The 113,614-nt window shown below is 71.7% G+C and carries 100 protein-coding genes, 1 tRNA gene, 1 pseudogene and 2 riboswitches (2 of these 104 only partly in view); of the genes and pseudogenes, 70 read left to right on the forward strand and 32 right to left on the reverse strand.

Annotated features, from left to right (window positions below; all coding sequences use genetic code 11):
* The 3 genes from ACLVWQ_RS05370 to cobG form a co-directional block, all read right to left on the reverse strand.
* Positions 1–1,408, reverse strand: the 5' portion of a protein-coding gene (locus ACLVWQ_RS05370) for a precorrin-2 C(20)-methyltransferase (RefSeq protein ID WP_414106982.1). Its footprint begins 80 nt before the window's first position; 1,408 of the gene's 1,488 nt are visible here — the first part of the coding sequence; the start codon lies at positions 1,406–1,408; its stop codon lies beyond the left edge, outside the window.
* On the reverse strand, positions 1,405–2,037 hold the full coding sequence (locus ACLVWQ_RS05375) for a precorrin-8X methylmutase (protein WP_414107404.1): 633 nt from the start codon (positions 2,035–2,037) through the stop codon (positions 1,405–1,407). Before ACLVWQ_RS05375 ends, ACLVWQ_RS05370 begins: the two co-directional genes overlap by 4 nt.
* A gap of 65 nt (positions 2,038–2,102) precedes the next feature.
* Positions 2,103–3,407, reverse strand: a complete 1,305-nt coding sequence (gene cobG, locus ACLVWQ_RS05380) for a precorrin-3B synthase (RefSeq protein ID WP_414106983.1) — start codon at positions 3,405–3,407, stop codon at positions 2,103–2,105.
* Positions 3,408–3,508: 101 nt separating this feature from the next.
* Positions 3,509–3,583, forward strand: a riboswitch (cobalamin riboswitch).
* 101 nt (positions 3,584–3,684) lie between these two features.
* On the opposite strand from cobG, the gene cobN reads away from it, so the two are divergent.
* Together cobN and ACLVWQ_RS05390 are read left to right on the forward strand one after the other, a co-directional pair.
* Positions 3,685–7,278 carry a cobaltochelatase subunit CobN gene (cobN, locus tag ACLVWQ_RS05385; protein ID WP_414106984.1) on the forward strand — a complete coding sequence of 1,198 codons (3,594 nt, stop codon included), beginning with the start codon at positions 3,685–3,687 and terminating at the stop codon, positions 7,276–7,278.
* A gap of 130 nt (positions 7,279–7,408) precedes the next feature.
* On the forward strand, positions 7,409–8,050 hold the full coding sequence (locus tag ACLVWQ_RS05390; protein WP_414106985.1) for a superoxide dismutase: 642 nt from the start codon (positions 7,409–7,411) through the stop codon (positions 8,048–8,050).
* 66 nt (positions 8,051–8,116) lie between these two features.
* Here ACLVWQ_RS05390 and ACLVWQ_RS05395 read toward each other — a convergent pair whose 3' ends face one another.
* Positions 8,117–8,569 (reverse strand): flavodoxin family protein, encoded by a 453-nt coding sequence (locus ACLVWQ_RS05395; protein ID WP_414106986.1) that lies wholly within the window; start codon positions 8,567–8,569, stop codon positions 8,117–8,119.
* A 211-nt stretch (positions 8,570–8,780) separates the two neighbouring features.
* Entirely contained in the window at positions 8,781–9,053 is a 273-nt protein-coding gene (locus ACLVWQ_RS05400; protein ID WP_414106987.1) for a hypothetical protein, read from the reverse strand.
* Positions 9,054–9,312: 259 nt separating this feature from the next.
* Here ACLVWQ_RS05400 and ACLVWQ_RS05405 point away from each other — a divergent pair, with 259 nt between their 5' ends.
* A complete protein-coding gene (locus tag ACLVWQ_RS05405) occupies positions 9,313–9,642 on the forward strand; it encodes a hypothetical protein (protein ID WP_414106988.1) in 330 nt (109 codons plus the stop codon).
* A gap of 63 nt (positions 9,643–9,705) precedes the next feature.
* Here the strand turns inward: ACLVWQ_RS05405 and meaB are convergent, their stop codons facing one another.
* The 3 genes from meaB to ACLVWQ_RS05420 are packed head-to-tail and all read right to left on the reverse strand — an operon-like array spanning position 9,706 to position 14,668.
* Positions 9,706–10,689 carry a methylmalonyl Co-A mutase-associated GTPase MeaB gene (gene meaB / locus ACLVWQ_RS05410; RefSeq protein ID WP_414106989.1) on the reverse strand — a complete coding sequence of 328 codons (984 nt, stop codon included), beginning with the start codon at positions 10,687–10,689 and terminating at the stop codon, positions 9,706–9,708.
* A complete protein-coding gene (gene scpA / locus ACLVWQ_RS05415) occupies positions 10,686–12,860 on the reverse strand; it encodes a methylmalonyl-CoA mutase (RefSeq protein ID WP_414106990.1) in 2,175 nt (724 codons plus the stop codon). The genes meaB and scpA overlap by 4 nt, the downstream gene beginning before the upstream one ends.
* Positions 12,860–14,668 (reverse strand): methylmalonyl-CoA mutase family protein, encoded by a 1,809-nt coding sequence (locus tag ACLVWQ_RS05420; protein ID WP_414106991.1) that lies wholly within the window; start codon positions 14,666–14,668, stop codon positions 12,860–12,862. The genes scpA and ACLVWQ_RS05420 overlap by 1 nt, the downstream gene beginning before the upstream one ends.
* A 254-nt stretch (positions 14,669–14,922) precedes the next feature.
* On the opposite strand from ACLVWQ_RS05420, the gene ACLVWQ_RS05425 reads away from it, so the two are divergent.
* From ACLVWQ_RS05425 to ACLVWQ_RS05445, 5 genes are all read left to right on the forward strand, one after another.
* A complete protein-coding gene (locus tag ACLVWQ_RS05425) occupies positions 14,923–15,141 on the forward strand; it encodes a hypothetical protein (RefSeq protein WP_414106992.1) in 219 nt (72 codons plus the stop codon).
* A gap of 146 nt (positions 15,142–15,287) precedes the next feature.
* Positions 15,288–17,510, forward strand: coding sequence for a heavy metal translocating P-type ATPase (locus ACLVWQ_RS05430; protein WP_414106993.1), 2,223 nt, complete (start codon positions 15,288–15,290; stop codon positions 17,508–17,510).
* Positions 17,507–18,028 carry a copper chaperone PCu(A)C gene (locus tag ACLVWQ_RS05435; RefSeq protein ID WP_414106994.1) on the forward strand — a complete coding sequence of 174 codons (522 nt, stop codon included), beginning with the start codon at positions 17,507–17,509 and terminating at the stop codon, positions 18,026–18,028. The genes ACLVWQ_RS05430 and ACLVWQ_RS05435 overlap by 4 nt, the downstream gene beginning before the upstream one ends.
* Before the next feature lie 237 nt (positions 18,029–18,265).
* The gene (locus ACLVWQ_RS05440; protein WP_414106995.1) at positions 18,266–19,000 is read left to right on the forward strand and encodes a tryptophan 2,3-dioxygenase family protein; all 735 of its coding nucleotides are present in this window, start codon (positions 18,266–18,268) and stop codon (positions 18,998–19,000) included.
* The gene (locus ACLVWQ_RS05445) at positions 18,997–20,445 is read left to right on the forward strand and encodes a pyridoxal phosphate-dependent decarboxylase family protein (protein WP_414106996.1); all 1,449 of its coding nucleotides are present in this window, start codon (positions 18,997–18,999) and stop codon (positions 20,443–20,445) included. The genes ACLVWQ_RS05440 and ACLVWQ_RS05445 overlap by 4 nt, the downstream gene beginning before the upstream one ends.
* 173 nt (positions 20,446–20,618) lie before the next feature.
* Here ACLVWQ_RS05445 and ACLVWQ_RS05450 read toward each other — a convergent pair whose 3' ends face one another.
* The gene (locus tag ACLVWQ_RS05450) at positions 20,619–21,098 is read right to left on the reverse strand and encodes a copper chaperone PCu(A)C (protein WP_414106997.1); all 480 of its coding nucleotides are present in this window, start codon (positions 21,096–21,098) and stop codon (positions 20,619–20,621) included.
* Between the two features lie 190 nt (positions 21,099–21,288).
* On the opposite strand from ACLVWQ_RS05450, the gene ACLVWQ_RS05455 reads away from it, so the two are divergent.
* The 12 genes from ACLVWQ_RS05455 to ACLVWQ_RS05510 all read left to right on the forward strand — a co-directional run bounded on the left by ACLVWQ_RS05455 (position 21,289) and on the right by ACLVWQ_RS05510 (position 35,873).
* Positions 21,289–22,041, forward strand: a complete 753-nt coding sequence (locus tag ACLVWQ_RS05455; protein WP_414106998.1) for an aspartyl/asparaginyl beta-hydroxylase domain-containing protein — start codon at positions 21,289–21,291, stop codon at positions 22,039–22,041.
* The gene (locus ACLVWQ_RS05460; protein WP_414106999.1) at positions 22,038–23,519 is read left to right on the forward strand and encodes an MFS transporter; all 1,482 of its coding nucleotides are present in this window, start codon (positions 22,038–22,040) and stop codon (positions 23,517–23,519) included. The genes ACLVWQ_RS05455 and ACLVWQ_RS05460 overlap by 4 nt, the downstream gene beginning before the upstream one ends.
* A gap of 108 nt (positions 23,520–23,627) precedes the next feature.
* Positions 23,628–24,695: a beta-ketoacyl-ACP synthase III gene (locus tag ACLVWQ_RS05465; protein ID WP_414107000.1), complete on the forward strand. Its 1,068-nt coding sequence runs from the start codon at positions 23,628–23,630 to the stop codon at positions 24,693–24,695.
* 59 nt (positions 24,696–24,754) lie between these two features.
* On the forward strand, positions 24,755–24,997 hold the full coding sequence (locus tag ACLVWQ_RS05470) for an acyl carrier protein (protein ID WP_414107001.1): 243 nt from the start codon (positions 24,755–24,757) through the stop codon (positions 24,995–24,997).
* A gap of 71 nt (positions 24,998–25,068) precedes the next feature.
* Positions 25,069–25,959 carry a TauD/TfdA dioxygenase family protein gene (locus tag ACLVWQ_RS05475; protein ID WP_414107002.1) on the forward strand — a complete coding sequence of 297 codons (891 nt, stop codon included), beginning with the start codon at positions 25,069–25,071 and terminating at the stop codon, positions 25,957–25,959.
* Positions 25,956–26,507 (forward strand): FcoT family thioesterase, encoded by a 552-nt coding sequence (locus ACLVWQ_RS05480; protein ID WP_414107003.1) that lies wholly within the window; start codon positions 25,956–25,958, stop codon positions 26,505–26,507. Before ACLVWQ_RS05475 ends, ACLVWQ_RS05480 begins: the two co-directional genes overlap by 4 nt.
* A gap of 33 nt (positions 26,508–26,540) precedes the next feature.
* A complete protein-coding gene (locus ACLVWQ_RS05485) occupies positions 26,541–28,124 on the forward strand; it encodes a long-chain-fatty-acid--CoA ligase (protein WP_414107004.1) in 1,584 nt (527 codons plus the stop codon).
* Positions 28,125–28,157: 33 nt separating this feature from the next.
* Positions 28,158–28,415, forward strand: a complete 258-nt coding sequence (locus ACLVWQ_RS05490; protein WP_414107005.1) for a phosphopantetheine-binding protein — start codon at positions 28,158–28,160, stop codon at positions 28,413–28,415.
* The gene (locus ACLVWQ_RS05495; RefSeq protein WP_414107006.1) at positions 28,402–32,868 is read left to right on the forward strand and encodes an amino acid adenylation domain-containing protein; all 4,467 of its coding nucleotides are present in this window, start codon (positions 28,402–28,404) and stop codon (positions 32,866–32,868) included. Before ACLVWQ_RS05490 ends, ACLVWQ_RS05495 begins: the two co-directional genes overlap by 14 nt.
* A gap of 97 nt (positions 32,869–32,965) precedes the next feature.
* On the forward strand, positions 32,966–34,003 hold the full coding sequence (locus ACLVWQ_RS05500) for an ABC transporter substrate-binding protein (RefSeq protein WP_414107007.1): 1,038 nt from the start codon (positions 32,966–32,968) through the stop codon (positions 34,001–34,003).
* A 92-nt stretch (positions 34,004–34,095) separates the two neighbouring features.
* Positions 34,096–35,070: a FecCD family ABC transporter permease gene (locus tag ACLVWQ_RS05505; RefSeq protein WP_414107405.1), complete on the forward strand. Its 975-nt coding sequence runs from the start codon at positions 34,096–34,098 to the stop codon at positions 35,068–35,070.
* Complete coding sequence (locus tag ACLVWQ_RS05510) at positions 35,067–35,873, forward strand: ABC transporter ATP-binding protein (protein WP_414107008.1); 807 nt, start codon at positions 35,067–35,069, stop codon at positions 35,871–35,873. The genes ACLVWQ_RS05505 and ACLVWQ_RS05510 overlap by 4 nt, the downstream gene beginning before the upstream one ends.
* A 90-nt stretch (positions 35,874–35,963) precedes the next feature.
* Here ACLVWQ_RS05510 and ACLVWQ_RS05515 read toward each other — a convergent pair whose 3' ends face one another.
* Positions 35,964–36,359, reverse strand: coding sequence for a ribonuclease domain-containing protein (locus ACLVWQ_RS05515; protein ID WP_414107009.1), 396 nt, complete (start codon positions 36,357–36,359; stop codon positions 35,964–35,966).
* A 142-nt stretch (positions 36,360–36,501) separates the two neighbouring features.
* On the opposite strand from ACLVWQ_RS05515, the gene ACLVWQ_RS05520 reads away from it, so the two are divergent.
* A complete protein-coding gene (locus ACLVWQ_RS05520; RefSeq protein ID WP_414107010.1) occupies positions 36,502–37,914 on the forward strand; it encodes an ADP-ribosylglycohydrolase family protein in 1,413 nt (470 codons plus the stop codon).
* A 258-nt stretch (positions 37,915–38,172) separates the two neighbouring features.
* The gene (locus tag ACLVWQ_RS05525; RefSeq protein ID WP_414107011.1) at positions 38,173–38,997 is read left to right on the forward strand and encodes an alpha/beta fold hydrolase; all 825 of its coding nucleotides are present in this window, start codon (positions 38,173–38,175) and stop codon (positions 38,995–38,997) included.
* Between the two features lie 71 nt (positions 38,998–39,068).
* On the opposite strand, the gene ACLVWQ_RS05530 is transcribed toward ACLVWQ_RS05525, so the two are convergent.
* Together ACLVWQ_RS05530 and ACLVWQ_RS05535 are read right to left on the reverse strand one after the other, a co-directional pair.
* The gene (locus ACLVWQ_RS05530) at positions 39,069–39,977 is read right to left on the reverse strand and encodes a GlxA family transcriptional regulator (protein WP_414107012.1); all 909 of its coding nucleotides are present in this window, start codon (positions 39,975–39,977) and stop codon (positions 39,069–39,071) included.
* Between the two features lie 10 nt (positions 39,978–39,987).
* Positions 39,988–40,587 (reverse strand): cysteine hydrolase family protein, encoded by a 600-nt coding sequence (locus ACLVWQ_RS05535; protein WP_414107013.1) that lies wholly within the window; start codon positions 40,585–40,587, stop codon positions 39,988–39,990.
* 219 nt (positions 40,588–40,806) lie between these two features.
* Between ACLVWQ_RS05535 and ACLVWQ_RS05540 the strand changes: the two genes are divergently transcribed.
* Both ACLVWQ_RS05540 and ACLVWQ_RS05545 read left to right on the forward strand, forming a co-directional pair.
* Positions 40,807–41,808, forward strand: a complete 1,002-nt coding sequence (locus ACLVWQ_RS05540) for a helix-turn-helix domain-containing protein (RefSeq protein ID WP_414107406.1) — start codon at positions 40,807–40,809, stop codon at positions 41,806–41,808.
* Positions 41,809–42,724: 916 nt separating this feature from the next.
* Positions 42,725–42,798, forward strand: a tRNA-Met gene (locus ACLVWQ_RS05545).
* Positions 42,799–42,912: 114 nt separating this feature from the next.
* Here the strand turns inward: ACLVWQ_RS05545 and ACLVWQ_RS05550 are convergent.
* Positions 42,913–43,110 (reverse strand): ferredoxin, encoded by a 198-nt coding sequence (locus tag ACLVWQ_RS05550; protein ID WP_414107014.1) that lies wholly within the window; start codon positions 43,108–43,110, stop codon positions 42,913–42,915.
* A gap of 85 nt (positions 43,111–43,195) precedes the next feature.
* Entirely contained in the window at positions 43,196–43,705 is a 510-nt protein-coding gene (locus tag ACLVWQ_RS05555) for a cupin domain-containing protein (protein WP_414107015.1), read from the reverse strand.
* Between the two features lie 137 nt (positions 43,706–43,842).
* On the opposite strand from ACLVWQ_RS05555, the gene ACLVWQ_RS05560 reads away from it, so the two are divergent.
* The 16 genes from ACLVWQ_RS05560 (at position 43,843) to ACLVWQ_RS05635 (ending at position 61,947) form a co-directional block, all read left to right on the forward strand.
* Complete coding sequence (locus tag ACLVWQ_RS05560; RefSeq protein ID WP_414107016.1) at positions 43,843–44,277, forward strand: RrF2 family transcriptional regulator; 435 nt, start codon at positions 43,843–43,845, stop codon at positions 44,275–44,277.
* Entirely contained in the window at positions 44,274–45,212 is a 939-nt protein-coding gene (locus ACLVWQ_RS05565) for a DsbA family oxidoreductase (protein WP_414107017.1), read from the forward strand. The genes ACLVWQ_RS05560 and ACLVWQ_RS05565 overlap by 4 nt, the downstream gene beginning before the upstream one ends.
* A gap of 597 nt (positions 45,213–45,809) precedes the next feature.
* Positions 45,810–47,381, forward strand: a complete 1,572-nt coding sequence (locus tag ACLVWQ_RS05570) for an ABC transporter substrate-binding protein (RefSeq protein ID WP_414107018.1) — start codon at positions 45,810–45,812, stop codon at positions 47,379–47,381.
* Positions 47,382–47,487: 106 nt separating this feature from the next.
* Positions 47,488–48,516, forward strand: coding sequence for an ABC transporter permease (locus ACLVWQ_RS05575; RefSeq protein WP_414107019.1), 1,029 nt, complete (start codon positions 47,488–47,490; stop codon positions 48,514–48,516).
* Between the two features lie 2 nt (positions 48,517–48,518).
* On the forward strand, positions 48,519–49,412 hold the full coding sequence (locus ACLVWQ_RS05580; RefSeq protein WP_414107020.1) for an ABC transporter permease: 894 nt from the start codon (positions 48,519–48,521) through the stop codon (positions 49,410–49,412).
* On the forward strand, positions 49,412–50,314 hold the full coding sequence (locus tag ACLVWQ_RS05585; protein WP_414107021.1) for an ABC transporter ATP-binding protein: 903 nt from the start codon (positions 49,412–49,414) through the stop codon (positions 50,312–50,314). Before ACLVWQ_RS05580 ends, ACLVWQ_RS05585 begins: the two co-directional genes overlap by 1 nt.
* On the forward strand, positions 50,311–51,183 hold the full coding sequence (locus ACLVWQ_RS05590; RefSeq protein WP_414107022.1) for an ABC transporter ATP-binding protein: 873 nt from the start codon (positions 50,311–50,313) through the stop codon (positions 51,181–51,183). Before ACLVWQ_RS05585 ends, ACLVWQ_RS05590 begins: the two co-directional genes overlap by 4 nt.
* A gap of 128 nt (positions 51,184–51,311) precedes the next feature.
* On the forward strand, positions 51,312–52,652 hold the full coding sequence (locus tag ACLVWQ_RS05595) for an LLM class flavin-dependent oxidoreductase (protein ID WP_414107023.1): 1,341 nt from the start codon (positions 51,312–51,314) through the stop codon (positions 52,650–52,652).
* A gap of 11 nt (positions 52,653–52,663) precedes the next feature.
* On the forward strand, positions 52,664–54,427 hold the full coding sequence (locus ACLVWQ_RS05600) for an FAD-dependent oxidoreductase (RefSeq protein WP_414107024.1): 1,764 nt from the start codon (positions 52,664–52,666) through the stop codon (positions 54,425–54,427).
* A 50-nt stretch (positions 54,428–54,477) separates the two neighbouring features.
* Entirely contained in the window at positions 54,478–55,509 is a 1,032-nt protein-coding gene (locus tag ACLVWQ_RS05605; protein WP_414107025.1) for an LLM class flavin-dependent oxidoreductase, read from the forward strand.
* A 1-nt stretch (position 55,510) separates the two neighbouring features.
* Positions 55,511–56,278 carry an alpha/beta hydrolase gene (locus ACLVWQ_RS05610; protein WP_414107026.1) on the forward strand — a complete coding sequence of 256 codons (768 nt, stop codon included), beginning with the start codon at positions 55,511–55,513 and terminating at the stop codon, positions 56,276–56,278.
* A gap of 51 nt (positions 56,279–56,329) precedes the next feature.
* Positions 56,330–56,887: an NADPH-dependent FMN reductase gene (gene ssuE, locus ACLVWQ_RS05615; RefSeq protein ID WP_414107027.1), complete on the forward strand. Its 558-nt coding sequence runs from the start codon at positions 56,330–56,332 to the stop codon at positions 56,885–56,887.
* Between the two features lie 169 nt (positions 56,888–57,056).
* Positions 57,057–57,659: a tellurite resistance TerB family protein gene (locus ACLVWQ_RS05620; protein WP_414107407.1), complete on the forward strand. Its 603-nt coding sequence runs from the start codon at positions 57,057–57,059 to the stop codon at positions 57,657–57,659.
* A 265-nt stretch (positions 57,660–57,924) separates the two neighbouring features.
* Complete coding sequence (locus tag ACLVWQ_RS05625) at positions 57,925–58,905, forward strand: SGNH/GDSL hydrolase family protein (RefSeq protein WP_414107028.1); 981 nt, start codon at positions 57,925–57,927, stop codon at positions 58,903–58,905.
* Positions 58,906–59,144: 239 nt separating this feature from the next.
* A complete protein-coding gene (locus ACLVWQ_RS05630) occupies positions 59,145–60,506 on the forward strand; it encodes an NAD(P)/FAD-dependent oxidoreductase (protein WP_414107029.1) in 1,362 nt (453 codons plus the stop codon).
* A gap of 322 nt (positions 60,507–60,828) precedes the next feature.
* A complete protein-coding gene (locus tag ACLVWQ_RS05635; protein WP_414107030.1) occupies positions 60,829–61,947 on the forward strand; it encodes a DUF475 domain-containing protein in 1,119 nt (372 codons plus the stop codon).
* 47 nt (positions 61,948–61,994) lie between these two features.
* Here the strand turns inward: ACLVWQ_RS05635 and ACLVWQ_RS05640 are convergent, their stop codons facing one another.
* Together ACLVWQ_RS05640 and ACLVWQ_RS05645 are read right to left on the reverse strand one after the other, a co-directional pair.
* The gene (locus tag ACLVWQ_RS05640; RefSeq protein ID WP_414107031.1) at positions 61,995–62,330 is read right to left on the reverse strand and encodes a YnfA family protein; all 336 of its coding nucleotides are present in this window, start codon (positions 62,328–62,330) and stop codon (positions 61,995–61,997) included.
* Positions 62,331–62,374: 44 nt separating this feature from the next.
* On the reverse strand, positions 62,375–63,550 hold the full coding sequence (locus ACLVWQ_RS05645) for an epoxide hydrolase family protein (RefSeq protein ID WP_414107032.1): 1,176 nt from the start codon (positions 63,548–63,550) through the stop codon (positions 62,375–62,377).
* Between the two features lie 163 nt (positions 63,551–63,713).
* Here ACLVWQ_RS05645 and ACLVWQ_RS05650 point away from each other — a divergent pair, with 163 nt between their 5' ends.
* The 8 genes from ACLVWQ_RS05650 to ACLVWQ_RS05685 all read left to right on the forward strand — a co-directional run bounded on the left by ACLVWQ_RS05650 (position 63,714) and on the right by ACLVWQ_RS05685 (position 72,316).
* Positions 63,714–64,196, forward strand: coding sequence for an ATP-binding protein (locus ACLVWQ_RS05650; protein WP_414107033.1), 483 nt, complete (start codon positions 63,714–63,716; stop codon positions 64,194–64,196).
* 130 nt (positions 64,197–64,326) lie between these two features.
* Positions 64,327–64,436: riboswitch (SAM riboswitch) on the forward strand.
* 32 nt (positions 64,437–64,468) lie between these two features.
* The gene (locus ACLVWQ_RS05655) at positions 64,469–64,588 is read left to right on the forward strand and encodes a putative leader peptide (protein ID WP_414107034.1); all 120 of its coding nucleotides are present in this window, start codon (positions 64,469–64,471) and stop codon (positions 64,586–64,588) included.
* Between the two features lie 348 nt (positions 64,589–64,936).
* Positions 64,937–66,568: an ABC transporter substrate-binding protein gene (locus tag ACLVWQ_RS05660; protein ID WP_414107035.1), complete on the forward strand. Its 1,632-nt coding sequence runs from the start codon at positions 64,937–64,939 to the stop codon at positions 66,566–66,568.
* A 79-nt stretch (positions 66,569–66,647) separates the two neighbouring features.
* The gene (locus ACLVWQ_RS05665; RefSeq protein WP_414107036.1) at positions 66,648–67,607 is read left to right on the forward strand and encodes an ABC transporter permease; all 960 of its coding nucleotides are present in this window, start codon (positions 66,648–66,650) and stop codon (positions 67,605–67,607) included.
* Complete coding sequence (locus tag ACLVWQ_RS05670; protein ID WP_414107037.1) at positions 67,604–68,560, forward strand: ABC transporter permease; 957 nt, start codon at positions 67,604–67,606, stop codon at positions 68,558–68,560. Before ACLVWQ_RS05665 ends, ACLVWQ_RS05670 begins: the two co-directional genes overlap by 4 nt.
* Positions 68,542–70,437, forward strand: coding sequence for a dipeptide ABC transporter ATP-binding protein (locus tag ACLVWQ_RS05675; protein WP_414107038.1), 1,896 nt, complete (start codon positions 68,542–68,544; stop codon positions 70,435–70,437). The genes ACLVWQ_RS05670 and ACLVWQ_RS05675 overlap by 19 nt, the downstream gene beginning before the upstream one ends.
* Positions 70,434–71,267 (forward strand): DUF1684 domain-containing protein, encoded by an 834-nt coding sequence (locus tag ACLVWQ_RS05680; RefSeq protein ID WP_414107039.1) that lies wholly within the window; start codon positions 70,434–70,436, stop codon positions 71,265–71,267. Before ACLVWQ_RS05675 ends, ACLVWQ_RS05680 begins: the two co-directional genes overlap by 4 nt.
* The gene (locus ACLVWQ_RS05685) at positions 71,264–72,316 is read left to right on the forward strand and encodes an LLM class flavin-dependent oxidoreductase (RefSeq protein WP_414107040.1); all 1,053 of its coding nucleotides are present in this window, start codon (positions 71,264–71,266) and stop codon (positions 72,314–72,316) included. The genes ACLVWQ_RS05680 and ACLVWQ_RS05685 overlap by 4 nt, the downstream gene beginning before the upstream one ends.
* A 126-nt stretch (positions 72,317–72,442) precedes the next feature.
* On the opposite strand, the pseudogene ACLVWQ_RS05690 reads toward ACLVWQ_RS05685, so the two are convergent.
* Positions 72,443–72,745 (reverse strand): annotated as a pseudogene (locus ACLVWQ_RS05690) (ATP-binding cassette domain-containing protein); the annotation flags it as partial.
* On the opposite strand from ACLVWQ_RS05690, the gene ACLVWQ_RS05695 reads away from it, so the two are divergent.
* Positions 72,654–72,911 (forward strand): hypothetical protein, encoded by a 258-nt coding sequence (locus ACLVWQ_RS05695; RefSeq protein WP_414107041.1) that lies wholly within the window; start codon positions 72,654–72,656, stop codon positions 72,909–72,911. The pseudogene ACLVWQ_RS05690 and the gene ACLVWQ_RS05695 overlap by 92 nt on opposite strands.
* A gap of 52 nt (positions 72,912–72,963) precedes the next feature.
* Here the strand turns inward: ACLVWQ_RS05695 and ACLVWQ_RS05700 are convergent, their stop codons facing one another.
* The 4 genes from ACLVWQ_RS05700 to ACLVWQ_RS05715 all read right to left on the reverse strand — a co-directional run bounded on the left by ACLVWQ_RS05700 (position 72,964) and on the right by ACLVWQ_RS05715 (position 77,141).
* On the reverse strand, positions 72,964–73,368 hold the full coding sequence (locus tag ACLVWQ_RS05700; protein ID WP_414107042.1) for a MerR family transcriptional regulator: 405 nt from the start codon (positions 73,366–73,368) through the stop codon (positions 72,964–72,966).
* Positions 73,369–73,426: 58 nt separating this feature from the next.
* Positions 73,427–74,461, reverse strand: a complete 1,035-nt coding sequence (locus ACLVWQ_RS05705) for an MDR family NADP-dependent oxidoreductase (RefSeq protein ID WP_414107043.1) — start codon at positions 74,459–74,461, stop codon at positions 73,427–73,429.
* Positions 74,462–74,634: 173 nt separating this feature from the next.
* Positions 74,635–75,783, reverse strand: a complete 1,149-nt coding sequence (metX, locus tag ACLVWQ_RS05710) for a homoserine O-acetyltransferase MetX (RefSeq protein WP_414107408.1) — start codon at positions 75,781–75,783, stop codon at positions 74,635–74,637.
* The gene (locus ACLVWQ_RS05715) at positions 75,780–77,141 is read right to left on the reverse strand and encodes a bifunctional o-acetylhomoserine/o-acetylserine sulfhydrylase (RefSeq protein ID WP_414107044.1); all 1,362 of its coding nucleotides are present in this window, start codon (positions 77,139–77,141) and stop codon (positions 75,780–75,782) included. Before ACLVWQ_RS05715 ends, metX begins: the two co-directional genes overlap by 4 nt.
* A gap of 720 nt (positions 77,142–77,861) precedes the next feature.
* Between ACLVWQ_RS05715 and ACLVWQ_RS05720 the strand changes: the two genes are divergently transcribed.
* On the forward strand, positions 77,862–78,674 hold the full coding sequence (locus ACLVWQ_RS05720; RefSeq protein WP_414107045.1) for a TauD/TfdA dioxygenase family protein: 813 nt from the start codon (positions 77,862–77,864) through the stop codon (positions 78,672–78,674).
* 70 nt (positions 78,675–78,744) lie between these two features.
* On the opposite strand, the gene arsM is transcribed toward ACLVWQ_RS05720, so the two are convergent.
* On the reverse strand, positions 78,745–79,536 hold the full coding sequence (gene arsM, locus ACLVWQ_RS05725; RefSeq protein ID WP_414107046.1) for an arsenite methyltransferase: 792 nt from the start codon (positions 79,534–79,536) through the stop codon (positions 78,745–78,747).
* 70 nt (positions 79,537–79,606) lie between these two features.
* On the opposite strand from arsM, the gene ACLVWQ_RS05730 reads away from it, so the two are divergent.
* The 3 genes from ACLVWQ_RS05730 to ACLVWQ_RS05740 are packed head-to-tail and all read left to right on the forward strand — an operon-like array spanning position 79,607 to position 81,194.
* Positions 79,607–79,966, forward strand: a complete 360-nt coding sequence (locus ACLVWQ_RS05730; RefSeq protein WP_414107047.1) for an ArsR/SmtB family transcription factor — start codon at positions 79,607–79,609, stop codon at positions 79,964–79,966.
* Complete coding sequence (locus tag ACLVWQ_RS05735) at positions 79,963–80,754, forward strand: aquaporin (RefSeq protein WP_414107048.1); 792 nt, start codon at positions 79,963–79,965, stop codon at positions 80,752–80,754. The genes ACLVWQ_RS05730 and ACLVWQ_RS05735 overlap by 4 nt, the downstream gene beginning before the upstream one ends.
* Positions 80,755–80,780: 26 nt before the next feature.
* On the forward strand, positions 80,781–81,194 hold the full coding sequence (locus ACLVWQ_RS05740; protein WP_414107049.1) for an arsenate reductase ArsC: 414 nt from the start codon (positions 80,781–80,783) through the stop codon (positions 81,192–81,194).
* A 2-nt stretch (positions 81,195–81,196) separates the two neighbouring features.
* Here the strand turns inward: ACLVWQ_RS05740 and ACLVWQ_RS05745 are convergent, their stop codons facing one another.
* A complete protein-coding gene (locus tag ACLVWQ_RS05745) occupies positions 81,197–81,835 on the reverse strand; it encodes a TetR/AcrR family transcriptional regulator (protein ID WP_414107050.1) in 639 nt (212 codons plus the stop codon).
* A gap of 107 nt (positions 81,836–81,942) precedes the next feature.
* On the opposite strand from ACLVWQ_RS05745, the gene ACLVWQ_RS05750 reads away from it, so the two are divergent.
* Positions 81,943–82,905, forward strand: coding sequence for a zinc-binding dehydrogenase (locus ACLVWQ_RS05750; RefSeq protein ID WP_414107051.1), 963 nt, complete (start codon positions 81,943–81,945; stop codon positions 82,903–82,905).
* A 79-nt stretch (positions 82,906–82,984) separates the two neighbouring features.
* Positions 82,985–83,548 (forward strand): YciI family protein, encoded by a 564-nt coding sequence (locus ACLVWQ_RS05755; RefSeq protein WP_414107052.1) that lies wholly within the window; start codon positions 82,985–82,987, stop codon positions 83,546–83,548.
* Between the two features lie 27 nt (positions 83,549–83,575).
* On the opposite strand, the gene ACLVWQ_RS05760 is transcribed toward ACLVWQ_RS05755, so the two are convergent.
* Together ACLVWQ_RS05760 and ACLVWQ_RS05765 are read right to left on the reverse strand one after the other, a co-directional pair.
* Positions 83,576–85,060, reverse strand: coding sequence for a DUF6351 family protein (locus ACLVWQ_RS05760; RefSeq protein WP_414107053.1), 1,485 nt, complete (start codon positions 85,058–85,060; stop codon positions 83,576–83,578).
* A gap of 201 nt (positions 85,061–85,261) precedes the next feature.
* Positions 85,262–85,981 carry a GntR family transcriptional regulator gene (locus ACLVWQ_RS05765; RefSeq protein WP_414107054.1) on the reverse strand — a complete coding sequence of 240 codons (720 nt, stop codon included), beginning with the start codon at positions 85,979–85,981 and terminating at the stop codon, positions 85,262–85,264.
* A 236-nt stretch (positions 85,982–86,217) separates the two neighbouring features.
* Between ACLVWQ_RS05765 and ACLVWQ_RS05770 the strand changes: the two genes are divergently transcribed.
* From ACLVWQ_RS05770 to ACLVWQ_RS05825, 12 genes are all read left to right on the forward strand, one after another.
* Positions 86,218–88,650, forward strand: a complete 2,433-nt coding sequence (locus tag ACLVWQ_RS05770) for an MMPL family transporter (RefSeq protein ID WP_414107055.1) — start codon at positions 86,218–86,220, stop codon at positions 88,648–88,650.
* 103 nt (positions 88,651–88,753) lie between these two features.
* Positions 88,754–89,476 (forward strand): response regulator transcription factor, encoded by a 723-nt coding sequence (locus tag ACLVWQ_RS05775; RefSeq protein WP_414107056.1) that lies wholly within the window; start codon positions 88,754–88,756, stop codon positions 89,474–89,476.
* A 26-nt stretch (positions 89,477–89,502) separates the two neighbouring features.
* Positions 89,503–90,903, forward strand: a complete 1,401-nt coding sequence (locus tag ACLVWQ_RS05780; RefSeq protein ID WP_414107057.1) for a sensor histidine kinase — start codon at positions 89,503–89,505, stop codon at positions 90,901–90,903.
* Positions 90,904–90,965: 62 nt separating this feature from the next.
* Complete coding sequence (locus ACLVWQ_RS05785; RefSeq protein WP_414107058.1) at positions 90,966–91,661, forward strand: LuxR C-terminal-related transcriptional regulator; 696 nt, start codon at positions 90,966–90,968, stop codon at positions 91,659–91,661.
* A gap of 9 nt (positions 91,662–91,670) precedes the next feature.
* Entirely contained in the window at positions 91,671–93,593 is a 1,923-nt protein-coding gene (locus ACLVWQ_RS05790; RefSeq protein WP_414107059.1) for an AMP-dependent synthetase/ligase, read from the forward strand.
* Between the two features lie 458 nt (positions 93,594–94,051).
* Positions 94,052–95,170: an ABC transporter substrate-binding protein gene (locus ACLVWQ_RS05795; RefSeq protein WP_414107060.1), complete on the forward strand. Its 1,119-nt coding sequence runs from the start codon at positions 94,052–94,054 to the stop codon at positions 95,168–95,170.
* Positions 95,167–96,909, forward strand: coding sequence for an ABC transporter permease (locus ACLVWQ_RS05800; protein ID WP_414107061.1), 1,743 nt, complete (start codon positions 95,167–95,169; stop codon positions 96,907–96,909). Before ACLVWQ_RS05795 ends, ACLVWQ_RS05800 begins: the two co-directional genes overlap by 4 nt.
* On the forward strand, positions 96,902–98,017 hold the full coding sequence (locus ACLVWQ_RS05805) for an ABC transporter ATP-binding protein (protein ID WP_414107062.1): 1,116 nt from the start codon (positions 96,902–96,904) through the stop codon (positions 98,015–98,017). The genes ACLVWQ_RS05800 and ACLVWQ_RS05805 overlap by 8 nt, the downstream gene beginning before the upstream one ends.
* Positions 98,001–99,398: an acyclic terpene utilization AtuA family protein gene (locus ACLVWQ_RS05810; protein WP_414107063.1), complete on the forward strand. Its 1,398-nt coding sequence runs from the start codon at positions 98,001–98,003 to the stop codon at positions 99,396–99,398. The genes ACLVWQ_RS05805 and ACLVWQ_RS05810 overlap by 17 nt, the downstream gene beginning before the upstream one ends.
* Entirely contained in the window at positions 99,391–99,753 is a 363-nt protein-coding gene (locus tag ACLVWQ_RS05815; protein WP_414107064.1) for a DUF4387 family protein, read from the forward strand. Before ACLVWQ_RS05810 ends, ACLVWQ_RS05815 begins: the two co-directional genes overlap by 8 nt.
* Positions 99,754–99,869: 116 nt before the next feature.
* Positions 99,870–101,060 (forward strand): helix-turn-helix domain-containing protein, encoded by a 1,191-nt coding sequence (locus tag ACLVWQ_RS05820; RefSeq protein WP_414107065.1) that lies wholly within the window; start codon positions 99,870–99,872, stop codon positions 101,058–101,060.
* Between the two features lie 165 nt (positions 101,061–101,225).
* Positions 101,226–102,062, forward strand: coding sequence for a class II aldolase/adducin family protein (locus ACLVWQ_RS05825; RefSeq protein ID WP_414107066.1), 837 nt, complete (start codon positions 101,226–101,228; stop codon positions 102,060–102,062).
* A gap of 108 nt (positions 102,063–102,170) precedes the next feature.
* Here ACLVWQ_RS05825 and ACLVWQ_RS05830 read toward each other — a convergent pair whose 3' ends face one another.
* The 4 genes from ACLVWQ_RS05830 to ACLVWQ_RS05845 are packed head-to-tail and all read right to left on the reverse strand — an operon-like array spanning position 102,171 to position 108,058.
* On the reverse strand, positions 102,171–103,115 hold the full coding sequence (locus tag ACLVWQ_RS05830; RefSeq protein ID WP_414107067.1) for an NAD(P)-dependent oxidoreductase: 945 nt from the start codon (positions 103,113–103,115) through the stop codon (positions 102,171–102,173).
* Between the two features lie 16 nt (positions 103,116–103,131).
* On the reverse strand, positions 103,132–105,222 hold the full coding sequence (locus tag ACLVWQ_RS05835) for a hydantoinase/oxoprolinase family protein (protein WP_414107068.1): 2,091 nt from the start codon (positions 105,220–105,222) through the stop codon (positions 103,132–103,134).
* Positions 105,219–106,919: a hydantoinase B/oxoprolinase family protein gene (locus ACLVWQ_RS05840; protein ID WP_414107069.1), complete on the reverse strand. Its 1,701-nt coding sequence runs from the start codon at positions 106,917–106,919 to the stop codon at positions 105,219–105,221. Before ACLVWQ_RS05840 ends, ACLVWQ_RS05835 begins: the two co-directional genes overlap by 4 nt.
* Positions 106,916–108,058, reverse strand: coding sequence for a tartrate dehydrogenase (locus ACLVWQ_RS05845; protein WP_414107070.1), 1,143 nt, complete (start codon positions 108,056–108,058; stop codon positions 106,916–106,918). The genes ACLVWQ_RS05840 and ACLVWQ_RS05845 overlap by 4 nt, the downstream gene beginning before the upstream one ends.
* A 149-nt stretch (positions 108,059–108,207) precedes the next feature.
* Between ACLVWQ_RS05845 and ACLVWQ_RS05850 the strand changes: the two genes are divergently transcribed.
* A complete protein-coding gene (locus tag ACLVWQ_RS05850) occupies positions 108,208–109,116 on the forward strand; it encodes a LysR family transcriptional regulator (protein ID WP_414107071.1) in 909 nt (302 codons plus the stop codon).
* Positions 109,117–109,258: 142 nt separating this feature from the next.
* Positions 109,259–110,680: an SLC13 family permease gene (locus ACLVWQ_RS05855; RefSeq protein ID WP_414107072.1), complete on the forward strand. Its 1,422-nt coding sequence runs from the start codon at positions 109,259–109,261 to the stop codon at positions 110,678–110,680.
* A gap of 35 nt (positions 110,681–110,715) precedes the next feature.
* Here ACLVWQ_RS05855 and ACLVWQ_RS05860 read toward each other — a convergent pair whose 3' ends face one another.
* Entirely contained in the window at positions 110,716–111,621 is a 906-nt protein-coding gene (locus ACLVWQ_RS05860) for a class I SAM-dependent methyltransferase (protein WP_414107073.1), read from the reverse strand.
* A 99-nt stretch (positions 111,622–111,720) separates the two neighbouring features.
* Positions 111,721–112,314 carry a helix-turn-helix domain-containing protein gene (locus tag ACLVWQ_RS05865; protein WP_414107074.1) on the reverse strand — a complete coding sequence of 198 codons (594 nt, stop codon included), beginning with the start codon at positions 112,312–112,314 and terminating at the stop codon, positions 111,721–111,723.
* A 199-nt stretch (positions 112,315–112,513) separates the two neighbouring features.
* Between ACLVWQ_RS05865 and ACLVWQ_RS05870 the strand changes: the two genes are divergently transcribed.
* Positions 112,514–113,308, forward strand: coding sequence for an SDR family NAD(P)-dependent oxidoreductase (locus ACLVWQ_RS05870; RefSeq protein WP_414107075.1), 795 nt, complete (start codon positions 112,514–112,516; stop codon positions 113,306–113,308).
* A 10-nt stretch (positions 113,309–113,318) separates the two neighbouring features.
* On the opposite strand, the gene ACLVWQ_RS05875 is transcribed toward ACLVWQ_RS05870, so the two are convergent.
* Positions 113,319–113,614, reverse strand: the final stretch of a protein-coding gene (locus tag ACLVWQ_RS05875; RefSeq protein WP_414107076.1) for a sensor histidine kinase. The gene runs 850 nt beyond the window's last position; the window shows 296 of its 1,146 coding nt (coding positions 851–1,146); its start codon lies off the right edge, out of view; it ends in the stop codon at positions 113,319–113,321.

Raw genomic sequence — 113,614 nt, forward strand, 5'->3', positions numbered from 1 at the left:
CGACCAGCAGGACCGTACGCATGTCCACTTCGGCCGGGTCCAGATCGGCCAGCCGCACGATCCGTACGCGTTCGCCGGAGCCGCCCACGTCCCGGGCGACCACGACGGGTGTGTCCGGGGCCCGGTGCTCGAGGAGCAGCTCGCGGGCCTTGCCCACCTGCCAGGTGCGGCTGCGGGAACCGGGGTTGTAGAGGGCCAGCACCAGGTCCGCCGCCGCGGCGGCGCCGAGCCGCCCGGCGATGACCTCCCACGGCTTGAGCCGGTCCGACAAGGAGAGCGTGGCGTAGTCGTGGCCGAGCGGGGCGCCCGCGCGGGCGGCGGCGGCGTTGGCGGCCGTCACCCCCGGCAGCACCCGCACCGGGACGTCCGCGTACTCCTTCTGCGAGGCGGCCTCCAGCACGGCGGTCGCCATCGCGAAGACGCCCGGGTCACCGCCGGAGACGACGGCCACCCGCCGCCCCCGCTGGGCGAGTTGCAGCGCGAACTCGGCACGCTCGGCCTCGACCCGGTTGTCCGAGCCGTGCCGCGACTGCCCGGCCCGCCGCGGCACCCGGTCGAGGTAGGTGGTGTAACCGACCAGGTCGTCGGCGGCGGCGAGGGCGCCCCGGGTCTCCGGAGTCAGCCACAGCGGCCCCGCGGGCCCGGTCCCCACCACGACGACCTCACCCCGCTCCCGCACGGGCCGCTCGGCGTCGACCCGGCTGGGCAGCACGGCCACCGAGAAGTACGGCACGGACTGCGGGTCCACGTCGGCCAGTTCGCCGACCCGTTCGCCGCTCATGGTGGCCCGCTCGACATAGCGGGCCTCGTCCAGCCGCCCCGAACTCTCCAGGGCGCGCCGCACCTTGGGGAAGGTGCGCCCCAGCTTCATCACCACGGCCACGTCCGTCGCGGCGAGCCGCGCGGTCAGCTCCTCCTCGGGCAGCGTGCCCGGCAGGATGGTCAGCACCTCCTCGCCCTCGGCGAGCGGGGTGCCGAGCCGCGCCGCGGCGGCGGACACGGACGTCACACCGGGGATCACCTCGGTGTCGTACCGGTCGACGAGCCGCTTGTGCATGTGCATGTAGGAGCCGTAGAACAGCGGGTCGCCCTCGGCGAGGACCGCGACCGTGCGCCCCGCGTCGAGATGCGCGGCCAGCTTGGCCGACGCCTCGGCGTAGAAGTCGTCCATGGCGCCCTGGTAGCCGCCCGGGTGGTCGGTGGTCTCCGTCGTGAGCGGGTAGACCAGCGGCTCCTCGACGTGGTCGGCACGGATGTGCCCGGCCGCGATCGAGCGGGCGATGGACCGCCCGTGCCGGGCACTGTGATAGGCGATCACGTCCGCCTCTGCGATGACCTGGACGGCCCGCACGGTCATCAGGGACGGGTCACCGGGGCCGAGCCCCACCCCGTACAGCTTGCCGCTCACTCTTCCTCGCTCGCGATCGCGTTGAGAGCGGACGCGGCCAGGGCGCTGCCTCCGCGACGGCCGCGTACGACCAGGTGGTCGAGGCCCGACGGGTGCGCGGCGAGCGCGTCCTTCGACTCGGCGGCGCCCACGAAGCCGACCGGGACGCCGATGACGGCGGCGGGACGGGGCGCGCCCTCGTCGATCATCTCCAGGAGACGGAAGAGGGCGGTGGGCGCGTTGCCGACGGCGACCACGGAACCCTCCAGCCGGTCCCGCCACAGTTCCAGGGCGGCGGCGCTGCGCGTGGTGCCCAGCTTCGCCGCCAGCTCCGGAACGCCCGGCTCGGACAGCATGCAGAGCACGTCGTTGCCGGCGGGCAGCCGCTTGCGGGTCACACCGCTGGCCACCATCTGGACGTCGCAGAGGATCGGCGCGCCGGAGCGCAGGGCTTCACGGGCCCGCGCCACCACGTCCGGCGTGTAGGCGAGATCGCGTACCAGGTCGACCATCCCGCAGGCGTGGATCATGCGTACGGCGACCTGGCTGACGTCGGCGGGCAGCGCCGCGAGGTCGGCCTCCGCGCGGATCGTGGCGAAGGACCGGCGGTAGATCGCCGCGCCGTCCTTCTCGTAGTCGTACGTGGTCACGGTGTTCTTCTCACTGCTCTCGGTCGTCGAACGGCTCGGGCTCGGGTACTGGTTCAGGTCCGGGGTCACGAAGTGATCGTCGCCAGGGCGGTGGCGAGCAGGGCAGGGTCGTCCATGGTGGTGGTGCGCGGTTCCTGTCCCGCCGGGGTGGCGGAGAGCCGGTAGCCGCCCTCGGGAGCGGCGACGACGTCGACGTGCTCGCCCCGGGGGTGCCCGCAGCGGCGCTCGCAGCCGGACCAGTACAGGGGAAGGTGCGCGGGGCCGGCCGCCTCGACCGCCGCGAGCGCGCCCGCGGCGTCCGCCCGTACGTCGGCGCGCGACTTCGCGCAGCCGGGCCGGCCGACGCAGGCACCGACGCGCAGCCAGGGCGAGGCGGCGTCGGTGACGAGGCCGACGGCGGCGAGGCGGGCGAGGGACTCGGCGGCCTGTGCGGCGCTCGCCCCCCAAGTGGGAAGAACCACACCGCGCCACGGGGTCAGTCGCAGCTCACCGGTGGCGACCCGGGTCAGCTCCCGCCACTGGGGAGCCGAGAGCCGGCCCAGCGGAACATGCACGGACACGGCCTCGCCGACCGCTCCCGGGAGCGGTCCCGCGGTGCGGGCGCCCTCCCGCGGCCCCGGCTCGTGGCCGATGCCGTCGGCGGTCAGCCGACGACCGAGTGAGGTGAGCAACTCACCGTCCGGGAGCGCCAGCTCGGCCACCCGCCAGACGTGTGATCCGCTCGCCCGCGCGGCCTCCAGGAACGTTTCCGCCGCCGCCAGCGCGGCCCGGGGCGCGTCCTGGCCGGACACGCGCAGTGCCTGACCGCCGGCCCCGAGAGCGAGCTGCGCGCCGCCGTCCGCCACGGCCCGCAGTGTCACGTCGGCACCGAGTCCGGCCAGATCCCCGCGCCCGTCGTCGAGCGCGAACAGGAACCGTCCCGACAGGGCCCGTGCCGCCTCGCTCGCACACAACGCGGCGTCGAGGGCGGACAGCCAGGGGCGTACGTCCCGCAACCCCCGCCCGTCGAGGCCCGACAGGGGAGTGGCGACGATGTTGCGCACCCGCTCGTGCCCGTGCGAGGGCAGCAGCCCGGCGGCGGTCAGCAGTGCGGCCAGCTCGGCCCCGCAGCCGTCCGCGAGACCGCGCACCTGCACGTTGCCGCGTGAGGTGAGATGCACCTCACCGTCGCCCAGCCGCCGCGTCGCCTCCGCGATCACCTCGGCCTGGGAGACGGTCAGCACACCGCCCGGAATCCGGATACGGGCCAGCGCCCCGTCGTCCGCCGCGTGCAGCCGCAGGGTCCCCGGGCAGGCGTCACCGCGGTCCCGTGAGACCGCTGTGGCCTGGGGCGATGGGCGGAGGGCAGGCGTGGACATGGCGGCGAGCATACCCACGTTCCCGCAGGCTGTATGCCCCGCCCTTTCCCCCCGGCCCTTACTATCTTCTTCGGTGGATCATCCGGTCCGCCACCGCCACGACGGCGACAGGGGAGGAAGCCGGTGTGAAGCCGGCGCGGTCCCGCCACTGTGAGCCCGGCCTGAGGGGCCGGGTGAGCCAGGAACTCCCTTTCCCCAGCTCACGAGTTGCTAGCCGACCCGGTGAGCGCGGGGAAGACCCATTCCGACACCGCCCGGGGCGCGGACCCCGAGGAAGGCCCGACGCCACATGATCCTGCTGCTGTCGACGTCCGACACCGACCTGCTGAGCGCTCGCGCGGCGGGCGGTGAGGTGCCCTACCGCTTCGGCAACCCGTCCCGCCTCACCATCGACGACCTCCCCGCCCTCCTGGACGGCGTCGACCTGATCGTCGTACGCCTCCTCGGCGGTCTGCGCGCCTGGGAGGACGGCCTCGGACTGCTGCTCGCCGACGGCCGCCCGGTCGTCGTCCTCACCGGCGAACAGGCCCCCGACGCCCAGCTGATGGCCGCCTCCACCGTGCCCATCGGCATCGCCGCCGAGGCGCACGCCTACCTCGCCCACGGCGGCCCCGCCAACCTCGGGCAGCTCGCCCGCTTCCTCTCCGACACGGTCCTGCTGACCGGCCACGGCTTCGACCCGCCCGCCCCCGCCCCGACCTGGGGTCCGCTGGAGCGCACGGCCCGTGAGGGCGTCGAGGGCCCGACCGTCGCCGTGCTCTACTACCGGGCCCACCACATGAGCGGCAACACGGCGTTCATCGACGTCCTGTGCGACGCCGTCGAGGACGCGGGCGCTCGCGCGCTTCCCCTGTACGTCGCCTCCCTGCGCGCCCCCGAGCCGGAGCTGATCGAGGAGCTGCGGGCCGCCGACGCGATCGTCACCACCGTCCTCGCGGCCGGCGGCACCAAGCCCGCCGAGGCGTCCGCGGGCGGCGACGACGAGTCCTGGGACGCCGGCGCCCTCACGGGCCTTGACGTCCCGATCCTCCAGGCCCTGTGCCTGACCGGCTCGCGGAGCGCCTGGGAGGACAGCGACGAGGGCGTCTCCCCGCTGGACGCGGCGAGCCAGATCGCCGTGCCGGAGTTCGACGGCCGGCTGATCACCGTGCCGTTCTCCTTCAAGGAGATCGACAAGGACGGGCTCCCGGCGTACGTCGCCGACCCCGAGCGGGCGGCCCGGGTGGCCGGGATCGCCGTACGCCACGCGCGGCTCAGGCACATCCCGGCCGCCGAGAAGCGGCTGGCCCTCGTCCTGTCCGCGTACCCGACCAAGCACTCCAGGATCGGCAACGCCGTCGGGCTCGACACCCCCGCGAGCGCCGTCGCGATCCTGCGCCGGCTCCTCGACGAGGGGTACGACTTCGGGCCCGCGGACGACATCCCCGGACTGGTCTCGGGGGACGGCGACGAACTGATCCGCGCGCTGATCGAGGCGGGCGGCCACGACCAGGACTGGCTCACCGAGGAGCAGCTGGCCCGCAACCCGGTCCGTATCGCGGCCGCCGACTACCGGCGCTGGTACGCGACCCTGCCCGCCGCCCTGCGCACCGCCGTCGAGGAGCACTGGGGCCCGGCGCCCGGCGAGATGTTCGTCGACCGCAGCCGCAACCCGGAGGGCGACATCGTGCTCGCGGCCCTGCGCCGCGGGAACCTGCTGGTCCTCATCCAGCCGCCGCGCGGCTTCGGCGAGAACCCGATCGCGATCTACCACGACCCCGATCTGCCGCCCTCGCACCACTACCTCGCCGCCTACCGCTGGATCGCCGCCGCGCACGCGGACGGCGGTTTCGGCGCCGACGCGATGATCCACCTCGGCAAGCACGGCAACCTGGAGTGGCTCCCCGGCAAGAACGCCGGCCTGTCCGCCGCCTGCGGCCCCGACGCCGCCCTGGGCGACCTGCCCCTCGTCTACCCGTTCCTGGTCAACGACCCGGGCGAGGGCACCCAGGCCAAGCGCCGGGCGCACGCCACGCTCGTCGACCACCTGGTGCCGCCGATGGCCCGCGCGGAGTCCTACGGCGACATCGCGCGCCTGGAGCAACTCCTCGACGAGCACGCCCAGATCGCCGCCATGGACCCGGCGAAGCTGCCCGCGATCCGCGCCCAGATCTGGACCCTCATCCAGGCCGCGAAGCTCGACCACGACCTGGGCCTGGAGGACCGGCCCGAGGACGACGGCTTCGACGACTTCCTGCTCCACGTCGACGGCTGGCTGTGCGAGATCAAGGACGCCCAGATCCGCGACGGCCTGCACGTGCTCGGCAACCCGCCGCAGGGCACCGACCGGGTCAACCTCGTCCTCGCCATCCTCCGCGCCCGCCAGATCTGGGGCGGCGCCGCCGCCCTGCCCGGCCTGCGCGAGGCCCTCGGCCTCGACGAGTCGGCCGCGACCCGCACCACCGCCGACGAGGTGGAGGCGCGGGCCCGCGCCCTGGTCCAGGCGATGGACGACGCGGACTGGGACCCGGCCGCCGTCCCCACAGACCAGGGCGAACAGGTCGCCGCCATCCTGGAGTTCGCCGCCCGCGAGGTCGTCCCGCGGCTCGCCGGGACCACCGCCGAACTCGACCACACCGTGCACGCCCTGAACGGCGGCTTCGTCCCGGCCGGGCCCTCCGGCTCACCGCTGCGCGGCCTGGTCAACGTCCTGCCGACCGGCCGGAACTTCTACTCGGTCGACCCCAAGGCCGTCCCGTCCCGCCTCGCCTGGGAGACCGGCCAGTCCCTCGCCGACTCCCTCCTGGAGCGCTATCGCACCGACAACGGCGACTGGCCCACCTCCGTCGGCCTCTCCCTGTGGGGCACCAGCGCGATGCGCACGGCGGGCGACGACGTGGCCGAGGCCCTCGCCCTGCTCGGCGTGCGCCCCGTCTGGGACGACGCCTCGCGCCGGGTGACGGGCCTGGAGCCCATTCCGTACGAGGAACTGGGCCGCCCCCGCATCGATGTGACGCTGCGCATCTCGGGCTTCTTCCGTGACGCGTTCCCGCACACCATCGGCCTGCTCGACGACGCCGTACGCCTCGCCGCCTCGCTCGACGAACCGGCCGAGGCCAACTTCGTCCGTGCCCACACCCAGGCCGACCTGGCCGAGCACGGCGACGAACGCCGCGCCACCACCCGTATCTTCGGCTCCCGGCCCGGTACGTACGGCGCGGGGCTGCTCCAGCTCATCGACTCCCGGGACTGGCGCACCGACGCCGACCTCGCCGAGGTCTACACGGTGTGGGGCGGCTACGCCTACGGCCGTGAACTCGACGGCCGCCCGGCCCGGGACGAGATGGAGACCGCGTACAAGCGGATCGCGGTCGCCGCCAAGAACACGGACACCCGCGAGCACGACATCGCGGACTCGGACGACTACTTCCAGTACCACGGCGGCATGGTCGCCACGGTCCGGGCGCTGCGCGGCACCGCCCCCGAGGCGTACATCGGCGACTCGACCCGCCCCGAGACGGTCCGCACCCGCACGCTCGTCGAGGAGACGTCCCGCGTCTTCCGCGCCCGTGTCGTCAACCCCCGGTGGATCGAGGCGATGCGCCGCCACGGCTACAAGGGCGCCTTCGAACTCGCCGCGACCGTCGACTACCTCTTCGGGTACGACGCCACGACGGGGGTGATCGCCGACTGGATGTACGACAAGCTCACCGAGACCTACGTCCTGGACCCGACCAACCGCGAGTTCCTCCAGCAGGCCAACCCCTGGGCGCTGCACGGCATCGCCGAGCGGCTCCTGGAGGCGGAGTCCCGCGGTATGTGGGAGAAGCCGGACCCGGCGGTCCTCGAAGCGCTGCGCCAGGTGTACCTGGAGACGGAGGGGGACCTGGAGGGCGAGGAGTAACCGCCGCCCGAGAACCGGTGACTGAGTCCGCCCGAGGGCCGGAGGGGTTTCCCTCCGGCCCTCGCCGCACTTCTGCTGGTAGCGTGCAACTGCACATGAGTTGCAATAACACGGCCGAAGGATGTTGGACATGGCGGTTTACTCACTCCCGGAGCTTCCGTACGACTACGCGGCGCTCGAGCCGGTCATCAACCCGCAGATCGTCGAACTGCACCACGACAAGCACCACGCGGCGTACGTGAAGGGCGCGAACGACACCCTGGAGCAGCTCGCTGAGGCACGGGACAAGGAGGCGTGGGGCTCGGTCAACGGCCTGGAGAAGAACCTGGCCTTCCACCTCTCGGGCCACATCCTGCACTCCATCTACTGGCACAACATGACGGGCGACGGGGGCGGCGAACCCCTCGACAAGGACGGCGTGGGCGACCTCGCGGACGCGATCGCCGAGTCCTTCGGCTCCTTCGCCAAGTTCAAGGCGCAGCTCACCAAGGCCTCCGCGACCACGCAGGGTTCGGGCTGGGGCGTCCTGGCCTACGAGCCGCTCAGCGGCCGCCTGATCGTCGAGCAGGTCTACGACCACCAGGGCAACGTCGGGCAGGGTTCGACCCCGATCCTGGTCTTCGACGCCTGGGAGCACGCCTTCTATCTGCAGTACAAGAATCAGAAGGTCGACTTCATCGACGCCATGTGGGCCGTCGTCAACTGGCAGGACGTGGCGAAGCGCTACGCCGCCGCCAAGGGACGCGGCGACAGCCTGCTCCTCGCGCCCTGACGCAGTGACCGCGGCGGGCCAGTGACCGCGACGGGCCGTGAACGGGCCACCCCGGACAGGCCCGGGTCAGCTCATCAGCCCCGCGGCGACGGTGGCTCCCAGCTCCCGGCAGGCCTCGATGGCGGCCTTGTCCGGCTCGCCCGTCACGGTCACGGCCTCGGCGGTCCGTCGCCAGCCCAGGCCCTTGGTGACCGACTCGACGGCGCGCACCGCACCGGTGACGTCGTTGCCCCCGTGCACGTAGTAGCCGAACGGCCTGCCCCGGGTCGTGTCCAGGCACGGGTAGTAGACCTGGTCGAAGAAATGCTTCAGCGCGCCGGACATGTACCCCAGGTTCGCCGGCGTCCCGAGCAGATATCCGTCGGCGGCCAGCACGTCGGCGGCCGTGGCGGCCAGCGCCGCCCGCCGGACGACCCGCACGCCTTCGATCGCGGGGTCGCCCGCGCCGGAGACGACGGCTTCGAACATCGCCTGACAGGTGGGCGAGGGCGTGTGATGCACGATCAGCAAGGTGGCCACCCCTGCACCCTAGAGTGCCGGCCCTGCCGGCCCCGCTCGTGTCGGACGCCAAGTGCCACGAAATGCCCACCCGAGAAGGCGGGACGCGGCCCGCACGCCCCTGGGAGGCTGAACGGGCGGTCGCCGCCGTGGTCGGCGATGGCGGCGGCCGTCCGGGTCGGGCTCGTGCGGGCGGACATGGACACACTCGGTCCGCCGTACCGGTGTGCGGTCAGCTCAGGGCGGCCAGGGCCAGTGCCACCACCACGGTGACCGCGGCCAACGGCAGCATCACCGTCCGGGCCCGCTCCAGCCATGTACGCAAGCCCGTGGCGCGGTACCGGGGGTGCCGGCCGAGGGCGCGTTCCGCCGGAGCGGGGCCCGCGGCGGAGCCGGGGCCGAGCAGGATGCTGCACCAGCGGCAGTCGCTCTCGTCGTCCGGCCAGGACACGCCCGGTACTCGTGCGAAGACCACCGATGGCCCGCCCTCGTCACACGTCGTCATGGCACGTTCAACGAGAGGCCCCACCGGCGGCTACGCCCGCGGAGGCCATCGTGATGCGCTCGTCACCGGGTCGTGGCGGGCCCGATGCGGGGCAAACAGCCCTGGCAAACGGCTCTGGCATACCCCCTCGCCGACCGCGGTGAGCCGGGCCGCGGGAGAGGGCGCCGGACCCGTGGCGGGGCACCTGTGTGCGGTCCTCCCTGCACGGCCGCCACAGCCACCGCGTACCGTGGTGACATCACGACCGGAGGTCACACACATGTCCGCGCTACCGCACGAGCCGAGCTCAGAGGCATCCTCGGACCCGTACGAGTTCGAGTTCGCCCAGGGACCGCAGACACTCGCAGAGCTGCGCGCCGCACTCGCGGTGATCAACCCCGAGGTGCTGATCGCTTTCAACGCCCGGCTCGACGCCGCGACGTTCGGCTGGGACCACGACGAGGTGATCGCCAAGGCCCGCCGGGCGGTGGCGTTCTCGAAGCGGACCCAGGCGGCCGCCGCCGAAGCGGCCGCCGAGGAGGAGGCCGCCGGGGCGCAGCAGGTCGACGACCCGTGGGCCCACCTCGACGTACGGGACAGCAGCCAGTGACCCGCTCCGCCGCGCACTGACCTGTCGACCCGCTGACCGGCGCGGCCCCGGGCCGCCGACGGCTCAGCCCGCCGTGTCCCCGAACGCCCGCAGGATCCGCTCGGCCGCGAGCGTCGCCGTCAACTCGCCGTCCCGCACCCGCTGTTCGAGGGCGGGCGCGAGGGCGCGTACGGCCGGATCGGCGTGCAGGCGGCCGAGCAGCTCGTCGCGGACCATGGTCCACGTCCAGTCGACCTGCTGGTCACGGCGCTTGGCGGCGAGCCGGCCCGTGGAGTCGAGGAGCGTGCGGTGCTGCTGGAGGCGCTCCCAGACGGTGTCCAGGCCGGCCGACTCGCGGGCGCTGCAGCTCAGCACGGGCGGCGTCCAGGCCGCGTCCTTGCCGTGCATCAGCCGCAGAGCACCCGCCAGCTCCCGTGCGGCGGCCTGCGCGTCGCGCTGGTGGGGGCCGTCCGCCTTGTTGACGGCGATCACGTCCGCCAGCTCCAGGACGCCCTTCTTGATGCCCTGGAGCTGATCGCCGGTGCGGGCCAGCGTCAGCAGCAGGAAGGTGTCGACCATGTTCGCGACCGCGGTCTCCGACTGGCCGACCCCGACCGTCTCCACCAGCACCACGTCGTAGCCCGCGGCCTCCATGACGACGATCGACTCGCGCGTCGCCTTCGCCACCCCGCCGAGCGTGCCCGCGGTGGGGGAGGGGCGGATGAAGGCGGCCGGGTCCACGGCCAGGCGTTCCATCCGGGTCTTGTCGCCCAGGATGGAGCCGCCGGTACGGCTGGACGACGGGTCCACGGCGAGCACCGCCACCCGGTGGCCGAGCGCGGTCAGCATCGTGCCGAACGCGTCGATGAACGTCGACTTGCCGACACCGGGGACACCGCTGACGCCGATCCGCCGGGCCCGCCCGCTGTGCGGGAGCAGCTCGGTCAGCAACTCCTGTGCCAGCGCCCGGTGCTGGGGGCGGGTGGACTCGACGAGCGTGATGGCGCGCGCGACCAGGGCGCGCTTCCCGTCGAGCACGCCCTTCACATAGGTGTCGAGTTCGATCACAGGTCGTGCCCGAGGCCGGCCGAGAGCCGCCGCACGAGGTCGTACGCCGCCTCCGGGATCACCGTCCCGGGCGGGAACACGGCCGCCGCGCCCATCTCCAGCAGGGTCGGCACGTCCTGAGGCGGGATCACGCCGCCGACGACGACCATGATGTCCTCGCGGCCCTCCGCCGCCAGCTCCTCCCGCAGCGCCGGTACCAGCGTGAGGTGCCCGGCGGCCAGCGACGAGACGCCCACGATGTGCACGTCCGCCTCCACCGCCTGGCGGGCCACCTCACCCGGCGTCTGGAACAGCGGGCCGACGTCGACGTCGAAGCCGAGGTCGGCGAAGGCCGTGGCGATCACCTTCTGGCCGCGGTCGTGGCCGTCCTGGCCCATCTTGGCGACCAGGATGCGCGGACGGCGCCCCTCGGCCTCCTCGAAGGAGTCCACGAGGGTCCGGGTGCGGTCCACGGACGGGGAGTCGCCTGCTTCGTTGCGGTACACACCGGCGATCGTACGGATCTGGCCCGCGTGCCGCCCGTACACCTTCTCCAGGGCGTCGGAGATCTCCCCGACGGTGGCCTTGGCGCGGGCCGCGCGCACCGCCAGCTCCAGCAGGTTGCCCTCGCCCCCGGCCGCCCGGGTCAGATCGTCCAGGGCGTCCTGGCACGCCCGCGGGTCGCGCTCGGCCCGCAGCCGCCGCAGCTTCTCGATCTGCTGGGTGCGCACGGAGGAGTTGTCGACGGTGAGCACGTCGATCTGCTCGTCGGTCGCCACGCGGTACTTGTTGACGCCGACGACCGGCTGACGCCCGGAGTCGATCCGCGCCTGGGTGCGGGCCGCGGCCTCCTCGATGCGCAGCTTGGGGATGCCCGCGTCGATGGCCTTGGCCATACCGCCCGCCGCCTCGACCTCCTCGATGTGCTGCCAGGCCCGGCGGGCCAGGTCGTACGTCAGCTTCTCGACGTACGCGCTGCCGCCCCACGGGTCGATGACCCGGGTCGTGCCCGACTCCTGCTGGATCAGCAGCTGGGTGTTGCGGGCGATGCGCGCCGAGAAGTCGGTGGGCAGGGCGAGCGCCTCGTCGAGGGCGTTGGTGTGCAGCGACTGGGTGTGGCCCTGCGTCGCCGCCATCGCCTCCACACACGTGCGCGTCACGTTGTTGAAGACGTCCTGCGCGGTCAGCGACCAGCCGGAGGTCTGCGAATGGGTGCGCAGGGAGAGGGACTTGGCGTTCTTCGGGTCGAACTGCCGCACCAGCTTCGCCCACAGCAGGCGCGCCGCGCGCATCTTGGCGACCTCCATGAAGAAGTTCATGCCGATCGCCCAGAAGAAGGACAGCCGCGGCGCGAACGCGTCCACGTCCAGGCCCACTTCGCGGCCCGCCCGGATGTACTCGACGCCGTCCGCGAGGGTGTACGCCAGCTCCAGGTCGGCCGTCGCGCCCGCCTCCTGGATGTGATAGCCCGAGATGGAGATGGAGTTGTAGCGGGGCATCCGCTGCGAGGTGAAGGCGAAGATGTCGGAGATGATCCGCATCGACGGCTTCGGCGGATAGATGTAGGTGTTGCGGACCATGAACTCCTTGAGGATGTCGTTCTGGATGGTCCCGGCCAGCTTCTCCGGCGGTACGCCCTGCTCCTCCGCCGCCACGATGTACAGCGCGAGCACGGGCAGCACGGCGCCGTTCATCGTCATCGAGACGGTCATCCTGTCGAGCGGGATGCCGTCGAACAGCTGACGCATGTCGAGGATCGAGTCGATGGCCACGCCCGCCATACCGACGTCACCCGTCACCCGCGGGTGGTCGCTGTCGTAGCCGCGGTGGGTCGGCAGGTCGAAGGCGACCGACAGACCCTTCTGCCCGGCGGCCAGGTTGCGGCGGTAGAAGGCGTTGGACTCCTCGGCCGTGGAGAAGCCCGCGTACTGACGGATCGTCCAGGGCTGGTTGACGTACATCGTGGGGTACGGGCCGCGCAGGTACGGCGCGACGCCCGGGTAGGTCCCCAGGAAGTCCAGGCCCTCCAGATCACGGCCGGTGTACAGCGGCTTGACCGCGATGCCCTCCGGGGTCTCCCAGAACGCCTCGTCGCCGCCGGTCGCCTTCTTGACGGCCCCGCGCCAGTCGTCGGCACCGGCCTCGGGCTTCGGGGTCCCCAGCTCTATCCCGGAGAAGTCGGGGATTCCCATCAGGACACTCCCATGCGGTCGAGGGTGGTGGAGAGCACGGCGACGGCGTCGCAGCCCGCGAAGACATAGGCGTCCACGTCCGGGTACTGCCCCGGGCGGCCGGCGAGGAACACATGGCCGGCACCTGCCGCCCTGAGGGCCTGTGCCGTGCCGGCGGCCTGTTCCGCGTAGAGCGCGTCGCTGGAGCACAGGCAGACCTCGGTGGTCCCGCTGTCCTCGAAGGCGCCCTCGGTGACGGGCTCGATGCCGCCGGCCTGGAAGAGGTTCGAGACGAAGGCCGTCCGGGCGCTGTGGGCGGCGGCCGGGCCGATGGTGGCCAGGTAGACCCGCGGCCGGGCGCCGGTGGCGGCCAGATGCGCGTCCGAGCGGGCGCGCAGGGCCTCGTACGCCTCGTCGCGGCGCACCTTCGGCAGCCCGCCGGGCGGCGGTTCGGGCGCGGGCGCACGCTCCACGACCCGTTCGTCCAGGTTCGGGAACTCGCTGACCCCGGTGATGGGCTCGCGCCGCTCGGCGAGCTGCTTGCTGCGCGCCTCCCAGGTGTCCGCGAGGTCCTGGCCCAGACGGCCCGAGCGCAGGGCGGCGGACTGACCGCCGAGGCCCTCGATGTGCTGGAAGAACTCCCAGCCCGCGTGGGCGAGTTCGTCCGTGAGCCGCTCCACGTACCAGGAGCCGCCCGCCGGGTCGGTCACCCGGGCCAGATGCGACTCCTCGACCAGGATCGTCGAGGTGTTGCGGGCGATGCGGCGGGCGAAGGCGTCCGACAGCCCGAGCGCGTGGTCGAAGGGGAGCACGGTGACGCTGTCGGCGCCGCCGACCCCGGCGGCCAGTGTGGCGATCGTCGTGCGCAGCATGTTCACCCACGGATCGCGGCGCGACATCATCACCGGCGAGGTCACGGCGTGCTGCACCTGTGCCCCCGCCGCCGGTGCCCCGCTCACCTCGGCGACCCGCGCCCACAGCCGGCGGGCGGCGCGCAGCTTGGCCATGGTGAGGAACTGGTCGGCGGTGGCCGCGTACCGGAACTCCAGCTGCCCGCAGGCCTGTTCGACCGAGAGCCCGGTCTCCGTCAGCTCCCGCAGGTAGGCCACTCCGGTCGCCAGGGCGGCGCCCAGCTCCTGCGCGGCCGAGCCGCCGGCCTCGTGGTACGGCAGCGCGTCCACGGTCAGCGCCCGCAGCCCCGGGTACCTCTCGGCGCACCGCCGGGCGAGGGCGGCGGCCGGGGCGAAGTCCAGGGTCTCGCCGGTACGGGCCTCATGGCCCAGCGGGTCCGCGCCGAGAGTGCCGCGCACCGCGTCCGCGGCGACCCCTCGCTCCTCGGCCAGCCGCAGCAGCTCGTGCGCGGCGGCCTCGGTGTCACGTCCCGCGTCGAGCGCGACCGGTGCCAGGTCGAGGTGGACGCCGTCGAGGACCCGGGCGAGGGAGGACACGGGGAAGCCGCCCTCGCCGACGACCAGCCAGAGCGAGGTGACGCCGTTCTCCAGGTCCGCCAGCACCGCGGCGCCGTCGGGCGCCGTGTGCCGCTGGCGGACACCCCAGCCGCCCACGGTGTTCCCCTCGGCCCTGCCGCCCCGGACGAAGGGCGGGAAGCCGGGCAGACCGGGATCGGGAGCGTCGTCGTGCGCCGTGTACAGAGGCCGGGTGGCGAGCCCGTCCTCCAGCGCGGTGGACAGGGCTGCCTCCGCCGTCTCCTCCGAGACCTCCTTGCCGGACTTGCTCAGCACGCCCGCCACCAGGCGTCGCCACTGTTCATGTGTCGCGGAGGGAAACTCGGCGGCCAGCGAGAGCCCGTCGTCGGGCAGTACCGTCATGGGGGGATGCTAGGCCAGATCGCTCGGGTCGGAGCAGAGGACGAGGCTGTGACCTTGCCCTCGCGCCTTCGGTGATCTCCGCCTCACCGGGCGCGCGACGGGGCGCGGGTCACGGGGCGCGTGTGACGTGGGCCACAGGGGTGTCGAGGAACTCGGCCCGCGGCCGGCCCGACCACTGGGTCGGTACGGCGCGATCCGAGTGACGCCGTGCGCTGCCGTACGACGCGGTACGACGTGACCTGGAGACACGGTTGATGGACGAGCCCCGCACATCCCCTCTGCCCCCGCCCGCCCTCTGCGGGTTCCTCCTGCTGCTGGCCCTGATCTTCACGGCGTCCTACGCCGCCGGAACGGGAGCCGGACCCGTCGCGCCCGGAATGCACGGCACCGCCACGAGCGGCAGCGGCGGCGGTGACGGCGGAGGGGCCGACGACATGGGGGACATGGGCGGCACGCACGAGGGGGGCCGCTGATGAGCGGGCAGCCCGTCACCTCCGGTACCCCTGTGTCTCATGGGACCTCTGGGGATCCTGATGCCTCCGCTCTCCCTGATGCCTCCGATGCCTCCGACGCCTTTGGGGACATCGCCCTGGTCACCACCGATCTGACGGTCGGCGGGATGACCTGCGCGGCCTGCGTCAACCGCGTCGAGAAGAAGCTGGGCAGACTGGACGGGGTCACGGCGACCGTCAACCTGGCCACCGGGACGGCCCGGGTGACCCATCCGGCGGGCATCGGCACCGGCGAACTCGTCGCGGCCGTGGAGAAGGCCGGCTACACGGCCGCCGTACCCGCGCCTCCCGAGCGCGAGCACCGGGACGCCGCGGACGGCGACGCGTCCGAGCGCGACGGCGAGTCGGCACAGACGAGGACGGAGCGGGACCGGCTGCTCGTCACGGCCGCCCTCGCGATGCCCGTGCTCGTCCTGTCGATGGCGCCCGCCCTGCAGTTCCGCAACTGGCAGTGGCTGTGCTTCGCCCTCACCGCGCCGGTCGCCGTATGGAGCTCCTGGCCCTTCCACACCCGTGCGGTACGCGGCCTGCGGCACTCCACGGCCACCATGGACACCCTGGTGTCACTGGGCGTGGTGGCCTCCTTCGCCTGGTCCGCGTACGCGCTCTTCCTCGGCGGGGCCGGCGACCCCTGGATGCGGATGCCGTTCACCCTGGTGCCCGCCGCCCCGGACGGCATCGCGCACCTCTACCTCGAAGCGGCCGTCGGCGTACCGCTGTTCGTGCTGGCGGGCCGCTTCCTGGAAGCGCGGGCCCGGCGCGGGACCGGGGCCGCGCTGCGCTCGCTCGCCCACCTCGCGGCCAAGGAGGTGGCGGTACGCGAGCACGGCACCGAACGGCTCGTCCGTATCGAGGAGTTGCGGACCGGTCAGGTCTTCGTCGTGCGGCCGGGGGAGCGGGTCGCCACCGACGGCGAGGTGGTGGAGGGCAGTTCCGCGGTGGATCTGTCACTGGTCACCGGTGAGACCGAGCCGGTCGAGGTCGGCCCGGACTCGGCCGTGGTCGGCGGAGCCGTCAACTCCGGCGGGCTGCTGCTCGTACGGGCCACGGCCGTCGGCGCGGACACCCAGCTCGCCCGCATCACCCGGCTGGTCACCGACGCGCAGGCCGGCAAGGCGCGCGCCCAGCGGCTGGCCGACACGGTGGCCGGGGTGTTCGTGCCGGTCGTCCTGGCGCTGGCCGTGACCGCCCTCGGGTTCTGGCTGGGCGCCGGTGCCGACCCGCAGGCGGCCGTCACCGCCTGTGTGGCCGTCCTGGTCGTGGCCTGCCCCTGCGCGCTGGGCCTCGCCACCCCGACCGCGCTGCTGGCCGCGACCGGGCGGGGTGCCCAACTGGGCGTCCTGGTCACCGGACCGCAGGCCCTTGAGGGACTGCAGCACGTCGACGCCGTCGTCCTGGACAAGACCGGCACGCTCACCTCGGGCCGGATGAGCGTCGCCGCGGTCACCGCCGTCCCCGACGGACTCGGACGGGACGCGGTGCTGCGCCTGGCGGGGGCCGTCGAGCAGGGCTCGGAGCATCCGCTCGGCCGGGCCGTCGCCGCGTACGCGCGCAAGCAGTCGGACGGTCGACAGCTGCCGGACGTGCGCGAGTTCGGCGCGCTGCCGGGGAAGGGGGTGCGAGGCCGGGTCGAAGGGCGGCTCGTCGAAGTGCTCGCCCCGGACGACGGGATTCCCGCCGCGCTCGCGGACGCCCTGGCGGGGGCCGAGGGCGCCGCCCGCACGTCCGTCACGGTCCGGGTGGACGGCACGGTCGAAGCCCTGATCGAGATCGGCGACGTCGTACGGCCCGGCAGCTACCGGGCCGTCGAGCGACTGCGGCGGCTCGGCGTACGCCCGGTGCTCGCGACCGGCGACCGTGAGGCACCCGCGCGGGCCGTCGCGTCCGCGCTGCGCATCGACGAGGTGCACGCCCGCCGCACCCCGGAGGAGAAGGCCGAACTCGTACGGGACCTGCAGGAGAAGGGACTTCGGGTCGCGGTCGTCGGCGACGGCGTGAACGACGCCGCCGCGCTGGCCGGCGCCGACCTGGGCATCGCCATGGGCACCGGCACCGACGTGGCCATCGGAGCCGCCGACGTCACGCTCGTACGCGGCGACATCGAGGCTCTCGCGGACGCGGTCCTGCTCGCCCGGCGCACCCTGGGCACCATCCGCGCCAACCTCGTGTGGGCCTTCGGCTACAACGTCGTCACCGTGCCGCTCGCCATGGTCGGACTGCTCAATCCGATGCTCGCCGCGGCGGCCATGTCGGCCAGTTCGGTGCTGGTCGTCGCCAACAGCCTGCGGCTGCGCGCCTGGCAGCCCTCGGCCGGGAGGCGTACCCGATGACCGGCCAGGCCCTGTGGCGGCCGACGCGCCGCCGGCTCACCGACTCCCTGCTCGCCGCGCTCGCGCCCGTCGCCGGGTGCGCGCTGGCCCTCGGCGGCCTGAGCACATGGACCGTGCACGGGAACGCGGGCAGCCCGGCCCGGATCGCGGTCACCGGCGGACAGGTGTACCTGCCGACCGGTGACACCCCGGACACGGCGGCCTTCTTCCGGATCACCAACCGCGGCGGCTCGGCGGACCGGCTGCTGAAGGTGACATCGGCCCAGCTCGACGGTGCCACCAGGCTCAGCCGGCACCGCATGGCCGGCACCGCCTCGGCCTCCGCGCGGACCGTGGACTCGGTGCGGGTCGCGGCGGGCGAGAGCATCGCCATGTCTCCGGACAGCGTCGACGTGATCGTGCCCGCGAACGCCGACTGGCAGGCCGGTGATCTCATCACGTTCACCCTGCACTTCGAGTACAGCGGTGCCGTGCAGGGCTTCGCGGTGGTGGACCGGCCGGGCCGGGGCGGAACCTGACGCGCGGGCCGCGTGAATCCGTATCCGCAGGCACACGGTGAGTGAGTTCACGTTTTCTTCACAAGATCCGGTAGCGCCCGGACGGCCGGAGGTTGTCGGATCATCCTCCGGCCGTATGTCCATCGCGGGTGTGCAGACGGCGAGTGCGGCGTCCCCTCCGCAGGATCCGCAGCGAGTCTGCACGGGCAGTCGCGGCCGACGCTCATCGATCCCGCCGACAGACCGCCGAGGACGCACATGACCGCTGAGGAACGTACTCACCCCACCGCCTACGAGCGTTATCTCAAGACCGACGTCCTGCTGAACCTGCAGCGGGACGTGGAGGGGCTGGTCGACCCGGACGAAATGACCTTCATCGTCGTCCAGCAGTCGTCGGAACTGTGGCTGAAACTCATCGCCCACGACATGGACAACGCGCTGGAGGCGGCGCGCGAGCGGGCTCCTCTGACCGCCGTCCGCCTGCTGAACAGAGCGCGTTCCTCCCTGGCGGGTCTGACGCGGCAACTGGACGTCCTCGACAACATCACGCCGTGGTCGTACCACAGGATCAGAACCCAACTGGAGGACGGCTCGGGGTTCTCCTCGCCGGGATGGCAGCACGTACGCCGGCTGGCCGGACCACTCGGCGTCGAGTTCTTCGCCGTCCTCGACGACGAGGCCGTCGCACTGCGGGACGTGTACCTGCGGCACCTGGAGTTCGAGGCCCTGTTCCAGTTCGCCGAAGCGCTCGTGGCCTTCGACACGGAGTGCATGCTGTGGCGGCTGCGTCACCTCAAGGTCATCGAACGCCTGGTCGGCGTGGACGCGGTCGGTGTCGCGGGGACGCCGATCCACGTGCTCGCCGAACTCACCGGCCGGCGCCTCTACCCACGGTTGTGGGACGTCCGGTCCCAACTCACCGCACACGCCGACGAAACACTCTCGTCGGTCGTCCCGTCCGCCGGCCCCAGGGGAGAGAGGTGCCCGCGATGAGCAGCGACGCGGTCCAGCAGTCCATGGACTGGGACGCCCTGGTGGAGGCGACCGCGCCGCACCTCGCGACTCTCCTCGACACCCAACGGGCACCGCGGACCCGGCCGGTGACCTCCGACGACGAGGAGTTCTTCACCGGGAGCCGTCAGCCGGGCCGCACTCCGGAGACCGGCGAACCCCTCCCGGGACTGCTGACCGAACTTCTGGAGACCGTGCTGGAGCGCGGCTACTGCAACGGCGCGCATCCGCAGTACTTCGGCTACTTCCACCCACGCCCGCTGCCCGTCGCGGTGCTCGCGGACGCGGTCGCCTCGCTGCTCAACCAGAGTCCCGCCGCGTGGCGGATGGGCCCGCGGGCAACCAGCATGGAGATCGAGACCCTGGCCTGGGTGGCGGACTTCATCGGGTACCGCGCGTCCACGGCTGTCGCGTCGCCGCGGGGCATCTTCACCTCCGGCGGAAGCGTGGCCAACCTGGCCGCGCTGAAGGTGGCCCGCGATCACGTGCTGGGGCCCGACGCGCAGGAACGCGGAGGTTCCGCGCTGAGCACCGGAGTGGTCTACGCGTCCAGCGAGTCGCACTACTCGATCCCCCGCGCGCTCGACATCCTCGGCATGGGCCGGCGCTCACTGCGGACCATCCCCTGCGACGCCACCGGGCGCATCATGGTCGACCGGCTCCGCGAGCGGATGGCGAGGGACGTACAGGACGGTCTCCGCCCCGTCGCCGTCGTCGGGCTCGCGGGTGCGACGGCCACCGGTGCGGTGGACCCGCTGGCACAGCTCGCCGACATCGCCGCCGAGCACCGGGCCTGGTTCCATGTGGACGGAGCGGCCGCGGCCGTGTTCGCCGACCTTCCCGGGACCAGGGCGGCCTTCGACGGACTGGCCGCGGCGGACTCGGTCACGCTGGACCCGCACAAGTGGATGTTCCTGTCCTACGGTCTCGGCTGCCTGCTCCTGCGGGACCCGGGGCACCTGTCCACGAGCTTCACCGACGGGGCGCACTACTGGAATCACGACGACCGCGACGACTTCGTGTTCCTGGGGCCCGAGGGCGCCCGGCCCTGGAAATCGCTCGGCCTGTGGCTCGCGTTCCGTCAGCTCGGCCGCAGGGGCTACGCCGACCTGTTGTCGCGGAACCTCGCCACGGCGCGGCACCTGGCCGAGCGCGTGCGCACCACCAGTGGTCTGGAACTACTGGCCGACCCGGTGGTACCGGTGTGCTGCTTCCGCGTCCTGCCCGACGGAGCGGGTGACAGCGACACGCTCACCGCGGAGGTGCACCGGACGCTGACGCGGTCGGGCGACTTCCACGTCACCGTCTGCCGCCCCGGCGGCGCCACGTACCTCCGCGTCGCGGTGAACAACTACACCACGCGCGAGGAGCACGTCGACGCGCTGGTGGAGGCGGTGGTGGGTGCGCGGAAGGCCCTCGTGGCGTGAAGTCCGGGCGCGGACCGTCCCGTTCTCGTCCGAGGACGGCGCGTAGCACCACGCGGTGACAGGGGAGCGGACCACGCGGGCCAGGGCCGTCCGGTGGCAGGACCGGGCCCGCGTGATCCTCGCTGAACTCCTCGCCGGTGAGGAGGGACCACGGCGGTGCCCGGCCCCCGCTCTCACCCCTCGGTCACGGTCGCCCGCACGACGACCCTGCCGCTCTCGCGGAACCACAGGGTGTACGGCAGCGTCTGCCCGGCCCTGAGTTCAGGGGGGTCGAGGATCACGACCCCCAGGCCGCCCGGCGCCATGCGCACCGTGCCGCCCGCCGGGACCTCGACGGCCCACACGGGATCCGTACGCCCCGTCCCGGTCCGGCGCACCGTGCGCCGCAGCACACTGATGCCGAGCTCCGTCGAGTCCGCGTAGAGCAGCGTGTCCTTCGACGGGCCGGTGTTGCGGATCTCGAAGTACGCGGCGGTGGAACCCGAGCCGGCGGGCACCGCGACGACGCGCGCGGAGCCCACCGTGATCCTCGGCGGTGCGTCCCCCGCCGCGCCGGTCGAGGTGTAGGCCGTCAACAGGACCAGCGCCGCACACGAGGCACCCACCGGCGCCGCGACGGACCGCAGGGCGCGTATCAAGCTTCTCGGCTGCATGTGCCAGTGGTCGGAGCGAGATCCTTGCTGGTTCCCGTCCGGTTCCCGGCGGGCGGCGGCGCGTGGTGGCGGGGAAGAGGGTCGCGTCGGCACGGGAACTCCACGGTCCTTCGGCGCGACTACCTGTCCGTCAGGCCGACCGTCCGTGCGGCCGACCGGCAAGCGGACACCGAACAGCGCGGAGAACCGCATGACACCAGAGATAGAGAACGCCTTCGCCGCGATCAGGGCCGAGTTCGGCAAGGACTCGATCGACCGGGTCGAGCAGATGACGGAGCTGGGCAGGGACGAGAGGCATCCGTTGCAGAAGGCGGCCAAGTGGATCATGCCGGGGCTCTCGCCCACTCCCTGGCACGACCCCTACGCCTACGCCGAGTTGACCCCCGTCGTACACGCGCTGGAGGCCGGTCACCCGGCGATCAAGAAGGAACTGAACGCCGCGTGGGACGCCCGCCCGGAGGCGTTCTCGGACTACGAGCACTATCTGACCCGCCAGGAGAACTGGCAGGCCCTCTACCTCTTCCGTGCGGGCGGCCTCGTCGAGAAGTCGGCCGCGCTCGCGCCCACCGCGTATCAGGTACTGAAGGACTTCGCCGTGGACACGGACACGATATGTCCGCTCCTCGAATGTCACTTCTCCACCCTGCTGCCGGGTGCCGCCATCGCACCGCACTGCGACCTGTGGAACTTCAGCATCAACCTGCATCTCGCCGTGGACATCCCCGACGGGTGCAGCATCACGGTCGCCGGCGAGACACGCTCCTGGGAGGAGGGCAAGTGCCTGCTCTTCGACTACTCCTTCGAGCACGCGGCACGCAACGACGGCGGCAGGCCGCGGACCTGCCTGCTCATCGACCTCTGGCACCCGCAGACCACGGTTCCTGAGCGACGGGCGCTGGTGGCCCTCATCACCGAGATCCGTCGTCTCATGGGGGACGGATGACCCGTGACTCCGTCCCGAACGACCGCCTCGCCGGCCGGTTCTCGTTCGGACTGCCGCTGACCGTGCTGGCGCTGGGGCAGCTCGTCATCTCGCTCGACTACAACATCGTGTACGTCGCGCTGCCGGACATCGGCGCCGGGCTGGGCTTCTCCGACCACGACCTGCAATGGGTGGTGAGCGCGTACGTCGTGGTCACGGGCGGCTTCCTGCTGCTCGGCGGCCGGGCCGCGGATCTGCTCGGGCGGCGCCGGATGTTCGTCGTCGCGGCGCTGCTGTACGCGGCGTCGTCCCTCGTGGGCGGCCTGTCGGAGTCACCCGGCGTCCTGGTCGCCGTCCGGGCGGTCCAGGGCATCGGCGGCTCCCTGCTGTTCCCGGCGACGCTGTCCCTGATCAGCACCATGTACGACGAGGGGCCCGACCGGAACCGGGCGCTGGCGGTCTGGGGTGCCGCGGGAGCCGGCGGGCTCTGCTTCGGCTCCCTCCTGGGCGGGGTCCTGGTGGAGACGTTCGGCTGGGCGTCGGTGTTCTTCGTCAACGTGCCCGTGGCGGGGGCCCTCGCGGTGGCCGGCCTGCTGCTCTTCCCCGTGGACGGACCGCGGGACCGCGCGCGGCACTTCGACGCGGCGGGTGCGCTGGCCGCGACGGGCGGGATCACGCTCCTGGTGTTCGTGCTGGTGCAGGCACCCGCCGAGGGCTGGGCGACGCCCACCGTCCTGGTGAGCGCGGTGCTCTCCCTCGGACTGCTCACGCTGTTCACGGTGGTGGAGAGGCGCTCCCGTGATCCGCTCGTACCGGCACGGCTGCTCGCCCACCGTGGTCTGCTCGGTGCCATGGGGATCACCGCCCTGTTCAGCGCCACGTTCAGTTCGGTGCCGTACTTCCTGACCCTGTATTTCCAGAGCGTCCGGGGATACGGCGCGGCCGCGACCGGGCTGGCGTTCCTCGTGCCCGCCGTGGTGGTCGCCGTCGGTACCCAGGCCGGCGGGCGCGCCGTGTCCGTCCTCGGCGTACGCCGCATGCTTGTGGGCGGGATGGCGCTGGGCGCCGCCGGAGCCGCGGCACTCGCCCTGGCGCTCACCTCGGGCGGCCCGTATGCCGCGCTGCTGCCGGGGATCGTTTTACTGGGACTCGGCCAAGGTGCCGCCTGGACGGGGATGTGGATCGCCGCGTCGGCCGGGGTCGCCCCCGGTGACCAGGGCGTCGCCTCCGGCCTGGCGTCGACCACGTTGCAGGTCGGCGGCGCCGTCGGCCTCGCCGTCCTGGTCGCGGTCGCGGGCGGCGTGGGGCAGAACACCTCAGGACCCGGCCTCCTCGACGGCATCCGCACCGCGGTCTTCGTGATCGCGGGAGGCATCGGCTGCGGCGCACTCGTGCTGCTCGCCCTCCGGCGGGCGACCGGGGCCACCAGACCGACCGGGTCCACCGTGTCCGCCGTGACCGGTGAGGCCACCGTGTCCGGCGAGGCCGGCGGGGCCTAGGCCATCACCCACCTGCCTGTCCCCGTCCTCCCTCGTCCTCCTTTCTCCTTCCTTCCTCCCTTCCCTCCCTCTCTTTCGGTCGTCTTGCGTCATGCCAGGAGAACTTCCATGTCCCTTACCGCCGCCGGTGGTTCCGCCGGTTCCGCCCCTGTCGCCGCCGTCCTCTGCGGGCTGGCCGGATGGGTGCCACGCCGTGTGGTGACCAACGAGGACCTCGCGCGACGGCTCGACACCGACGACGCGTGGATCCGTACCAGGACCGGGATCCGCCGGCGGTACGTGGTCGATCCCGGGCAGGCCACCTCCGACCTGGCGGTCGAGGCGGGACGCCGGGCGCTCGGGTCCGCCGGGACGGCCACGGCCGACGCCGTCGTCGTCGCCACGACGACCCCGGACCACACCTGCCCGGCCACCGCGCCCGCGGTCGCCGCACGGCTCGGTCTGACGGGGGCGGCCGCCTTCGACGTCAACGCCGTGTGCACCGGCTTCGTGTACGGGCTCGCCTCGGCCGCCGGACTGATCGCGGCCGGTGCGGCCGAACGGGTCCTGCTCATCGGGGCCGACACGTACTCCACGATCGTGGACCCGCTGGACCGGGCCAACGCGGTCATCTTCGGCGACGGTGCCGGAGCCGTCGTCCTGCGGGCCGGACACCCCGACGAGCCGGGCGCGGTCGGCCACTTCGACCTCGGCAGCGACGGCTCGCACGAGGACCTGATCATGGTCGCGGCCGGTGGGTCGAGGCAGCGTTCCCGGCCGGGAGAGCCCAGCCGTCAGGACCGGCACTTCGCGATGCGGGGCAAGGGCGTCTACCGGCACGCGGTGACGCGCATGGCCGGGTCGGCGCGCGCCACGCTGTCCCGGGCCGGCTGGAAGATCGACGACGTCGACCACTTCGTACCCCACCAGGCCAATCTGCGGATCCTGCACTCGGTGGCCGACGACCTCGGGCTGCCGCGGGAACGCTGTGCGACCCATGTCGAGTCCGTCGGCAACACGGGCGCCGCGTCCATCCCCCTCGCCCTCGCCGACGGGGCCGCCCGGCAGGCGATCCGGCCCGGCGAGCGGCTGCTGCTCACCGCCTTCGGCGGCGGCCTCACCTGGGGATCCTGCCTGCTGACCTGGCCCGCGCTCGCCGCGACCGCCCGGCCGGAGGAGCAACCGGCCCACAGATAGGGCCTGCCCCCCTGCTCCCTGCCCCTCATCTGAACAGAATCGGAGAAACGGATCACGTCATGAGCAGTACCACCTATGAGCAACTGGTCCAGATCCTGACCAGGGTTCACGACGCCCCGGCGCACCGGATCCGCCCCGAGGCGACCCTCGGCGAACTGGACGTCGACTCGCTGACGACCGTCGAGATCAGCATCCGTATCGAGCGGGACCTCGGGGTGTCCGTCGGGGACGACGAACTCGAGCCCGACCTCACCCTCGCGGGCCTCACCGGCCTCGTCGAAGCCCGGCAGACGGTCGTCTGACGGTCGTCCGACGGGCCCGCCCCGCACCGCCCCGCCCCGGATCGTTCCCGCACACGAAAGGCAGTACCCCCATGCAGATCAAAGGCCGGCCCGCAGACGCGATCGGTGTGACGGTCGAGGGATTCGACCACGCCGAGGCCTCGGACGCCGATGTCGACGCCCTCAAGAACGCCGTGTACACGAAGAAGATCGCCGTGCTGAAAGGGCAGGATCTCTCACCTCGGGAGTTCCTCGCGCTCGGCAAGCGCCTCGGCCGTCCGGAGACCTACTACGAGCCGATGTACCACCACCCGGAGGTCACGGAGATATTCGTCTCCTCCAACGTCCCGGAGAACGGACAGCAGATAGGCGTACCGAAGACCGGGAAGTTCTGGCACGCCGACTACCAGTTCATGCCGGACCCCTTCGGGATCACCCTGATATACCCCCAGGTCGTTCCGGAGAAGAACCGCGGTACGTATTTCATCGACATGGGACGGGCGTACGACCGGCTGCCCGAGGAGCTCAAGAAGGAGATCGCCGGGACGTACTGCCGGCACTCCGTGCGCAAGTACTTCAAGATCCGGCCGCACGACGTCTACCGGCCGATCTCCGAGATCATCGAGGAGGTCGAGCGGAAGACCCCGGCCGTCGCGCAGCCGACCACGTTCACCCATCCCATGACCGGGGAGACGGTCCTCTACGTCAGCGAGGGATTCACCGTAGGGATCGAGGACCGGGACGGTGAGCCGCTCGACGAGGAGCTGCTGAAGCGGCTGTTCGAGGCCACCGGCCAGCTCGACGAGACCTTCGAGCACGACAACATCCACCTGCAGGGCTTCGAGCGGGGTGACCTGCTGATCTGGGACAACCGCAGCCTCGTCCACCGGGCCCGGCACACCACCACGCCCGAGCCGACCGTCTCCTTCCGCGTGACCGTGCACGACGAACGCAGGCTCCACGACGGGATCAAGGCGGCATGACGACCCTCTTCGGCGACACGACGGCGCCCTCGGGTCCGGCCGAGTACCCCACGGACGAGGACCTGTTGGCGCGGGTCCTGACGCCCTACAAGGCCCACTGCCGGTACCTGCGCTCGGCCGTCGTCCTGGCGGCGGGCGACGGACGGGCCGCCGCCCGCTGCGCGTTCGCGATCCCCGAGTCGTGCTACATCGACGACACGGGCCATCTGAATTCCGTCGAGGTGAACATCTGCTTCAACCAGATGATGTATTACCTCGTCGCCAAGTCCGTGCGGGAAGGACTGCTGACGGGGTTCGCGTCCTGGACCCTTGACGACTTCTGGAAACACCAGCTCCCCGACATCCTCATCGCCCGGTTCACCTCGAATTTCCGGCGCCCCGTCAACCCCCGTGCGTTCAGCGGGGAGATGGAGTTCCGGTCCGTCACCCGGCGCGCCCCGGCGGGCGGCGATCCGTTCCTCCACGCCGAGACCGCCTACCGCTACCGGGACGCCGCATCGGGCCGGTGCGACGGCGAGGCGGTCCTGGCGTTCGTCAACATCCCCTGACAGCAACGTCCCTCGACAGCAGGCGAGAGATCCATGACCACGGACAGGCTTCACCACCCGCAGCTCGACACACTCGTCAGGACCACGGGCTTCCATGCCCGCCACCGGCCCACCACCCCCGCGGTGCTCTGCGAGGGCCGCACACTGACGTACGAGGAACTGCACCGCGAGAGCAACCGCGTCGCCCGCGGCATCCGGGCCGCCGGGCTCGAACCGGGCGACCGGGTCGCCTACCTCGGCAAGGAGTCCGAGCACTACTACGAGGTGCTCTTCGGGTGCGCCAAGAGCGGCACCGTCCTCGTCCCCGTCAACTGGCGGCTCACCGCGCCCGAGGTCGGCCACATCCTGCGGGACTCCGGCACCCGGCTGCTCTTCCTGGAGGACGAGTTCGGGCCCGTGGTGGCGAAGCTGCCGAGCGCGCCCCCCGAGGCCGTCGTCGCGTTGGGCGAGCGCTTCGCCGCGTGGAAGGAGTCCCACCCCGGCACGGACCTCGACCTCGACACCGGCACCGCGGCGCACGACGTCACCCCCGACACCCCGGTCGCCCAGCTCTACACCAGCGGGACCACCGGACTGCCCAAGGGTGTCGTCCTCGCGCACCGGAGTTTCTTCGCGATCCGTGACGCCCTGGCGAGCGAGGATCTGGACTGGATCGACTGGCGGGCCGGCGACATCGCACTGGTCGGTATCCCGGGATTCCACGTCGGCGGCCTGTGGTGGGCCACGCAGAACTTCAACGCGGGCACGACCGTGGTCGTGCTGCGGGCCTTCGCCGCCCGCGAGGCCGTCGACCTCATCCGGGACCTGCGCGTCACCACCGCCTGCGTCGTGCCCGCCATGCTCCGCATGATGCTGGCCGAACCCGGCGTGAGTGAAAAGGAGTTCACCACCCTGCGCAAGACGGTCTACGGCGGTTCCCCGATCTCCGAGGCGCTCCTGGAGGAGAGCCTCGCCGTCCTCGACTGCGAGTTCGCCCAGATCTACGGACTGACCGAGACGGGCAACACCGCGGTCTGTCTGCCACCGGCCGCCCATGTCCCGGGCGGTCCCCTCATGCAGGCGGCGGGACGGCCCTACCCGGGCGTGCGCGGCAAGGTCATCGACGGAGCGGGCCGCGAGCTGCCGCCGGGCGCGGTCGGAGAGGTCTGCCTGGCCACGCCCGCCCGCATGGTCGAGTACTGGGGACTGCCCGGGAAGACCGCCGAGACGCTCGTCGACGGCTGGATCCACACCGGGGACGCCGGCTTCATCGACGAGGACGGTTACGTGTTCATCCGCGACCGCATCAAGGACGCCGTCCTCGTCGCCGGGGAGAACGTCTACCCCGCCGAGATCGAGAACGTCCTGGAGAGCCATCCCAAGGTGGCCGAGGCCGTCGTCGTCGGCGCCCCCGACGAACGGTGGGGCGAGTACGTGCACGCCTTCGTCGTCCCCGCGGCCGGGCCCCGGCCCACACCCCGTGACCTGCACACCTTCCTGGTCCCGCAGCTGGCGGGCTTCAAGCTGCCGGCCCGCTACGAGTTCATCGACAGCGTCCCGCGCAACCCCAGCGGCAAGATCCTGCGCAGGGAACTGCGCGACCGCTTCTGGACCGACTCCGCACGCCAGGTCAACTGACCCGCCGACCGACCCCTCATGAGAGAGAACGACATGCCTGCGCCCCTCACCCTGGACGGCTTCCGCGCGGACCTGGCGGAGTTCCTGTACCAGCGGCCCGACGAGGTCGACCTCGAAGAGCACCCCCTCTACGCGGGACTGGACTCCCTGCGCATCGTCACCCTCATCGAACGGTGGCGGGAGACCGGCGTGGACGTGAACTTCGTCGACCTCGCCGAGTGCACCTCCTTCGCCCAGTGGTGGCAGCTGCTCTCCGCCCGCCAGGAGCGAGGTGACCGTGCCGACGCATGACGACGACGGCGGCACGGGCACGGGGGACGTGGACGGGGTGGGACGCCACGCGCTGCTGGCCGCCCAGGAGGGCATCTGGACCGGTCAGCAACTGGACGTGGACAGCCCCGCGTACAACACGGCCGAGTACGTGCACATCGCCGGACCGGTGGACACGGCCGCCTTCGACAGGGCCTTGCACCAGGTGGTCGCGGAGACAGCGGCCCTGAACGTCTCCTTCGTGGCCGACGACGACGGCAGGCCCTGGCAGACGGACACCCCGGCCGACGGCTGGCGCCTGCACACGGCCGACCTCACCGTCGACCACGGGCCAGGCTCCGACCCGTACGCGGCGGCCCTGGCCTGGATCGACGAGGACATGGCCCGTCCGGTCGACCTCACCCGCGGCCCCGTCTTCGGCCACGCCCTGCTGCGGATCGCACCGGAGGAATTCCTCTGGTACCACCGGGTGCACCACATCGCCCTCGACGGCTTCGGGCTGTCGCTGTTCGCCCGCCGGGCCGCCCACGTCTACACCGCGCTGGTGACGGGCGGGCCCATGGAGGACAGCGGCTTCGGCACCCTGGCCGCGGTGCGGGACGAGGAGCGCGCGTACCGGCGGTCGCCCCGTTTCGCCGAGGACCGCGCCCACTGGACGGCCCGGTTCGCGGACCGGCCGCCCGTCGCCACACCCGCCGGGCGTACGGCTCTGCCCGCCCGCACCTTCCACCGCCGGGTGGCCGACCTCGACGCCCAGGAGACGGCGGCCCTGCGTACCGTCGCCCGCGAGCTGAAGGTCACCTGGTCCGAGGTCCTGCTGGCCGTGACGGCGGCCCGGTTGCACCACGCGACCGGCGCACCGGAGATCGTCCTCAGCCTGCCCGCGATGGGACGCCTCGGCTCCGTCGCCCTGCGCGTGCCCTGCATGGTCCGCAACATCCTGCCGCTGCGCGTTCCCGTATCCGGGTCGGACAGCATGCGCGACCTGGCCCGGCGGGTCTCCCGCGAACTGCGCGCCGGGCTGCCGCACCAGCGCTACCGCTACGAACACCTGCGGCGCGACCTCAAGCTCGTCGGCGGACGGCGCAGACTGTCGGGGCCCGGCGTCAACATCATGCCCTTCGCCTACGACCTGCGTTTCGCCGGACACCCCAGCACCGTCCACAACGTCTCCGCGGGCCCGGTCGACGACCTCTCCGTCAATGTCTACGACCGTTCCGAGGGCGGGGGCCTGCGCGTCGCGGTGGACGCCAACCCCGATCTCTACGACGAGGCGGACGTCGTCGCCCTTCAGGAGGGACTGCTCCAGCTGCTGAGGCAGTCGCTCGCTGCTCCCGACCGGGCGCTCGGTGACCTGCGGGCCCGTGCCGCCGTCCCGGTCCTGGACGGCGGGCCGCTGCCCGGTGCCGCCCGGCCGGTCCTCGACCTGATCGCCGAACACGCCGCGCTGCGCGGCGGGTCGGTCGCCGTCGAGCACGACGGCCGGGCCGTCACCTATGCGCGACTGCTCGACGCGGCCCGCGCGACGGCCCGCCGACTCGCCGCCCGCGGGGTCGGCCGCGGCGACCTGGTCGCCGTCGTCGTACCGCGCGGCATCGAAGCCGTCACCGCGGTCCTCGGCGTCCTGCTCGCCGGGGCCGCCCACTGCCCGCTCGACCCGGCCGCGCCTTCGGCACGCACGGCGGAACTCCTGGACGACACGGGCCCGGCGCTCGTCCTGACGACCGGGGCGCACGCCGCCGCCTTCGCGGACCGAGCCGTGCTGGTCCTGGAGGAGCCGCACGACGAACGGCAGAACGAGTCGCGCGACGAGCCGCACCCCGGCTCCGGCGCCCCGGAACCGACGGTCACGGCGGGCGACCTCGCCTACGTCATCCACACCTCTGGCTCCACCGGGCGCCCCAAGGGGGTGGAGATCGGCCACGGCGCCCTCGCGCACTTCGTCGCCGGCGCCACCCACCGCTACGGCCTCCACCGCGAGGACCGCGTCCTCCAGTTCGCCCCCCTGCACTTCGACACCAGCATCGAGGAGGTGTTCCTCACCCTGTGCCGGGGCGCCACGCTCGTCGTGCGCGGCGACGAGATGACCGACTCGGTCCCCGGCTTCCTGGACGCCTGCGCCCGGCTGCGGGTCAGTTTCCTCGACCTGCCCACGGCCTACTGGCACGAACTGGCCTACGCCCTCTCCTCCGGCTCCGCCGCGCTGCCCACCGCGATACGCACCGTCGTGATCGGCGGCGAGGCGGCCCTGCCCGAACGGGTCGACCGCTGGCGCAAGGCGGTCGGCACCTCGGTGCGGCTGCTGAACACCTACGGACCGACCGAGGCGACCGTGGTCGCCACCGTCGCCGACCTGCACGACGTGTCCCTCGCCGACGGGGACGTCCCGATCGGACTGCCGCTCCCCGGCACCCGCGCCGCCGTCGTCGACGGTGAACTCCATCTCCTGGGCGACAACCTGGCCCTCGGCTACCGGACCGGCCACCGGACCGGCCACCGGGTGGGGGAGCGGGCGGCCCGGCCATCCGACGCGTCCCGCTTCGCCCCTCTCGACCGCCTCCCCGGAGCCCCCCGTGCCTACCGCACGGGCGACCTGGTGCGGATCGGCGACGACGGTCAACTGCGGTATCTGGGCCGGTCGGACACGGAGTTCAAGATCAGCGGACACCGGGTGCACCCCGCCGAGGTCGAGAACGCGCTCCTCACCCACCCGGCGGTCCGCGACAGCGCCGTCGTCGGGCAGACACTGGAGGACGGGACGCGGCGCCTGGTCGCGTTCGTCGTGCCGGACGGGCCACCCCCGGCGACGGCCCCGCTCAGGGACCACCTCCGGGCGACGCTGCCCGCCGCGATGATCCCCTCGGCCGTCGAGTTCCTCGACCGCCTGCCCCGGACCGGCTCGGGGAAGACCGACAGGAACGCGCTCGCCCTGAAGGCCCCCCGCCCCGGTCCGCCGGCGGCCGGGAACCGGGGCGGCGCGGGAACCGCCTCCGGCACCGCACTGGAGCGCACCGTCGCCGCCGTCTGGCAGCGGGCGCTCGGCGTGACCTCCCTCGCCGCTCTGGACGACGTGTTCGACCTGGGCGCCCAGTCCCTCCAGGCCATCCAGGTCGCCAACCGCCTCGGTACCGAACTCCACCGTGACGTGAAGGTCGCCTGGCTCTTCCAGTACCCGACCCCCGCCGAGCTGGCGGCGTTCCTGACACGGCAGGACGGGACCCAGGACGGGGCGCGGGCCGGGGCACCGGAGCCGCCCACCGTCCCCGCCCTCCCGGCGACCCTGCTCGCGGACACCGTTCTCGCCCCGGACATCCGCCCCGGGCCCGGCGTCGCACCCGGAGCAGGCCGCACACCCGACAGGATCCTCCTGACCGGGGCCACCGGCTTCGTCGGCGTACACCTGCTGGCCGAACTCCTGGCCCGTACCCGCGCGGAGATCGTGTGCACCGTCCGGGCGCCGGACCCCGACGCGGCCACCGCCCGCGTCCACGAGGCCCTGACCTCCCACCGCCTCGACCTCCCGGGACCGGCGCTGCGCCGCGTCACGGCGATCCCCGCGGACCTCGCCCACCCCCGACTCGGCCTGGCCGAAGGCCTCTTCACGGAACTCGCCGACACCTGCGGGGCGATCTTCCACAACGCGGCGACCGTCAGCATCATGCGGGAGTACGCCACCCTCAGCGCCGCCAACACCGGTTCGACCAGGGAGCTGTTGCGGATGGCGGCCCCCCGGTCGACACCCCTGCACTACGTGTCGACCCTCTCCGTCGCCCCGCCCCTCGCCCTCAGCCCCGAGGTGCCCGAGGCGTTCCTCGCCCCCCATCGCGGACTGCGCTCCGGCTACCAGCAGTCGAAGTGGGCGTCCGAACGCCTGCTGGAACAGGCCGCCGAACGGGGGCTGCCCGTCACCGTGCACCGGCTCGGCCGGATCGTCGGGCCACGCACCACCGGTCACGTGAACCAGCGGGACTTCCTGTGGAGCGTGCTGCGCGCGGGAGTGCCCGCCGGCATCGTCCCCGACCTGTTCGAGGAGGAGACCTGGACACCGGTCGACCAGGTCGCCGAGGCGCTCGTCCACCTCTGCCTCGTCCGGGGCCCGTCCGACGCCATCGTCTTCCACCACGCCGCCACCGCCCCGGTACGGCTGAGCGACCTCTACGACTGGCTGGGGGAGTACGGCTACCCACTGCGGCGCCTGCCGCCGGCCCGGTGGCGGGCCGAACTGGCGCGCTCGGCCGCTCCGTCGGACACCGCGGCCACCCTGCTCGCCTTCTTCGACTCCTGGGACACGGAGCCCACCGCCGGGGCAGGGAAGGCCGAACCGGACCTCCGCCTGGGCCGCGTCCGCTCCGACAACCTCGTCGACGGGCTGCGCGACAGCGGCATCACCTGCCCGCCCGTCGACCGGGACCTCGTCTTCCGCTACCTCGACCACTGCGTCACCACCGGGATGCTCCCCGCGCCCGCCGCGTAGTCCCCGAGTACTCGGCGGCCCGCTGGAACTCCGAGGTCCCCTCGCCCGACTACTGCAACGGAACCAGCCTTTTGAACCACGCAACAAGGAGCCACGCATGTCGAAGAAACGGCCGGTCGCCGTCGCCCTGGCCGGCGCCCTCTGTCTGGTCACCGCGGCCTGCGCCGACTCGACCGGCACGACCGGCGCGGCGGGCGACGCGTCCGCCGCCGCGGCGAAGTCGGGCTACCCGGTGACCGTCGAGAACTGCGGGGCGACCGAGAAGTTCACCAAGGCGCCCGGCAGGGTGGTCGTCATGAACGGAGCCTCGGTCGCCGAGGTCTCCACCCTGCTCGCCCTCGGCCTCGGCGACAGCATCGTGGCCAACCAGCAGAGCTACGGCAGGTCCGAGGTGCCGGGCCGGGCCGAGGCCATCAAGGCCCTGCCCGACGGAGGGGTCGAGCTCAACGACGCGTACGACGTTCCGCGCGAGGCCATGATCGGGCTGCGCCCCGACCTGGTGCTGTCCACGACCGCCTACGGCTTCGACGGGAAGAACGGCTTCGCCACCCGCGAGCAGCTCAAGGAGGTGGGCGCCGCCACCTACGTCTCCCCGCAGGGCTGCGACCAGGACACCTCGAAGATGACCGTCGAGGACAGCTACACGCTGCTGCGCGACATGGGCAGGATCTTCGGCAAGGACGACCGGGCCGAGCAGCTGATCGCCGCGTCGAAGAAGAGGATCGCCGACGTCACCGCGAAGGTGAAGGGCGAGAAGCGGCCCGAGGTGATGGTCCTCTTCTCCAACATGACCATGGGCGGCAACGACTTCAGCTCGGTCGTCGCCAAGGGCATCTACAACGACATCCTCGCCAAGGCGGGCGGCACCAACGCCTTCGAGTCGGCCTCCAGGACCTCCTTCGCCGACCTGAGCAAGGAGAAGGTGGCCGCCACCGACGTGGACGCGCTCGTCGTCATCGGCTACAACGACCCGAACCCGGCGGCCTACGCCAGGAAACTGCTGAAGGAGTTCCCCCAGTGGCCGGCCGCGAAGAACAACACGTACGTGGCGGTGTCGGACTCGATGTATCTCGGCCCGAGCAACGACCTGGCCGTCGAGAAGATCGCCGAGATGCTGCACCCCGACACGTTCTGAAACCCGACTCCTCTTTCGCCGCCGCCCGGGTTCCCGGCCGGCTGCGGCTGTCGCTCGCGATCGTCGCCCTGCTGGTGCTCCTCGTCGCCGTCATGGTGGTGGCGGTGAGCATTGGGGCGGTGAACATCCCCGTGGCGGACGTCTGGTCGGTCCTCCTGCACCACGTCACCGGCCGCGGGGCCACCGGCGACCCGGCACTGGACCAGATCGTGTGGACCTTCAGAGCACCCCGCGTCGCCCTGGCCGCCCTCGTCGGCGCGGGCCTGGCCGTCGCCGGCGCGGTCCTGCAGACCCTGGTCTCCAACCCCCTGGCCGACCCGGTCGTGCTGGGCTTCTCGTACGGGGCCTCCCTGGGCGCCGTACTGGTCATCACCCTTGGCGGTGCCGCGCTCGGCGGCCTGGGCGGACTCGGCGTGTCCGGCGCGGCGTTCGTCGGCGCCCTGGCGGCCGGGGCCCTGGTCTTCGCCCTCGGGCAGCGCCAGGGCCGGCTGGCCCCGACCCGGCTCGTACTGGCCGGGGTCGCCGTCGGCTACGTCCTGCTGTCGATGACCAGCTTCGTTCAGCTGATGGCGACGCCCACCGAACTGCGTACCGTGATGTTCTGGATGCTGGGCAGCGTCGCCGGTGCCCAGTGGAACCAGGTGCCCACCGTCGCGGTGGTGGTCCTGGCGAGCACCGTCCTGCTGACCCTGTTCGGGAGACGGCTCAACGCCCTGCTGGCCGGCGACGAGTCCGCCACCGCGCTCGGAGTGGACGTCAACAGACTGCGCGCCGCCCTGCTGGTGATCAGCGCCCTGCTCACCGGCACCGTCATCGCCGTGGCGGGCGGGGTCGGCTTCGTCGGACTGATGATCCCTCACCTGGTCCGCCTCACGACCGGCGCCGACCACCGCCGACTGCTGCCCCTGACCGCGCTGCTCGGCGCGGTCTACCTCGTCGCCGTCGACCTGCTCTCCCGCACCCTCACCCGCCCCAACGAACTGCCGCTGGGCATTCTCACGGCCCTGCTCGGCGCCCCCTTCTTCCTGTGGCTGCTGCGCCGCAACAAGGGCTTGGACTCCGTATGAGACTGATCGTGGACCGCCTCCACATCACCCTGGACCGCAGGCCGATCCTCCGCGAGGTGAGCCTGGCGGCCGCCGAGGGCGACATCGTCGGGCTCGTGGGCCCCAACGGCAGTGGGAAGTCGACGCTGTTGCGCACGGTCTACCGCTCGCTGCGCCCGGCCGACGGGGTGGTCCGGGTCGGCGGCGACGACGTGTGGGAGCTGTCCTCGCGTACCGCGGCGTGCCGTACGGCGGCCGTACTCCAGGACGCCGGTACGACGACCGGTCTGAAGGTGACCGAGATCGTCGCCCTGGGACGCACGCCCCACCACGGTCTGCTGGGCCGGGACGGCGCCGAGGACCACCGGGCCGTCGCCGAGGCCGTCGACCGCTGCGGTGTCGGACCCTTCGCGGAGCGGGACTACGCCACCCTGTCCGGCGGCGAACGCCAGCGCGTCCTGCTGGCCCGCGCCCTCGCCCAGCGCCCGCGGCTCCTGGTCCTGGACGAACTCACCAACCACCTGGACATCCGCGCCCGGTTCGAGCTCCTGGACCTGATCCGCAGCACCGGGATCACCACCCTGGCGGCCCTGCACGACCTCGACCTGGCCGCACGGCTCTGCGACCACCTCGTCGTGCTCCACGAGGGCGTGGTGGTGGCGGCGGGTCCGGTCCTGGAGGTCCTGACCCCGGACCTGCTGCAGGAGGTCTTCGGCGTGCGGGGAGAGACGGAGAGACACCCGGACGGTGTCGTCCGCGTCACGTACGCGGCCCAGCCACTGGCGCTCGCCCTGGACCGGGTGGCCGAGCCGGCCGACCTGTGACGGGTGTACCTCGTCCCGCGGCGGATGGATGTGGGGGGTCCGCGGGACGAGGAACTCGGATCCGTATGTGACGGTCAGTCGGTCAGCCGGTCAGCAGCCGTAGTTGACCAGGCTGAACGAGACGTAGTGGTCGGACGTGTAGTAGTCCTCCTGGTTCTCCTCGCCCGTGACGATGCGCCGGGCACCGCGGGTGGACGAGCCAGGCGTGATCACCGTGTACTCGTGGTAGTAGCTGCTGGACTGGCTGGGGAGGATGCCTTCCCGGTTCTGGAAGACGGTGCCGTCCTGCGAGTAGGGGTAGGGACCGCCCTGCTCGATCAGATCCAGCGTGTCGTGCGCCTGGGACGGCAGACTGCCGTAGCAGATGCTGCCGACGGCTGCGGCGGACGTGTCCGACGCGGTGGCGGTGACGGTTCCGCCGACGAGGAGGGCGGACAGGACGGCGGCTGTGGCGCCGATGCGAGTGATCCGTGGGGGGAATCTCATGCCCACAATAATGACGCGCGTAGACGCTGGCATGTCAATGACAACCGCGAAGATTTTCGGCGTCGGTCCGACGACTTCTCGGGAAGTCGACCTCGCGCGGCGCCGGCGAACGAGGTGGCGGTGTGGCGGGCATGTTGGCAGGATGAGCGAGATGTCCGCCGAACTCCCCTTCCCCGACCTTTCCGCCCTCCGTTCCTTCGACCACCGTTCCGCCGCCCGCGACGCCTTGCGCGGTCTGGCGGTGGGTGACGCCTTCGGTGCCCAGTTCTTCGTACCGGAGAACCTTCCAGGGCTGCGGGAACGGCGGTTGCCCCCAGCGCCGTGGCCGTGGACGGACGACACGGAGATGGCCTGCTCGGTCTTCGAGGTCCTGCGCCGGCGCGGCAGCGTGGACCAGTACGACCTGGCACAGGAGTTCGCCCGCCGGCACGACTTCGACCGCGGTTACGGCCCGGCGATGAACCGGCTGTTGCGGCTGGTCCGGGAGGGCGGCAGGTGGCAGGAGCTGGCCGCGGGCCTGTTCGACGGCGAGGGGTCCTGGGGCAACGGGGCCGCGATGCGGGTGGCGCCCCTGGGGGCGTGGTTCGCCGTGGACCTGGCCGAGGCGGCCGCGCAGGCCGGACGGCAGGCACGCGTGACGCACACTCACCCGGAGGCGGCGGCCGGGGCGATCGCGGTCGCGGTGGGAGCGGCCTGCGCGGCCCGCGGCCGGGTGGGCCCGATGACCGGAGCCCAGTTGCTGGCGGCGGTCGAGAAACTGACACCGGCCGGCCGGGTCCGGGCCGGGATCACCGAGGCGCGGGAACTGCTGGGCCAGCCGCACGCCGAGTACGCGGCGCACCGGCTGGGCAACGGACGGCAGGTCAGCGCGGCGGACACGGTGCCCTTCGCCCTGTGGTGCGCGGCCCGGCACCTGGACGACTTCGAGGAGGCGCTGTGGGCGTGCGCGTCGGTGGGCGGGGACGTGGACACGACCTGCGCGATCGTCGGCGGGATCATCGCCGCGCGCGTCGGCACCGAGGGGATCCCCGCGGCGTGGCGCGCGGCGGGCGAAGCGCTCCCGGAGTGGGTGGCGGAGGACGAGCTGGGCGAGGACCTCACCCGCGCGGAGCTGGGCGACGCGGCGACACCGCTGCGCAGGCCCGAGCGGATTCCGGTGCCGGAGCTGGTGCTGACCCCGGGGCAGTGGCAGCGGGTCCGGCACGGCGTGCGGTCGCAGAGCATGGACGAGAAGTGGGACGCGTATCTGGCGGACAACCAGGTGACGCTGCACCGCAGTTGGACCGGGCGCGGCATCTTCCGGGTGGCGATGGTCGAGGACCGGGACGGCTGGCAGCCGGTGGCCGCCTGGGTCGAGTCGGACCCGGAGCTCTACCGCCGAGGCGGTGCCGAGACGGAGAGCGCCTTCCTCGAACTCTTCCTGCGCGCCTGGTACATGGACGACACGCGCCCCGAACTGTGGGAACGCTACAACGACTTGCGCCGCGCGGAACCGCCGGCGGAACAGGGGACCACGGAGGAGGAGAGGGCGCCGGGTGGTGGCCGAGGCAGGTGACGCCGAGGTCGTCGACCGCGGGCCGGCGCCTCGGCCCCTGGGGGACTCCGCCGACGGACTCACGCGCCTCGCGCGCGATCGACGCGGCCGGATGCCCGCCGGAGCACGTGCTGAGGGTCGCCGCCCACGCCTGGGACCTGCGAGGAGCCCAGGCGGCGGGGATGCGAACCGCCTTTGTGCGCGGACCGGCCGACGCGCTGACTCGGACGTGGCGATGCTGTGGGGGTGGGACGGGAGCATGGGACCAGGAGGTCGCCGATGACCGGCATTCATGTGACGGAGTGGGACGAGAGCGGAGGCAAGGGGGCGCCAGCGGTCTTCGTGCACAACATCTTCACCTGGGGCAGTGACGAGACCTACGGGTTCGCGGCGCAGCGGCCGTTGGCCGACCGGCACCGCCTGCTGCTGGCGGACCGTCGCGGGTACGGCCGAAGCCCCGACACCGAGCGCAGTGACTTCGACACCGACGCCGACGACCTGGTGGAGCTGCTCGCGCGGCAGGACGGCGGCGCGCACCTGGTCGGCCACGGCAACGGCGGTCTGGCGGCCGTGCTCGCCGCCGGGCGCCGCCCCGACCTCGTACGCTCCCTCGCCCTGATCCAGCCCTCCGTGTTCTCCGCGGCCGCTCACCACCCGGTGGTCGAGGCGCTGTTGCGCAGGGTGCGGGACGGCTCCGCCGTACCGGAGTCGGTCACCGTCACCCCGGAGCAGTATCTGCGGGCCTCCACCGAAGGGATCGGGATGGTGATGCCCGACCCCACACCGCGGCGGCTGCGGGCCGTGGCCACCTCGATGCGCGAACGCCCGGTGTGGGAGGCGACCGCACCCCTGGAGCCGCTGCGAGCCGCCCCGTGGCCGACGCTGGTGATCTGCGGGACGTGGGAGGACGCGCCGGAGGCGTACCGCGAGCACGTGGGTGAACCGCTGATGGCGTGCGCCGAGGCCCTGGCCGGGACGGTCGGCGCCCGACTGCTGCGCGTGGCCGGCTACTACCCGCACACCCAGCAGCCCGCCGCGGTCAACGCCGCCCTGCGGGAGCTGTGGGGTGAGACGACCGGGACGAACGCGTCTCCAGGGCGGTGAGTCCGGCCGACCTGCACGGCCCCGCCGCGCGGGCGGACCCTGTGGCCGGGCGCCGTGGTCAGGTCGTACGGTCAGGTCGCGCGGGCGCGCAGACGGCGCAGCATGCGCGGGTCCTCGAAACCCACGGAGCGGGCGGCGGCGTCCGTCGTCGCGCCGTGATCGATGAGGTGCTGGGCGCGTTCGAGGCGGAGGGCCTGCTGGTAGCGCAGCGGTGTGAGCCCGGTGGCGCGGCCGAAGAGACGGGTGAGGGTGCGTTCGCTGACGCCGACCGCAGAGGCCAGGGCCGTCAGCGGGAGCGGCCGGTCGAAGTGGGCGTCGATGAGGTTCTGGACCCGGTGCACGGTGTCGTCCAGGTGTGAACGGTGCCTGAGCATCGCGCTGGACTGGGACTCGTGGCCGTTGCGGCGGGCGTAGACGACCATGTCCCGGGCCACCTGGGCGGCCACGGCGGGCCCGTGCCGGGTCGCGATCAGATGCAGGGCCAGATCGATACCGCTGGCGATGCCCGCCGAGGTGATCACGCGGTCGTCGACGGTGAACAGGACGTCCCGTACGACCGTCGCCCGGGGGTGGCGCCGGGCCAGCTCGTCCTGCACGCCGTGGTGGGTGGTGCAGCGCCGGCCGTCGAGCAGGCCGGCCCTGCCGAGCGCCTCCGCCCCGGCGCAGACGCTCGCCACCGTCCCGCCCGCGGCGTGGTGGTCCCGCAGTGCCCGTAGGGAACCGGCCCCGATCGAGGGGCTGTCGGCCGGCGTGCCGACCCGCCAGCCGGGCACCACGATCAGGTCCTCGGGCCCGAGCGCGGGCCAGTCGAGCCCGGCGACCAGCGGCAGTCCCTGCGCGGTGGGGACCTGCGGCCGCTCGGCGACGTAGGAGAGCGTGTACGGGTACCCGAAGTCGGCGGCCGTGGAGAAGGCCTGGGCGGGGCCGGCCAGGTCCAGCAGATGGACGCCGGGCAGCAGGAAGAAGACGATGCGGCTCACGATCCGGTCATCATGCCCGACGCGCTGCCGCGGCCTCCAGTTCGTCGATCGTCGCGATGGTGGCGAAGCGTCCGGCGAGGGCGTACTCGGTGCGCCTGACGACCTCGTCGGCGGGCAGCGTCCGCGGGTCGGCCAGCAGCTCGGCGACGCTCCGGCCGGCGGGAGCGTCACGGTGCGGGATCGGGTCGGTCGCGGTCGCGTCGGTGACGAACGTGACCTCGTATCCGAGGTCGCTCGCGACCCGCGTGGTGGTCTCCACGCACTGCTCGGTGCGGATGCCGCAGACGACGAGTTCGCGGATACCGCGTTCGGTGAGCAGCTGCTGGAGGCCGGTGGTGGTGAAGGCGTTGTGCGAGGTCTTGTGGATCAGCGGCTCCGCCTCCGCCCGGTCCAGTTCCTCCATGAGCCGCACCTGGCCCAGGGCCGGATCGAAGACACCGCCGCTGCCGGGCTCGTGGTGCAGGACCCACACCACCAGGTCCCCGGCCGCGCGGGCGAGCCGGACCAGCCGGTTCACCCGGTCCGCGATCTTCGGTTCGGAGATGGCGGCCCACAGCGGCCGGGCGCGGAAGGACTCCTGGACATCGATGACGATCAGTGCTCTGGTCATGTCCCGAGTCTCTGCGACGCGGGCGGGTGACGACATACCGCATCGGGCCCAGCAGCGGACCGATCCGGTCACCGGGCGGCCACTCGGGCACCCGTGGGTTGGTATCCGCGTCGGCCGGGGGTGAGAGCGCCGTATGTGGCTGACGGGCCGCTGGACGGCGTACGCCCCGCCGTGCGACGTTCGAAGCTGTGGGGTGAACCGGCTGCCGGGGGGCTGGGAATGCTGGTGACGGAGTTCAGTACGGGGGTCGTGGAGGCGCCGGAGCGATTCGGGCTGTGGGAGGAGGCCACGGCACAGTCGCACATGCGCAACCGGTTGCGCAGCGACGAACAGGACGATTTCCGTGCCGGGATGCGCCTCCTGGACCTGGGGGACCTCCAGGTGTCCGCGCTGGCCTACCCGCACCTGGGGATGGCACGGACCGAGAAGCTGATCCGGCAGTCCGACCCGGAGGTCTATCAGATCAACTACCTCGCCGGCGGTGCGGGCGTCGTCTGCTCGAACCGGTATGACGCGGTGCTGCGCACCGGTGACCTGGTGGTGATGGACAGCAGCAGCCCCTACCACGGCGACGTCCGCGCCGACCCGGACACCTGGTCGCATGTCACCCTGCAGCTTCCGCGTGAACTGCTGCCGGTGCCGGAGAGGGCGATGCGGCGGCTGCTCGCCGTGCCGATCGACGGACGCAGCGGCATGGGCGGTGTCTTCGCCCGTTGGCTGGCCGATCTCAACGCGCGCGCCGCCGAGTTCACCCCCGCGGACGTCCCCGCCCTCGCCTCGGTCACCCTGGACCTGCTCGCGTCCGCGGTGTCCCGCTGCCTGGAGACCGAGGCGTCGCTGAGTCCGGAGATCCGCAGAACTGCGCTGCGGGCCCAGATCAGCGCGTTCGTCGAGGAGCGTCTCGCCGACCCGGCCCTCACCCCCCGGGCGATCGCCGACGCCCATCACCTGTCCGTGCGGCGCCTCCAGCAACTGCTCGCCGAGGACGACACCTCGCCGGCTGCCTGGATACGCCACCGCCGGCTGGAGCGCTGCCGACGTGACCTGGGCAACCCCGGTCTGAACCGCCGGCCGGTCCACGTCATCGCCGCCCGTTGGGGCTTCACCGATCCGACGCACTTCAGCCGCCTGTTCCGGGCCGTGTACGGGCTGCCGCCGCGCGACTTCAGGAACCTGTCGTCCCAGGCCTACGCGGATCGTCAAGACCCCTGCGCGGACTGACAAGGCCGGGCGCGGCCGGGCCCGGCATGCTGGGAACACCTCCGTCGGCCGGTCCTCGGTCACGCCGTCCGAACGTGCACGCCGTCACGGCGCCGGTGGATCGGAGCCGCGGGTTCGTCGTGGAGCGGGTCCGCGCCGCGGGTCCGCGCCGAGGACCTGAGCCGCGTACCGGGGCCGTGTGGGTGCCGCGAGACGTCCGTCCGACGGGGAAGGGGGGCCTGCTCCCGTCGGAGGGACAGGGGGAGGGGAGGACGGCCGCCGCCGCCGTCGCACAGGGCGGCGGCCGTCAGCGTGTCCAACTCCGCCGCGGCCGACGGCAGCGGTACGGGGGCGATGCGGGGGCGGCCGGGTACGCACCGGACCCAGCCATCGGCCACCGCACACGGGCCCCGTTGTCGTGCGCCTGACCTCGCACGACGCGCCACGCACCGCTCGGCGGGGCTGAATCGCGTTCTTGTCTCGCCCCCGCCAGGTCCTAGGATCTCGGACAGAAGCACCGGTTCCCTCTTCGGCGGCCGGTCGGCCCGCCCGAGCGGGTCCCACGATCCGGCCCCCAGCCCCCGGGCCCGCAGAGACCACCGAGCCATCTGGGAAACCGGGGCCCGCATCCCGCGATGCGCCGTGCGGGCCCCGGTCCCTCGTCCTCGCGGCCTTTCGAGTTGGGGCGTACTCCCGCGCGTCCCAAGTGCCGTGAGGACGATCCCGCGCGTGGACTCGCATCAGGGGACGATGCGAGTCCACGCGCTTGGCGGCCGCCGTCGTCGCAGACAGGAGACGGCGGCCGCCACACCCCTTGTCCCGGGGTGCGGATGTTCGACTACCCGCGTTCTCAGCCGATTCACAGCCTGTTGCGGCGGCCGGGCGGAAGCGAGTGGTCACGGGGGACCGCGATCATGGCGTACGGTAGAGACATCGCCGCGGGGTGGAGCAGCTCGGTAGCTCGCTGGGCTCATAACCCAGAGGTCGCAGGTTCAAATCCTGTCCCCGCTACTGATGAAGAGGGCCCGGATCCAATGGATCCGGGCCCTCTTGCATGCCACGCGCCGCCTCGGAGGCCGCCGCACGGCTTCCAGGACAGGGTTCCCCGGCCTGGTCCCCGGCAGTTCACGCCTCCGTCAGGCGGATGGAGGCGGTCGGGCAGAGATGAGCCGCCTCACGGACCCTCTCGTGCAGATCCGGTTCCGGAGACGCGGTCAGGAGATCGACCACGCCGTCGTCCTCGCGCTGGTCGAAGACCTCCGGCGCGCTCAGCACACACTGCCCGGCGCCGGCGCATCCCACCTGGTCGACGTCCACCTTCATGACTTCGTCTCCGTTCGTCCGACCGTCGGCTGACAGTCAACAGTGTGAACGGAGTCGATGGTGCCGCACGCCGCGCAGGGCTGTGTCAGGACTCGTCAGGCGACAGTGCGTACAGCTGGGGGAGGTTGACCACGATCGCCTCCTGGGTGCTGCGGGCGATGACGACGACCGCCTCGTCGTCCGGGTCGGGGTTCTCCTCCCGGTGCGGTACGAACGGCGGGACGAAGATGTAGTCGCCGGGGGAGGTGCGCAGCCGTACCTCCCGTGGTCCGTCGCCCGGTTCGTCGTCGACGAAGACGAACTCGGGGTGCCCGCTCACCACGTAGATGGCAGTCTCGGACTCGCCGTGGTGGTGGTCGGAGGAGGCGGTCGAGGGGGCCACATGGGTCTGGCCCATCCACAGCTTCTCCGAGCCGACGGTCCTTCCGCTGACCGCCGCGAACCTGCGCATGCCGCCGCTCTGCGCGGTGTCGCCGTCCAGCGCGTCGGCGCGGATGTGGTGCAGACGGCTGCGCAGTGGCGTGGACGGGTGGTCCGGGGTGTCGTGGAGGTGAGGGTGGAAGCCCTCGCCCGGGGTCGTCAGCGGCTCGCTCATGGCGGCGACGCTAGAGCCGGTGCGAAAAGGATGTCAAGAGGTGTCCATTGCCTTTCACCTGCGGCAATGTTCCCGCAATGTTCGAAACAAGCGGCCGAAGCCCGCCGTGACGCCGACTCCTCAGGCATGATGTGCGCATGCATATTTCCGCGAAGGCGGACTACGCCATGAGGGCGCTGCTGGAGCTCGCCCGCGAACCTTCCCGTCCGCTCACCTGTGAAGTCATGGCCTCCTCGCAGGGGATTCCGTTCCGGTTCCTGAAGTCCGTGGTGGGTGAGTTGCGCAGAGCGGGCCTGGTGCGCAGCCAACGCGGCTGCGAGGGCGGGTACTGGCTCGGCAGGCCCGCCGAGGACATCACCCTGCTGGACGTCACGCGCGCTGTCGACGGCGAGTTGATCACTCTGCGCGGTGAGCCGCTGGCCGGGCTCGACTACCCGGGCCCCGCGAGCGGGTTGCCCGATGTGTGGCGCGAGGTCGAGGCTGGCGCCGCCGCGGTCCTGGGCGGAATGACACTGACCTCGCTGCTGGCCAGGGGGGCGACCGAGGGGTTGGCCCGGCGGGGCGCCGCGTGACAGGCGCACCCCCGCCGACGCCCCCGTCGGCACTGTCGCCGTCGGCGGACGAAGCGGGTGGAGCGGTCGAAGTGGTCGAGTACACCGACCCGTTGTGCCCTTGGGCCTGGGGGTCGGAGCCCGTCTTCCGCAGGTTGCGGGCGGCACTGGACGGCCGGGTCCGGTGGCGGCGGGCGTACGCGATCCTCTTCGACCACGACGACGACCCGCCGCCCGACCCGGCGGCGGAGACCGCCTGGTACGCGCGGTACGTCGAGGAGATCAGCTCGCACAGCCGGGCGCCGCGGGCGGTCCGGCTCAGCCGGATGCCCGCCGGTTCCTGGCCCGCCTCACTCGTCGCCGCAGCCGCCGCGCAGCAGGGCACGGACGTGGCCGAGCGGGTGCTGCGGCGGCTGCGGGAGAGTGTCTTCGTGCTCGGTGAACCGGCGGACACCACCGAGTCGGCCCTGTTCGTGGCCGAGGGCGTCCCGGGCCTGGACGTGCGACGGCTGGCGGCCGACGCCGCGTCCGGGGCGGTGCTGGAGCGCGTGCGCGCCGACCGTCTGGAGGCGCGCCGCCCGGTGGCCGAGACACTCGGTGCGCACGGCGCTTCGCCGCATCCCGGCGCGGCCAAGGAGACCGCCGAGGGCGGGCACCGGTACGCGCTGCCGACGCTGCTCGTCCGGACCGCGGGGGAGTACCGCGTCGTACCCGGCTGGCGGCCCTTCGAGGAGTACGCCGCCGCCGTCGAGGAGTTGAGCCCCGGGCTGGTGACGGTCCCCGCGCCGCTCTCACCGGCCGCCGCGCTGGAGCGCTACCGGAGCCTGACCGATCCGGAGCGGCTGCTGCTGACGCGGGGCCCGTGGCCGCCCCCGGAGGCGGTGCGGGTGGACACGGGCAACGGCCCCCTGTGGCTGCACCCCGACGAGGCCGCGACACACCCCGCCGTCCGCTGACGTGCGGCGGTCCCACGGCTGTGATCTGCGGTCGGGGGCCGTCCGGCCGCCGCCGCGCCGTCACCCTGCCGCCGTCCCGCCCAATGAGACACCAATTGGTGTCCATTGACAGTCGGTTGCGGAAGCCCCCAGGATGAGCACCATGCTTACGACGCACCCCGGTGTGGTGTGCCGCTACGTGGACCTGCGGCGCACCAGCAGCGCACTCTGTCGCTGACCCTTCGCCGCCCTCGGCCCGCAGTCGCCTGACCGCTGCCTCCCGCACTGGCCCGCCCAGTGTCCGGCCGTGCCGCGCTCGCCGCTGTGTCTCAGTCCCCGTGCTCCGTCGCACGTCGTTCTCCGCGTCCCGGCCCCGCCGCCCGCGAAGCCCGTCGACGTCGACCGCCTCCTGCCCTGAGCGCCGTGTGCCCTGCGCGCGCCGCCTCCCACTCCGGCATGCCCACGTCCAGGTCACCCCTGACCGCTCCCGGTCGAGCCTCCGCACGGGGCGGGCCGGCCCCTTCGGACTGCTCGCTCCGTACCGCTCCCTCCGTACTGCTCTGTTCGTACGCTCCTTCCGCTTCGGCCCCGGCCGGGGCCCGCCACAGGAAGAACGAGATGCCCGCTCACCTCATCGCCCGCCGCCCCGGACCGGACCACGGTCCGTCCAGAGGGACAGGCCGCCTGCGGGCCGCAGCCCTCGCGACCGCCTTCGTCGCCGTGCTCACCCCCGTCCTGAGCGCCTGCGGCGGTGACTCCGCAGCCTCGGGGGGCGGCTCCACGCTGAAGTGGACCTCCTCGTACTTCCCGACCCACTGGGACCCGGTCGTCGGGGGCAGCGGCGCGCAGTTCCGTGAACTCGCCCTCGCCTACGCCTCGTTGACCCGCACGGACGAGAGCGGCAAGGCCGTTCCCGACCTCGCCGAGAGCTGGGAGTACAACGACAAGGGCGACGAGGTCACCTTCCACCTGCGCTCCGGCCTGAAGTTCAGCGACGGCGAGCCGGTCGACGCCGCCGCGGTCAAGTCCGCCATCGTGCGGGCGCAGAAGCAGAAGAACTCGGCGCTCTTCGGTGACCTGACCTCCATCGAGTCGGTGGACGCCAACGGCCTGGACGCGGTCCTGCACCTCAGCCAGGTCGACTACCAGATACCCCAGCTGCTCGGTCAGCGCGTCCTCCAGGTCGCCAGCCCGAAGGCCGCGAAGAACCCCGAGAAGCTGGACCAGAACCCGGTCGGCGCGGGCCCGTTCGTCGTCACCCAGGTGATTCCGGGCACCAAGGCGCTCCTGAAGAAGAACCCGGACTACTGGGACGCGAAGAACATCCACATCGACAACGTCGAGCTGACCTCCGCCCCCGACGCCTCCACGGTGGTCTCCGGACTGCAGACCGGCGTCTACAACTTCGCCGACCTGGACCCGAGTCAGGCGTCCGCGGCGAAGAAGGCAGGCCTGGACGTCTTCGTGCAGCCTGGCTTCAACGCCAACAACATCAGCCTCAACGTCAACAAGGCGCCGTTCGACAACGACAAGGTCGTCGACGCCGTACGCCACGCGGTCAACCGCAAGGAGTTCGTCGACAAGCTGACCTTCGGCTACGGCGAGGCGACCGACCAGCCCTTCCCGAAGGGATACGTGGCCTACGACCCGAAGTCGCAGGACGCCTACCCCTACGACCCGGCGAAGTCGAAGAAGCTCCTCGCGGACGCCGGCTTCGAGCCGGGCGACATCAAGCTGAACCTGGTCATCCCGGCGGAGGACCCCCAGGCGGAGATCGTCCAGTCGCAGCTGGCGAAGGTCGGCATCAAGGTCACCATCAAGATCGACAAGAACTGGGCCACCCCGTTCTTCGCGAAGAACCTGACCTTCTCGCTGTACGGGACCACCGGCCGTGACTCGGCGGCGCAGACCCTCACCGCCCACTTCGGCCCCAACGGCCCGCTGAACCTCAGCACGCCCTACGAGCCGGCCGGTTTCGAGGCCGCCATCGCCAAGGTGCGGCAGACCCCGCTGGACTCGCCCGACTACGCGCAGGTGCTGCAGGGGGCGACCCGGGCGGGCCTGGAGAGCAAGGCACTGGTCTTCCTCTACTCGCAGCCCAACCTCATCGCCAAGAGCAAGTCGATCTCCGACCTGCCGAAGAACCCGGCGCACATCGACTGGACCGGCGTGACCATCGGCGGCAACTGACCCCGTCCGGCACGAAGAAGCACGACGGGGACCACCACAGGTCCACGACACAGAGTCCACGACAGAGAGTCCAGGACGCAGAGTCCATGACAGAGAGGGCAATCCCATGACGACGACCGCGGTACAGGCCCCGCCTGCCCGCCGTCGCGGGGTCGTCGTGACCAGGGTGCGGCACACGCTCGGCCGCCTCCTGGTCACCCTGGCCCGGTCGGTCGCGATCTTCGTGCCCGTCTTCCTGGTCGCGACGTTCGTGACGTTCGCGCTGCGGTCGATGAGCGGACTGAGCCCGGCGCGCATCCAGCTGGGCGAGGAGGCGACACCCGAGGCGATCCAGCGGGTCGAGGCACAGTGGGGTCTGGACCGGCCCTTCCTGGTCCAGTACTGGGACTGGTTCACCGGTGTCCTGCACGGGCAGCTCGGCACCAGCTGGACCAACGGCGCCGACATCTCCACGCTCATCGGCCTGGGCCTGGGCGTGAGCCTGTCCGTCGCGACGTTCGCGCTGATCATCGGCATCGTCCTCGGCTTCGCCCTGGGCGCGCTCGCGGCGCTGCGGCGCACCACCTGGATCGACCGGGCCATCACGGGCTTCGTCACCGTGATCTCGGTGATGCCCGCGTTCGTCGTCGGCATCGTGCTGGTCGCCGTCTTCGCCGTGGGACTCCATGTGTTCCCCTCCGCCGGGTACATCCCGGCGGAGCAGGGGCTCGGCCCGTGGCTCGCGCACATCACGCTCCCGGCGCTCGCGCTCAGCTTCGACGTCGTGGCGGACGTGGCGCGCCAGCTCCGCTCCAGTCTCATCGCGGCCTTCCGCGAGAACTACGTGACGGGCGCGGTGGTACGGGGCCTCAGCCCGCGCCGGATCTTCTTCGGCCATGTGCTCCGCAACGGCATCGGCCCCGCCCTGGCCACCCTCGGTCTGAAGTTCCCCTCCCTGGTCGGTGCCTCCGTCATCACGGAGTGGATCTTCGGCCTCCAGGGCTTCGGCAGGTTCGCCAACGACTCCGCCCAGGCCGGCGACGTACCGGCCGTGCAGGGGGTCCTGGTGGTGTCGATCGTCCTGGTCGTCCTCTTCAACCTGATCGTCAACCTGGTGCTGGCACGTGTCACGCCGGCATCCCAGCGGGGGGTGTGACCATGGTGCGCCGCGTCCTCACCCTGACATCCGGCCGGATCGCCGTGGCCATCCTCGTCGTGATCGCGCTCCTGGCCCTCCTCGGTCCGCTGCTCGCCCCGCAGAACCCCCTCGCCACCAGCGACAACACACTCGCGGCGGCTTCGGGATCCCACTGGCTGGGCACCGACTACCTCGGCCGTGACGTGTTCAGCCGGCTCCTGGACGGCTCCCGCGTCAGCGTGCTGGGCTCCCTCGAAGTCGCCCTGACGGCACTGGTCGTCGGAGTGGTCCCGGGCATCCTGTCGGTCTACCTCGGCCGGACCTTCGAATGGATCAGCCTGCGGCTGGCGGACACCCTGGTCGCCCTGCCGTTCCTGCTGTTCGCGGTCGCCGTGATCGCCCTGCTGGGCAACGGTCTCACCCAGGCCATGCTCGTCACGGGCGTCCTGGTCTCCCCGCTCTTCTACCGGGTGTCCCGCGCCGCGACCCTGGCCGTCGCACGCTCCCCGTACGTGGAGGCCGCGCTCATCTCCGGCGCCTCCGTCGGCTGGGTCGTACGCCGCCATGTGTGGGTCAAGGTGCTCCCGCCGATCGCCGTCGCACTGGCCCAGACCGTCGGCGTCGGCTTCATCATCGTGTCGAGCCTGACCTTCCTGGGCATCGGCATCCAGCCGCCCGCGCCCACCTGGGGCGGCCTGCTCGCCTCCGACCTCGGCTACCTCGACTACCAGCCGTGGGCGCCGCTGGCCCCCGCACTGCTGATCATGATCACCGTCTGGGCCAGCAACCTGCTCGCCGACGCGATCCGCGACGTCTCCGGCGAAGCGGGCCGGGCCTTCGTCAACAACCGCAGGGCCCGCGCCAATCGCCTCGACAAGTCCGAGCCCGAGCCCGTATCCACCGGAGGTGCGTGATGACGAAGCTGTCCGAGAAGCTGTCCGAGAACGCCGCTCCCGGCACCGCGCTGAAGACCGCGCCACCCCGCGCGCCCGCCCCGCAGGACGCCCCGGTGCTCACCGTGCGCGACGTACACATCAGCGACCAGGTCACCGACCGCGAGATCGTCCACGGGGTGAGCTTCGAACTCACCCCGGGGAAGACGGTCGGCATCGTCGGCGAGTCGGGCAGCGGCAAGACCCTCACCTGCCGCGCCACGCTGGGCATCCTGCCCCCGCACTTCGAGATCACCGCCGGCTCGATCGAGATCACCGGCACCGACATCGCGGACCTGACCACCCAGCAGTGGACGGCCCTGCGCGGCGCGACGATCAGCGCGGTCTTCCAGGACCCGGCGTCCTATCTCAACCCCTCGATCCGGGTGGGCGCACAGATCGCCGAGGTCATCCGCGTCAAGAAGGGCGTGAAGCGCCGAGAGGCCCGCCACCGAGCCGTCGAACTGCTCCAAGCGGTCCAGCTGCGCGATCCGGAGCTGGTCTACGGCCAGTACACCCACGAACTCTCCGGAGGCATGCTCCAGCGCGTCCTGATCGCGGCCGCGATCGCCGCCGACCCGCGGATCCTCATCGCCGACGAGGCGACGACCGCGCTCGACGTCACGGTCCAGGCCGAGATCCTCGACCTCCTCGCCGAACTGAGCGAACAGGCCGGGCTCGCCCTGGTGGTCGTCTCCCACGACCTGGCCGTCGTCGCCCAGCTGTGCGACGAGGTCCTCGTCATGCGCGAGGGCGAGGTGGTGGAACAGGGCACGACCCAGGAGGTGCTCCACCACCCGCGCCACGCGTACACCCGATTGCTCATCGCCGAGCACGAGAGCTACGGCCTGGACAAGTTCCTCACGCCCCAGGAGGCATCGTGACCACCACGGAGCGGGCGCGGGAGCAGCCGGCCGGCCGTCCCAACGACGAGAGTGCCGTCCTGGAGGTCACCGGCCTCGACGTGCACTACGGAGCGCGCCGGGGGCGCCGCCGCGCGCTGCACGGCGTCTCCCTGAGCGTCGCGCCGGGCGAAACCGTCGGCATCATCGGCGAGACGGGGTCGGGCAAGTCCACCTTCGCCCGCACCGTCCTCGGACTCGTACGCCCCTCGGCGGGCCGGATCGTCATCGGCGGCGAGGACGTCGGCGCGTACGGCACCCGGCAGTGGCGCCGCCTGCGCCGCCGGGGCGTCGTGCAGTACGTTTTCCAGGACCCGCTGCGCAGCCTCGACCCGGACCTCACCGTCGAGGAGTCCCTGATCGAACCGCTGCTCGTGCAGGGCGTCCCGCGTCAGGAGGCGGCCGGCCGGGCCCGTACGTTCCTCGCCCGCGTCCAGCTCACCGAGGAGCTGCTCGACCGCCTGCCGGGCGAGTTGTCGGGCGGTCAGCGCCAACGGGTCGCGGTGGCGCGGGCGTTGGTCACCGAGCCGAAGCTGGTCATCCTCGACGAGCCGGTCAGCGCCCTCGACTCCGCCAACCGCGTCCAGATCCTGCAGATCCTCAAGGACCTGCGCGCCGAGGGTGTGGCCCTCGTCTTCATCTCCCACGACCTGGGGTCCGTCGCCGGCGTCGCCGACCGTATCGCGGTCCTCTACCAGGGCGAGCTCGTCGAGGTCGGCGCCGCCCGCGACGTCATCACCGATCCCCGGCACGTCTACACCCGTCTGCTCGTCGGCTCCGCGCCCACCCTGCGGACGGCGTCGGCCGACCGGTCCGAACGTGACCGCCTGCGCGCGCTGCTGCACGCCTGAGCACGTCACCCGCCCGCCGAGCCGCCGAGCCGCCGAGCCGCCGAGCCGTCACGCCGCTCAGTCACCGAGTCACCGAGCCATCGAGTCGCTGAGACATCGAGACGTTCGAACCACCGAGAGGAATCCGTATGTCCCGCACGATCCACCTCGCGCTGCACCCCTATGGGGTCGGCGGCCCCGGCCAGCACGGTCTCTGGAAGGACCCGCGGGTCGCGAAGAACGCCAGCATCGACATCAACTACTACATCGCCCAGGCCAAGGCGGCCGAACACGCCCTCTTCGACGCCCTGTTCGTCGTCGACAGCCAGTTCATCAACGCGACCTACCCGGCGCACTACCTCAACCGGCTCGAACCGCTCACGCTGCTGTCCGCGGTCGCCACCCACACCCGGCACATCGGCCTGGTCGGCACGGCCAGTTCGACGTACAACTCGCCGTTCAACCTCGCCCGCCGCTTCGCCTCCCTCGACCACATCAGCGGGGGCCGGGCCGGCTGGAACGTGGTGACCAGCTTCGACACCGGCACCTCCAAGAACTACGGGCTCGACGAACACCTCGACTACTCCACCCGCTACGGCAGGGCGCTGGAGTTCGTCCAGGTCGCCCGGGGCCTGTGGGACTCCTACGAGGACGACGCGTTCCCCGCCGACGTCGAGCGCGGCGTCTTCCTCGACCCCGCCAAGCTGCACGAACTGGGCCACGAGGGCGAGCACTTCAAGGTGGCGGGCCCGCTCAACCTGTCCCGTTCGCCGCAGGGCCAGCCGGTGATCTTCCAGGCCGGGGTCTCCGAGGAGGGCCGCGACCTCGCCGCGCGGGTCGCCGAGGGCATCTACGCGCCGGGCGGCTCGCTGCAGCAGGCGCAGGACTACTACGCCGACATCAAGAAGCGCACCGCCTCCTACGGCCGCGACCCCGAGCACATCAAGATCTTCATCCACGGCGGGCCCGTGGTCGCCGCCACCGACGAGGCGGCGAAGCTCCGCGAGCGGGAGATCTTCGAGGAGGACAACGACTTCGACCGCCACCTCGCGCTCCTGGGCCGCTCCTTCGGCGCGTACGACTTCAGCGTGCACGACCTGGACGCCCCCTTCCCCGACGTGGCGCACCTCGCCGAGAAGGGCGGCCGCACCGGCGCGGCCAAGCTGATCGAGCGGGCCACGGCGGAGAACCTGACCCTGCGTCAAGTCGCGCAGTCCGTCAGCGAGTTCCGCCGCTCACCGTTCGTCGGAGCGCCCGGAACCGTCGCCGACACCATCGAGAAGTGGTTCGACGCCGGCACCTTCGACGGCATCAACCTCGCCTTCCGCACCAACGACGAACTGGAACTCTTCGTCGACGGCGTCGTGCCGATCCTCCAGAAGCGCGGACTGTTCCGCACCGAGTACGCGGCCGACACCCTGCGCGGCAACCTGGGCCTGCCGATCCCCGCCAACCGCCACACCCACGAGTCCCCCCTCGTGGACCACTGAGGGACACGACGATGAGTGAACTGTCGGTGACGGGCGGGCGAGACGTCCACACGGTCCGGTTCCCGGCCGCCACCCCGCCGGACACGGTGGACGTGCTGATCGTCGGCGCGGGCCCCGTCGGCCTCTCCGCCGCCGTCGAGCTGACCGCACGCGGCCTCCACGTGGCTGTCGTGGACCGCGCCCGCACCGCCACCCTGGTACGGGCCGGCGCGATGGGACACACCCCGCGCGTGGTCGAGCACTTCCGCCGCTGGGGTCTGCTCCAGCGCATCCGGGACGCCTGGACCTACCCGCCGGAGTGGAACCAGGGCACCAGGCTGGTCACCTCGCTGGCCGGACATGAGCTGGTCCCCGTGCCGCGCCCCTCGTTCAGCGGGCGGGGCCACAGCACGGCGTACGCGTCGGAGGAAGCCCTGCGCCGACCGCAGACCGTGCTGCAACAGGTCTTCCTGGACCGCCTGCGCGAACAGGGCGTGAGCGTCGCGGGCGGCTGGGAACTGCGGGGCCTGCGCGAGTACGCCGACGGCGTCGAAGCCGAGGTCGGCGGGGTCGACTCCGGTGAGCGCCGCACCGTCCGCGCCGCCTATGTCCTGGGCGCCGACGGGGGCAGCAGCACCACCCGACGGCTGGCCGGCATCGACCGCGAGGGCGAGCACGCCACCGAGAAGCGGCTGCGGCTCATCGTCCGCACCGGCGACATCAGCGAGCGGGTCGGAGCCGCGCCGAGCGGCAGCAACATCGTCGTCAACCCGAAGGCGTCCGGCTTCCTCGCGGCCGTGAGCACCCGTGAATGGCGGGTGTACGCAGGCCCGTACCCGCTCGCCCACGAACCCACGGAGGAGGAGCTGCTGGACATCGCCCGTGCCGCGTTCGGGTTCGACCTGGACCTCGAACTGGTGTCGGCCACGACCTTCTACCACGCCACCCGTATCGCCGAGACGTTCCACCGCGGCCGGGTCCTGCTGGCCGGCGACGCCGCCCATGTGCGGACACCCGGCGGCAACCTCGGCGAGGGCTTCGGGGACGTGGTCAACCTCGGCTGGAAGCTGGCCGCGGTGATCGGCGGCCACGCTCCGCGCACGCTGCTCGACTCCTACGACGAGGAGCGCCGCCGGCACAACTGGCGGATCGCCGACCACTCCCTCCAGCGGGCCCGACGCACCCAGGCCACCCTCGCGGAGATCCGCCGCGGCGGCATCCCCGACGACGCCGACCTGGGTCCCGAGGCGGTGCGCCGCCGCAAGGAGATCGGCGAACGGCTGAGCCGGGACCGGAACCCGGCGGCGGGTGTCACCTTCGACGAGCGCTACGACGCGTCGACCGCCATCTGGTACGAACCCGGCCAGCTGGACTCCGAGCCCCGCTGGCGCGCGGACCACTACGAGGACGACCCACGACCGGGGCACCGGGCACCCGACGGACACGTCGATCCGTACGGCGGCACACTCCACGACCGCACCGGCACCTCACTGGCGCTCCTCGTGCTCACCGAGGACCGCGCCGTGGAGGCGGCCTTCGCCGCCGAGGCCGCGGCCCGCGCGCTGCCCTTCGCCGTCATCCACCTCACCCACCCCGAAGCCCGCGCGCTCTACGGCACCGGCAACGTCCTCGTACGCCCCGACCAGCACATCGCCTGGCGCGGCACGGAACTGCCCGACGGCGGTGCCGGCGCGGTCCTCGACCGGGTCCTGGGCGCCGCACCGCACGGAACCGGCGCCCCTGGCCCCGTCACGGCGGGCAGCGCCGCGGCGGCCGGTGCCCCGGCACGCGGGTGAGGGGCCGTCACCGTCCCGGCACCGTCCGACCCCTGGAAGGCCAGCACCCCATGACCATCGAGACAGCGCCACGCTTCAGACTCGGCTTCCTCACCCATGTGCAGGGCCGGGGCGACGACCTGGCCCGGACCTACCGCGACGCGGCCGAACTCTTCGTCGTCGCCGACGAACTCGGCTTCGACGTCGGCTGGGTCGCCCAGCACCATGTCTCCCACAGCGGTGGCGGCCTCTCCTCCCCGTGGACGTTCCTCGCCCACGCCGCCGCGCGGACCACCCGCATCCGGCTCGGCACGGCCATCACGGTCCTGCCGCTGGAGGACCCGGTCCGCCTCGCCGAGGACGTCTCCGTCGTCGACACCCTGAGCGGCGGCCGCGTCGAGGTGGGCGTCGGCAGCGGCTACAGCGAGGTGGAGTACGCCGCGTTCGGCCAGGACCCCGCCCGCAAGCGCGAGCTGACCACCGAGAACCTCGCGGTGCTGCGCCGGGCACTGGCCAACGACGAGGTCCGTACGCCCGGTTTCCGCATCCAGCCCGCGGCCGGGGACTTCACCGACCGGATCTGGCAGGGCGTCTTCAGCGAACCCGGCGCACGGCACGCCGCCGCCGGCGGCTCGAACCTGCTGCTCAACCGTGCGGCGTACGGGTTCGACGCACCCACCGACGCGATACAGCGGCCCTGGGCCGACACGTTCCTCGACACGTGGGACCGGCCACGCCGCCCGCGGATCGGGCTGTCCCGGTTCCTGTTCCCGGCGAAGGACCGGCGTACGGCCCTGAGGCACATCGGTGACGACGTCCACCGGGCCGCGCTGCGCATGGCGGAGAGCGGCGCCTTCCCCAAGGACCTCGCCCCGGAGGAGGCGCTGCGCCGCTTCCACTGCTTCTACGGCTCGACCGAGGAGATCGTCGCGGAGCTGCGCCAGGAGAAGGTGCTGCCGCTCGCGACCGACCTGATCACCCAGTTCAACCCCGCCGTCCTCGACCACGACACCGCCGTCCGCGCCCTCGAACTCATCGCGACCGAGGTGGCACCCGCCCTGGGCTGGAAGCCCGCGACCGACCCCGTACCCGCAGGAGTCTGAGATGACCGAGTACACCGACCACCACGCCCCCGAGGGCCTGCGCACGCGCGGCACCGTCATCGTGGTGCCCGGCAGGGGAGAGACCCGGGAGACCTACACCCGGCTGGGCAGGCGGCTGGCCGCCGACGCCTACCGGGTCCGCGTGGTCGACGCCCCGGACCTCGGCGCCGACGACCTGTCCGGCCGACTGGCGGACCTCGGCGCCCGGTTGACGGCCGCAGTGGACGGGGTGGCAGGGGAGGACGGTGTCGTACACCCGGTCGTACTGCTGGGTGCGGACACCGGGGCCCTCGCCGTCGCCGCGCTCCTCGGCCGCGAGGACGCCCCCGGCGCCGCACGGCCCGACGCCGTCGTACTCGCCGGACTTCCCGGCCGCACCGCCACCGCCGTCGGCACCTGGGACGAGGAGCTCGACGTACGGACCTCCTGCCCCGCCCACCGCGGCAGGCTCACCGACGACACCCGGGTGCGGCGAGGCTCGCTCGGCGAGGCGGTGCCGGACGCCCTGCTCTCGGCCGCCTACGACAGCGAGTCCGATGTCCCGGCGCTGATCCTCGCGGGCGACACCGATCCCCTCGCGGACCACGACGCACTCGTCCGTACGGCCAAGTCCCGTCCCCGCGCCCGGCTCTCGATCGTCCGGGGCGCCCACCACGACGTCCTGAACGACCTTCAGCACCGCTCGGCGGCGGCCGAGGTCGTCACCTTCCTGGAGACCCTGCGCAACGACCTGGTGCCCCTGGTCGCCGTGGAGACCAGCACCTGGTGAGCGGTACCGCACCCGTCACGTCCTGAACCCCGACTCCCGAAAGGTCCCCTCATGGCCGCGATCCTGTCCGTTTCCGGAAGTCCTTCGGCAACCTCCCGTACCGCGCGACTCCTGCGTCACCTGGACGACCGGCTCCGGGACCAGGGCCACGACGTCATCTCCCTGGAGGTACGCACTCTGCCCGCCGAGGCGTTGCTCGGTGCCGACTTCCGGCACCCGGCCGTCGTCGAGGCCACGGCGCTGTTCGAGCAGGTGGACGGAGTGGTGATCGGTACCCCGGTCTACAAGGCCGCCTACTCGGGGCTGCTGAAGTCGCTGCTGGACCTGCTCCCGCAGTACGCGCTGGCCGGCAAGACGGTGCTGCCGCTCGCCACCGGCGGCAGCACGGCCCACGTCCTGGCCATCGACTACGCGCTGCGCCCGGTGCTGAGTTCCATGGGCGCCGCGCACATCGTCCAGGGCTGGTTCACGCTCGACAAGGACATCACCGCCCAGGAGGACGGCACGCTGACCGTGGCCCCGGGCGCCGCCGAGGCCCTGGCCCAGGTCACGGACCAGTTCTCCGCGGCGCTCGGGGGCCGTACGACCGTACTGGCGCAGGTCGGCTGAGCCCAGCGTCCTGAGGGTGGTCGCCCGGGGGTGAATTTTTTACGGTGCCTTTGCCATTCGGGAACCTCTGCGACCGTGGGAGCCGTTCATCTGGCGGACCGCGAACAGGCGTGAGAAATGATCACGACCTGACAGGCAACAGGCAACAGCAGAAGCCGAGGTGGCAGTAGTGGCGATGTGGGACCGGCTCAAGGACCAGGCCAAGAATCTCCAGCAGGCGCAGAGCGCCAGGGGAGGGAGCGGGCAGCAACACGCCCCCGCCGGGCAGGGACACGCCCCCGCAGGCCAGGGGGCGCACGGCGGCCGTGCGCCCGGTTCGTCCTCCGGCGGCTCCAAGGCCCAGCTGCTCGGGCTGTTCAAGTCCCAGCTCGCGTCGGTCAAGACAGAGCTCAAGAGCGGCGCCTACCGGGACGCCAGCATGGCCATGTGCGCACTGGTCGCGGCGGCCGACGGACAGGTCGAGCCGGCGGAGCGGCAGCGCGTGGAGGAGCTGATCGTCTCGAACGAAGTGCTGCAGAACTTCCCGGCGGACCAGCTCCGCCAGCGGTTCAACCAGCACGTGGACCGGCTCGTGGCCAACTTCGAGCACGGCAAGGCCGAAGCCCTGAAGGAGATCGCCAAGGCGGCCAAGAAGCCGGCGGAGGCCCGCGCGGTCGTCCAGACGGGCATGGTGGTCGCGGGCGCCGACGGGCACTTCGAGGCGTCCGAGCAGTACGTCATCCGTGACGCGTGCACCGCCCTCGGTCTGTCACCCACGGAGTTCGGCGTCTGACACAGCCGCCGTCGCTGTCGCCGTCGGCTCCGCCGCCCCGCGGAGCCGACGGTCCCGGTGCCGTGTCCGCTCCCGGTGCCCCGCCGGGGCGGCGGCCGCGCGCCCACTCCGTGGCGCACATCCCGCTCATCGGCGGCACCCCTCAGCGGTCCCCCTGCTCCGGGCCTCTGGTCGGCGGAGTGAACTGGCCGGTATACAAGTCCAGTTACCGTGCGCGGGCGCCGTCGACGGCCCGGCACGCCGTCCCGGACCCAGGGGGAACCCGATGAACCGTCGCACCCAGTACGGCAGTACAGCATCGGTATCGGTATCGGCATCGACATCGGTATCGGCATCGAGGCGTCGCCGGGCGACCGCCGTCGCCGCGGCGCTGAGCGGCTGCGCCCTCGTCATCGCGTCCGCGGCCCCCGTCGCGGCACACGGCGACCGCCACGACCGCGGCCAGGGGCACGGGAGCGGACACGGGCAGGGCCATGGCAAGGGCTCCGACTACGTGGCGCTGGGCGACTCCTACACCTCGGGACCGCTGATACCCGAGCAGGTGGACGCGAACTGCGCCCGTTCCGACCACAACTACCCCTCGATCGTCGCCTCGGCACGCAGAACGTCCTCGTTCAAGGACGCGAGCTGCAGCGGCGCCACGACCGAGCACATGTGGAAGGCACAGGGGACCAACCCTCCCCAGCTCAACGCCCTGCGACGGAGCACCGACCTGGTGACGGTGCAGATCGGCGGCAACGACATCGGGTTCAGCTCCATCATCGGCACCTGCGCCCAGCTGAGCGCGCAGGACCCCGCGGGCAATCCGTGTCAGCGCCACTACACCTCGTCCGGGGCCGACCAGCTGGCGCTGAAGATCCTCGACACCGCGTCCGAGGTGACCCGAGTGCTGCGCGCCGTGCACGCCAGGGCGCCGCACGCCCGCGTGCTCGTCGTCGGCTACCCGGGTCTCCTGCCGGACGACGGCAGCGGCTGCTACCCCTCGGTGCCGTTCGCGGCGAAGGACTTCCCCTATCTGCGCGACACCGGCAAGCGCCTCAACCTGATGATGCGTGTGGTGGCGCGCTTGAACCGCGCCGAGTACGTCGACACGTACGGCCCCACGATCGGGCACGACATGTGCAAGGACCCGGCGGTCCGCTGGATCGAGCCGCTGCAGCCCGCGTCGCCCGCGGCCCCGGCCCACCCCAACGCCAAGGGCGAGGCGGCCATGGCGCGCGCCGTGCTGAAGCAGCTGAGGAACTGAGGAACCGGGGAACCGGGGAACCGGGGAACTGACCGGCGACCGAGGAGCCGATCGATCGGGGAAGGGAGGGGAAGGGCGAGGAAGGGGCAACGGACGGCGCGCCGACACGACCGGTCCGCCGACTCGCCGACCGGAGCAGGTGCGTCCGCTCGTCTCATCGAGGGATCACCATGTGCGATGAGGGCACTCGGGGGCAGAGGGGAGTGGGGGAAGCCCGACAGAACGCGGCCGGTGAAGGGATGAACATCGTGGTACGACCGAAGATCTTGGTGGTGGGAGCGGGCTTCGCGGGAGTGGAGTGCGTCCGCCGCCTGGAGCGCAAGCTTGGACCCACCGAGGCCGACCTGGCGCTGGTGACACCTTTCTCCTACCAGCTCTACCTGCCGTTGCTGCCGCAGGTCGCCTCGGGGGTGCTCACCCCGCAGTCGATCGCCGTGTCGTTGCGCCGCAGCCGCAGGTACCGCACCCGGATCATCCCCGGCGGTGCCATCGGCGTGGACGTGAAGGCCAAGGTCTGCGTCGTCCGCAAGATCACGGGGGAGGTCGTGAACGAGCGGTACGACCAGATCGTGCTGGCGCCGGGCAGCGTCACCCGCACCTTCGACATCCCGGGCCTGGCCGACAACGCCCGCGGTATGAAGACGCTCGCCGAGGCCGCGTACATCCGTGACCACGTGATCTCGCAGCTCGACATCGCCGACGCCAGCTTGGACGAGGCCGAACGGGCGGCCCGGCTCCAGTTCGTGGTGGTCGGCGGGGGCTACGCCGGTACCGAGACGGCCGCGTGCCTGCAACGCCTCACGCACAACGCGATCAAGCGCTACCCGAGGCTCGACCCGAAGCTGATCAAGTGGCATCTGATCGACATCGCACCCAAGCTGATGCCCGAACTGGGCGACAAGCTGGGCAGGAGCGCCCAGGACATCCTGCGCAGGCGGGGCATCGACGTCTCGCTGGGCGTGTCCATCGAGAAGGCGGGCCCCGAGGAGGTCACCTTCACCGACGGCCGGGTGATCCCCACCCACACGCTGATCTGGACCGCCGGAGTGGCGGCGAGCCCGCTCATCGCGACCCTGGGCGCCGAGACGGTCAAGGGGCGGCTCGCGGTCAGTTCGGAGATGTCGCTGCGCGGACACGACGGCGTCTTCGCGCTCGGCGACGCCGCCGCGGTGCCGGACGAGGCCAAGGACGTGGCGGGCGCCGTCTGCCCGCCGACCGCCCAGCACGCGATGCGCCAGGGCAAGCACGTCGCCGACAACGTGATCGCGGCGCTGCGCGGGCAGCGGATGACGCCGTACGTCCACAAGGACCTGGGACTCGTCGTCGACCTCGGCGGCCTCGACGCCGTGTCCAAGCCGCTCGGGGTCGAACTGCGCGGGCTGCCCGCCCTGATCGCCGCCCGCGGGTACCACTGGTCGGCGCTGCGCACCAATGTGGCGAAGGCCCGGGTGGCGACGAACTGGGCGCTGAACGGCTTGGCGGGCGACGATTTCGTACGCACCGGGTTCCAGTCCCGTACCCCCGCGACGCTGCGGGACTTCGAGTACACGAACGCGTATCTGACCCCGGAGCAGATCCGGGAGCGCACTGAGACGGGGTGACGACAGCCGCACCGGGAGCCGGCTGACGGCGCGGTGACCGCCGGCCGCCGGTCCGCCAGCCGCCGGTCCGCCGGCCGGCGGACCGCGACCCGCCCCCCCATGCCGGATGCCCTCGCCCCCGTGCCGCCAGTGCGGTGGCCGCCGCTCCTTGTTCCCCGCAGGAGCGGCAAGGACGCCGTGGGTACCATCGACGTGCCCGTCGGCATCGGTGGCATCGTTGTGCTCCCACGCGCCACCCAGACGCCTGCCACACCTGCACGACCACACCTACAGGACCGCACCACGGGGGGCCCTCGGCCCTCACCACACGATGGGGTAACCAGTGCTTCTGAAAACCTTCGGCTGGTCGTTCGCGGTCACCGCGCTCGCCCTGGTCGCGGCGGTCCTCTACGACGGGTGGACCGCCTTCGGTCTCGTGGCGATCCTCGCCATCCTCGAGATCTCCCTGTCGTTCGACAACGCCGTGGTCAACGCCGGAATCCTGAAGAAGATGAACGCCTTCTGGCAGAAGATCTTCCTCACCATCGGTGTCCTCATCGCCGTGTTCGGCATGCGGCTGGTCTTCCCCGTCCTCATCGTGGCCGTCAGCGCCTCCATGGGCCCGATCAAGGCCGTGGACCTCGCGCTGACGGACAAGGACCGCTACCAGCAACTGGTGACCGACGCCCACCCGTCGATCGCCGCGTTCGGTGGCATGTTCCTGATGATGATCTTCCTCGACTTCATCTTCGAGGACCGGGACATCAAGTGGCTGGGCTGGCTGGAACGCCCGCTCGCCAAGCTCGGCAAGGTCGACATGCTGTCGGTCTGCATCGCGCTGATCGTGCTGCTGGTGACCGCGATGACCTTCGCGACCCATGCCCACCAGCACGGCGGTGTGCACGCCGACAAGGCGGAGACGGTGCTTCTCTCCGGACTCGCGGGTCTGGTCACCTACATGATCGTGGGCGGCCTCTCCGGCCACTTCGAGAACAGGATCGAGGAGGACGAGGAGCGCGAGCACGAGGCGGAGGACGAGGCCCAGCGCACCGGCAGGCCCCGCTCGGCGGTCGCCCTGGCGGGCAAGGCCGCGTTCTTCATGTTCCTGTACCTGGAGGTCCTGGACGCGTCCTTCTCCTTCGACGGCGTCATCGGCGCCTTCGCCATCACCAACGACATCGTCGTGATGGCGCTGGGCCTGGGCACCGGCGCGATGTACGTCAGGTCGCTCACCGTCTACCTGGTCCGCCAGGGCACCCTCGACGACTACGTCTACCTGGAGCACGGCGCCCACTACGCCATCGGCGCCCTGTCCGTCATCCTCCTGGTCACCATCCAGTACGAGATCAACGAGGTGATCACCGGCCTCGTCGGAGTGATCCTGATCGGCTGGGCCTTCTGGTCCTCGGTACGCCGCAACCGAGCCCTGGCCAAGGAGTCGGCGACCTCCCTCTCGACCTAGGCGCCCACGGCCCCAGTGGTGGGGCCGTGGTGCGCGCCCGGACGTGGTCAGTGCGGGCGGGGGGCGTACATGATCACGGCCATGCCGGCGAGGCAGATCAGGGCGCCGGTGATGTCGTAGCGGTCGGGGCGGTAGCCGTCGGCGACCATGCCCCAGGCGACGGATCCCGCGACGAAGATGCCTCCGTAGGCGGCGAGGATGCGCCCGAAGTCGGCGTCGGACTGGAGAGTGGCCACCACCCCGTACAGGCCGAGAGCGATGACGCCCGCGCCGATCCAGATCCAGCCCCGGTGCTCGCGGATGCCCTGCCACACCAGCCAGGCGCCGCCGATCTCGAAGAGCGCGGCGACGACGAACAGGGCAAGGGAACGAGCGACGGTCATGACGCCCGACCCTACCCGCGGCGCACGCCCATGATCCCTCGGCCTCAGCCCTTCGCCGCGGCCCGGTAGGGCCGGAAGAAGGCGCGCAGTTCCTCCGCGTAGAGCTCCGGCTCCTCGAACGGCGCGAAGTGCCCGCCGCGCGCGGGCTCGTTCACGTACACGGTGTTCGCCGTGCGGTCGAGCCACGCCCGCGGTGGCCGGAGGATGTCGCCGTGGAAGAGCGAGAAACCGGACGGCACCTCGACCCGTCGGGTGAGCTGCTCGGGCGGGATCGCGGAGTTCGCGTGGTACATGCGCATCGACGAGCCGATCGTCTCCGTGAGCCAGTAGAGCGTGACGTTCGTGAGGATCTCGTCCTTCGTGAAGCTCCGCTCGACGTCGCCGTCACAGTCGCTCCAGGCCCGGAGTTTCTCCACGATCCACGCGGCGAGCCCGGCCGGCGAGTCGGTGAGCCCGGCGGCGGCGGTCTGGGGCCTCGTGCGGTGGACGGCACCGTAGGCACCCTCGCTCGCGCCCCAGGCAGCGACGTCCGCGAACCAGGCGCGCTCCTCGGGCGCGAGCTCGGCCGGATCGCCGGTGAACACGGGCAGACCCCCGTCCATACGGTGGACGGCCACGACCCGGTCGGGGTGGTCGAGCGCGAGATAGCGGCTCACGTGGCTGCCGATGTCCCCGCCCGCCGCGCCGAACCGCGCGTAGCCGAGGACGTCCATGAGCTCGGCCCACAGTCCGGCGACCGCGATGGAGTCGAGAGGCGGGCCCGTGGGGCGGTCGGAGTACCCGTAGCCCGGCATGTCGGGTACGACCACGTCGAACGCGTCGGCGGGGTCGGCGCCGTGCGCACCGGGGTCGGTCAGCAGCGGGACGACCTTCGAGTAGCGCCAGAAGGAGTCCGGCCAGCCGTGGCTGAGGACCAGTGGCAGTACGGGACCGGCCGGTGCGACGGCCCGCGCGTGCACGAAGTGGATGCCCAGGCCGCCGAGCCGGGCGCGGAAACGGGGCAGCCGGGCGAGCGCCGCCTCCTGCGCCGGCCAGTCGAACGTGTCCGCCCAGTGGGCGACGAGTTCACGGAGATAGGCGACATCGGTCCCGAGCGACCACCCGGCGTCCTCGGGCGCGTCCGGCCAGCGTGTGGCGCGCAGCCTGGCGCGGAGGTCCTCCAGCGCCGCGGGACCGGTCTGCGGGGTGAAGGGTTCTGGTGCGGTCGTCGGGTCCGGCATGGCACGCATGCTACGGGGCGCACTCCGCTGGACGCGCGGCGGTGGTGTGTCCGGTCTTGTCCCGGATGACGAAGGGGGACGATGTGCCGGAGAGCACCTATGTAGGACGCATGAATGCTGGGAGGGCGGGTAACGGAGCGCCTGTGAACGGAGAATGAGGGCGATGCGGGTGGGACCCAACGACGACGACGGTGACGGCTGTGCGGGGCTCGACGGCGACCTGATGGAGACCGGGTACGCCACGGGTGGCGACGACGGATGCATCGCCGATGCCCGTCATCACGCCAGGGCCTTCCTGGAGCGGGCCCGTGGCCGTCAGCCGTCCGTGACGGCCCGTGTCGTGGGGCTGATCCAGCTGGTGGTCAGTGAACTGGTCACCAACGCCTGCAAATACGCCCCGGGCCCTGTTCTGATGGAGCTGCGCGTCACCCACGAGGCCGTGGACGTCGTCGTGTGGGACAGCGACCCGACGGTTCCCGAGGCCCGCGTCGCCGATCCCGACAGGGTCGGTCAGCACGGCCTGGAGATCGTCAAGGCCGTGGCCCAGGACCTGGAGATCCGCAGGGAGCCGGTCGGCAAACGCATCAGGGCCCGCATCGCCCTGTCCGACGCGTCCACGAACGGCACCGCCACCGCCTGTGCTTGACGCGTGACGTGCGTCGACACGTGACGCGCGGGGACGGGCGAGGGACGGGCAGGGGACGGGCGAGCGGACCGTGACCGCCGCCGCGATCACCCATTGACGGATCAGGACGCAGCTCAGTACCGTTGCATGTGGCATTGAGTGTCAGCGTCAAGCCCTGGCTCGCTGGCCGGCAACCCTCGTACGCGGTGGGGTGCTCCAGGTGAAAGCCCGGCAGGGCCGCCGGCTCTGCAAGTGCGTGACCCCGTGACCGGGGTCCGACGATCTGGAGGACCGTGGTGCGACGCAGTGTCGACCTGAACGCCTCGATCGCGACCGCGCCGGCGTTCTTCCGGTTCTCCCGCCGGCGCCACATCGATCTGCAGCGCATCACCAGCTGTCTCTGTCACGGCTGACCGGGTCCCGCTGCCGGCCGCTTGACCGCACGGCTGCCGGGCTTCGCTCGGCCGGCTGACGTCCGCAGACCCCCGTGCGCCGCCTGGGCCGGCCGGTTCCCGCGGCAGTGTTCCGCGGGCGCTCAGGGGCTGTCGGCTCCACAGCGATGTCACGCCGTCATCGGCGTCCTCCCCTTCCTCCCCCTCGCCTTCCTCCCTCCCTCCCTCCCTCCCTCCCTTCCTCCCTGTCTGAACCCAGCTGCCCCGAACAGGGGCGGCACCACCTGCGGTTCCCCTTGTACGCATGGGCGCGCGCCGGGAGATCCATGGGCGCGGGTCTGGTGATTTTCGAGTAGGAGAAACGATTCCGTGAAACCGTATCCGGATTCCAGAGCCACCCGGTGGACCGCGCCCGCCGCGCTCGTGACAGCCGCCCTGCTGTCGCTGAGCGCCTGCTCGTCGGGCAGCGGGACCGGCTCCGGCGCGGGCGGCGGCGAGGGCCCGGCCCGGTCCGGCGGCACGCTGACGTTCGCGGTGGGGTCCGACGCGGGCTGCGTCGATCCGCAGCAGGTGGGCAGCAACGACACGATCTACTCGCTCCGCCAGGTGGTGGACTCACTCACCGACCAGGATCCCAGGACCGGCAAGATCGTGCCGTGGCTGGCGAAGAGCTGGGACATCGACGCGGACGCCACGACCTTCACGTTCCACCTGCGCTCGGGAGTCACCTTCAGCGACGGGTCACCGCTGACCGCACAGGTGGTCAAGGACAACTTCGACGCGGTGCCCGACCTCGGCGCGCTGGGCACGCTGGCCCAGGGCTACTTGAGCGGCCTGGAGAAGACCACCGTGGTCGACCCGCTCACGGTGCGGGTGAGGTTCAAGCAGCCCAACGCGCAGTTCCTCCAGGCCACGGCGACGCACTCACTGGGCATCGAGTCCTCGGCCAGCGTGAGGAAGAGCCCGCAGGACAAGTGCAGCGAGGGCGTGATCGGGTCCGGTCCCTTCGTGCTGAAGAGCTATGTGCAGAACCAGTCGATCAACCTGGCCAAGCGTGCCGAGTACGCCTGGGGCTCCTCGCTGTGGACCAAGAAGGGCGAGGCGTACCTGGACAAGCTGGTGTTCAAGGTGGTGCCCGAGGCGGGGGTGCGTACCGGCAGCCTCCAGTCCGGGCAGGTCGACGCGATCGGCAGCGTCGGCAAGGCCAACGAGACGGCCCTCAAGGGCGGCCAGGTGGGGTTGCAGGGACGGGCCAATCCCGGTGCCGTCTTCAACCTCGGGCTGAACAACTCCCGTCCGCTGCTGAAGGACGTGAAGGTACGGCAGGCGCTCCGGCTCGCCATCGACCGGCAGCAGATCGTCGACGCCGTGTTCCCGACCGGGACCAAGGCGGCGACCAGCATCCTGGCGCACACCACACCGGACTACACGGACCTGGGTCCGGACCTGGCGTTCGACCCGGCGAAGGCCAAGTCCCTGCTGGAATCGGCCGGTTGGAAGGCCGCCGCGGACGGCAGCAGGACGAAGGGCGGCACGAAGCTGCGCCTGACCGTCAAGTGGTTCGCCAACGCGGCCACCAACCAGCCCGCCCTTGAGCTGATCCAGCAGCAGCTCAAGGCGGTCGGTGTCGACGTGGTGCTCAAGGAGCAGCAGATAGCCCAGTTCGCACCGACGTTGCAGTCCGGTGAGTTCGACGCGGTGTGGGGCAACGTGACCCGCGCCGACCCCGACATCCTGCGCAGCCAGTACTCCACCCGGCTGGCCAACTTCTATCACCTGCCCACGAGCGACCTGGACGCGGCGCTGACCGAGCAGGCGGCGACCACCGATACGGCAAAGAGGCAGCAACTGGTCGAGCGGGCACAGAAGTTGATCGTCCAGAACGCGTACGTCGTCCCCGTGGTGGAACTGCAGACCCAGCTGGGGGTGGCGAAGAAGGTGCACGACCTCGACTTCGAGGCCTCCAGCCGGATCCAGCTGCACGACACCTGGATCGGCTGATGCCCCCCACGGCACCGGCCTCGGCCTCGGCCTCGGCCTCGGCGTCGGCGTCGGCGTCGGCGAAGGAAGTGAGCGGGGAATGCGTGGCTATGTGATCAAACGCCTGGCGCAGGCGCTCGGGGTGCTGTGGGCGGCGTACACGGTGTCGTTCTTCGTCCTGGACTACCTGCCCGGTGACCCGGTCTCCGCGATGGCCGGCGCCGGAGCGGACTCCGGCCAGGTCGACCCGGCGCAGATCGCCGAACTCCGGCATCAGTACGGCTTCGACAAGCCCGTGCTCGTGCAGTACGCCGACCACCTCGGCAAAGCGGTGCGCGGGGACTTCGGCGACTCGGTCTCCACCGGCCGCCCGGTGACCTCGACGCTCGCCGACGCGCTCCCGCAGACCCTGCAGCTGACGGGTGCGGCGCTGCTGCTCGCGGTGCTCCTCGGCGGCGGTCTGGCCGTCCTCGCGACCTACACCACCCGGCGCTGGCTACGGCAACTGCTGCTGTCGTTGCCGCCGTTGGGGGTGTCGGTACCGACGTTCTGGGTCGGCCTCGTGCTGGTCGAGCTGTTCTCCTTCCGGGCGCGGTGGTTCCCCGCGTTCGGCAACGACGGGCTGCGGGGGCTGGTGCTCCCGGCGGTGACCCTGGCCGTCCCGACCGGGGCACTGGTCGCCCAGGTGCTGGCCAAGAGCCTGCTCACGGCGCTGGACCAGGCCTATGTGGAGACGGCGCGGGCCAAGGGCGCCGACCGGCTGCGGATCCATCTGCGGCACGCCCTGCGCAACGCGGCACTGCCCGCGCTGACGATCGTCGGACTGCTGGCCGGACAGCTCGTCGCCGGGTCGGTGGTCATCGAGACGGTGTTCTCCCGCGACGGACTGGGCCGGGTCACGGCCGCGGCGGTCACGGCCCAGGACATCCCGCTGGTCCAGGGGGTGGTGGTGTTCGGCGCGCTGATCTTCGTGCTGGCCAACCTGCTCGTCGATCTCGTCTATCCGCTGCTGGACCCGCGGATCGTGGTGGCTTCGAGCAGGAAGGTGCGCCCCGTATGAGCCAGACCGTTGTCGACGATGCCGCCGGTGGCGCCGGGCTCGGCCTGGCCCGGCCGGTCGCCCCGGACGACGAGCCGGGAAGCGCACCCGGGACCGGACCGGGCGACGACCCGGGGCGCGGGTTCGAACCCAGGCGCGCCGCCCGCTTCCTCCTGCTGCGGCCGGGACTGCTGGTGTCGGGCCTCGTCGTGGTCCTGGTGGTCCTGGCCGCGTTCTGGCCGGGCCTGTTCACCTCGGACGACCCTCTGAAGGGAGTGCCGGCGCAGAACTTTCAGGGCCCGAGCGGCGCACACTGGTTCGGGACCGACGAACTGGGCCGCGACGTGTTCTCCCGGGTGGTGCACGGTGCGCAGCTGTCGCTGAAGGCGACCCTGATCGCGGTGGGCGTCGCCTTCGTGGTCGGCGGTCTGCTCGGTCTGGTCGCCGGGTTCGTGGGCCGCTGGGTCGAGGACGTGGTGATGCGCTTCGTCGACGTACTGCTGTCCATCCCGGCGCTGTTCCTCTCCCTGGCCCTGGTCACCGCGCTGGGATACGGGACGGTGAAGGTCGCGGTCGCGGTCGGCATCGCCAGTGTCGCCGGCTTCGCCCGGGTGATGCGCGCGGAGGTGCTGCGCGTACGGCAGGCGGTCTTCGTCGAGGCGTCCCGCTCCTGCGGGGCCCGCTGGTACTCGGTACTGGGCCGGCACGTGCTGCCCAACGCGCTGGGCCCGGTGATCGTGCTGGCCACCCTGGAGTTCGGCACCGCGGTCCTGGCCGTCTCGTCGCTGAGCTTCCTCGGTTACGGAGCGCCGCCACCGGCGCCGGAATGGGGCACGTTGATCTCCGACGGACGCAACTACCTGGGCAACGCCTGGTGGCTCACCGCGCTGCCCGGACTGGTCATCGCCGCGACGGTGCTGGCCACGAACCGCATCGCGCGGGCGCTGGACGGCGAATGGTCACGGCAGCGATGACCGGCCGGCGGACGAACGAACCCGAGAGGGACGAGGCCGTGACGAACGAAGCAGTGACGAACAGAGCTGTGACGAACAGAGTTGTGAAGAACCGGGCCACGCCGCCCGGAGCCGCGGAGGACCCGGCGACGACCTCCACCGCCACCTCCACCTCCACGGCCACCAGCACCACCGCCGTCGCCGATCCGAGCGGAGGAGGCGCGCTCCTCGAAGTGCGGGGCCTGTCGGTGTCGTACCGCACCCGCGGCGGTGTCGTACACGCCGTGCGGGGCGTGGACCTCGAGGTGCGGCCGGGTGAGGTGACCGCGGTGGTGGGGGAGTCGGGATCCGGCAAGAGCACGACCGCGCACGCCGTCATCCGCCTCCTGGCGGCGAACGGCCGCATCGACGCCGGCACGGTCCGCTTCGGCCGGCACGACCTCACCGCGCTGTCGGAACGGGAGCTGCGTACGATCCGGGGCGCCGGGATCGGCCTCGTGCCGCAGGACCCGTCGGTGTCGCTCAACCCGGTCAAGCGCATCGGTGAGCAGGTCGCCGAGGTGCTCCGCATCCACCAGCTGGCGACACGGCGGTCCGCGCCGCTGGACGCGATCGCCGTCCTCGACCAGGCCGGGCTGCCCGACGCGGCCACCCGCGCCCGGCAGTACCCGCACGAACTCTCCGGCGGGATGCGGCAACGCGTCCTGATCGCCATCGCCATCGCCGCGAAGCCGAAGCTGATCATCGCCGACGAGCCGACCAGCGCGCTCGACGTCACCGTGCAACGGGTCATCCTCGACCATCTGCAACACCTCGCCGAAGAGGCCGGCACCTCGGTGCTGCTGGTGACCCACGACCTCGGTGTCGCCGCCGACCGGGCCGACCGGATCGTGGTCATGTCGCAGGGCAGGGTCGTCGAGACCGGCCCGACCCGCGACATCCTCGCCGATCCCCAGCACGAGTACACCAGGCACCTGCTGGCCAGCGCTCCCAGCCTGGCCACCGCACGTGCGCGGGCCACGGTCTCCACCGCGCCAGCCGCCGCACCGAGGACAGCTGCGACGACGGTGGCACCGCTGGTCGAACTCCGCGGCGTGGTCAAGGAGTTCCGGCTGCCGCGCACCGCGGGTTCGGCCCGTACGCTACGCGCCGTCGACGACGTCAGCCTCACGGTCCACCGCGGCCGGACGCTCGCCCTGGTCGGTGAGTCCGGCTCCGGGAAGTCCACGACCGCCCGCCTGGCACTGCGCCTGACCGACCCCACCGCAGGGCGCGTCCTCTTCGACGGCGCCGATGTCACCACCGCCCGCGGAGCACAGGCCAGACAACTGCGCCGCCGGGCCCAGCTCGTCTACCAGAACCCGTACGCCTCGCTGGACCCCCGGTTCTCCATCGGCGAGGTGATCAGCGAACCGCTGCGCGCCTTCAAGGTCGGCGACCGTGCCTCCCGGCTGGCCCGAGCCCGGGACCTGCTCGGCCGGGTCGCCCTGCCCGCCTCGGTGCTGGACCGCCGCCCCGCCGAGCTGTCCGGAGGGCAGCGGCAGCGGGTCGCCGTCGCCCGCGCCCTCGCGCTCTCGCCCGACCTGGTGGTCTGCGACGAACCCGTGTCGGCGCTCGACGTCTCCGTCCAGGCCCAGGTCCTCGAACTGCTCGCCGAACTCCAGGCCGACACCGGAGTGGCCTATCTGTTCATCTCGCACGACCTGGCCGTCGTACGCCAGATCGCGCACCAGGTGGCCGTCATGAAGGCCGGCCGCGTCGTCGAGACGGGCGCCACCGAGGACCTGTTCACCCGCCCCGGCCACGACTACACCCGCGAACTGCTCGCGGCGATACCCGGTGGCCGCCACAAGGACGTACCCGAGTCTCCCCTTCCCTTCCCTCAGGAGCAGACATGACGGTTCAGGACAGCCCGGCCGACACCGAGGCATTCACCCACGCCTGGCAGGAGTGGCACCGCGGGCAGGAGGCCCGCATCGGCGACCCGCACGGGTTCCTGGCCATCACCGACCTGCACTGGCTGACCGACGAGCCCCGACGCTTCACGGACGCTCCGGGCCGCTGGTCGACCGATGCCGACGGCGTCCTCGTGGTCCTGGACGACGGTGAGGAACTGGTCGTCGACGGCACCTCCGTACGCGGCGAGCACCGCTTCGGCGTGCTCGCGGAACGCGCCAGCGTCAACGCGGTCTGGAACGACGCCGTGATCGAGGTGGCCAAGCGCGGCGGGCACGACATCGTCCGGCCCCGGCACCCGGACAACCCGCTGCGCACCGACTTCGCCGGGACGCCCGCCTACACCCCGCACCCCCGCTGGGCCGTGTCCGGCCGTTACGTGGCCTTCGACGAGCCCCGTCCGACGACCGTGGGCGCCGCGGTGGAGGGGCTGGAGCACGTGTACGACGCGCCGGGGCGGATCGAGTTCGCACTGGACGGGCTGGCGCTGTCGCTGACCGCGTTTCCCGGGCACGGGCCGGGCAGTCTGATCGTGCTGTTCACGGACGCGACCTCCGGAGTCACCACCTACGCGGCCAACCGGGTCCTCGCGCTGGACGCGCCGGCCGCGGACGGCACGATCGAGCTGGACTTCAACCGGGCCGCGAACCTGCCGTGCGCCTACACGGACCTGGCCACCTGCCCGCTGCCGCCGGCGGAGAACCGGCTGCCGCTGCCGATCGAGGCCGGGGAGAAGATCCCCTACGAGCGCGACGCGCGGAGCCGGTCGTGAGCGCCCCCGCCATCAGCTCGCTGGCCTTCCTCACGCCGGGCAACTTCGCCGACGACGACCCGTACACGGGCCTGGAGGAGACGCTCCAGCTGTTCGAGTACGGCGAGCGGCTCGACTTCGACGGCGCCTGGATCCGGCAACGCCATCTGGAACACGGTGTCGGATCGGCCGCGGTGTTCCTCGCGGCGGCCGGCCAGCGCACCGAGCGGGTCGAGCTGGGGACCGCGGTCATCCCGATCGGGTACGAGAGCCCGTTCCGGCTGGCCGAGGACCTGTCGTTGGCCGACGTGCTGTCCCGCGGCAGGCTGCAGGTCGGGTTCAGCACCGGCATGCCGCACGCCGAGCTGCTCGGGGACCTGGTGTACGACGGCGACTGGCGGGGCTACGACCTCTCCTACGGCCGGGTCGCCCGCGTCATCGACAACCTGCGCGGCGACTACCTCGGCGGTCCGGACACGGTGATCCAGTCACCGGGCAACACCCAGCGGCCGCGCCTGCAACCGCACAACCCGGCCCTGGTGAACCGGACCTGGTACGGGGGAAGCCGGCTGCCCTCGACCCGGTGGGCCGCCGAGCAGGGCCTGAACCTGCTGACCGGCAACATCGTCACCGGTGAGGGCACCGACGACTTCACCACCGCCCAGCTCACCCTGATCTCCGAGTACCGTCGCACCGTCCCGGCCGACCGCCCGGCGCGGGTGGCGCTGGGCCGTGTGATCGTGCCGTTCGACAGCGCCGACGCGGCCACCCGGGCCCGCTACCGGGACTACGCGGCCGCCCGCCACCGGCGCACCCTGGCACCGCAGGGGCCGAAGCGGATGCTGTTCGCCCCGGACGTGGTGGGTACGGCGGAACAGATCCTGGAGCAGCTGACGGCGGACCCCGTGGTCTCCGCCGTGTCGGAACTGCGCCTGGAGCTGCCGTACGAGTTCCAGCGAGCCGAGTACGAGCAGATCCTGCACGACGTCCGCCATCTGATCGCACCGGAACTCGGCTGGCACCCGGCAGGACAGCCCACGTCGCCGGTAGCAGTCCCGGCACGCCCCTGACTCCATCGGCCAACTCCATCGGCCAACTCCAGCGGCGTACGACCTGGTGTTCCGCCGCTCCAGGTCCTGCATACGCAGCCGGGTCAGCGCTGCCCGTTGTGCCATGCCGCCGGACACCTGACTGGGCCGGTGCCGACCGAAGCCGTCCAGGCCGACCACCTCCAGCCAGCGCGCCACCGCGGCTCGCCGCTCAGCGCGCGGTGTCCCGGCCGGCAGCCCGAACGCCACGTTGGAGGCGAGCGTGCGCCAGGCCATGAGGCGCGCGTCCTGGAAGACGACGGCCGCACGCCGGTCCATGTCACGGACCGGCTCACCGTCGACCAGTACGGTTCCGGTGGTGGGTGTGTCGAGCCCCGCGACGAGGCGCAGCAGCGTGGACTTCCCGGAACCGGAGGGGCCGAGTACGGCGACGGTCTCGCCGGCGGCCATCCGCAGGTCGATCGAGGCGAGGACGGGGTGCGCGGACGCGCCGCGGCCGAAGGTCCGGGTCACCCCCCGCAGTTCGACGGCAGCCGGCATACCGGTCTCGCCGGGTACAGGCATGGGTGTCTCCTCGTGGAGCTGGCGGGAGGACCCGGTGCACGACGGGACCTGAACCGAACGCCGACGAGGAGACGAGGGACCTCGACGGCCACCATGTGTCGCCGTCACGGCCGCCCGTATGTGTGCAGAGCCAGGTGCGCACGCATACGGGTCAGCCGGTCGATCTCGGCGTCGAGAGCGGCGAGCCTGCGGTCGACCACCGCGGACCCGGACCCGGACCCGGAGCCAGCGTCGGTGTCTGTGTCTGTGTCGGAGCCGGCGCGCCCGCACCGCCGTCGTGGGTTCTCGACGAGCAGGTCGATCCGGTCGGCGATGGCGCGCAGATCCTCGACGGTGAGCCCGAGCCCCAGCAGTTCACGGATGACGCGGACCCTGGCCACCTCGCCCGGCCCGTACTCGCGTTGCCCGGTGGCGGTGCGCCGCGGCGCCGGCAGCAGACCCCGTTCCTCGTAGAACCGCAGTGCCCGCGGGGTGGTGCCCGCCGCTGCCGCCGCGTCTCCGATCCGCATGTCCGACCCACCTCGCGCCTCAGCCTCTGCCGCCGCCGTGGCCGCGCGCGACGACGGGTCACTCCGACGGCAACTCCACGACAACGGTCCCGAAGTGCCGCCCCTCGAACAGTTCCTGCAACGCCCGCGGCGCGCTGTCCATGCCCGGGATCCGCACATGCGGGAAAGTGATCTCGCCCGAGCGCAGCCAGCCCCCGAAGCGCTCGGTCCACTCCTCCGTCACCTCGGGATGGTCCAGGCCGCTGTAACCCCGCAGCGACACACCTTGGTTGACGAGCCGGAACGTGTCGATCTCCGCGAGCGCGCCGGTACCGTCCCCACCGGACGCCAACTGTCCGGACAGCGCGCCGACCAGAGCGAAGCGGGCACCCCGGCGCGCGGCGCGAACGGCGGCGGCCAGTTGGTCGCCACCGACGGTGTCCAGCAGGACATCGATGCCGTCCGGAGCCGCCGCGGTGAGCTGTTCGTCGACCGGCCCGCGCCCCGGCACCACGACCGCGTCGTATCCGAGGCCGGTCCGCAGCCGCTCGGCCTTGTCCGGCGAACGGGTGCTCCCGATGACCCTCGTGGCACCCAGCAGACGCGCGACGGGGCCCGCGAGAGTTCCCACGGCTCCCGCCGCGCCCGTGACGAACACGGTGTCGCCGGGGCGGACGTGGGCGAGGCGGGTCAGTGCTCCGTAGGCGGACGATCCGGACGACAGATGGGCCACCGGATCGGGCAGGATGTCACCCGCCGGAGTGCAGGCGGCCGCCGCCACCAGCGCGTGCTCGCGCCAGCCGAGCAGATGCGTGACCGTGTCCCCGAGGCGCAGCGGACTGTCGGGCGCGGCCGCGACGACCTCGCCGAAAGCCGGACCGAACAGCGTGTCGCCGACGTGGATACGGGGGAGTGGTACGCCGTCGGCCTGGCCGCCGATCAGCGTGCGCAGCCCGGGAAACACGAGGAAGCAACGGTTGCGGACGACGACTTGTCCCGGACCGGGAACGGGGAGCGGCTTCCGGGTGACGGTGAAGTGCTCGGGTCCGGGCAGCCCGTCGGGCAGGTCGGTCAACACGATCTCGCGTGTGGTGGAGGGCAGGACAGTGGCCATGTCGGGGCTCCTGAACGGGTTCGAGGGCGAGCGCGGGCTGGGACAGCCGGTTCGTGTCGGCCGTCTTCGGCGTGCGGACGCTAACCCCTGACGCGCACGTCAGAGGCAAGTCACCGGCGGCCACCGGCGTCCGCCGGGGGAGCGGCCGCATCGGCGCAGCCGAACGGCCGTCGCTAGCCGACCAGTTCGCGTACGAGCGCGCCGACCTGCTCCACCTCGATGAGGAAGCCGTCGTGGCCGTGCGGGGACTCGATCACCCGGAGGTGATCAGCCGTGCCGATCCCGGCGGCCAGCTCCGCCTGCTGGGTGAGTGGATACAGCCGGTCCGAACGCACCCCGGCGACCAGCGTCCTGGCGGTCACACGGCGCAGGGCGGCACGGGTGCCTCCTCGGCCGCGCCCGATGTCATGCGTGTTCATGGCCTCGGCCAGGACGACGTAACTGCCCGCGTCGAACCGGCGCACCAGCTTGGCGGCATGGTGGTCGAGGTAGGACTCGACCTGGTAGCGGCCGCCGTTCCAGGGGTCCTCCGCGCCCTGGGGCGTGCGACCGAAGCGTGCCTGCAGTTCCGGCTCACTGCGGTAGGTGACATGGGCGAGGCGCCGGGCCAGCCCGAGTCCCGCGTCCGGGGCCCGGCCCGTGTCGTGGTAGTCGCCGCCGAGCCAGTGCGGGTCGCCGCGGATGGCGTGGAGCTGGAGGGCGGCCCAGGCGATCTGTTCCGCACCGGCCGCCGCTGCGGTGGCGAGGAGGAGGAGCGCGCCGGTGCGCTCCGGTCGGGAGACGGCCCACTCGGCGGCACGCATCCCGCCCATGGAACCGCCGACCACCAGGGCCCAGCGGCCGATGCCGAGCGCGTCGGCCAGCTCGGCCTCCGCCGCGACCTGGTCGCGCTGGGTGAGGGCGGGGAAGGCGCCACCCCAGCGCCGTCCGTCGGGGCGGGGCGAGGACGGCCCGGTGCTGCCCTGGCAGCCGCCCAGCACATTGGGGGCGACGACGAACCAGCGGTCCGTGTCCAGGGCGAGGCCCGGCCCGACGAGCCCGTCCCACCAGCCGGAAGTGGGGTGACCGGGTCCGGCGGGCCCGGCTACATGGCTGTCGCCGGTGAGCGCGTGGAGCACCAGCACGGCGTTGGAGGCGTCCGCTGAGAGCCGCCCCCAGGTCTCGAACGCGAGCCGCACACCGGGGAGTTCACCTCCGGCCTCCAACGGCAGCGGCTTCTCCCGCGTGTACCACTGGCGGCGCCCCGGAGGGTCCCCCTCCCGCCAGGCCCCGGAGGCCGGCGGCGGGAGGGGGACCGCGGAGGTCGTCGGAACGGTGTTCAGGACGCGCCCTTCGCCGCGCGGAAGCCTGCCTCCAGGTCCGCCTTGAGATCGGCGAGACTCTCGATGCCGACCGACAGACGCACCAGGCCGGGCGAGGTGCCGGTGGCCGTCAACTGGGTCTCGTCCAGCTGGCTGTGGGTGGTGGACGCCGGATGGATGATGAGACTGCGTACGTCTCCGATGTTGGCGAGATGGCTGAACAGCTCGACGGCGTCGACGAACCGCTTGCCGGCCTCGACACCGTCCCGCAGTTCGAAGGCCAGGACGGCGCCGGCGCCGCGCGGCAGATAGCGCTGCCCCGCCTCGTACCACTGGTTGGACTCCAGGCCCGGGTAGTGGACGACGGCGACCTCGTCGCGCTGCTCCAGCCATTCGGCCAGTGCCTGGGCGTTGGCGGAGTGCCGTTCGATGCGCAGGCTGAGTGTCTCCACGCCCTGCAGCAGCAGGAAGGCCGAGTGCGGGGAGAGGGCGGGGCCGAGGTCGCGGAGCAACTGGACACGGAGCTTGACCGCGAAGGCGCCAGGGCCGAGCGCCGGCCAGTACCGCAGACCGTGGTAACTGGGGTCCGGTTCGGTGAAGTCGGGGAAGCGCTCGGCGTGCGCGCCGAAGTCGAAGGTGCCGCCGTCCACGACGACCCCGGCGATGGTGGTGCCGTGGCCGCCGAGGAACTTGGTCGCGGAGTGCACGACGATGTCGGCGCCGTGCTCGATGGGCCGCAGCAGGTACGGGGTCGGCACGGTGTTGTCCACGATCAGCGGGACCCCCGCCTCGTGCGCGACATCGGCCACCGCTCGTACGTCGAGCACGTTGCCGCGCGGGTTGCCGAGTGTCTCGGCGAACAGGGCCTTCGTGCCGGGCCGGATCGCCGCCCGCCAGGCCTCGAGGTCGTCCGGTTCGTCGACGAAGGACACCTCGATGCCGAACTTGGGCAGCGTGTGGCGGAACAGGTTGTACGTGCCGCCGTACAGGGACGTGCTGGAGACGACGTGGTCGCCCGCCCTCGCCAGCGTCAGGATGGCGAGGGTCTCGGCCGCCTGCCCGGAGGCCAGGGCCACCGCGGCGACCCCGCCCTCGAGCGCGGCGATCCGCTGCTCGAAGACGTCCTGCGTCGGGTTGTGGATCCGGGTGTAGATGTTGCCCGGTTCGGCGAGCGAGAACAGGTCGGCGGCGTGCTGGGTGTCACGGAAGACGAACGAGGTGGTCTGGTAGATCGGCACCGCCCGCGCTCCGGTCGTCGGGTCCGGCGTGGCGCCGGCGTGGACCTGCTTGGTCTCGAACGACCAGGCCGAGGTGTCGGGTCCGGCTGGTTCGTCCTCGGGGGTGTGGCCGGCGGTGACGGCGTCGATCGGCTGGCTCATGGTTCTCCTTGTGCGGGGCGTGCGGATGTGCGGGGGCGCTGGAACGTGGATGTGCGGGGCACCTGAAGGGGTGCCTGAAGAGACCGCGCGGCTGCCGTCCGGACCCGAACAGGGCAGGCCGGAGGAGAGGGGCGGTGCGGTGAGGGACCGGAAGCAGCTGCCTGGGGGCGGTGCGGTGGTGAAGAGGAGGTCAGCTGCCTGAGCGCGGTGTCAGCTCACGGCGGGACAACACGCGGTGGTGACACGCACGTGGTCAACGCGGCGGCGGGTCACGAGCACGGTCATAACCCCAGGTAACCACAGATGACGACAGCGCACCAGCACGATGTGGCCGGATCACCCCTTCGTGGGTCGGGGCGCGGACACCGCATCAGATGTCCGTCACCGCACGCACGACACCGCACGCATGAGCGACCAGCCGCGCCTGGCCGGGATCGCCGAAGGGATCGACGGCTCACGGGACTTCACCTCCGTACGGGCCGCCGCGGGCGACCGCGAGACGCTGGGTTTCTGACCCGCTCAGGGCCGTGCCGTGGCCTCGGAAGGTTCATGCGCTTGCAACGATCCGTCCCGGGCTTCCCTGGTAGACATGGTGGAGTGAGCATCCCAGTGCTGCTGTACCGCAGGTTGTACGTGGATCTGGCGCGCCTCGGCGCGTCCGCGTGTCGATACGTCTGACGTCGACTCCATCCCCGTACGACAGCCCACAGAGGGAGAGCCATGAGCACTGTCGCGAGCTATGAGATCCGACGGGTGGGACCGCGGTTCGGTGCGGAGGTGACCGGCGTCGATCTGAAGGCCGGCATCGACGACCGCACCGCCGAGGAACTGCGCCGGGCGTTCCGGGACCACAAGGTGCTGGTCTTCCGCGACCAGCACCTGACGCCCCATCAGCACGTGCGGGCCGTACGGGTCTTCGCGGAACCCTTCGACCACCCGACCGCCGTGAAGGACCCGGCCGAGCCGCTGGTCTACCCGTACAACGTCCAGAAGACGGGCAAGGCCAGCACCTGGCACATCGGCGGTCTGTGGCGCCGGCCGGTCTTCGCGATCGAGTCGCTGACCTACGAGGTGGTCCCCGAGCTGGGCGGGCACACGCTCTGGGCCGATCTCCAGGCGGCGTACGACGACCTGTCGGAGCCGTTCAAGGTGCTGCTCGACTCGGTCGGCGCCCTCTACGACGGCAACGCGGAGAACTACGCGCAGGGCAGCAGGCGGACCGCGGTCGCGGAGACCGTCGAGCATCCGGTGGTCCTCGAACACCCCGAGACGGGCCGGAAGGGGCTGTTCATCAGCACCTCGGTGATCGGCCTGACCGGCGTCACCGCGCCGGAGGGGAAGATCCTGCTCGACCATCTGCTGCGGCACGCGTCGTCGCCGGACTACACGATCCGGTTCGGCTGGAACCCGGGCGATTTCGTGCTCTGGGACAACCGGGCGACCTGGCACTACGCCGTGGACGACTACGGCGACGGCGCCCGCGCCTACCGCAAGGTGATCGGAGTGGAGCCGGTGCGGCAGCCCGAGGCCTGACCGGACCGGTCACCGGACCAGTGAGGTGCTTTGCGCTCATCGCGGCAAGGGGGAGCGAGCGCAAGGCACCTCACGTCGTCCGGCCGTCGGCAGCCGGGCCGGTGGCGGGCTTGGCGGCGCGGACGACGGCGGAGTGCATGCCGTCGGCGACCGAGTGGGTCGGGGTGATCTCGATGTCGGTGAACCCCGCGGCTCGCAGCCCGTCCCGGTACTCGGCGAAGGACAGCGCGCCGGCGATACAGCCGACGTGGTCGCCGCGTTCGGCGCGCTGGCGCGGAGTGAGGGTGTCGTCGGCGACGACGTCCGAGACGCCGACGCGGCCACCGGGCCTGAGGACCCGGAAGGTCTCGGCGAAGACGGCGGGCTTGTCGACGGACAGGTTGATCACGCAGTTGGAGATCACGACGTCGATGGTGCCGGCCGGGAGGGGGACGGCCTCGATCGTGCCCTTGAGGAACTCGACGTTGGACGCACCCGCCTTCTCGGCGTTGGCCAGGGCGAGTTGAAGCATCTCGTCGGTCATGTCGAGCCCGTAGACCTTGCCCGTGGGGCCGACGCGGCGCGCCGAGAGCAGGACGTCGATGCCGCCGCCGGAGCCGAGGTCGAGGACGCGTTCTCCCTCGTGGAGTCCGGCGACCGCGGTGGGGTTGCCGCAGCCGAGGGAGGCGGCCACCGCTTCCACGGGCAGGGTGTCGCGCTCGTCGGCTCCGTAGAGGGTGGCTCCGAAGTTCTCGTCGACCTCGACCGGCTGGGCACCGCAACATGCGGTGCCGCCGTCGGCACCGCCGTCGGTGACCGACAAGGCCGTGGCGGCGTACCGGCGGCGGACGATTTCGCGCAGGTCGGGGGACTGCTCGCTCATGACTGGCTCCTGTATCGAAGTTCGTTGATACAACCTTGCGCCCTGAATCGAGAGGCGTCAATATAGAGGAATGTCGAAACAAGAGCCGGCGTCCGCGCCGCTGGGCGACGAGCGCGCGGGGGAACTGGCCAAGGTGTTCAAGGCCCTGGGCGACCCGGTCCGGCTGAAGCTGCTGTCGATGATCGCCTCCCGGGTGGGCGGCGAGGTCTGCGTCTGCGAGATGACCCCCGCGTTCGACCTGTCCCAGCCCACGATCTCCCACCACCTCAAGCTGCTGCGCCAGGCCGGGCTGATCGACTGCGAGCGCCGCGGGACATGGGTGTACTACTGGGCGCTTCCCGAGGCCCTGGACCGGCTCGCCGGATTCCTGGCCACCGCGCGGACCACTCCGCAGGCCACCCCGCGGACCACCGCCACGGCGCCCGCGTGAACGCCTCCCTCGGCCGCCGCGTCGCCGCTGAGGCGGTCGGGACCGGGCTGCTCGTCGCGGTCGTCGTCGGCTCCGGGATCCAGGCGGCCGAGCTGTCGCGGGACGGCGGCGTGCAACTGCTGGCCAACTCCCTCGCCACCGTCTTCGGCCTGGCCGTGCTGATCACACTGCTCGGGCCGGTGTCCGGCGCGCACCTCAACCCGGCCGTCACCCTGGCGGCCTGGTTCACGGGCCGCCGCACCGGGACCGGGCCGTCCCCGCGCGACGTGGCCACGTACGTTCCCGCCCAGGTGGCCGGGGCGATCGGCGGCGCGGTGCTGGCCGACGCCATGTTCGGCCGGCCCCTCGTACGGTTCTCCACGCACGAGCGGTTCGCCGGGCACCTCTGGCTGGGCGAGGTCGTCGCCACGGCCGGCCTGGTCCTCCTCGTCCTCGGTCTGGAGCGCGTCGGCCGCGCCGCCCTGGCACCGGCAGCGGTGGCCGCCTACATCGGTGCCGCGTACTGGTTCACCTCGTCCACCTCGTTCGCGAACCCGGCGGTGACCGTCGGGCGGGCGTTCACCGACACCTTCGCCGGGATCGCCCCCACCTCCGTCCTTCCGTTCGTCGCGGCCCAACTGGTCGGCGCGGCCCTCGGGCTGGCCCTCGTCGCGACGGTGTACGGCCCCTCCGCCGGCCCCCTCGCCGACCTGCCTGCCGACCTGCCTGCCGACCTGTCTGCCGAGCAGCCCGCCCCAGCCGGGGCGGACGTCGCCCCGCACGGCGAGCCCGAACCCGCCGTCTCCTGACCGCCTTTCGCCCGAGGACTCCTGCCATGAGCGTCACCGCCCCACGCCCGTCCGTACTGTTCGTCTGTGTCCACAACGCGGGCCGCTCCCAGATGGCCGCGGCCTTCCTCACCCACCTGGCGGGCGACCGGGTCGAGGTCCGCTCCGCCGGATCGGCGCCCGCCGACCACGTGAACCCGGCGGTGGTCGAGGCGATGGCCGAGGTCGGTGTCGACATCGCCGCCGAGACCCCGAAGGTCCTCACCGCCGAGGCGGTACGGGCCTCCGACGTGGTGATCACCATGGGATGCGGCGACGCGTGCCCCGTCTTCCCCGGCAGGACCTATCTCGACTGGCGGCTCGACGACCCCGCCGGACAGGGTGTGGCGGCCGTCCGGCCGATCCGTGACGCGATCGGGCGACGCGTCCGGGAGCTGATCGCCGACCTGCTGCCCGACTGACGTCAGACGCCCGCGGCGGCCGCGAAGGCAAGCCGTGCCGCCGGAGGCAGCGGAGCGTGCGGCGGCCGGGCTTCGAACGCCTGGATCACATACCCCGCGAAGCGCCGGGAGGCGGTGACCTGGGTGGCCGTCGACGTGGTGTGGATCCCCTTGTTGGCCATGAGCATGAGGATGAGGTCGTCCAGCACGAAGTCGGGACGCAGCCGTCCGGACTCCTTGGCCCGCTGGGCCAGCGCGGCGACCGCTCTCACGGTGTACGCACGGCCCGAGGCGATGTCCGTCGCCCCCGGGAAGCTCGCCATGAAGGCTTCGGTGAAGCCCCGGTCGCGTGCGTGCAGCTCACAGACCTTCTCGATCACCAGGCAGAAGCCGTGCCAGGGATCGGGGTCGGCACAGCCCTCGTCGACGATGGCGCGGCACGCGCTCATCTGGTCCGCGAAGGCCGCGGTGACCAGGTCCTGCTTGGTCGGGAAGCGGCGGTACAAGGTGGCGGGTCCGACTCCGGCACGTCGGGCGACCTCGCGCATCGGCACGTCGAGGCCGTCGGCGGCGAACAGCACCCGGGCCGCGTCGAGGATGCGCCCGCGGTTGTCCCGTGCGTCGGAACGCAGGCTGTGAGGGTGAGGCAAATCGTCGGTCACCGCTCTCACTTTACCTAAGTGGACGCAGGCGTCCGTTAGCGTCCCTGTCCATGACGCGGCAGCTCGGCGAGACCGGGCGCGATCGATCCGAGAGGGTGGAGACGACAATGAAGGCCATCGTGATCCAGACGTACGGAGGTCCCGAGGGGCTGGCGGTCGTCGACCTGCCGGCCCCCGCACCTGCGGCCGGAGAGGTCCTGATCGCCACGGAGGCGGTGGGCGTCAGCGGTGCCGACACCTTGATCCGCAGCGGTGCTCTGGCCGCCTACGGCTTCAAGGCGGGGCATGTGCCCGGCAGCGAGGTCGCGGGGACCGTCACGGCGGTCGGCGAGGGCGTCGACCCCTCGTGGCTCGGCCGACAGGTGTGGGGCTTCACCGGCACGGGCGGCGGTTATGTCGAAGAGGCCGTCGCCCGCGCAGAGGAGATCCTTCCCCTGCCCGCCGGTCTGTCCGCCGTCGACGCCGTCACGCTCGGCAGCTCCGGAGTCGTGGCCCACTTCGGGCTCGCGCACGCCCACTTCACCGCCGGAGAGTCGGTCCTGGTCCGTGGCGCGGCCGGCAGCATCGGCATCATGACCGTCCAACTGGCGGCCCGGGGCGGTGCCGCCGCGGTGGCGGTGACCACGTCGTCCGCCGACCGCGGCGAGCGACTGCGCCGGCTGGGCGCGACCCATGTGCTGGACCGCACCGGCAAGGGCGGGCCGGACGCGCCCACGGCGTACGACGTCATCGTCGACATCGTCGCCGGCGACGACCTGCCGTCGTTCTTCGACAGGCTGGGGCCCAACGGCCGCATGGTCGCCGTGGGCGCGGTCGGGGGGCAGCCGCCGGCGGACTTCGGCATGAGGATGATGGCCGCGTTCCAGAAGTCGATGTCCTTCGCCACCTTCAGCACGGCCACCGTCTCAGCGGCCGACCGAAGTGCTGTGCGCGGCGAGCAGTTCACCGCCGCGAGCCGCGGTGCGCTCGAAGCGGTGGTGCACGAGGTGCTGCCGCTGAACCGGGCCGCGCTCGCGCACCGCAAGATGGACGCGGGTGAGGTCTTCGGCCGGATCGTGCTGACCCCGTAGCCGAGCCGCGGCACCGGGACCGCTCGCAGCCGGCGAAACCGGGTCGACCCGGTGACCCCCTGGAAGAGATCCTTCGGCCATGGAGTTCTTCTGTTACCACCGTGACCGGCCCGGATCCGTAGCGCTGCGTGAGGAGTTGCTGGAGGACCACTGGTCCTACATGGACTGGTACGCGCGCGAGATGATCGCCCGGGGTCCGACCCTCGCCGCCGACGGTGACACACCGACCGGCAGCGTGCACATCGTCGACCTGCCCGGTCCGGCCGCCGCCCGCGCGTTCGCCTTCGACGAGCCGAATCACCAGGCCGGTGTCTACCGGGACGTGCTGCTGCGGCGCTGGCGCAACCTGCTGGGCCGGACCATGTGGGACTTCCCCGGCGGCCCGACCGACGGCGACCGGTACCTGGTCATCGGCCTGGGTTCCGGCCTCGGCGAGGGGCAGGAAGCCGACCTCGTGGTGCCGCCCGACCGGGACGAGCTGATCGCGTACGGACCGCTGCTGTCCGACGACGGCACCACCTGGCTGGGCACGGCGGTCTTGCTCCGAGCCCCGGACCCGGAGACGGCACGCGCCGTCCTGACCCCGGACCGGTACGCCGACGTCGAGGTGCACACCTGGCAGTTCGGCGGGCGTTCGTCCTGACCCGGGGGCTGGGCCGACCCCTGGTTCTCAGGGCGCGATACCCACTCCGTCGATCCGGCTCCACGCCCGCTCCTGCGCCGCGGTCATCGCGGGCCAGCGCAGGCCGCCGGGACGGGGCCGGATCTGGGTGGCGTACGGGGCGGGGCGGAACCGCGGTTCGTAGAAGCAGCCGGTGCCGTAGGCGCTGTCGAACGCGGGGCAGGACCGTGCGATCGAACGTGGGGTCGGCTTGCGGCCGGTGCGTACCCAGGTGTCCAGGGAGGAGAGGGAGTTGGCGTACTCGGCGGTGCTCAGTTCGCTGTGCTCGGACTCGCGGGTGAAGGTCTGGACGAGATGACCGTCCTGTCCGGCGCCGCGCAGGGTGGCCCGGTAGGCCGCCTCGTGTCCGACGACGACCTGAGGGTCGTCGATCGCGTGGAGGGTGAGGACCGGCAGGGAGACCCGGCCGGTGAGATCGCTGTCGTAGGACAGGTCACGGCTTGCGGACGGGTCGGCCCGGAAGCGGGCCACACCGGCGTTGAGCGCCTTGTCGTCGTGCGAACCGTCGTAGTGGACACCGCGGTTGCCGAACGGGTTACGGCCGTCGAGCCGCTTGGACACGATGTCCTGGAACAGGAACGTCGCGTACTGCAGGTTCGTCGTCAGTGACCGCTCCGGAATGCGGGTGACGGCGAGGATGTCGTCGAGCTTGCGCTGCTGGGCCGCCGTCCGGCCGCCGGGCTCGGAGTCGATCCCCGTGCACTCCTGGAGGCGGTCCTGGACCTGAGCGGGCGTCAGGGTGGAGTCCGCGGGCAGCCCCTGCCACAGCGGGTACTGCGGCTCCGTCGGGCGAGGGAGGTTCCGGCAGTAGTACTGGTAGACCACGCGCAGGTCCACGCGGTGGTCGTACCCGCGCGAGCCGCCGCCCAGCAGGCCGTTGGTCAGCAGCACTCCGTCGTACGCGCCGGCCTTCCTGCCGTAGGTCTCGGCGACCTTGGCCGCGACGTCGCCACCGAAGGACTGGCCGTGGAGGTAGGTCCGGTCGGGCCGGCCGAAGCGGTCGGCGAACAGACGGCGTACGTTCTCGGTGTCTGCGGCGGCCATCCTGACCCCGTAGCCGCCGCGCCGGTACGAGGAGGCGGCCCAGGCGTAGCCCTCGTCGACCATCACCTCCCAGCGCTCCAGGTCCTCCGTCGGGCTGGAGGAGTCGTAGGAGAAGTCGGGTCCGCCGTGGGCGTGCACGACGAGAGAGCCGTTCCAGCGCTTCGGCACCGCCATCGTGTAGTAGGCGCCGTAGGCGTCCTGCCCCGTGTAACAGGTGGCCTTGCCGGCCAGGCCGGAGGGACAGTCGGCCACCGTGGGCCGCGTGACGTCCGCACCGGTGATGGACGCTCCGGTGGCGGACGCGTTGCCGAGCGTGCCCAGGAGCAGCGCGGCGAGCACGGCCGTGAGCGCGGCGGCCGGACGGCGTCGGCGGGCCGGCCGCCGCCGGGAACGGCGCGTGGGTGTGCGGGGTGTGCTGGGTGTGGTCAAGGAACTGCTCCTTCAGGTGCTGAGAGCCGACCACCGTGTCTAGTGGTTGCTATAGCATGCAGTCAATAGCTCAGTGAGGGAGACTTCCGCCCGGAGGGGGTTGCGAAGTGCGAGGCTGCTGAAGGGAGTTCGCGTCGGACGTGACCGCCCGGATGTGACCGCCCGGACGTGATTGCGTCGGCCCGGGGGAGTGCCGCCGGGTCAGCCCGGGAAGCGCGTCGCGATCCGCGAGACGTTCGACGTGTGGCTGTGGGCGCGCATCAGCTCTTCGGCCCGCTCTCCGTTGCCGGCGGCGATGGCCTCGTAGATGACCCGGTGCTGCTTGTACCGCTCGTCGACCACCTTCGAGCGCTCGCCGCGCACCTCGGACAGGACGAAGTCGCGCCGCTCCTGCGAACCGAAGGCGTTGACGGTACGGACCATCTGGACCAGGGTCGCGTTGCCACTGGCCTCGTCCACGAGTGCGTGGAAGTGCCGCATGAGGTCCTGGATCTCCAGGACGAGGTCCCGCTCGGCGTCGGACCCGGAGGTCTCCCCGCGCAGCCGGCCGCGCAACGCGTCCGCCTGGTCCAGGCAGTCGGACATCTCGCGCCGCTGGGCCGCCGTCGACTTCTCCGCGGCGAGCCGGGCGGCGAGCGCCCGCAGCGTGTCCTCCATCATGGTGAACTCGCGCAGCTCGTCCTTGCCGAACTGCGCGATACGGACCGACCTGGGCCCCGTCCGCTCCACCAGCCGATCCTGCTCAAGGCGCCTGAGGGCCTCACGGACCGGCGTCGCGCTGATGCTGAGGGACTCCGCCAGACCCCGCTCGGTGACCTTCTCGCCGCGCTTCAGGGCTCCGGTGACGATGGCCTCGCGAATGGCGGCGTACGCCTGGTCGCCGAGGGTGACCGGGGTCGAGAGCTGAGGGAGCAAAGCCATGCAGGACATGGTATTTGCTACAGCATGAATGTCAACCGGTGGCACACTCGGCTCACGGTCGTCGCACCCGCCGTCGTCCCCGTCGTCGCAGCGCGCGTCCCGTCCCGGCCCGTCCGGCGGTGCTTGAGGAACTCACGGCGCGACCGTCAAGAAACCCTCAGGTTCACCGTGGGGCTGCCGTCAAGTCCGCCGAGCAGCATCAGGACCTCAACCAACTACCAATGAGGGACGCAGACATGGCAACGCTCTTGTACCGGCTGGGCGCGTTCGGCGCTCGACGGTGGCGAACGATGTTGGTCGGATGGCTCCTGGCGCTCGGCGCGGTGATCGGCCTCGGCTTCTCGTTCGCCGGCTCCTTCGAGGACAGCGGCTCCATCCCCGGGTCACCGGCGCAGACCGCGCTGACCAAGATGGACCGCCACTTCCCCTCCCCGGACGTCCAGTCCGCGGACATCGTGTTCCAGGCCCCGCCCGGCCGCAAGATCACCGACACCGAGCTGCGGAAGTCGCTGGCGTCCACCCTGAGGGCGACGGGGGATGTGCGCGGGGTGAGCGAGGTCAGCGACCCGGCGAAGGACGACACCGTCTCCGAGGACGGACGCACCGCGGTCGCGCAGGTCACTTTCACCACCAAGAAGGACGACGACGTACCGGCCGGCACCCTCGACGCGGTGAAGGCCGCGGGGAGCGCGGCCGAGCAGGCGGGTCTCAGGACCGTGTACGGCGGTGACGCCTACGCCCCGTCGACCTCACCCTTCGGTCCCCCCGAGATGGTCGGTCTGGGTGTGGCCCTGGTCATTCTCGTGATCACGTTCGGTTCACTGCTCGCCGCCGGACTGCCGCTGCTCACCGCGATCCTCGGTGTCGTCGGCACCATGGCGGCCATGATGGGCGCGGCCACGGTGCTCGGGGTGACCGACAGCGCGCCCACCCTGGCGATCATGCTGGGGCTCGCCGTCGGCATCGACTACGCGCTGTTCATCGTCTCGCGTCACCGGGCCCAGCTCGCCGCGGGTATGCCCGTCAGGGAGTCCATAGCCAAGGCCAACGCGACCGCGGGCAGTGCCGTCGTCTTCGCCGGAGCCACCGTGGTCATCGCGCTCGCCGGTCTGTCGGTGGCGGGTGTCCCGATGCTGACGTCCATGGGCCTCGCCTCCGCGGGAGCCGTCGCCGTCGCCGTCGTCCTGGCGCTGGGCCTGCTGCCCGCGCTGCTGGGACTGGTCGGTGGCAGGCTCACCCCCAAGTCCGAGCCCCAGTCCCGGTTTCAGCCCCAGTCCCAGTCCCAGCCCCAGCCCCAGCCTCGGTCCCAGTCCGGGTACGGACAGAGGCGCGCGCACGGACGTACGCGTTCGGGTGGGCGCCGGATCCCCGGTGTGCTGCGTCTTCCGGTGCGGGTGCTGGGTGCGCTGTTCTCCTTGGCCGGGCTGATCGGGTCCTTGATCGGGCGAGTCGTCCGCAAGGCCGTCCCCGGAGCCAAGGCCGGCGGGAGCCGCAGGGTGGCGTCCGGCAGTCAGGTACCCATGGGGGAGCGCTGGGTCGAGGGCGTGCTGCGTCGGCCGGTGAGGACGCTGATCGTCGGAAGCGTGGCCCTCGTCGCCCTGGCGCTGCCGGCTCTCCAGCTCAAGCTCGCCGTCACCGACGAAGGCAACAGCCCCACCACCACGTCGAGTCGCCAGGCCTACGACATGGTCGGTGACGCCTTCGGGCCCGGCGCGAACGGCCCCCTCGTCATCCTCGTCGAGGACGACGACCCGGCCGCCGTCGCGTCGACAGCGGCCGCCGTCGAGGACAAGCTGCGTGACGTCGAGGGCATCGCCGACATCAGCGGCGTCGACATGGCCGAGGACAAGGCGGCCGCACGCGTCCAGATCATCCCCGACACCGGACCGCGGACCGCGGAGACCAGCGGCCTGGTCTCCCACCTGCGCACCGAGATGCGCCCCCTCGCCGAGTCGAGCGGCAGCTATGTCGCCGTCACCGGCCTGACCGCCGTCAGCATCGATGTCTCCGACAAGCTCAGCGGCGCCCTGGTGCCCTTCGCGATCGTCGTGGTCGGCCTCTCCGTCCTGCTCCTGATGATCGCGTTCCGGTCCGTCGCCATCCCCGTCAAGGCCACCGTCGGGTTCCTGCTGTCCGTCGGCGCCGCCTTCGGAGCCACGGTCGCGGTCTTCCAGTGGGGCTGGCTCGCCGGTCTGCTGGGGGTGGCGAGCACGGGCCCGGTGGCCAGCTTCATGCCCATCATCGTCATGGCCGTACTCTTCGGACTCGCCATGGACTACGAGGTGTTCCTCGTCTCGGCCATGCGAGAGGACTACGTCCACCACCGCAACGCCCGCGCCGCCATCCTCACCGGAGCCCGCAACGCCGCCCGGGTGGTCACCTCCGCCGCCCTCATCATGATCTCGGTATTCATCAGCTTCCTGTTCTCGCACGACGCGGATATCATGCCGATCGCTTTCGCCCTGGCCTTCGGAGTCATGGTGGACGCCTTCCTGGTCCGTATGACACTCGTGCCGGCGGTGCTGGCTCTCCTCGGTGACCGGGCCTGGTGGCTGCCCCGGCGTCTGGACCGCCTCCTGCCGCACCTCGACGTCGAGGGCGAGAACCTCCACGCACCCGACGCGGCCCCTCAGGTCCCCAGCGAGCAGTCCGCTCCAGTGAGCCTGTGATGCAATGAACTACCCAGCTGATACCGGGACATACCCCGCATTCGCCGCGCAGGTGGAGGCGGTGGACGTCGGGCAGACCGTCCCGCCCGTACAAGGAGCACGTATGAACGCCATCGACGCACCGGGAACCACTGACCGCGTGCTTGTCATCGATGACGATCCCGGTATCAGACGCCTGCTGATCTCGGCCCTCGGATTCGCCGGATTCGAGGTGGACGTGGCGGGCGACCTGACCGAAGCCCTCGAACAGGTCGCCCGCCGGTCCCCGGACGTCATCGTCCTCGACGTCATGCTCCCCGGCGCCGACGGCTTCGAGATCCTCCAACTGCTGCGCGACCGAGGCATCGACGTACCGGTCCTCTTCCTCACCGCACGTGACGCGATCGAGGACCGGGTCCGCGGACTGCGCCTGGGCGGCGACGACTACGTCACCAAACCCTTCAGCGTCGTCGAGGTCGGCGCCCGCCTCCAGGCCCTCCTGCGGCGCGCCCGCAGCGGAGCCGCTCCCGCCACCGAGGAGACACCGCTGAACTGCGCGGACCTCACCATGGACGATCCCCGCCACGAGGTCCGCCGGGCGGGCCGGCTGCTCGAACTCTCACCCACCGAATACCGCCTGCTGCACTACCTGCTGAGCCATCAGGGCCAGGTCCTCTCCCGCGCCCAGATCCTCGAAGCCGTCTGGCAGTACGACTTCGGCGGGGACACCGTCGTCGTCGAGCGGTTCATCTCCAACCTCCGTCGCAAGATCGACCACGGCGACACACCCCTGCTGCACACCGTCCGGGGCGTCGGGTACACCCTCCGAGAGCAGGCCCACAAGTGAGGCTCCGCCGGCCCCGTACCTGGTCCTTGTCCAGCGTCCGGCTGCGGCTGCTCGCCGGCCTGGCCGTCCTGCTCGTGTTCGGTCTGACGGCCAGCTCCGTGATCAGCGCCTTCCTCCTGGAGGACTTCCTGGACAGACGCTACGAGAAAACCCTCCGGACCAGCGCCGACGGCTTCACCGAGGTCATCGCGCGCGGGCCGCAGACCGCCGACGCCGACCAGCTCGGCACCCTCCTCAGGCCGCCGATGGGCCTTGTCGCCGTGGACGCGGACAACAAGATCCTGCTGAGCACCGGTTCCGCCTCCTCGGCGGCCGGTCCGGTCACGGAACTCAGCACGACCGTGCCGGCCGGCACCATCGTCGACTACGACGGGCACAACGACCAGCACGGCCTCGCGGTCATCCGCATTCCCAGCCCCGGGCTCGTCGTCGACCGCGGATCCGACCAGGGCGACATCGAACCGGCCGCCCTCGTCCTCACCATCGACACCTCCGTCGACGACTCCACCGTCGGCGCGCTCATCAGGCGTCAACTCGCCCTGGTCGGAGGCGCGCTGCTGCTCCTGCTGGGACTCGCCGTCGTCGTCCTGCGGCTCGGCCTGCGGCCCCTGGCCCGGATGGCCCGTACCGCCGACGCCATCGCCGAGGGCCACCTCACGGAACGACTGCCGACCACCCGGAACGGCAGTGAGGCGGGACAGCTCGCCGAAGCCGTCAACCGGGCCTTCGACGCCCAGGCCCGCGCGGAGGCGACCGTGCGCTCGCTGGCGGCCGACACGTCCCACGAGCTGCGCACCCCGCTCTCCACCATCTCCGGCTGGCTCGACCTGCACCGTCAGGGCGGAGTCTCGGGGCCGGGCCTGGAAACGGCACTCGAACACATCGAGAACGAGGTGGGACGGATGCGCCTGCTCGTCGAGGACCTCGCCCTGCTGGCCCGCCTGGACGCCGGCCGTCCCGTCGAGCAGCAGGACGTGGACCTCACCGGGCTGGCCGCGAGCGTCGTCGAGGACGCCCAGATCATCTACCCCCGGCGCAGCATCACCATGGCGCCCGCACCCTTCGCCCCCGTCGTCGGCGACGCCGCCCGGCTGCAACAGGTCCTGCGCAACCTCGTCGGCAACGCCGTCCAGCACACCCCGGCCCAGACCGCCGTACGGGTCGAGATGACCCGGGACCACGAGGGCGTACACCTGCGCGTCGTGGACGACGGCCCCGGCATCTCCCCGCAGGACCTGCCCCGAGTCTTTGAACGCTTCTGGCGCGCGGAGGCCAGCCGCAGCCGCGCGTACGGCGGTTCGGGCCTCGGCCTGGCCATCGTGGAGGCCATCGTGCACGCGCACCACGGTCAGGTGCAGGTGCAGTCGGAGGTGGGAGTCGGTACCGCGGTCACCATCCGGCTCCCGCACGCACCGCGCGGCAGCTGACTCCCCGGCCGGGACCGACCCGGCCCGCGAGGCGACGCGAATCCCAGGAAGAGAGGCCATTCATGTACTCGGTGATCCTTGCCGGCGGCCCGACGCTCGTCCGCGCGGCGATGGCCGAGGTCATCGGCGGAAGCCAGGCCCTGTCCGTCGTCGCACAGGCCGCCGACGGCACCCGCTTGCGGGAGCTGCTGGAGGCCGACGTGGGACCCGACGTGATCCTGCTCGACCGTACGATCCAGGGTCCGGACCTCCGTGAGTTCACGGAGGTCGTCGGAGCCGCCTCCGCCGCCGCCCGCACCGTCGTCTTCGGCGTCCTGGACGCCCAGGAGTCCGACGCGTGCCTGAGAGCGGGCGCCACGGGAGTCCTCGCCGCCGACATCACCGCCGTGCAGCTCGTCTCGGCCATGGAGACGGTGCTCCGCGGAGGGCTCGTCGTCGTCCTGGGGACCGCGCCCTCCGTCATGGCACACCAACGGCGCGGAGCGAGCCCCGACACGGCCCCGACGCTGTCCGGACGGGAGCGCGAGATCCTCGCCCTGCTGGCGAGCGGCCACGAGAACTCGGCCATCGCACACGCCCTCGGCATCAGCCCCCTCACCGTGAAGACCCACATCGCGAACATGTTCACCAAGCTCGGGGTCCGCCAGCGCGGCCACCTCATCGCCTTCGCCTACGAGAGCGGCGTCGTGGTGCCGGGCGGGACACCCGTGAGTCCCCTTGTCAGTCCCTTCTTCGACCAGTTGCCCGAAGCGTCCTGAGAGGAAGTCATGAACGAGACACAGCACCAGACGCGGAGTCACACACCGCGCCGGCCACAGAGCCGCACACGGAGCCCGATCGACGACCGCCCGCCGTCCGTGCCGGCCCTGTTCCTTGAGCGCGTCGCGGCCACGCCGGACGCGGAGGCCTACCGCTACCCCGTCCCGCCCGCGTCCGGCGAGGGCCCGGACGAGTGGAGGTCGCTGACCTGGGCGCAGGCCGCCGAGCGCGTCCGCACCATCGCGGCCGGCCTGGTCGAGCTGGGCGTGCGGCCGGAGCAGCGCGTCGCGCTCGCCTCCGCCACGCGCGTCGAGTGGATCCTCGTCGACCTGGGCATCATGTGCGCCGGCGCGGCCACCACGACCGTCTACCCGTCGACCGACGCCGACGAATCCGCGTACATCCTCTACGACTCCGGGAGCCGCGTCCTGATCGCGGAGGACGCCGCGCAGCTCGCCAAGGCCGTGGCGAAGCGCGCCGAGCTGCCGGAACTCACCCATTTCGTCGTCATCGACCCGCAGGGTGTGGACCTCACCGAGGACTGGATCCTCTCCCTCGCCGAACTGGAGCGGCTGGGTGCCGCGTGTCTGGAGCGGGACCCCGGCCTGATCGAGGACAAGGTCGGGGCGATCACCGAGGACCGACTCGCCACCCTCATCTACACCTCCGGGACCACGGGCCGCCCCAAGGGTGTGCGCCTCCGGCACGACAACTGGTCGTACATGGCGAAGGCGGTCGCCGCGACCCCCATCGTCACCAGCGACGTGCTGTACCTGTGGCTGCCGCTCGCGCACGTCTTCGGCAAGGTGCTCACGTCCGGCCACATAGAGGTCGGGCACGTCACGGCGGTGGACGGCCGGGCGGACCGGATCATCGAGAATCTGCCGGTCGTGCGGCCCACGTACCTGGCCGCCGTGCCGCGGATCTTCGAGAAGGTCTACAACGGCATCGCGGCGAAGGCCCGAGCGGACGGCGGAGCCAAGTACAAGATCTTCCAGTGGGCCGCCGGTGTGGCGCGCGAGTACGCCAGAGTCACCCAGGACAACCTCAGGCGCCGGGGCACCGCGAGCGCGCCCTTCCGCCTGGCCGCCGAGCACAGGGCCGCCGACGCGCTCGTGTACTCCAGGATCCGTGCGGCGTTCGGCGGCAGGCTGCGCGTCTGCGTCTCCGGCAGCGCGGCCCTCGCGCCCGAGATCGGCTACTTCTTCGCCGGCGCCGGCATCCCGATGATGGAGGGGTACGGGCTGACCGAGTCCTCCGGGGCCTCCTTCGTGAACCCCCCTCAGGCGTCCCGCACCGGCACGGTCGGCCGGCCGCTGCCCGGCACGGAGGTGCGCATCGCGGACGACGGCGAGATCCTGCTGCGCGGTCCCGGCACCATGGAGGGCTACCACGGGCTGCCGGAGAAGACCGCCGAGGTCCTGGAGCCCGACGGCTGGTTCCACACCGGTGACATCGGCGAACTGTCCCCGGACGGATACCTGCGCATCACCGACCGCAAGAAGGACATGTTCAAGACGTCGGGCGGCAAGTACATCGCGCCGACGGAGATAGAGGGCCGGTTCAAGGCGGTCTGCCCGTACGTCTCCAACATCCTCGTGCACGGCGCCGGGCGGAACTTCTGCACCGCGCTCATCGCCCTCGACGAGCCGGCCGTCCTGGCCTGGGCCGCGGAGAACGGCCTGGCCGGCAGGTCGTACGCCGACGTGGTCGCCGCGCCCGAGACGGTCGCCCTCGTCGAGGCCCATGTCGCGGTGCTCAACGAGGGCCTCCAGCGCTGGCAGAGCATCAGGAAGTTCCGCCTGCTGCCGCGCGACCTCGACGTCGAGCGGGGCGAGATCACCCCGAGTCTGAAGCTGAAGCGGCCGGTCGTCGAGCACGCGCACCGGCGGCTGCTCGACGAGATGTACGAGGGGACGCGCGAGACGTAGCCGACGGCCCGTTCCTCGCCCGCGACCTCCGTCCGATCCCGCGTTTTGGCCCGGCGCAACTGGTTGACAATCCTGCTGTAGCAAATACCATATTTCCTAGGGGACGGATGCAGCACTCGTCACCTGTGGCACCCGGGAACCAAGCGTGAGCCGCGCTCCCGCCACGAACACCACCACCAGGCGTGGACGCCCGGCGATGCCACCGACCGAGGGCGACCGGCACGGCAGCCCCGCCCCGAGGCCGGCGGCGAGGCGCTAGAGGGACCCTCGCCACGCCTCTCACCTGCATGGACCCCCGATGAGCGGCGGGATCGACCCCCGCCTGAGAACTGCGTGTACGCAGTCGCCTCCCCGGCAGGTCACTCGGTGCGGCACACCGACCCGGCCGCACCGCACCCCACTGAGAAGTCGACCCGTTTCCCTACGGCACTAGTGCTATAGCAAATAGTGGAGGATCAATGATGATCTCGCTCTCCAGAGCTTGCGCCCTGGCAGCCGCCTGCGCGGTCGTGCTGACCGCGTGCGGAGGCTCCACGGACCCGAACGGGTCAGCCACACCGACGTCCTCGGTCGATGTCGGCAAGGCGGCGCCCGTCACGCCGCTCGACGCGGCGACGATCGCCAAGGCCAAGAAGCAGGGGTCGGTCCTCCTCTACACCAACGCGGACGCCGACCAGATGGCACCGCTCACCAAGGCCTTCGAGGCGAAGTATGGCATCAAGGCACGCGTGCTGAACATGAACGACGCGCAGACCTTCCAGCGCTACGCCACCGAGACCGCCACCGGAGTGCGCACCGCGGACGTCGTGATGGCCACCGACGCGGTCGAGGTCCTGAACTTCGTCGACAAGGGCAACGTCCTCGACTACGAGGATCCCAACCTCGAGCACCTTCCCGCGTACGCGAAGCTCGCCCCCGGTGTGGCCGCCATGTCGGAGGACCCGCTCGTCGCCGTGTACAACACCGCGCTCATTCCCAAGGAGAAGCAGCCCAAGGACCTCAAATCCCTCGCCGAACTGTCCAAGTCCCTCAAAGGGAAAGTCGGAGCGACCGACATAAGCAATCCGCAGTCCTTCGGTGCCGTCAGCAGTTACGTCACCAAGAACGGCGACGCGGGATGGAAGAACATCGAAGCCCTGGGCCCGAACTCCGGCGTCGAATCGGGCAACGGCAACCTCATGCAGAAACTGGCCCAGGGGCAGTACCAGGCCACGTATTTCGTCTCGGGTTCGGTCCGGGCGCTGATCGAGGGCGAGGAAGCGGCGAAGATCCTCAACTACACGTACCTGACGGACGGAACGCCACTGCTCCCGAGGGCGGTCGCCGTCACGAAGAAGGCGAAGTCACCCGAGGCGGGAAAGCTCTTCGTGAACTTCGCGCTCTCGGTCGAGGGACAGGAAGCCGCCTGTAAGGGCGGATTCACTCCGTACCGCGACGGAGTCGACTGCGCCTACGGACTTCCGGCCGTCGAAAAGGTCGTCGGCGCCGACAACATGATGCTCGGCGGCTACCCGAAGGACATCGTCAAGAACAAGCCGACGATCGTCGATCGTTGGAAGAAGGCCTACGACCGATGAGCACCACCCAACTGCGGCCGCCGGCGGCCCGCACCCCTCCACCACCGAAACCGTCCCGCCGACGGTGGCTGTCGACGAACGCGAGTCACTACGTCCTGTGGGCGCTCGCGCTGCTGGTCATCGTCGGATCGGTCGTCCCGGTCGTGGCCGCCGCGGTGTGGTCGACCCCGCTGTACGAGTCGGGCGGGCATTTCACCTGGGACAACTTCCACACGCTGCTCACCGACGACAGCTGGTGGACCGCGGTCGTCAACTCGATACTGTTCGCCGCCCTCAACACCGTCGGATCGATTCTGATCGGTGTGGCCTGCGCGGTGTTCCTCACCCGCACCGACATACCCGGGCGCCGCGTCCTGACGACGTTGCTGCTCGTCCCGATCGCCCTGCCCGGCCTCGTCCTCATCATCGGCTGGGCCGCCATGTGGACCCCGGCGGGATTCGCCTCCGCGTGGCTGGAGAACAACACCTTCCTGAGCATGCCGGTCAACCTCTACAGCATTCCCGGCATGGCCATGGTCGCCATGAGCGTGGCCTCGCCCACGGTCTTCCTGCTGTGCCGCGGCACGCTGCTGGCGATCGACCCCTCCCTGGAGGACGCCGCCCGCACCTCGGGGGCCAGCCCGCTGCGCAGCCTGCTCTCCGTGAGCCTGCCCCTGATGCGCCCCGCCATCACGAACGCGGCGCTCCTGGTCTTCGCCCTCTCGATGGAAGTCCTCGGGCTGCCACTCGTCCTGGGGTTCTCCAGCAAGATCAGCCTGATCTCCACGTACCTCTACGACCACTGGGTCAACGACTCGCAGCAGGGTCTGGTGTCGGCCGGCGCGGTGTTCCTGCTCGTCGCCGTCTCCGGGCTCCTCGTCCTGCGCAACCGGCTCGTGGGGGACACCGCACGCTTCACCACCACCACGGGGAAACCGACGGGTGTGCGCGTCCTGAGGCTGGGGCCCGTGCGCTGGGTGATAGCCGCCGCGATCACGTTCTTCCTCGTCGTGTTCGTGGTCGTACCGCTGGCCGGAGTGTTCCTGGCGGCCTTCACCTCCATCCTGTCGCCGTTCATCTCGCCCTGGAGCGTGCTGACCTTCAGCAACTTCTCCGCGGTCTTCGAGAACCAGCTCTACACCAACTCCATCATCAACAGCCTGCTCATCGCGGCTGTCGGCGGGGCCCTGACGACCCTGGTCATCGCCGTCCTGTCGGTGATCGCGCACCGCTCGCAGTTCCGTTTCCGCGGCTCCCTCCAGCAGGGCATGCTGTGGCCGCGCATGATGCCGGCGCTCATCACCGGAATGGCGTTCTTCTGGAGCTTCGCCCTTCTCGACCGGTCCGGTGCCATTCGCGCGAGCCTGTGGGGCATCGGTATCGCGTTCGCGGTGAGAAGCCTCGCTCTGGGATACAGCGCCTTCTATCCGGCGCTGGCCGGCATCGGCGCCGACCTCGACAACGCCGCCCGCACGTCCGGTGCCACCTGGTGGACGGCCATGCGCACCGTCGTCCTCCGCCTCGTCGCACCCGCCATGGGTGCCTCGTTCGTGCTGCTCTTCGTGGCCATGCTCAACGACGCCGAACCGGCGGTGTTCCTCGTCACCGACGAGACGCCCGTGCTCGGCCTCACCATGCTGCAACTCGCAGCGACAAGTATCGGCGGGACCGTCGCCGCGTTGGGAGTCATCCAGATGGTCATCACCTTGGTCGTTCTGGGCGCGGGCCGCGCCCTGTTGGGGGTGCGTCCTCGTGCCTAGTCTTCATCTGAACGCGATCACCAAGAAGTTCACCCAGCACACCGCCCTGCACGAGGTGTCACTGACCGTCCAGGACGGCGAGATCTTCACCCTGCTGGGTCCCAGTGGCTGCGGGAAGTCCACCACCCTGTGGTCGATCGCCGGCCTGCACAAGCCCGACTCGGGCAGCATCGCGTTCGGTGACCGTGTCGTCTTCGACCACGGACGGGTCGACGTCGAACCCGAGAACCGCAATTGCGGTGTCGTGTTCCAGTCCTACGCGATCTGGCCGCACATGTCGGTCGCGGAGAACGTGGGTTACCCCCTCAAGCTCCGCAAGACCCCCAAGGCACAACGCGAAAGCCGCGTCCAGGAGGTCCTCGAACTCGTGGAACTGGGCCGGCACGCGGGCCGCTACCCGCACGAACTGTCCGGCGGCCAGCAGCAACGGGTCGCGCTGGCCCGGGCGCTCGCCCACCCGCCCGACATGCTGCTCCTGGACGAACCCTTCTCCAACCTCGACGCCAAGCTGCGCGACCGGTCCCGGCAGTGGCTCAAGACACTCCAGTCGCAGGTCGGAGTCACCACCGTCTTCGTGACCCACGACCAGGACGAGGCCCTGTCGGTGAGCGACCGGGTCGCCGTCATGGACCAGGGGAGGGTACGCCAGGTAGGCACCCCCGCGGAGATCTACGAGCACCCCGCCGACCTGTTCGTCGCCGACTTCGTCGGCACCGCCAACATCCTGCCCGCCACGGTCGTCGAGGCGGACGGAACCCACGCGGTGCTCCGCGTCGAGGGCGTCGGCGAACCGCTGAGGGTGCCGCACACCGACAGACGCCTGGGCCCGGTACGGATCTGTGTCCGGCCCGAGAACATCGACATCCACCGCGGCGGGGGTGCGGCGAAGCGGCCGGGCGCCACCCTGACGGCCAAGGTCGACAACCAGGCCTACCTCGGTGACCACTACCGCTACACCTTCCGCATCGGCGGCACCCCGGTGATCGTGACGACCACGCGCCCGAGTACCGCCGGCGAGCTCACCGTCAGCCTTCCGCCGGAAGACATCCGAGTCTTCCACGAAGAAGCCGATTCCCCTGAGGAGAACCCCCATGCCCCCGTCCACTGATGCCGTCGCACAGGTCGGCGTTCTGGCGCCGTCCGGAATGCTCGGCGCCGGTTTCGACCCGGAGACCATCGAGCGTGGTCTGACCCTGAACCCGGACGTCATCGCGATCGACGGTGGCTCCACCGACTCGGGCCCCCACTACCTGGGGGCCGGGGTGGCGAAGACCACCGCGGCCGCGGTCGGCCGTGATCTGCGCATCCTCCTCAAGGCGGCCGCCTCCGCCGGCATCCCGCTGATCGTCGGCTCCTGCGGCACCAGCGGCACCGACTCGGGTGTCGACTGGGTCGCCGGGATCGCGGAGCGGATCCTGGCCGAGGAGGGCCTGGACCTGCGGATCGCCCGGATCTACAGCGAGCAGGAAGCCCCGTTCCTCAAGGAGGAGCTCGACGCCGGACGTGTACACCCCTTGGCCCCGCACGGCGCCCTGGAGGCGGAGACACTCGAAAGCTGCACGCACATCGTCGGCATGATGGGCCATGAGCCCATCGTCGAGGCCATCCAGGGCGGCGCACAGGTCGTCCTCGCAGGACGCGCCACCGACACCGCGCTGGCCGCCGCGGTGCCCCTGATGCTCGGTATGCCGGCCGGACCCACCTGGCACGCCTCCAAGATCGTCGAATGCGGCGGACAGGCCACCACGGATCCGCGGGCCGGCGGCGTCCTCGCCACGATCGACCACGACGGCTTCGTCATCGAGCCCCTCGCCCCGGGCAACGCCTGCACGCCCAACTCGGTCGCCGCGCACATGCTGTACGAGACGGCCAACCCGTACCGGATGCGGGAACCCGCCGGCACCCTGGACGTCACCGACGCCGTCTACACGGCACTCGACGAGCGCCGCGTCCGTGTCGAAGGATCCCGCTTCGAGCTCGCCGAGCAGCACACCATCAAGCTGGAGGGCGCCCGGGTCACCGGCTACGAGACCGTCTCGTTCTCCGCCATCCGCGACCCGTACATCACCGCCCACATCGAGCGCTGGGCCGACCTGCTGCGCGTCATCGTCACCGACCGGGTCCGCCAGACCCTCGAACTGGCCGACGACGACTACGGCCTGGACATCCGCCTCTACGGCCACAACGCCGTCCTCGAAGGCCTCGACCCGGACGCCGGCGCCACCCCGCCCCGGGAGGTCGGCGTCATGCTCCTCGTCAACGCGCCCTCCCAGGCCACCGCGACCGCGGTCGCCAAGGTCGCCAACCCGCTCATGCTGCACCTCCCGCTGCCGGAGATGGAGTACCTGCCCAGCTTCGCCTTCGCCACCTCACCGGCGGAGACCGAGCGCGGGGCGGCCTACGAGTTCGTCCTCAACCACGTCGTCGACGTCGACTCGGCCACCGGCATGTTCCGTATCCACCACTCCCGCGAGGTGTCCCATGTCTGAGCAGTCCCACCGCCCGCCCACCCTCGGCGACCACGCGATCGAGATCCGCTCCAAGAACGCCGGCCCCTTCTGGGTCACCCTGGAGACCTTCATGAAGGACAGCGCCGGATACGCGATCGCGGCCGACGAGTCCCTCATCGACGAGGCGGTCGTCGCCGGCCTCTACGGCGTGGACGCCGCGCACGTCCAGATCTTCCGCATCCCCGCCCTGAACGTCGTGAAGATCTCCTTCCCGCGGCGGGTGACCCAGGCCGGCCTCCGCGACCGGGACATACACGCCGGTCAGCATCACGTCCCTCTCGCGGCCCTGCGGCTGCCCGAGCCCGCCGTCGCCGCGACAGGCAACCGTGACTGAGCCCGGAGGACTCGCCTCGTTCCGCTGAACCGACGGGTTCGGTGCGGTCACCGCGGCGGACGCCCGTGCCGTCCGCCGCGGACACCGGACCCGGCCACACCATCCAGGGAAACCCCGTGCATGCCGCCATCGTGAAACTGAGCCGCTCGGCGCTGGAGGGTGTCGACGCCGCGGCCGGCCAGGTCGCCGAAGAGGTCATCGCGACCGAGGAGGACCTCGGCGACGAGTCGCTCGTCCCCAGGGCCGACATCAGGGAGACCACGTCCCGACTGCTCCGGAACTTCTTCCTCCACATCGCCGAAGGCGTCCCTCCCGACCTGGCCGCGGTGCGAGAGGTGGGCCGTCGCCGAGCGCAACAAGGCGTACCGCTGACAGCCGTCCTGCACGGTTTCCGCATCGGGTTCCGGGGCGTCTGGAATCTCCTCGTCGAGCAGGTGGCTCCCGACGACACCGAGACGATGCGCGCCCTGTTCCAGGAAGCCGACCGGATGTGGCTTCTTCTCGACGACTACTCCGCCCAGTTGCGCGACGGCTACCGGGACAGGGCCGCCGGGCTGCTCCGTATCGCCGAGGAGGAACGGGAGCAGCACTTGGACGTCCTGTTCGCCTCGGGACCCGTCGAGGTCGGCCGCAAGTTCCTCGGCGCGGAGATGCTGGGACTGCCCAGGGCCGGACGGTTCCTGGTGATCGCCGGCGACGGCATCACCCGGGCCACGCGGGAGGCCTGGGACTCCGTGCTCGCACTCCGCGGGGCACGGGTGCTGTGGCGCCACTCCCCGCGGCGGGTCATCGGCCTGATCAGTGTGAGTCCGTCCGCCTCGGAGTGGCCCGGTCTCCCACGCCACCTGGACGTGGGAGAGGCGAGACGCCTCGGTGTCAGCAGCGCCTTCAGCGCGGTGGAGGACGCGGCCCACGCGCTGCATCAGGCACTCATGGCGTTCGAGAGCATTCCCCGCACCGAAAAGGGCGTACGGCGTTACGGCGACGACCCGTTGGGCTGTCTGATCGCCGCGTCGGCCGACGACTCGATCGACCTGTGCCGGATCGTGCTCGGCGAACTGATGGCCCTGCAACCGGCATTGCAGGAGTCACTGCTGGAGACCCTGACCGCCTGGTTCCACTCCGGTGGGTCCGTCGACACGGCGGCCCACACGCTCTTCTGCCACCGCAACACCGTTCGTTACCGGCTCAGGCACATCGAAGAACTCACGGGCCTTCACCTCAAGGACCCAAGGGATTCCGCGCAGTTGTACCTCGCCGTGCAGACCTTGACGCACCAGGGCGGGAACGTGTTCCCAGCCCCTTGATCCGTGCCCGCCGGCTCACGGTCACAACTTGTGCGCGGTGACAAGACAAGGGCGCGATCGAAGTCGGTGCGCACATCGACTCGGCAGCGCCGTTCGAGCAGGCTTGATATCAGGGACCACGGCCGTCCGATTCGGATTTCGGCCCCTCGTGTGGAGGAGAAGAGCATGACGCAGGAAACGATCCGGAGCAGCGATCCCATCGCCGAGCCGTTGAGCCGGCAGGATCTCGTGCCCATTCCGGAGGAGAAGCTCATCTTCCGGCTCCCCACCCCGTTCACCGATCCGGCCGTCGAGCGGCGTCACCGCAAGGAGCGGCTCGCCGGCGCACTGCGCCTCTTCGGCCGGTTCGGGTTCGAGGAGGGCGTCGCCGGCCACATCACCGCGCGCGACCCGGAATTCACCGATCACTTCTGGGTCAACCCGTTCGGTATGTCCTTCAAGCACGTGCGGGTCAGCGACCTGCTGCTCGTCAACCACGACGGCGACGTCGTACAGGGCCGCCACCGGGTGAACCGGGCGGCCTTCGCCATCCACGCGGCCGTTCACGCGGCACGGCCCGACGCGGTCGGCGCCGCCCACAGCCACTCGGTGTACGGCAAGGCCCTGTCGGCGACGGGCCAGCGGCTCGAACCGCTCACCCAGGACGCCTGCGCGTTCTACGAGGACCACGGCTGCTACGAGAACTACTCAGGTGTGGCCGACGACCCGGAAGAGGGCCGGCGTATCGCCGAGGCGCTCGGCGGCTACAAGGCGGTCATCCTGCGCAACCACGGGCTGCTCACCGCGGCGGGCTCGGTGGACGCCGCCGCGTACTGGTTCATCACCATGGAGCGATCGGCCCAGGCCCAGCTCGCCGCCAAGGCCGCGGGGCCCACGATCGAGATCCCCCACAAGGAGGCCAAGTTCACCTACGGGCAGGTGGGCTTCGACCTGGCGGGCTGGTTCCAGTTCCAGCCCCTGTTCGACCAGATCTCGCGCACGGACCCGGACCTCTTCGAATAGGCCCGGCGGACGCGGCACAGATCCGGGGGGATGCCGAAGGGGGAACGGCCGCGGCCGTTCCCCCTTCGGCATCCCCCCGGATCTGTGCCCAGGACCCGCCACCGGCCGTCACCCGACGGCGAACCGGGCCCGCCCCTCCAGCGCCGCGACCAGCTCGGCGGCGCCCGCGAGGCCCGCCGCCCTGCGGGCCTCGGCGGTCTGGCCCGCGAGGTGGGAGTAGACGGTGATCCCCTCGACGCCGCGCAGCGGACTGTCCGCGGGGAGGGGCTCCCGCGTCGCCACGTCGAGCGCCGCGCCGGCGATGGAGCCGGTACGGACCGCGTCGGCGAGCGCCTCCTCGTCGACGACGGCCCCGCGCGCGGTGTTGACGAGCACGGCCGTCCGCTTCATCTCCGCGAAGGCGGAGGTGTCGAACAGCGACCGGGTCCTGTCGGTCAGCGCGGTGTGGACCGAGACGTAGTCGGAGACGGCCAGCAACTCGGCGAAGGGAACGAACCGGACCGCCGGATCGTCACGTTGCCCCTCCGGGACGCCGGTGGCGCACACCACGTCCATCCCGAACGCGCGGGCGAGAGGTACGACGGCCCGAGCGGCCGCACCGTACCCGACCAGGCCGAGCGTGGCCCCGCGGAGCTCATGCCCGTCCCCACGCGGCCACCCGCCCGCGGCCACACCCGTGGCACTCTCGACGAGGCGACGCGCCGACGCGAGCAGCAGGCCCAGCGTGTACTCGGCCACTGCGTTCGCGTTGATCCCGGGCAGGTTGCTCACGCTGATCCCGAGCCGGTTCGCGGCCCCGACGTCGACGGAGTCGTACCCGACACCCGTGCGCACCACCACCCGCAGCCGCGGCACGCGGGCGAGGACGTCGGCGGTCAGGGGCTCGTTCGCGATGAGCGCCGCGTCGATCCCGGCGAGCGCGGACACGAGCTCCTCCGGATCGCGCCGTCCGGTCATCGGGGCGTGACGCGTGTCGAGACCGGCGCCCCGGAGGTAGGCGTCGACCTCGTCGCCGGGGCGCAGGTAGTCAGTGGTGATCAGGACGCGCGGCACGGTTCTTCCTCTGCTTTCATCGGTTCTCGTCCTTCGCCGGCCACGCGTCGACCTCGACGAACAGGGTCAGGTCGTCGTCGACCGTGATGCGGCAGTCGGGGCCGAAGGACGACGAGGACTCCCGCTCCTCGAACACCGCCGGCCCCTGGATCTGGGTACCGGGGCGCAGCGCGTACCGGTCCCACACCACGGCGTCCAGCGGACCGTGCCCGGGGAAGTGCACCCTGCGCACACCGCGCAGTGGTTCGTCGCCGGTCGGCGTGGTGCTCAGCGGCACCTCGGGGGTGGGCAGCCGCATCGACAGCCGCCAGCTCACGACCTCCACCTGACCGGGGAGGCCGCGCCCGAACACGTCCCGGTACGCCGTCTCGAACGCCGCCCGGATCGAGTCCGCGTCGGACGGGCCGAGGTCACCCGGCGGCAGCGTGACCTCGATCTCGGATCCCTGGCCCAGGTACCGCATGTCGGCGGTGCGCAGCAGTCGTACGTCCCCCGGGTCCGGCGGCCGCAGCACCGACTCGGCACGGGCGGTCATGTCGTCGTAGAGGGCCGCGACGCCGTCCCAGTCGACCTCGGTCAGCGGCGAGGGCAGGCTCCGTACCTCGTCCACGGACGGCGCGGCCACCAGGAAGCCGTACGCCGACATGACACCGGCGCGCATCGGCACCACCACCCGCGGGATCTTCAGCGCCTTGGCCAGTCCGTACGCGTGGACCGGGCCCGCGCCCCCGAAGGCCAGCAGGGCGAAGTCGGCCGGGTCCTTCCCCTGTTCGGACAGGTGCATCCGGGCCGCGGCCGCCATGGACTGGGTCACGACCTCGACGATGCCCTCGGCGGCGGTCACCGTGTCCAGGCCGAGCGGGTCGGCCACGTCGTGGCGTACCGCCTTGTGGACCTCGGGCGTCAGCAACCGCATGTCACCGCCGAGGAAGGTCTCCGGGTCGAGGTAGCCCAGCACCAGGTCGGCGTCGGTGACCGTGGGGTGCTCGCCGCCCCGGCCGTAGGCGACGGGGCCGGGGACCGAACCGGCGCTGCGCGGGCCCACCTTGAGCAGGCCCAGCTGATCGATGCCGGCGATCGAACCGCCGCCCGAGCCGATCTCGATCATGTCCACGACGGTGAGTCTGACCGGCAGTCCCGACCCCGGCTTGAACTTGTCGACCCGGCCCGCCTCGAAGTCGTGCTTGACCCGTGCTCCGCCCTCCTGGACGACGGCGATCTTGGCCGTGGTGCCGCCCATGTCGAACGAGATGACGTGGTCGATGCGCGCTCGCTTCGCCACGGCGGCCGCCGCGATCGCCCCGGCGGCCGGGCCCGATTCGAGAAGCCGTACCGGGAACCGTTTCGCGTCGTCCAGGTTCGTGACCCCGCCGCTGGAGAGCACGATCCGCAGCGGCGCGGCGATGCCCATCGCCGACAGGTCGCGGTCCAGGTCGTCGAGGTAGCGGGACATCAGCGGCTGCACATAGGCGTTGAGACACGCTGTACTGGCGCGTTCGAACTCACCGATCACGGGTGCGACGGCGCTGGAGAGGGTGACCGGCAGCTCGGGGTACGCCGCGTTCACCAGAGTCCGTACGCGCAGTTCGTGGCCGGGGTTGCGGTAGGAGTGCAGGAAGGCCACGGCCAGCGCCTCGACACCGTGTTCCAGGAGGTCGGCGACGTGCGCCAGGACCGCGGCCTCGTCGAGCGGTTCGAGTTCGGAGCCGTCCGCGGCCAGCCGGCCACGGACGCCGCGGCGCAGGTGCCGGGGCACGAGCGGGGCCGCGGGGCGGGCGAGGAGGTCGGTCGTGTCGAACCTGGTCTCACGGCCCATCTCCAGGGCGTCGCTGAAGCCCGCGGTCGCCAGGAGGCCCACGACCGCACCGGTGCGCTCCAGCAGCGCGTTGGTCACCAGCGTCGTACCGTGCACGATCCCGGCGACGTCGGCCGGCCGGGTGGCCGTCTCGTCCAGCAGCCGGGCGATGCCGGTGGTGATGGCCTCGTTGGGCGCGTGCGGTGTCGTGGGCAGCTTGCCGGGATGCGTCAGTCCCCGGTCCGGGTCGTGCAGGAGCAGGTCGGTGAAAGTCCCGCCCACGTCGACGCCGATCCTCACCGAGCCGCTCACGGACGGGCCTCCTCTGTGACAGTGACAGTGACAGGGTGGGTGTACCCGGCGGCCTCGTCCGCCGAGAGCAGCTCCGGTTCACGTTCCTCGGGGGCTCCGAACCCGCCGCCACCGGCGAACGAGATCACCACCGAGGCACCGGGCGCGAGCTGGGAGATCGACTTCAGCGGGACGCGTTCACCGGTGTCCAGCACTGCTTGGGCCGGTGCGCCGGGCCGCCCGCCGGCCAGTCCCAGCGCCGGGTGGCTTTCCCGGTCACCGAGGAGAACCATCTGGACCGGTCGGCCGGTCGGGTTGTGCACCTCGATGTCCTGGCCCAGCCCGCCACGCCGCCGGCCCTGCCCGCCCGATCCCGGACGGAGTTCCTTGCGCACGAAACGCAGGGGTGAGGAGACTTCGAGCGCCTCGATCCCGCCGACCCCGGAATTGGTGGGGAAGGCGGTGGTCGACAGGCCGTCGGCCGACAGGGAGGCGCCCATACCGGCGTTGGCGAAGAGCATCAGCCCGAACGGACGGCCGTCGTCGTCCAGACCGGCGAACCGCACCCGCAGCGCGGGCGCGCCACCGCTGTCCGCGATGACCCGGTCCGGCAGCACCGGGGCGAGCGCCTGGTACACCGCGCACGACAGGAGGTGCCCGGTGAGGTGCCGGGCCAGGACGGGCGCCGGGAACCTCGGGTTGAGGATCGTCCCCTCGGGGGCGCCGACCCGGATCGACCGGTAGGAGCCCCAGTTCGTACGGGTCGCCGGGTCGAGCAGGATCTTGAGCGGGTACATCGAGTACGCGCGGGTGTAGTTGAGGGTCGAGTTCGTCGCGAACGGCACCTGCTGCGAACTGCCCGTGTAGTCGATCACCACGTCGTCCCCGCGGATCTCGACCGCGCACTCGATGTGGGTCGGATGCCCCTCTGCTCCGTCCGCGTCCACCGAGGAGCGGTAGACACCGTCGGGCAGCGCGGCGATCGCCCGGCGCATCGCGGTGTCGGTGAGCGTGTGCACCGCGGCGGCGAACTCCTCGAAGTCGCTCTCCCGGAAGTCCACGAGGTACTCCTGGGCGCGCCGACGGCATACGGCGTGCGCGGCGGCCTGCGCCTCCAGGTCGCCCCACACCTGGTCGGCGAGCCGCACGTTGGCCAGCAGCAGGTCCTTGACGCCCTGCTCGACCCGGCCCGCGCGGAACAGCCGCAGGGGCGGGATCAGGATCCCCTCCGCCAGCAGGTCGGTCGCCCCGAGCGTCGGGACACCGCCGATGTCGGGGGAGTGGGCCGCGGTGCCGGCGAAGCCGACGAGAGAGCCGTGGTGGAACACCGGTGTGATCATGGCGATGTCCGGCAGGTGCCCGGTGGCGATCCACGGGTCGTTCGTGATGACGCAGTCGCCGTCCTGCCACTCCTCGGCCGGGAACCGTTCCAGCACCAGGTGGGTGAGCGAACTCATCAGTGCGGCGAAGGCCGGGATGCCGGCACGTGACTCGGCGATCGTGCGACCGCTCCGGTCCATCAGCACGACCGTGTAGTCGTTCGACTCGCGGATGATGGTGGAGAAGGCGGTACGGAGCATGGTCGAGGCGGCCTCGTCCGTGGCCGCGGCCAGCCGGTCCCAGCGCACTTCGAGGCCGATCGGGTCGAGAGCGGCCCTGCGGTCGGCTCGGTCCTGGGCGGATCGCCCCGCCGGCCCGGGAGCGGCACCGGCGGTCACGAGGCACCCGTCCGCTCGGGCGCGGGGGCCGCGGCCGGTGGGCCGGGCGGCTGCGCCCGGCCCGTGCCGCCGATCCGCCGGGCGATGGCGGATCCCAGCGCCGTGGTCGTCGCGCTCCCGCCGAGGTCCGGCGTCAGGACGTCCGGCCGCTGTTCCAGGACCGACTCGATGGCGGCCACGGTGTCCGCGGCGGCCGCCGCCTCGCCCAGATGCTCCAGCATCATGGCTCCGCTCCAGATCTGGCCGACCGGGTTGGCGATGCCGCGCCCCGCGATGTCGGGGGCGGATCCGTGCACGGGCTCGAACAGGCTCGGATGGTTCCGCTCGGGGTTGATGTTCGCACTCGGCGCTATCCCGATCGTGCCGGTGCAGGCCGGGCCCAGGTCGGAGAGGATGTCGCCGAACAGATTGCTCGCCACGACGACGTCGTACCGGTCGGGCCGCAGCACGAACTTCGCCGCCAGGATGTCGATGTGGTCCTTGTCGGCGGTCACCCGCGGGTAGCGCAGCGCCATCTCGCTCGCCCGCTCGTCCCAGTACGGCATGGAGATCGAGATGCCGTTGCTCTTGGTCGCCCAGGTCAGCTGCCTGCGCGGTCGTGCGTCGGCGAGCTCGAAGGCGTACCGCAGCACCCGATCGACACCGACCCGGGTCATCACGGTCTCCTGGAGCACGGTCTCGCGCTCGGTGCCCTCGAAGATCCGCCCGCCGATGCTGGAGTACTCGCCCTCGGTGTTCTCGCGCACCACGTAGAAGTCGATGTCTCCCGGACCGTGGTCGCGCAGCGGGCTGCGCACTCCCCGCAGCAGGCGGACCGGCCGCAGATTGACGTACTGGTCGAACCCGCGCCGCAGCTGCAGAAGACTGCCCCACAGCGACACATGGTCGGGGACGACCTCGGGCCAGCCGACCGCGCCGAAGAAGATCGCGTCGAAGCCGCCCAGCACCTCACGCCAGTCCTTCGGCATCATCTCCCCGTGCCGCACCCAGTAGTCGGCGCTGGCGAAGTCGAACTCCTCCACGTCGAGTTCGAAGTCGTACGCGTCGGCCGCGGCGCGCAGGCACCGCAGCCCTTCGGGAACGACTTCCCGGCCGATGCCGTCCCCGGGCACGGCGGCGATGCGATAACGCTGTGGCACGACTGCGGCTCCTTGTTCGACGCGCTGAGTACGCCGGTCCCGCCGGCTCAGCGGCTCTCCACTCTGGTATCCGACGAGGCCGGCCACAACAGGAGTCCTGGCAACCTATGCTTTCCCCAGCGGAAAACCCGCCCGGGACGGAGAACCTCATGAAGATGTCCGTCGACGACCTGAAGTTCTTCCAGGTCGTGGCAGCCAGCGAAACGCTCACGGCGGCATCGCGCCAACTCGGCTGGTCGCTTCCCGTGGTCAGCAAGCGGCTGAGCGCACTGGAGGGCCGGCTCGACGTACGACTCGTCCAGCGGGGCACCCGCCGGCTGGTGCTGACCTCGGAGGGCGCCCTGTACGCGAGCGGGCTCGACTCGATCCTCGACCAGCTGCGCGAGCTGGAGGACCTGGTGACCGACCGCTCGGGGGATCTGCGAGGCTCCCTGGTGGTGCAGGCGACCCTCGGCCTGGGGCGGGCTCACGTGGCGCCGCTGCTGGCGGAGTTCGCCGCCGCGCACCCCCAGTTGCAGGCGCAGTTGCACACCTCGGCGCTGCCCCTGCGCCCGCACCGGCGGAAGTTCGACGTGGCCGTCCACGTGGGAAGTCCGCCGGACTCCTCGCTGCGGATGCGCCGGCTCGCGGAGAACCGGCGCGTACCGTGCGCGGCGCCCTCGTACCTGGAACGGCGGGGCGCGCCCACACGCGTCGAGGATCTCGCGCGGCACGACTGCATCGTGCTGCGCGAGAACGAGGGGGACTACGCGCTCTGGCGGTTCGGTGACATCAGCGATCCGCGGCACGTCCGGGTGCGCGGCCCCCTGTCGAGCAACGACGGGGACATCGTGACCCACTGGGCCCTGGAGGGCCGCGGTGTGATCATGCGCTCCGAGTGGCAGGTCCGCCCCCACATCGAGCGCGGTGAGCTGGTGCGCGTGCTCCCGCACATCCCGACGCCCGCGGCCGACATCTATGCCCTGCTGGAGGACGACGGCCACGTCCCCCGGCGGGTGACCGAGCTGATCGAGCACCTCGCGGCCCGCCTGCCGGGACGGCTGGGCAGGTCCGCCTGACCCGACGGTTTCCCGGTAGGAAAGTTTTGGTTGCCCGATCGTGGCGTACACGGAGGTCGGCCGCGCGGCTGTGTTGCCTCTAGGTTTCGTGACACCCGGCAAGCAGGCCGGGTCATGATGCCGAGAGCGCGAAGGAACCGACATGATCGAAGCCGCCTCCGTCGTCAGCCTGCTGCTGGTCTTCGCCGTCGCCACGGTGCTGCCCATCAACATGGGCGTGCTCGCCCTGACCGCGGCGTTCGTCCTCGGCGCGGCCTCCGGCCTCTCCAGCGACGAGGTCTTCGCCTTCTTTCCCGGGCAGGTGTTCGTGCTGGTCGTGGGCATCACGCTGCTGTTCGGCATCGCCCGCGTGAACGGCACCATGGCGTTGTTCCTGCGCGCCTCGCTCCGCCTCGTGGGACATCGGCGCTGGGCGGTGCCCTGGCTGGTCTTCGTCGTCGCCGGGATCCTGATGTCCTTCGGCTTCGTCCTCGCTGTGGGCATCCTCGCGCCGATGGCGATGTCGCTGGCCGCCCGGTTCAAGGTCCGCCCGCTCCTCATGGCCATGATGGTCAGCCACGGGGCGCTGGCCGCGTCACTGTCCCCCGTGACCGTCTACGCCGCCTTCACCCGGCAGGTCGCCGACAAGGCGCAGATCGGCGTGGGCTCGGTGACGATGTTCGCCGCGTGCTTCCTGGCCAACCTCGTGTTCGCCGTCGTCATCTACCTGGCCTGGGGCCGCGAACTGTGGACGCCCCTGCCCGAGGAGGCACAGGAGACGCGGGAGGGGCGGGAGGGCCGGACCGCGCAGGCCGACGGCAAGAGCCTGACGCTGACGGGCGGCCGGAGCGCCACCGCGACCGGCGCCGACACGGTCCCGGACACGGGCACGGGGGCGGGGCCCGGGACCGAGTCCGCCGCGGGGGCGGTTCGCTCCCGGACCACGACCGGCACACCGGCCGTCGCGGGCCTCGACCTCGACGCCGCGAAGGGCGGCATCACCCCCCTGCGCGCTCTCACGTTGCTCGCCGTGCTGGGACTCGTCGTCGGCGCGGCCCTGGGCGTGGACGTCGGTGTGATGGGGCTCGTCGAAGCCGCCGTGCTGCTCCTCCTGGCCCCGCGCGAGCACTCCGACGGGTTCAAGGACATCGGCTGGAACGTCATCCTCCTGATCTGCGGGATGCTGACGCTGATGGCCGTACTGACCGCCAACGGCACCGTCGACCACATCGCCGACGGTGCGGCGGACCTCTCCATGCCCAGTCTGGCGATCCTGCTCATCCTGCTGATCGCGGCGCTCCTGTCCGCGGTCGGCTCGTCGGTCGCCACGATCGGCATCGCGCTGCCGCTGGCGCTTCCCCTGCTGCACGACGGCGGGCTGTCGGCTGCCGGAGTCATCATCGCCATCAGCACCTGCTCACTCATCGTCGACGTGAGCCCGTTCTCGACGAACGGAGCCCTGGTGCTGACCAACGCCCAGGTCGCGAACCGACGTCGGTTCCAGAACCAGATGCTCGCGTACACCGCGGCGATCTGCCTGGCCGCCCCGCTGCTGCTCTGGGCGGCCCTGGAGGCCGTCGGCTAGGTGTCGCACGGAGTTGGTGGGGCGCGGTGCGGCGCTCAGGTGCGGCGTGCGGCCCACACTCTGCGCTCGGTCCGTACCCGCAGGTCGTCGCGGCGCAGAACGCCGTACGGGCTGTCGGTGTCGAGCAGCCGGTCGAGCGCGGCCAGGTCTTCGACCGGCAGCTTCCCGGCGACGCCGCCCCGCATCCGGCGCAGACTGCCGAGTGCGTAGCGCCCGACCGCATCGGTGTGGGGCGGTCCGAGGTCCACGGTGACGGTGCGTTCGGCCTCGACCGCGAAGCCGGCGGCGGTCAGCTTGGGTCCCCAGTCGGCGCCGCGGTGGGGCACGTGCTCCGCGTGGTGATGATCGAGTGCGGCGTGGCAGCGTTCCTCGACGCCGGGCCGGTCCTCCGGGGCGTCCTCGGGCAGGAAACGCGGGAAGCCCGCCAGCTCGACGACGGCGAAGAGGCCGCCTGGCGCGAGCAGGTCGTGGACCCGGCGCAGGGCCCGGTCGGGGTCGGCCATGTGGTGCATGGCGGCCGATGCCCATACGAGGTCGGGCGTGCCGAGTTCGGGCCAGTCCGCGTCGAGGTCGGCCTGGACGGTCCGCACCCGGTCGGCCAGGCCCTGCGCCCCGGCCTTCTCGAGGAGGCGGCGCAGATGGCTCGTCGAGGAGTCCACGGCGGTCACCCGGGCCCGCGGGAAGCGCTTGAGCAGGGTGAGCGTGCCGGCTCCGGTGCCGCAGCCCAGATCCACGACGTGCCGGACGGAGTCATCGGCAGGCAGCCACTCTGCGATGGCGGTGTTGTGCTCGGCGAGCACTTCGGCGTCCAGGTCGAGGATCTCCACCTGGTCGTCGACGCCCTGCTCCGGTCCGTGGTCCTGTCCGTGCCGGTGGTCCGAGGGCGTGCCGTGGTCGTGGGGTGCGTGCGGGGACGCGTGGGCCGGTGAGGTGTGGGTCATGGCGTCCACGCTAGGAGGATCACGCGGCCGAGGCGCGGTCGCTTTCGTACGGAGCAAGACGAGGGCGGCGCACCGTGCCGGACGGGCAAGATCCTCGTGTCATCGCGGGGTACGGTCCACCGCTCCCGCGCTCTCGTCGCGCTGGTGACCGCGGCGGGCGTCGCGGTCGAAGATGCCCAGGATCTCGCACGGGCCGCCCTCGGCCCCGATGGCATGCGGAAGCATGGTGGGGAACTCGGCGGCCTGATGGGTCTCCACCCGGAGGCGCCGGTTGCCCAGGAGCAGGACCGCGGTGCCGGAGAGGACGACGAGCCATTCACATCCGGGATGGGCGCGCATCCGGGAAGGGCTGTCGGGCGGTGGGTCCGTCATGCGCTGGTGTACGACCGTCATGCCAGGGTCCGCCCGCAGGGTCCACCGCATCAGCTGATGGGCCGCGTCGATCATCGGGCTGGAGATGACGTCGTCCGTGGCCGTCTCGACGAGCTGGTCGAGCGAGGTGTCCAGCGCGCGGGCGAGGGTGACGAGCTGGTCCAGGGCCAGGCGGCGCCGGCCCGTCTCGATCCGGCTGAGCGTGGAAGGGCTGAGCCGGGCGCGGACGGCCAGCTCGTCGAGGGACCAGCCCTGGGCCACCCGCAGCGCGCGGATCCGCTGGCGCACCAGGCTGTCGAGGTCACCGTCGTCTTGCGTCATGGGCAAGATCATATGCCCCTCGCGCACAGTGTGCGGGGTGTGCGGAGCGGCCGTACGGACGTCGTGGACATGCGCCCCTCGTGGCTGGAGTGCCTGAATGGGTACACGGCTCATGGACATTCGACGGGTGCGTACGACAGCGGAGTGCGCACGACGAACGCAGACGGACTCCGAACGCAGACGGACAGGGGCGTGTGAGATGCAGATCGATCTGACCGGGCGCACGGCATTGGTCACCGGCTCCACACAGGGCATCGGGGCGGCGATCGCCACCGGGCTCGCCCGCGCCGGCGCCTGTGTCGCCGTCAACGGCCGCGACGCGCAACGGGCCCAGGAGAGCGCCGCGCGACTGGCCGAGCAGGTGCCCGGCGCCGATGTGGTGCCCGTGGCGGCGGACGTGGCCACCGAGGACGGGGCGGCGCGCGTGGTGGCCGAGCTGCCGCGGGTGGACATCCTCGTCAACAACCTGGGGATCTTCGGGTCCGCGGACCCGCTCGACATCACCGACGACGAATGGCGCCGCTACTTCGAGGTCAACGTGCTGGCCGCCGTGCGACTGACCCGGCTGTACCTGCCGGGCATGACGGAGCGCGGATGGGGGCGCGTCCAGTACATCGCCAGTGACTCGGCCGTCGTCATCCCCGCGGAGATGATCCACTACGGCATGTCGAAGACAGCCCTGCTCGCGGTCGGCCGGGGCTTCGCGAAGGCCGCGGCGGGCACCGGCGTCACGGTGAACTCGGTCATCGCGGGGCCCACCCACACCGGGGGAGTGGAGGACTTCGTGTACGGGCTCGTCGACCGTGACCTGCCCTGGGACGAGGCCCAGCGTGCCTTCATGCGGGAGTACCGGCCGCAGTCCCTGCTGCAGCGGCTGATCGAGCCGGAGGAGATCGCCCACATGGTCGTCTACCTGAGCTCCGACCAGGCCTCGGCCACCACAGGGGGCGCGTTGCGCGTCGACGGCGGATACGTGGACTCCATCCTGCCGTGACGCGCGAGGGCTACGGCGTCCGGTCGGTGGGGAGCCGCAGGCGGAGCTCGTAACCGCCGTCGGCCGTGGGCCCCGACGTGACGGTGCCGCCGAGGAGTTCGGCCCGTTGGCGCAGTCCGACGAGACCGTGATGGGCGCCGGGCAGGGGGAGCGCGGGACGGGTCGGGGAGGTGTTGGTGACCGTGGCGTGGACGGTGTCGTCCGCGTGGTGGACGTGGATGGTGGCGGTGGCACCGGGCGCGTGCTTGCGTACGTTGGTCAGTGCCTCCTGGACGGTGCGGTAGACGGCGCGCTGGACGGCCGGCG

It is taken from the genome of Streptomyces sp. CWNU-52B (assembly GCF_047444975.1).
In the GTDB taxonomy this organism is placed as follows: Bacteria; Actinomycetota; Actinomycetes; order Streptomycetales; family Streptomycetaceae; genus Streptomyces.

Excerpts from the sequence above, each read along its gene's own strand:
- cobG (WP_414106983.1), bottom strand. The coding sequence starts at position 3,407 with ATGCTCGCCGCCATGTCCACGCCTGCCCTCCGCCCATCGCCCCAGGCC.
- cobN (WP_414106984.1), top strand. The coding sequence starts at position 3,685 with ATGATCCTGCTGCTGTCGACGTCCGACACCGACCTGCTGAGCGCTCGC.
- ACLVWQ_RS05390 (WP_414106985.1), top strand. The coding sequence starts at position 7,409 with ATGGCGGTTTACTCACTCCCGGAGCTTCCGTACGACTACGCGGCGCTC.
- ACLVWQ_RS05400 (WP_414106987.1), bottom strand. The coding sequence starts at position 9,053 with ATGACGACGTGTGACGAGGGCGGGCCATCGGTGGTCTTCGCACGAGTA.
- ACLVWQ_RS05405 (WP_414106988.1), top strand. The coding sequence starts at position 9,313 with ATGTCCGCGCTACCGCACGAGCCGAGCTCAGAGGCATCCTCGGACCCG.
- scpA (WP_414106990.1), bottom strand. The coding sequence starts at position 12,860 with ATGGGAATCCCCGACTTCTCCGGGATAGAGCTGGGGACCCCGAAGCCC.
- ACLVWQ_RS05420 (WP_414106991.1), bottom strand. The coding sequence starts at position 14,668 with ATGACGGTACTGCCCGACGACGGGCTCTCGCTGGCCGCCGAGTTTCCC.
- ACLVWQ_RS05425 (WP_414106992.1), top strand. The coding sequence starts at position 14,923 with ATGGACGAGCCCCGCACATCCCCTCTGCCCCCGCCCGCCCTCTGCGGG.
- ACLVWQ_RS05430 (WP_414106993.1), top strand. The coding sequence starts at position 15,288 with ATGACCTGCGCGGCCTGCGTCAACCGCGTCGAGAAGAAGCTGGGCAGA.
- ACLVWQ_RS05435 (WP_414106994.1), top strand. The coding sequence starts at position 17,507 with ATGACCGGCCAGGCCCTGTGGCGGCCGACGCGCCGCCGGCTCACCGAC.
- ACLVWQ_RS05440 (WP_414106995.1), top strand. The coding sequence starts at position 18,266 with ATGACCGCTGAGGAACGTACTCACCCCACCGCCTACGAGCGTTATCTC.
- ACLVWQ_RS05445 (WP_414106996.1), top strand. The coding sequence starts at position 18,997 with ATGAGCAGCGACGCGGTCCAGCAGTCCATGGACTGGGACGCCCTGGTG.
- ACLVWQ_RS05450 (WP_414106997.1), bottom strand. The coding sequence starts at position 21,098 with ATGCAGCCGAGAAGCTTGATACGCGCCCTGCGGTCCGTCGCGGCGCCG.
- ACLVWQ_RS05455 (WP_414106998.1), top strand. The coding sequence starts at position 21,289 with ATGACACCAGAGATAGAGAACGCCTTCGCCGCGATCAGGGCCGAGTTC.
- ACLVWQ_RS05460 (WP_414106999.1), top strand. The coding sequence starts at position 22,038 with ATGACCCGTGACTCCGTCCCGAACGACCGCCTCGCCGGCCGGTTCTCG.
- ACLVWQ_RS05465 (WP_414107000.1), top strand. The coding sequence starts at position 23,628 with ATGTCCCTTACCGCCGCCGGTGGTTCCGCCGGTTCCGCCCCTGTCGCC.
- ACLVWQ_RS05470 (WP_414107001.1), top strand. The coding sequence starts at position 24,755 with ATGAGCAGTACCACCTATGAGCAACTGGTCCAGATCCTGACCAGGGTT.
- ACLVWQ_RS05475 (WP_414107002.1), top strand. The coding sequence starts at position 25,069 with ATGCAGATCAAAGGCCGGCCCGCAGACGCGATCGGTGTGACGGTCGAG.
- ACLVWQ_RS05480 (WP_414107003.1), top strand. The coding sequence starts at position 25,956 with ATGACGACCCTCTTCGGCGACACGACGGCGCCCTCGGGTCCGGCCGAG.
- ACLVWQ_RS05485 (WP_414107004.1), top strand. The coding sequence starts at position 26,541 with ATGACCACGGACAGGCTTCACCACCCGCAGCTCGACACACTCGTCAGG.
- ACLVWQ_RS05490 (WP_414107005.1), top strand. The coding sequence starts at position 28,158 with ATGCCTGCGCCCCTCACCCTGGACGGCTTCCGCGCGGACCTGGCGGAG.
- ACLVWQ_RS05500 (WP_414107007.1), top strand. The coding sequence starts at position 32,966 with ATGTCGAAGAAACGGCCGGTCGCCGTCGCCCTGGCCGGCGCCCTCTGT.
- ACLVWQ_RS05505 (WP_414107405.1), top strand. The coding sequence starts at position 34,096 with ATGGTGGTGGCGGTGAGCATTGGGGCGGTGAACATCCCCGTGGCGGAC.
- ACLVWQ_RS05510 (WP_414107008.1), top strand. The coding sequence starts at position 35,067 with ATGAGACTGATCGTGGACCGCCTCCACATCACCCTGGACCGCAGGCCG.
- ACLVWQ_RS05515 (WP_414107009.1), bottom strand. The coding sequence starts at position 36,359 with ATGAGATTCCCCCCACGGATCACTCGCATCGGCGCCACAGCCGCCGTC.
- ACLVWQ_RS05520 (WP_414107010.1), top strand. The coding sequence starts at position 36,502 with ATGAGCGAGATGTCCGCCGAACTCCCCTTCCCCGACCTTTCCGCCCTC.
- ACLVWQ_RS05525 (WP_414107011.1), top strand. The coding sequence starts at position 38,173 with ATGACCGGCATTCATGTGACGGAGTGGGACGAGAGCGGAGGCAAGGGG.
- ACLVWQ_RS05535 (WP_414107013.1), bottom strand. The coding sequence starts at position 40,587 with ATGACCAGAGCACTGATCGTCATCGATGTCCAGGAGTCCTTCCGCGCC.
- ACLVWQ_RS05540 (WP_414107406.1), top strand. The coding sequence starts at position 40,807 with ATGCTGGTGACGGAGTTCAGTACGGGGGTCGTGGAGGCGCCGGAGCGA.
- ACLVWQ_RS05550 (WP_414107014.1), bottom strand. The coding sequence starts at position 43,110 with ATGAAGGTGGACGTCGACCAGGTGGGATGCGCCGGCGCCGGGCAGTGT.
- ACLVWQ_RS05555 (WP_414107015.1), bottom strand. The coding sequence starts at position 43,705 with ATGAGCGAGCCGCTGACGACCCCGGGCGAGGGCTTCCACCCTCACCTC.
- ACLVWQ_RS05560 (WP_414107016.1), top strand. The coding sequence starts at position 43,843 with ATGCATATTTCCGCGAAGGCGGACTACGCCATGAGGGCGCTGCTGGAG.
- ACLVWQ_RS05570 (WP_414107018.1), top strand. The coding sequence starts at position 45,810 with ATGCCCGCTCACCTCATCGCCCGCCGCCCCGGACCGGACCACGGTCCG.
- ACLVWQ_RS05575 (WP_414107019.1), top strand. The coding sequence starts at position 47,488 with ATGACGACGACCGCGGTACAGGCCCCGCCTGCCCGCCGTCGCGGGGTC.
- ACLVWQ_RS05580 (WP_414107020.1), top strand. The coding sequence starts at position 48,519 with ATGGTGCGCCGCGTCCTCACCCTGACATCCGGCCGGATCGCCGTGGCC.
- ACLVWQ_RS05585 (WP_414107021.1), top strand. The coding sequence starts at position 49,412 with ATGACGAAGCTGTCCGAGAAGCTGTCCGAGAACGCCGCTCCCGGCACC.
- ACLVWQ_RS05595 (WP_414107023.1), top strand. The coding sequence starts at position 51,312 with ATGTCCCGCACGATCCACCTCGCGCTGCACCCCTATGGGGTCGGCGGC.
- ACLVWQ_RS05600 (WP_414107024.1), top strand. The coding sequence starts at position 52,664 with ATGAGTGAACTGTCGGTGACGGGCGGGCGAGACGTCCACACGGTCCGG.
- ACLVWQ_RS05605 (WP_414107025.1), top strand. The coding sequence starts at position 54,478 with ATGACCATCGAGACAGCGCCACGCTTCAGACTCGGCTTCCTCACCCAT.
- ACLVWQ_RS05610 (WP_414107026.1), top strand. The coding sequence starts at position 55,511 with ATGACCGAGTACACCGACCACCACGCCCCCGAGGGCCTGCGCACGCGC.
- ssuE (WP_414107027.1), top strand. The coding sequence starts at position 56,330 with ATGGCCGCGATCCTGTCCGTTTCCGGAAGTCCTTCGGCAACCTCCCGT.
- ACLVWQ_RS05625 (WP_414107028.1), top strand. The coding sequence starts at position 57,925 with ATGAACCGTCGCACCCAGTACGGCAGTACAGCATCGGTATCGGTATCG.
- ACLVWQ_RS05630 (WP_414107029.1), top strand. The coding sequence starts at position 59,145 with ATGAACATCGTGGTACGACCGAAGATCTTGGTGGTGGGAGCGGGCTTC.
- ACLVWQ_RS05640 (WP_414107031.1), bottom strand. The coding sequence starts at position 62,330 with ATGACCGTCGCTCGTTCCCTTGCCCTGTTCGTCGTCGCCGCGCTCTTC.
- ACLVWQ_RS05645 (WP_414107032.1), bottom strand. The coding sequence starts at position 63,550 with ATGCCGGACCCGACGACCGCACCAGAACCCTTCACCCCGCAGACCGGT.
- ACLVWQ_RS05650 (WP_414107033.1), top strand. The coding sequence starts at position 63,714 with ATGCGGGTGGGACCCAACGACGACGACGGTGACGGCTGTGCGGGGCTC.
- ACLVWQ_RS05665 (WP_414107036.1), top strand. The coding sequence starts at position 66,648 with ATGCGTGGCTATGTGATCAAACGCCTGGCGCAGGCGCTCGGGGTGCTG.
- ACLVWQ_RS05670 (WP_414107037.1), top strand. The coding sequence starts at position 67,604 with ATGAGCCAGACCGTTGTCGACGATGCCGCCGGTGGCGCCGGGCTCGGC.
- ACLVWQ_RS05675 (WP_414107038.1), top strand. The coding sequence starts at position 68,542 with ATGGTCACGGCAGCGATGACCGGCCGGCGGACGAACGAACCCGAGAGG.
- ACLVWQ_RS05680 (WP_414107039.1), top strand. The coding sequence starts at position 70,434 with ATGACGGTTCAGGACAGCCCGGCCGACACCGAGGCATTCACCCACGCC.
- ACLVWQ_RS05700 (WP_414107042.1), bottom strand. The coding sequence starts at position 73,368 with ATGCGGATCGGAGACGCGGCGGCAGCGGCGGGCACCACCCCGCGGGCA.
- ACLVWQ_RS05705 (WP_414107043.1), bottom strand. The coding sequence starts at position 74,461 with ATGGCCACTGTCCTGCCCTCCACCACACGCGAGATCGTGTTGACCGAC.
- ACLVWQ_RS05715 (WP_414107044.1), bottom strand. The coding sequence starts at position 77,141 with ATGAGCCAGCCGATCGACGCCGTCACCGCCGGCCACACCCCCGAGGAC.
- ACLVWQ_RS05720 (WP_414107045.1), top strand. The coding sequence starts at position 77,862 with ATGAGCACTGTCGCGAGCTATGAGATCCGACGGGTGGGACCGCGGTTC.
- arsM (WP_414107046.1), bottom strand. The coding sequence starts at position 79,536 with ATGAGCGAGCAGTCCCCCGACCTGCGCGAAATCGTCCGCCGCCGGTAC.
- ACLVWQ_RS05730 (WP_414107047.1), top strand. The coding sequence starts at position 79,607 with ATGTCGAAACAAGAGCCGGCGTCCGCGCCGCTGGGCGACGAGCGCGCG.
- ACLVWQ_RS05740 (WP_414107049.1), top strand. The coding sequence starts at position 80,781 with ATGAGCGTCACCGCCCCACGCCCGTCCGTACTGTTCGTCTGTGTCCAC.
- ACLVWQ_RS05750 (WP_414107051.1), top strand. The coding sequence starts at position 81,943 with ATGAAGGCCATCGTGATCCAGACGTACGGAGGTCCCGAGGGGCTGGCG.
- ACLVWQ_RS05755 (WP_414107052.1), top strand. The coding sequence starts at position 82,985 with ATGGAGTTCTTCTGTTACCACCGTGACCGGCCCGGATCCGTAGCGCTG.
- ACLVWQ_RS05765 (WP_414107054.1), bottom strand. The coding sequence starts at position 85,981 with ATGGCTTTGCTCCCTCAGCTCTCGACCCCGGTCACCCTCGGCGACCAG.
- ACLVWQ_RS05770 (WP_414107055.1), top strand. The coding sequence starts at position 86,218 with ATGGCAACGCTCTTGTACCGGCTGGGCGCGTTCGGCGCTCGACGGTGG.
- ACLVWQ_RS05775 (WP_414107056.1), top strand. The coding sequence starts at position 88,754 with ATGAACGCCATCGACGCACCGGGAACCACTGACCGCGTGCTTGTCATC.
- ACLVWQ_RS05785 (WP_414107058.1), top strand. The coding sequence starts at position 90,966 with ATGTACTCGGTGATCCTTGCCGGCGGCCCGACGCTCGTCCGCGCGGCG.
- ACLVWQ_RS05790 (WP_414107059.1), top strand. The coding sequence starts at position 91,671 with ATGAACGAGACACAGCACCAGACGCGGAGTCACACACCGCGCCGGCCA.
- ACLVWQ_RS05795 (WP_414107060.1), top strand. The coding sequence starts at position 94,052 with ATGATGATCTCGCTCTCCAGAGCTTGCGCCCTGGCAGCCGCCTGCGCG.
- ACLVWQ_RS05800 (WP_414107061.1), top strand. The coding sequence starts at position 95,167 with ATGAGCACCACCCAACTGCGGCCGCCGGCGGCCCGCACCCCTCCACCA.
- ACLVWQ_RS05810 (WP_414107063.1), top strand. The coding sequence starts at position 98,001 with ATGCCCCCGTCCACTGATGCCGTCGCACAGGTCGGCGTTCTGGCGCCG.
- ACLVWQ_RS05815 (WP_414107064.1), top strand. The coding sequence starts at position 99,391 with ATGTCTGAGCAGTCCCACCGCCCGCCCACCCTCGGCGACCACGCGATC.
- ACLVWQ_RS05825 (WP_414107066.1), top strand. The coding sequence starts at position 101,226 with ATGACGCAGGAAACGATCCGGAGCAGCGATCCCATCGCCGAGCCGTTG.
- ACLVWQ_RS05850 (WP_414107071.1), top strand. The coding sequence starts at position 108,208 with ATGAAGATGTCCGTCGACGACCTGAAGTTCTTCCAGGTCGTGGCAGCC.
- ACLVWQ_RS05855 (WP_414107072.1), top strand. The coding sequence starts at position 109,259 with ATGATCGAAGCCGCCTCCGTCGTCAGCCTGCTGCTGGTCTTCGCCGTC.
- ACLVWQ_RS05860 (WP_414107073.1), bottom strand. The coding sequence starts at position 111,621 with ATGACCCACACCTCACCGGCCCACGCGTCCCCGCACGCACCCCACGAC.
- ACLVWQ_RS05865 (WP_414107074.1), bottom strand. The coding sequence starts at position 112,314 with ATGACGCAAGACGACGGTGACCTCGACAGCCTGGTGCGCCAGCGGATC.
- ACLVWQ_RS05870 (WP_414107075.1), top strand. The coding sequence starts at position 112,514 with ATGCAGATCGATCTGACCGGGCGCACGGCATTGGTCACCGGCTCCACA.